The sequence below is a fragment of the Tateyamaria omphalii genome, assembly GCF_014651375.1.
GTDB lineage: Bacteria > Pseudomonadota > Alphaproteobacteria > Rhodobacterales > Rhodobacteraceae > Tateyamaria > Tateyamaria omphalii.
Window position 1 is genome coordinate 857,653 of record NZ_BMWT01000002.1, and the last position, 111,865, is coordinate 969,517.

Here is a 111,865-nt window from a genome sequence, read left to right on the forward strand (position 1 = left end):
CATGGCCCCGCCCGAGATCGCCCTGCGCGACATCTATGCTTCGATTACCCCATTTGTGCTTGTGATGGCGCTCGCGCTTGCGCTGGTCATGAGCTTCCCGGAGCTCGCCACATGGCTTCCAAATTACGTTTACGGAAAATGAATTCATAAGCCGGGCCAACCGGCACCAACCAACTAGGAGTAAAACTATGACAACAAGACGTAAGTTTATCCAAGGGGCTGCCATCGCAGCACCGGCGGCGACACTGGCCGCCCCTGCACTGGCGCAAAGCACAATCAAGTGGCGGATGCAGACCTATGCTGGGGCGGCACTGGCGGCCGAGGTGATCGACCCGGCGATCAAGATGTTCAACGAGATTGCAGGCGACCGTATGCAGATCGAACTGTTCTATGCCGATCAACTGGTGCCGACGGGCGAGCTGTTCCAGGCCATGCAACGCGGCACAATTGACGCCGTGCAATCGGATGATGACTCGATGGCCTCACCCACCGAAGTCACCGTGTTTGGCGGCTACTTCCCCTTTGGATCGCGCTATTCGCTCGACGTCCCGGTCCTCTTCAACCGCTACGGCCTGAACGAAATCTGGGCCGAGGAATACGCGGCTGTTGGCGTGAAACATGTCAGCGCCGGTGCGTGGGACCCCTGCCACTTTGCCACCAAGGACCCGATCCGCAGCCTGGAAGATCTGAAAGGTAAACGGATCTTCACCTTCCCCACAGCCGGGCGGTTCCTGAGCCAGTTCGGCGTCGTGCCCGTGAACCTGCCATGGGAAGATATCGAGGTCGCGGTGCAGACGGGCGAGCTGGACGGCATCGCATGGTCGGGCATCACCGAAGATTATACCGTCGGCTGGGCAGACGTGACCAACTACTTCCTGACCAACAACATCTCGGGCGCATGGATCGGCCACTTCTTTGCCAACATGGACCGCTGGAACGACTTGCCGGAAGACCTGCAGAAGCTGTTCCAGGTGTGCTGTGAACAGTCCCACTACTACCGCCAGCACTGGTACTGGGGGGGCGAAGCCGACCTGCGTGTGAACGGCACCAAGCTGGAGCTGACCACGATCCCGGACGAAGAATGGGCGCAAGTAGAAGATGCGGCGCAAGTCTTCTGGGAAGAGATCGCCGCCGAAAGCGAGACAAAGCGCAAAGTGGTCGACATCTTCAAGAAGTACAACGCCGACATGGTCAAAGCCGGTCGCCCTTACCGCTACGGCTAAGCAAACTGCATGGGGGCGGATCGCACCGCCCCCTTCACCACCAAGAAAGAGACGCACATGCCGGGATTGTTGAGTTTTGATGACCTCAAGTCGAAGGTCAAAGACGGATCTATCGACACCGTTCTGACCTGTTTTCCGGACATGCAGGGCCGCCTGATGGGCAAGCGGTTCCACGCGGTGAACTTCGTGGAAACGTCGTTCAAGGAAACCCATTGCTGCAACTACCTGCTGGCCACGGACCTCGAAATGGCCACCCCGGACGGCTACGCCGCATCAAGCTGGGAAGGTGGGTACGGCGACTACATCATGGCGCCCGACCTTGGCACCATCCGTCTGGTCCCGTGGTTGGACGGCACCGCCATGGTCCTGTGTGACATCCTTGATCACCACACCCACGCGCCGGTGCCGCACGCCCCGCGCCAGGTTTTGAAACGTCAGATCGAGCGGCTGAAAGCCCTTGGCTATGACGCGATGATGGCGACCGAACTGGAGTTTTTTCTGTTCGAACAAAGTTTTGATGACATCCGCAAGGGCGGCTTCCGCGATCTGACCCCGATCAGCGGCTACAACGAAGATTACCATATTCTCCAGACCACCAAGGAAGAGGGCGTCATGCGCCCCATCCGCAATCATCTTTTTGCCGCCGGACTGCCCGTTGAGAATTCCAAGGGTGAGGCCGAGGCCGGTCAGGAAGAGCTGAACATCCGCTACGCAAACGCACTGGACTGCGCCGATCATCACACGATTGCCAAGAATGCGATCAAGGAAATCGCGTGGCAACAGGGGCATGCCGCGACCTTCCTGCCCAAATGGGACCACACCAAGGTGGGCAGTTCGTCCCACGTCCACCAGTCACTCTGGAAGGATGGCACCCCGGCATTCTATGACCCCGACGCCGCATTGGGAAAATCCAAGCTGATGGATCACTACATGGCGGGCCTGATCGCCTATGCGCCCGACTACACCTTCTTTCTGGCCCCCTACATCAACAGCTACAAACGTTTTGCCAAGGGCACGTTCGCCCCGACCAAGACTGTCTGGTCCGTAGACAACCGCACCGCCGGGTTCCGTCTGTGCGGGGACGGCACCAAGGGTGTCCGCGTGGAATGCCGCATCGGCGGCAGCGATCTGAACCCATATCTGGCCCAGGCCGCCATGCTTGCGGCGGGCATCAAGGGCATCGAAGATCAGATGACACTCGCACCGCCAACCACCGGCGACGTGTACGATGCGGCTGACGCACAGGACATTCCGCAGACATTGCGCGCTGCGACTGAAACGCTGCGCAAGTCGGCCTTTCTCAAGGAAGCCTTTGGCGAAGACGTTGTTGCCCACTACACGCGCTGTGCCGAGTGGGAACAGGAAGAATACGACCGCGTGGTGACAGATTGGGAAATCGCCCGTGGCTTTGAAAGGGCCTGACGCATGATCCGTTGCATTTCACCCATTGATGGTTCGGTCTATGCCGAGCGCCCCACCCTTTCTGCTGACGCGGCACATGCCGCCGTCGCCCGTGCCAAGGCGGCACAGGCCGACTGGGCAGCACGCCCGTTGGAAGATCGTATTGCCCTTGTGCAAGCAGGGGTCGCGAATGTGGGAAAGATGAACGAGCAGATCGTGCCCGAGCTGGCCCACCAGATGGGCCGCCCGATCCGCTACGGTGGCGAGTTTGGCGGCTTTGACGAACGCGCCAGCTACATGGCAAAGATCGCGCAGGACGCGCTCGCGGATATCGAAGTCGAAGACAGCGACAGCTTCCGCCGTGTCATCAAACGGGTGCCGCATGGCGTGGTTCTGGTCGTGGCACCTTGGAACTACCCGTACATGACGGCCATCAACACCGTGGCCCCCGCACTGATCGCGGGCAACACGGTGATGTTGAAACATGCCAGCCAAACACCCCTTGTCGGGGAACGCATGGCACAGGCCTTCCATGATGCAGGCATTCCAGAGGACGTGTTCCAAAACGTCTTTCTCGACCACCAGACAACATCTGACCTGATCGCCGCGCGATCCTTCGGCTTCGTGAACTTCACCGGCTCGGTCAGCGGCGGGCAAGCGATCGAACGTGCGGCTGCGGGCACATTCACAGGCATCGGCCTGGAATTGGGCGGCAAAGACCCCGGCTATGTCTGCGATGACGCCGATCTGGATGCCGCCGCAGACACCCTCATTGACGGGGCCATGTTCAACTCGGGCCAATGCTGTTGCGGGATTGAACGTATCTATGTCGCTGAACAGCATTTTGACGCCTTCGTGGAAAAGGCCGTGGCGATTGTGCGCGGATACACGCTGGGCAACCCGCTTGACCCTGACACCACGCTGGGTCCCATGGCGCACAAGCGCTTTGCCGATGAAGTCCGCGCCCAGACAGCCGAAGCGATTGCCAATGGCGCAACGGCCCATATCGACCCCTTTGCCGAGGATGACGGGGGCGCCTACCTGACCCCGCAAATCCTCACCAACGTGACCCACGACATGCGGGTCATGCGCGACGAAAGCTTTGGCCCCGTGGTCGGCATCATGCCGGTCAAGAACGATGCCGAGGCGATCAAAATGATGAATGACAGCAATTTCGGTCTGACCGCATCCATCTGGACCCGCGACACCGCGCGCGCCGAAGCCATCGCAGACCAGATCGAAACCGGAACCGTTTTCATGAACCGCGCGGACTATCTTGACCCCGGGCTGTGCTGGACGGGCTGTAAAGACACCGGACGCGGAGGGGGTTTGTCGGTCATCGGCTATCACAACCTCACCCGTCCCAAATCCTTCCACCTGAAAAAGGCCTGACGCCATGCCCCTGACTGCAAACTGGTCATACCCCACCGCAATCCGTTTCGGCGCAGGGCGCATTGCCGAGATTGCAGACGCCTGTTCTGCCGCGAACATCAAAAAACCGCTGCTCATCACAGATCGTGGCCTGGCGGATATGGAAATCACGACCAGAACGCTTGATTTGCTTGAGGCTGCGGGCCTTGGGCGCGCCCTCTTTGCAGATGTCGATCCGAACCCGAACGAAAAGAATGCGGCCGCAGGCGTTCAGGCTTTCAAGGATGGTGGGCACGATGGCGTGGTCGCCTTTGGTGGTGGCTCCGGCCTCGATCTGGGCAAGCTTGTTGCCTTTCTCGCGGGGCAGACCCGGTCCCTTTGGGACTTCGAAGATATCGGTGACTGGTGGACCCGTGCCGATGCGGACGCAATTGCCCCGATCGTGGCGGTGCCCACCACGGCAGGCACCGGATCAGAAGTTGGCCGCGCCTCTGTCATCACCAATTCCGAGACTGAAGAGAAGAAGATCATCTTCCATCCGAAATTCCTTCCGACCGTGGTGATCTGCGACCCGGAATTGACGGTCGGCATGCCCAAGTTCATCACGGCTGGCACCGGTTTGGATGCCTTTGCCCATTGCGTCGAGGCGTTCTGCTCGCCCCACTACCATCCCATGTCGCAAGGCATGGCGCTGGAAGGTATGCGACTGGTCAAAGACTACCTGCCGCGCGCCTATGCCGATGGCACCGATCTTGAGGCGCGGGCCCAGATGATGTCTGCCGCCGCGATGGGTGCGACAGCGTTCCAGAAGGGGCTGGGCGCAATTCACGCCCTGTCTCATCCCATCGGCGCGATGTATCATACGCATCACGGTACGACGAACGCAGTCTGCATGCCTGCAGTGTTGCAGTTCAACAAGCCGGCAATCGCACAGATCATCGGACAAGCCTCCCGTTACCTGAACATCGAAGGGGGCTTTGACGGTTTTTGCGCATTTGTCGAAGACTTCAACGCATCGCTGGGCATTCCCCGAACGCTCACTGAAATGGGGATCGAGAACATTGACGTTGATCGTGTTGTAGCCAAAGCATTGAGCGATCCCAGCACAACCGGGAACCCTGTCGAAATGACGGCTGAAAACACACGACGGCTCTTGGAGGCGTGTTGCTAGACGCGCCTCACAATTGCCAAAACCGCACCCTTACTGACCAAAGTCGGAAACCCGATGCTGGGCATGGTCTCTTTGCCAAACCAGTTGGGCTTTATGCATTGTAACTAAGCCAAACCATTGAAACTGAGTAAGCAGGGTCTTGGGTGGTCGATCATTTCTTGTGACACGCCATTTTTCCGCGCGCCATCCAGGCCGTCCTCGTCCGTGATCCCATCAACGGAAGTGTTGCCTGTATCGCTCCGTTCCGTCTTAGAGCGAACACACCTGTGCACTTCGACAACCTACAATAAGCCCGACCTCAGCGGAGCAAAGCCTCGATCTGGACATCAAGCTTATTCTGAATTGCAGGACCGTCGGTTACCGTCATATCTGCGGCAATGACTGTCACATCGGCAATGCCTAAAAAGCCCAAAACATGCTTCAAATAAGGCGTGGCGAAATCCATCGGCCCACCGACCGGCGTCTCCCCCGTTGCAACAATGAGATACGCAATCTTGCCAGTAGCAAGGCCAACATAAGTGTGTTCCGGGTCAGGACGGAAAGTCAGGCCGGGGCGGGCAATTTGGTCGATCCATGTTTTCAACGCACCGGGGATGTTGAAATTATACATCGACACAGACAGGACAAGGATGTCTGCATCAAGCACTTCCTTGGCCAACGCATCAGATATCGCCAACGTCTCGTGCTGGACGGTCGACCTGACATCAGCTGATGTAAAGCTCGCTTCGATCCAGTCTTCAGTCAAAAAGGTAGCTTCAGCCACAGCCTCTCGTGTGAGGACGGTGGCACCTTCGTGACGGGCCAATAGCGCTGCGACAACCATCTCGCCGCCTGCACGGGAGGTTGATCCAGTTGCACGAGCGCTAGAATTCACGTGGAGGATTCTTGTCATGGGAACTTCCAGTCTGAGGGTTAAGCAATGAAGGAGGTTGGTTTGATCGAAAGAGGCTAGTGAGCCATTTTCTCGATCAGCTCGATCCGGTAACCGTCCCGGTCTTCGATGAAAGAGATTACCTCTTTCACCCCGGTTTCTTCCGGAGCGAATGTCATCGGTCCGGCCGCACGCACCACTTTGACACCAAGCGAAAGCAGGTGTCTTTCCATCGCATGGATGTCATCGACCTCCAGCGCGATGTGGCCATAGGCGGTGCCCAGATCATAAGGGTTGTCGTCCCAGTTATAGGTCAGTTCGATCACTGCATCAGAAGTGGCATCGCCATAGCCAATGAAGACCAAGGTGAAACGGCCTTCGGGGAAGGTCTCGCGGCGCATCTCATGCATGCCGAGAGCCTCTTGGTAGAACTTCAAGGAGCGATCCAGATCTCGAACGCGCAGCATCGTGTAGAGGATGCGGTTTGGAACAGGTGTTGCGGTCATATGGGAGGCCTATTGATTATCGGTACGTCTTTTTGCGGGAACAGATTGCGCAACCGGGCGGGCCGGGTCCTGTTTCCAGACGGCAAACGAGCCATCAAAGAGGGTCCCAACGGCTCCGATCTGATGCAGGGCCAAGAGAATCACAGTGGCCGCATAACCCGACCCACATGATGCGATCAGCGGCATGGTTTTCCACGCTGGTGCAAGCTCAGACAAAGTCGCCTTGATGTCGTTATCGCCTAGGAACAGGCCCGTATCTGGGTCCAGCATTGCGCTGAATGGCACATTGAAGGCGCCGGGAATGTGCCCGGTGCGTGGGTCCTCCGGCTTGCCAGCAAAATTGCTCGGACCCCGCGCATCAATCACGCAGGCCGTGTCTTTTTGCGCCAGAAAACCGTCCAAATCGATCTTCAGACCGGCATTCAGCTTCGGGACAAGGGTGCCAGGCGCGTAAACTGTCAGCTCGCTGGAAATGGGCAATCCCTGCGCAGACCAATGGGCCCAACCGCCGTTCAAAACGCGCACATTCGTGACGCCCCAATGACGCATGGCCAACCAGATACGCCCGGCCTGCATGTGAGACGAGCTATCGTAGAGCACGACAAGGTCGCGGGCGTTTACTCCGAGAGTCACAAAGGACCTTTTTGCCAGGTCTTCATCAGCAATGTCAGCCAGTCCGGGGGCAACATCCTGCGCGATGAAGTGTTCGGTCCAGTCGAGGAAGGCCGCGCCCGGAATGTGCCCCTTTGCGTAGTCCTCGGGCAAGGCCCGCTCCGGTGTCGACCATGTACCACGTACGTCAAAGACCTTTACGTCTGGCGCGCCGAGCAACTTGCGCAGTTGTTCTGCCGAAATCAGGGGCGAGTGGGCGTCTATCACGCCGCGCCAATCCATAGTGTTCATATGACTAGCCCTTTCTGAACTACTGGACGCGCGCGATGTTGTCGGCGAGGTAGTTTTGCCAAGTGGTGTCAGCGTCAAGATTGTAGCCAGCGACATCCGACCAGACCGATCTCAGGGTCTCAAACTCGTGTGGTTGTGTGTACGGAGCGCTGAGCACGCGATGCGCATACACAAGCGCTGAGGCACGGGCGTTTGCCCAGCAATGCACCAGAACCTTGCGGTCACCGACCCTGTCCATCGCGGCCATGAACGCGTCGAAGGATGCGTCATCTGGCGCGCGCCAGTTCACCGGAACATGGATGTATTCGATACCCTGCTTCGCGAGGATGTCGCCCTGCTGCGGGTTGTAGACACTTTCGCTTGGAGGCACGACGCTAATAACGACCTCGACACCTGCTGCGCCAGCGCTCTTGAGTTGCTCTTCGGTTGGTTGGCCTGCCGTGAGTACGCTTTCCGAATACTGGTAGAAGTTGCGTGCGTCGGAGAGTTCGGCAGCTGCAGCGGTAACAGCGAGGAAGAAGCCGACAAAGGTTAGAGCGATGAAACGCATAAGTGTTTCCTTTTTTGATCAGATTGGTTCGGGAAGAAGCCGGGTCTCGGCCTCGTGCAGATGGTCACTATGACGAGGGTTCTGGTTCCTTGCGGGTTGCGACAAACACGCCAAGACCGGCGATGAACATGCCCAGCCAGCCGACTGGCGGCATGACCTCCCCCAGCACCAACCATGCGAACACGGCAGCCAAAGGAGGCACGAGAAAGAACAGGGCAGAGACCTTTGACACTTCACCCGCGCGTATCATTGCCAAAAGCAAACCGATCGCGATCAGAGAGCTTGCGATGATCAGGTAGGCAAGCGATCCAATCAACTGCCACGTCCAGCTGATCTGCATGCTTTCAACGGTAACAACGAAGGGCAGTACACCCACCAGACCAGCCGCGAAACCAACCAGGTTTGCCGTCACGGGATGCTGAGATACGCCAAAGCGTTTTTCCCAGAGCGATCCACCCGTGATACCGATCAACGCAAGAGTGGCGAACACAAACCCAATTGGCGCGGGGGGTGCAATCTCGGAACGCGCCGCGATGACAACAACCGCGCCAGTAAGACCCAGGACCAATCCAGCCCATTGTACCCAACCCACTGTTTCACCAGCCCACCGTGGGGCAACAAGGCCCACGAGAATGGGTTGCATCGCCAGGATCAGCGCCAGGGTTCCGACGGGCATGCCAGCGCTGAAGGACATGTAACACATGCCAAAATACATCGCCTGAAGCAGAAACCCGACGATCGCGAGGTGCCCCCATTCGGTCCGCGTACGTGGCAAAGGAGGCCAGAGGAGCAAGAACAGCACCGCCATGATCACAACAACACAGGCAAAGCGCAGGGCAAGAAAGGTCATGGGCTCGATGAAACCAAGCCCGAACTTCGCGGCGACGTAGCCGGTGGACCACATCACAAGAAAGATAGCCGGACCGAAAGTAAGCCATGATGGGTTTTGCATGGTCATTGTGGCTCCTCGATGGCAGCGCTCAGGGGGAGTTACTTGTTGATCGTCGTGTAGGTCTTGCTGACGATCTTCCACCCGACATTCAGGCGCAAAAGCGTCAGAAGATCGTGGTAGTGCAGCGTCGGCAAATCGATGATCACCTTGACCAGAGCCATGTCATTGTTGATCTCGATATGGGTGATTTCACTGCAGTTTGGTGGGAGCGTGCCGCTGTTTGCCATAGCCTCCAACGCACTGCGGGGTGTCAGCACGAGATTGCCATCAGCATCCAGTGAATTGAGATTCACACTTGAATAAAAGGCGTGTGCGATCCGCGCGCCATCGCCGTCCCGGATGCCTTCCATGTAGTCGGTCACGGTCGCGACGATCAGTTCTTTATCAGTGTCAGCCACAGAGCATCCTTTCTCATCATCTTACTGTGACACCGAAGTAGGAGGTCACTAGGAATTGTTAAAATGAAATGATATGGACGGCATCATGCAAAAAAACGAACGCGCTTTCACCGATGGCAACCTGCTCAAGACTTTCATTGAGATCGCGGATTGCGGGAACCTGACCCATGCTGCAACTCGGTTGAATCGAAGCCAATCCGCCATCAGCGTCCAAGTTCGGCGGTTGGAAGAGGAGTTGGAAACAACTCTATTTGTTCGGGAGGGCAAGGGAATGTCTCTCTCGCCCAGCGGTGAAAAACTGCTGCCGGTTGCCCGACGCAGCCTGTTTGAATTGTCAAAAGTGCAATCACTCTTTGCCACGCCATTGAACGGCCGGATCAGGGTCGGTATCCCTGACGATTTCGACGAGGGCGTGTTGGAAAAAGCCCTGACGGAGTTCAGCCTCTCGAACCCCGGAGTCGACGTGATCGCGACCTCCGGCTGCACGGCGCGTTTTCCGCAAGCCATCCAAAAGGGAGAACTGGACATCGCGGTGTGCTCAGCGGCAAGTGTCGTTCCAGGTGAAGTCTTTCGGGAACAACAGGCTGTTTGGGCTGCCAGCAAAACCATGCACATTGGTCCGAATGATCCCGTTCCGCTTGCGATCATCAATCATGGCTGTTGGATGGGCGAATTACCCAAAGTGAGACTCGACGAGTTGGGCCGCGACTACAGCGTGGCGTTCGAGTGCAGCGGCATCATGAGCCAGAAAGCGGCTATTCGGGCGGGTTTTGCCGTCGGCATTCTATATGAAAACAACGTTGAAGCTGGCATGAAAATCCTGACGAAGAGGGATGGCTTTCCAAACCTTCCAAAGTTCAAACGCTCCATCGTGATCGCCACAAATGCACCGCAGGATCTCGCCCAGGCCATGTCCCGCGCCATTAGACAAGCGGTTTGAGGTTTGGATTTACCAACGTAAAATCGCATGAGATACACGGGATCGTTCTATGGGGGATCATCCGTTAACAAGACCGAAAAGCAACGGAGCATGCGTTGCTTCTCTGCCTCTAGTGACATGACAATAGTCGACGCCAAGGAGACATCCGGCACGCAGCTTGGATAATGCAGCTATCCCGCTTTCCAGACTTTCGCAGTAACGACAAAATCACCGGCATGTCGAACACGCAAATCTCGGGACACTGCTGACGTTCGATGAATATCTGCTCGTCAGTTAGCCTCAGACGATCCATCCGAAGATATGCCCGCTCCGAGCGAGCCAAAGGCCGAAAACAGCAAACAAAGCATGACCGGCTTCAATTTGATAATCGGTGCGATGGTGATCGCCCGTTGCTCCGCGCTGCTAAAAACACCATGCCCACAATGAATGTGGCGTTGCGGTTGCGCGAAAGGCAGCAAGCCACCTGACACACATTTAATGTCTGCTGTTCCGTTTGGGCAATCGGCAAGAACCAAGGTTGCAATTCTGCTTCTGACAGACAGTGCGCGCGACAAATGAATTCGAGAGCGAACCTATCATTGCGCGGTGCTGCGCCTCACTCCGTAGGGGCGACGCCATCGAATGATGTGCTTCCGAACAACACCTCATCCAGATCACGATACCACCTTTGTGGATCCAATCCGTCTTCGACACCAATCTGGTAGAGCTTGGTCATGTAGTGGGGATCAAATGCCTGCCGTGGCTCTTCGGAAAAACGCGGCGGCACCGCAAGCCCATTGACCCCCAGTCCGTCCCGTTCCGCCAGTGCGACGATAAATGCAATGTCACCATAGCTCTGCGATCGGATCAACGTGCTCAAGGTCCGATCTGCCATTTCAAGCAGCCGTGTACTTTGCGCCTCGAACCGAGGTTCCAAGCGCTTGTTGTGGATCAGCCAGATCGTGTTGGTCTTGTTGGCAAGCCCTGCATCTTTCAGGATATCGCGCAGCGGCAGGTCAGATGGGTAGCTAAATATCTGCTGCGTCAGCGCCCCGTCAACGTGCAACTCTTCCCGGACCACGATCCCGTCTGATACGGGGATGCGAACCGGTTGAAAGAAGACTGGGATCGCTGCTGAAGCCAGAATAATCCGGCGCACGAGCCCGAAAGCTTCGGGTGTGCCCACCTTCGCCAATTCACCAATATCCCAAAGCACCGATCGCTCTGCATCCATATTGGTGGTGCCGATGATCAGGCGCCTTCCCTTACGGTGTTCTTCTGCGATCTTGCGGATATGTGCGTCTGTCAACTCCTCTTCGATGGCACGGGCCAAGGGTGCATTGTCTGCTAGAGCACCCCCACTGAACACGGCGGGCAAGACGCGAAACCGGGCGATGCGCGTTGTGTCGGTTTTGGTGTAAAATCGCGTCAGAGAAGCGTCATAGTCAGGCCCGAGAAAGGCAAACGGGGCAATGATGGCGCCTGTAGAAATACCAGTCACGATGTCGAACTCGGGACGCTCTCCCGTTGCTGTCCATCCATTGAGCACACCCGCCCCATACGCCCCATCTGGACCGCCCCCGGACAAAGCCAGGATGTTCAATCCGGTCCGGTTGCCGCGTTGCTTCAGTGCCCGGGTCAGGTCATCAACGATGGCTGCGCTATCTGCACCAGACAGATCCCCGAAGGCGCGAACACTGACCGGGACACCCACCGGCGCAAAAGCTTCATAGGTGTCCGGGCTTGGCGTCAAGAATTGACGGTCGTGAATGCCGCATGATGCAACAAAAACCGCCATGATTGCGATCAGCACGGATAGTTTCAATGTCTGTCCCTCAATTCTCTCGCGGCAGGGTGATGACCCGTAGTGTTGTTCTGCGCCCACCATCCCCTGTGCAAAACCGGCAGCGTATACAAAAACACGCTCTATTCATTGGTTGGAAGATGCCGTTAAGCCCATCATCGGCACATGCTCCGCAATAAGTCTTTACACTTGGTACGAACACCGATGCGCGCTTTCAAATGACGGGACCGAATGGGCCGGAGATGAGCAATAAGCCTCTTATGTAAACCGGCTGAACGACACTGCTGCCCAGCCCATCAGGCCTTGGCCCGCCGGGGCAGCGCCTGCACTTGCCCGCGCATGCTGCTTGCGAATTGTGCCAGCAAGCCTTCGGCCTCTTCCGCGTCCAGATCGACCGCTAGCCTGACCAGCGATCCCGTCAGATGCATGTTCATGAAACACATGTGTCGCAACTGAACATGATGAGAATCGGCCACGAACGGGCTCAGAGATTGAAAAAGCAGCGCGCCGTTTTTACGGCTGTCCTCCATATCAAGCCGTTGCAGCCTTTTATCCCCTTGGGTCGAACACAAGATGTCGCGCACCGTCGGGTTCGTGACCAAGTACTCGTAGTATTGCTGCAGCGCTCCCTCGATCCGGTCAGTCGCGTCGTCGAGGCTCTCAACGCTGCTGAACCGCACCTCCAGCGCCGCGCGCACATCCTCCATCACTCCCAGAACAAGGGTCTCTATCACCGCGCTTTTGTTGGGAAAAAACTGATAGACCGTGCCAATGGGCACCCCTGCCCGCTTGGCAACCGCGCTCAGTTTCAGACCGTCACTGCCCTTTTCTGCAATCAAAGCCTCGGCGACTCTCAGGATCTCTCCGACACGCGCCTTGCTACGTGCCTGAACGGGTTCTTTGCGGATGTTCTTCGTCATTGTCACAGCAGCTTTTCCCAAGCGGATTCTCCATTGTTGACTAATATGAGAAACTCTCACATATTACAAATATGATGAACTCTCATGTTAAGGGGGCTAAGATGAAGAACACAGACAATAGGGCATGTATCGTTGGCGCAGGTCCCGGTGGACTGGCGCTGGCACGTGCGTTCAAAAACCTTGGTATTGAGTTCGATGTCTTCGAGCGTCACAGCGAGGTTGGAGGAATCTGGGACATCGATAACCCCGGAACGCCAATGTATGCCTCCGCGCATTTCATCTCGTCCAAGACGCATTCCTACTTCTCGGATTTCCCGATGCCGGACGACTATCCTGACTATCCGTCGAACCAGCAGATTTTCGAGTACATGAAATCCTTTGCCCACGCCTTTGACCTCTACCCACACATTACCTTCGACACCGAGGTCATATCGACCAACTTCGAAGACGGTGCTTGGACAGCGCACCTGTCCACCGGCGAACGCCGTACCTATCGTTGGCTGATATGCGTTTCGGGCACGACCTGGCACCCGAAGCTGCCTGGTTGGGCTCAGGACGCTGCCAATTTCGACGGCGAAGTGCGCCACGCCAATGCGTTCCGGCATATGGACGAGTTTAGGGGCAAGAAGGTCCTGGTCATCGGGGCGGGGAATTCCGGGTGTGACATCGCCTGCGATGCAGCCGTTGCCGGAGACCAGGCGTTTGTTTCGGTCCGGCGCGGCTATCACTTTGTACCCAAGCACATCATGGGGATTCCGGCAGATGTTTTTGCTGACAAAGGCCCCAACCTGCCGCTTTGGCTACAACAACGCGTCTTTGGCGGCTTGCTGAAGTTTCTGAACGGTGACCTCACCCGCCTCGGCCTGCCCAAACCGGATCACCGAGTTCTGGAAAGCCACCCCATCGTGAATTCGCAATTGCTGCACTACCTCGGTCACGGCGACATTCTGGCCAAGGGCGATGTAGATCGGCTGGACGGCAAGCACGTGGTGTTCAAGGACGGCTCTCGCGAAGAGATCGACGTGGTGATCTGCGCCACCGGCTACGAATGGAAGGTGCCCTATGTCGATCCACGTTTTTTCAGTTGGAAAGGTGACCGACCGGACAACTACCTGCACATGTTCTCACGAACGAACCCGCAACTCTTCGGACTTGGTTTTACCGAAACCAATGGTGGCATCTACAAGCTGTTTGACAGTATGGCGGACCTGATAGGTCGCACCATCCTGACCATGCGCGACGACGCCAAAGCCTGGACCAGGCTAGAGAATCGCATCAGGACACACGAACCAGAACTCAGTGGTGGCATCCGGTACATCGAAAGCGACCGACACGCCACTTACGCCAATATCGACGCGTTGAAGGACGAGTTCAAAGCACTGCGTAAACACATGGGATGGGAAGCCCCCAAGGCCGGCTATTTCAAGCCCGTGACGCCGCACCCAACCACCCCCGCATCATTGGAAGTCGCATGATGAAGCGGGCGCTGATCACCGGTGCTGCAGGCGGTGTAGGCGAAGCGCTGGCAAAGCGTCTGACCACTGAAGGCTACGCCCTCGTGTTGACAGACCGGGATGAGTCCGCGCTCAAACGGGTCGCCATAGCATTACCGCAGCAGCCTGAGCAGATCGTGGCCGACTTGCGGTCGCAAGACGACCTTAAAAGTCTTTGCACACGGATCGAAGACGTCCGGGCTCCGGTTGACCTGTTGGTGAACAACGCCGGCATCATTGTTCCAGGTGCAGTCGGTGCGGTAGCGGATGACCTGATGCGGGCACATGTGGACATCAACCTGACGGCGCCCATGGTATTATCGGCAGCCGCGGCGCGGTCGATGAAGACACGCAAAAGCGGGCACATCTTTTCGATCATGTCGTTGGCGGCAATCGGCCCGATGAAAGACAGCGCGTCCTATTCTGCGTCCAAATTTGGGCTACGCGGCTTCATGGCCGCGCTCTCCATGGAGTTGGCACCGCACGGCATCGGCGTGGGTGGTCTCTTTCCCAGCGCTATCGACACGCCGATGCTGGCCGCCGAAATGGCCAGCCCTGATGGATCACCCCTGAACTTCGCAGGCAACGCCAAGCCTCTGACACCTAAGCAAATCGCAGACCACACGGTGCGCGCAATTGGCAAAAACAGGCTGGAAACCCGGCTGCCCTGCTCAGACGCGTTTATCGCATCGCTTCTGATGATGTTCCCGAGCATGCTGCGCCCCGTGATCAGCCACTTTGAGAAACAGGGCGAGAAGAAGAAACAGGCCTACCTCCGGACCCTCAGATGAAAAACACCTTGCTCAAATTCGCGGCGCAGACAGCCTGCCGCTTTCCTGTCTCTGTGGTGCGGCTTTTGGCGGGCAAGCCGGTCGTAATCGACGGCCAACAGCTTGATCCGTTAATCCAGATGATGGTCAAACGCTTTGGCGATCCCCCAGGCCAGATCGGGACTGTTGCCAGCACGCGTGAAGGCTATGAAACAAAGGGCGACTGGCTGACTCATCCGCCCCACCCGGACGTCATCATCGCTCTGCACACTTTTGACGGGCCCAATGGGCGTATTCCTTGCGAGATCCACCGCCCGAAGGCATTGGCCCAGAAAGATGCACCAGTGCTGATTTTCTATCATGGCGGCGGGCATGTGGGCGGATCCCTGACGTCACACCGGGACGTCTGCCGACAGCTGGCCTACGAAGCGAACATGGCTGTGGTTGCCGTCGACTACCGGCTTGCGCCGGAGCACAAGTTCCCCGTCGGGATCAACGACTGCCTCGCGGCCTTTGACACCGTGGCACGGGATGCCGCCAGTCTAGGGTTTGATGCTGGACGCATCGCCGTTGGCGGCGACAGCGCTGGCGGGAACGCGGCTGCAATTGTGGCGCAACAGCGCCGATATTCAGAGGTGTCTCCGAAGTACCAGCTTTTGTGGGTGCCCTGGCTCGACATGAGCAAGCAAAGCCGGTCCTATGACCTGTTTGGACACGGTTACTACCTCGAAAAGGCGAAGATGGAGTGGTTCACGGATCACTACCTGCATGACCCATCCCAAGCGCTGGACCCTTTGGTTTCTCCGCTGCTGGGTGACGTGAGTGGTGTATGTCCTGCCGGTGTGCTTGTCGCCGGGTTTGACCCGCTGCGGGACGAAGGGCGCGCATATGCAAACAAGCTGACAGAAGCGGGCATACCAACCGAGCTGCATGTGTTCGAGGACTTGGTCCACATCTTCATAAATATCGGCGGCCATGTCCCTGCCGCCCGGCGTGCTTTTGATCAGGCAGTGTCAATGCTTAGAGCCAATGTATAGCGCCCCAGCCCCGTGTCTGACGGTGGCCACCCGATGCGTATGGAAAACGGGCGTGGAGGCCTGAAAGGCCATATTCCTTTCGGCACATGCACTCACGTCACATTTCCTGGACCTGCAAAAACCTTGCGGAGTTGGTCGCAGCGTCGCAAAAACTTGGCCATACTGATATCCTGACCACCCTGCGCAGCTATTGGCAGATTGGCCGCGAGGACCAAAGACCGTGATCACGGGCTAGGAACGGGACGAAGATGAGGATTGATGCTAGGTTTCATCGCCACGCTTACGCAGGAACCGCCTCTGCGTAAACCCGAATTAACAATCAAAATACAGGCATAGGCAGTTTTTGCGGCGGAGACGAAGGGAGCACAACAATTTATACATCGCTTTGTTTTATATAATTAAAAATGTAGAAAACTAAACCTATACCACAAAAAGTACCTCGGTGCACTTAAGTTGCGTAGTAGACAAAGTTGGCCAGCCAAGCTCTAGCATCCTCACCGACTTCATCATCATCGCAAGCAGAAGCAACCACCTGAAATGCCTCGGCCTTGAGGAATGAAGCGTCATCGAACCCTTCTTGCAATACGTTCTCAACGTATCGTGGTACCTCTTCCGAAATTTCATCTGGCGGCTTATCCCTGACGGCCGGATCTTCTCGAACAAGCCACAAGGCAAAACGTTTTATCCAACCTAAAAAGTCTCGGTCTAAGGTATGCTCGTATCGTAGCTTGACTCTGTAAATCGCATCCCAGGTATTGGCCTGAAGAGCAGGCTCTCCTTCAAGGCTGACAGACCATCTTGGCATCGTGTATCCACCAACGTCGTTGCCCTCCCCAAATCTACTTCCGAGCAAACTTACGCGATAAACTGGCCCGCCGTATGGGTCACAACATGATCGACGGTTGCCAGCGTTGTCGTAGAGAACGTCGGCGTCCTTTTTGTAAAGGGAGTTGCAGGCATGACATGCTGGTGGAAGATTTCTGAAATCCGATGATACGAATGGGTACTTTGAAATCGGCATTAGATGGTCCAGAGCGTTTCGCTTTAGACCGGCGGGTTGGAAATTCTGCAATCCGCAGAATGGGCACACCTTCACACCACTGTCCTGAATAGCCTTGAAGTGGATATCCCTCAGTGCAGTACCGTCAACCTTTAGGGATGAAAGCTTGTCAAAGGCATAATCTGCCAAATCCTCTGCTGCTGGCTGGACTTCAGGCGGCAAGGTATCGAGGCTGCAACAGTGTAGAGTAGTATCACCGTAAACGTTTGGAACATTCGTTTGCTGCAATACCACATCCCGGACCGTTGTTCGCCCGTCTGGTGTTAGATTGGCATACGCTGCCCAGAACGATGTGAGTCTGTTCCTAAGGCCAGTCTGACGACGCAGACTCTCACGTGTGGCACCGGGGAGGCAGTTCGGCCAGGCCAAAGGTGTCCCGCCCCCGTCAATTGCCGTCATACCATCCACCAAGGAGGCGATGATGTTGTCGTTGAGCCAATTGCAGGCCAAAGCTTCAACAGGATATGTGAAGAGCATTATCCGGCGTTCTTTTTGAGCTTGCGGAGGTGATCCGCCAATAGGGCCTTGCCAGTGGAGGGGCCGAGTTCGTTGAAGCCTGCTTCTACTCTGTCAACATCCTCCGATTTCAAAAGCTCTTCTATTTGCACTTCCGCCATGAACGAGTGCGGTGGACGAATGTCAAAACAGGTTTCGAGAATCCTGTCGAAGGTGGCTCCAAAAGTCTCAATGGGTGGCTGGATCACATCGACCTTTCCGGTCTCCTGATCCCTCACAAAAATCATAACCTGTTCGCTCGGCATATCGGACGGAACGAATGGCGCGTGTGTTGTGAGGAGTACTTCTTGGTTTCCACGATCTCCGGTCATGTCGAGGAGCCGTTGGAAGAACTTCACGCGCCACTTTGGATTGAAGTGAGACTCCGGTTCGTCCAGCAAGAAGAGCGCATTCGTGTCGCGGACCATGGCGTAGGTCCCGAGGACCAAGGCCTGTTGATGCTCCCCGTCAGACAAAGAAACGTAGTCCACTGCCGATGACGACCGGTCTTCAGGCCAGAACTTCACTTCCTCGAACGCAAAGACCATTTGCTCTTGCTGAGGTTGGGGTGGCCTGGATGCGAAACGCCTATCTTTGATTTCGCGCTTCAACCGTTCTCGTGTCGGCCTAGGGATCGCGAGGTCGTTTAGCAATGCCAGCTTATGAAGCGATTTATAGAGCGGAAACGCGCCATCCCAGAAGTGCCCAAATGCCTCTCTGGTAGCCTCAGTTATTAAAAAGTCGAAGGTGTAGGACTCCGTCTTTTCGTCAACGCTCCAACAGGTAGCAGTCCGCTTCAACCGGTCTATCAGTTCTTCGAGTTCGGCTGTGAGCTGGATGCCCTTGCGCTTGGACTTCGCGGCTTGCTTCTTTGGAGCTTTTGGAACGGCCGAGTGGGCGAGCCGCACGACACAACGGCATGATGCCAAATCACCCAGACTGGCATGCCGGAGAAGTTCGTCGCGGATATGTTGTGAGCCTAAGATAAGATTGGAAAAGACAACCTCGAGGTTCGTCGCATAGTCCACGAGCATCAGGCGGTTATCGGGCACAGCTTCATCTGGTTCATCCCCAAGTGCAGCACGCGCAACGTCATCCGCGTATCCACTCCGGCTTGCCAAGAAAGGAAGGCTGAGCGTTTCGTTGTCGCCTGACGTGTAACCAATGATGGTTGATGGCAGGTACCTGGCGAACTCGGGCGACCCCGCTATGACAATATCGTCTTCCTCGCGGACAAGCTCGATTGGACCAACCTTGCTGCCCTTTTTGGTACGCACCAACCGGACAGTTTCAGCTTCTTTCGTGCCTGTCGGAGCGATCATATACTCCAAGTCGAACAGCACCTCTTCATTCGCGCTGCTGCGCTCTTCCTTGGGGTCATGCTCATACCAAGCTGCCTGAAAAATCTCGGCGATCAACTGAAGCAATTGCGATTTACCCGAGCCGTTCGGGCCAATCAGGCAAAGAGGTGCAAGAGGTTCATTCGTGTTTGCGTCTGCATCCCGTCCGAACCAAATCTCAGCGCCATCAAATAAACCACCGGCGGCGGCTGACTTCTCGATCCTGAGAGCACGAAGCCTCATTGCGCCATCCGTTTCAGGCGCATGCGTTCTTCGGTCTTGTCAAAGACCTGCACAAGCTGGGGCTTGGTTCCACCAAGCAATTCAAACAGAGCATCGCGCAGATTATCGGGGGGCATGACAACCCGTTTTGCCAGTTCTTCTGACGTGACGCCGTTTGCGGGCCATTTTGCAATGTCTGCGAGCAATAGGTCTTTGGGGTCTTTCTTCATGGCAGTAGCTTTCGTGCGTCTTGGGCGCGTTTTCTTGGGTGCGTTGGCGCGGGCTTCGCGGATGCGGTCGAGCAGCATGCTAGCGGGTTCATCATTCGGGTCTTGCGGAACAAGCTCGCCCGCGAACGCTTTGGCAAGGGTCCGTTCGTCTAGGCGATCTGTGAGTTTCAGGGCCTTCTCAGCTTCGGCCGCGATGCGGTCGATCTCGGTCAGGGCCGTTTCAATCCGGCGGACGATTTCATCTTGTTCTTCCGGCGGGGGTAATGGGATGGGAAAATTGGCCAGCCCGCCTTTCCCAATGTGCTGGATGTTTACCCCTTTTGTGTCTTTGACGAAGCCTTCGGAAAGCGCCGTCAACAGAAAGTACCAATAAAGGTATTCAGAGGAGCAATCACGAGGTTGAACGCGCAAGACGGTATTTTGGAAACAGCAGTTCGGGATTTCGCCGCGCCAGATCGCGGGTTTGCCGACCTCTTTTGCACTGCCGGAGCCTTCGTTGAGCAACACATCACCAACCTTAAGCTCAAAACGTTTGAAGTCAGCGTCATCAAAATTCATCTCTTTGACGTCAGTCGTGTCCACCCCTGACCACGTGATGTTCGCGGACCGAATGTAGGGCCGCATATCCGGGCCTTGATGGTTCTCCGGTGATCTTTGGCGTCCCAGGCCAACCTCTCCGACATCTTTGACGTTCTTCCACTCCCAAGAAGCCGGAATTGCCCAAAGATGCTCGGTGGGCTTGGGGTCGGAGCTCGACTTGCCAAAAAGATGTCCCAGTACCGCTAGCTTCTGCCGCTCTACCAGCTTTGTGATGGCAGTGAGGTGGGTGCGGGCGGTGGTAGTGCGGGCGCTGAGGGTGTCGAGCTTCCTCACAATCCGTTTTTGCTCAGCCAAGGGCGGGAGAGGTATTGGTCCGCTGAGAACATCATCGTCCCTCACAGCCGGATACATGGTGCCATCTTGAGCTTGTGAAATCTCATCAATGAACGCATCGGACACGACCCATCGAAACAGGTAGCCGGGGTCGACGGCCTCATTCGCACGCAAGACGCATATGCCAGTCGATGTAAGCTGACCGTCAAGTTCAGGTTGAACCTGCGCGACGTTCTTCAGGTAGGTCCGCACTGTCGAAAACAGAACATCGTTGGACTTTACAACCCTGCGAGCCCGAGAAGGCGCTTCCCGTCCAAGAAACTCCTTTGGGGCGGTAATCTTTTGAACCGAATTATCGATTGCACCAATATCTACGTAAGAGAACAGCTCGTCGGGTGACGCCTTAGGATCGATGGTCTCATAGTCGTCGACAGCATCTCTGAGCGAAGCTTCGGCCCAACCTTCTGGAAGCTCACTCATTCTACGGCCTCCTGTCGTGCGGCCTGCGCCTGTTGCCAGTCGTGGTAGGTCTGCTTTGACCCTTTCACCTTCCACTCAATCCGGCCGTTACTACTGCGATCCAAAACGATAGCTGCGGCGGCCGAAGGGCTCTTAAAAGACCAGGGTTTGGAAAAACGCAACTTGTCGGAGGCTTGCTCAAACAGCACGCCATCTGCGATCAGTTTCGCCTTCAATTCTGAATAGCTGTGTTGAGTGTAACCAGTTTCGAGCCGCGCCTCTGACCCCTCCAGCACGATGAACTCGCCGTCTTCCTCCACCGCTGTTGCCTGTACCCCGCTTTTATGACGGATTTCAAACTGGACATCGCCCCTGGTGCGTTCTTCCACCGGTTTGACCGTTTGCGTAACGGCGCGCGGTTGCGGTTTGAGCATGTCCAGCCCGATTACCGGCAGGATGATCCGCAGGTTGGCAAGGAACTGCTCCATGTTCGCCACGTCCGCCTCAGGTAGCCTGCGACGGCTGGTATCGGGCTGTGTCCCATTGTCGAGCGTCACGCGCCCGGCTTGTGAGGTCAGCTCGATCAGTCGCGCTTCAAGGTACTCCGCATGGCCCTTCGACAGGTCGTCGTCGCTGGTGGTGACGGTGATCGCCGTTTCCCAGAAGTCGCGCTTCAGAGCGCTTTGCTTAATCCGTTCGGCCACGGAATTGCCGGAGCCAATGTAGACCCGCGTCGCCCCAGCCTTCTCGGGGTCAGGGCCAGAGAGGATATAGACACCCGTGCGGTCCACCTCCTCCCGCGCGGTCAGGTCACCAAAGGCGGAGGCTCCGCTGACAAACAGCAGCCCAGTCCAGCCGTGTATGGTCGCCTTGCGCAGACCAGTCGGTTTACCATCGACAAGGAACAGCTGGATCGTGCGCCCGAATGTATCGCCCGCACTCATTCAGCGGCCTCAGGCTCAGGCGCGTCTTCCAGTTCCTCACTGAGCGCTTCGATTTCGTCTAGCGCCGCGCGCAGGTGACCCATGATTGCCGCCGCGATCTCATCGGGGTCGGTCATATCATCCTCAGGATCGCCGCTTTCGTCGCGCAGCCATGACCAGTCGAGGTTGTCACCGCGTTCCGCAATCTGCTCGCGCGTTAGCTTGCGCCAGCGGCCGTCTTCGCCTTGTTCTTCCCGGTCGGATGCGCCCAACGGATCATCGCCGAAGAGTTCCTCGAATTCTTCAAAGTGCTTGTCGGTCAGTGCATTGGTCTTGCCGAATGACGGCATGTTGGCGCGAAGGTCGTAAAACCAGACTTCCTTGGTCGCCTGCTTTTTATGATCAGCAGGCATGATTTTCTTGGTCTCACGGCTGAAGAACATGACGTTGGTTTTGACGCCTTGCGCATAGAAAATTCCGGTCGGGAGGCGAAGGATGGTGTGCAGATTGCAGTTCGCCATCAGGAAGCGGCGCAGCTCGGTACCGACGCCATTTCCAAACAGAATGTTGTCAGGCATGACGATGGCACAGCGCCCGTGCTGTTTCAGGCTGCGAATAGCGTGCTCCAGGAACGGCATCGGGCCGACCCGCTCTCCCGCGGTCAGCGTGAAGTCAGGGCGGTTTACGTTGCCCGACATCTTGTTGAATGGTGGATTGGTGAGGATCACGTCAGCACGGCCCAACTGGGCACCTTGCGGGGCGCAGCTGTCTTCACATCTCACAATGTTTTCAATGCCATGGAGCAACATGTTCATGACACAGAGCCGGTTCGTATCTGGCACCCATTCGTGTCCCACAAAGGCTTGGTGCCGTTGAAAGTGTCCCTCCGCATCTGAAAGCTTAAACAGATCGTCTGTCGCATCCTTGATATACTGATCCGCCGCAATGAGAAAGCCACCGGTGCCAGCGGCCGGGTCTTGTATGACCTCACCTGGCTTGGGCTTGATCAGGCGAATGATTGAGTCAATCAGCGCACGTGGTGTGAAGTATTGACCTGCCTTGGATTTCGTCGCTGATGTCGTCTTCTCGAGGAGGCCCTCGTAGAGATCGCCGAGACCATCCTCCCGAGCAGTGAACCAGTCAAGCTTGTCGATGTTGGTGGTGAGCGTCTTCAAGTCTTTGGGGAGGCGAAGGTGCGTCATCGCATCCGTGAAGATAGCCAGAGTGACAGGGTCTTTCGTCTTTTTCGGGTTGCCCAATTCAAGCAACATCGACTTGTAGTACTCGAGCTGATCTCCACCTTCCATCTTGGCGAGTTTGCTCCAGCAATGTCCGTTTGGAAGCCGGTTCTCTTGTCCGGTTTCCTCCAACATCTTTAAGAAGAGGAGGTATGTCAGTTCGTTGACATAGTTGCTGTAAGACACGCCTGCCGACTGGAGCGTCTTGCACTCCTTCCATAGCTTGGCGACGATTTCAGCGGTATTTGGATTCATGCGCTCGTTTTCCAGAGTTCTTCGTTAAAGTCTGATAAGATGGCTTCTAGCTGGCCATTAAAGACCTTGTTGAGCCGGTTGAAGCCTCCTTGGGCTTGAAATGTACCTTGGTCAATCGCTTCGCGATCAACAACGATCTCTTGCGCGATCTGATCAGCGATCCTCCGAAGCCAAGTCTTCTGTGGCGAGGTCCAGCTGGCCTTCGAGAGGATGGCTTTTGTCGCAGCCTGCACCCTTTCATCAAAAGGTATCAAGGGATCGCCGATTGCTGCCTGGCGAATGAACCCGATGATTGAAGCGGCGATGTCTTCATTGGAGGCGTCGGACCATGCTTTTCTTAGAGATGTCTCGGAGAAGCCCATCTTGTCAAGCTCCAGACGCAAACTGCGAAGCTGGCCACGGGTAAGGTCGCGTGGACGCTGAACAACAACGTTCAGTGCGGCGATCTGGTTTTGGTTGTTCTTCACATAGGAGGAGAAAGTGTCGAGAAAGTCCTCTGGTTTCGAGTAGTCACCATAGCCGGTCGTGACAGATCTCATTTCATCTTCGTGTTCCGAGATCGGGATGAGATTTGGACCCGATCCCTCTGGCTTCCAGTCGAGAATTTTGCCGATGCTCGTGTACTTCTTGGCATATTCAGCAGTCGCTTTGGGGGATGCATTCCGCAAACGATCTCTGAGCTGTTCAGCCGTTTCGCCGGTAGCTTCAGTCAACGCTTCGTTAATCTTGCTTGGCATATTCCTAAGCTTGCGGTGCAGTTTTGCCAAAATCTGATCTCGGATGAGCTCTTGTTGCTCGGCTTCTTCCACAACCGCCAACTCGTCAAAGAGCTGCTCAAACCTCAATGAAGGGTTGCTTGCAACGGGCTTCATTTGGGTCATGTCCTGAAGCGACGCGTATAGATCAACGGCGTCGAAGATCCTAAAGACGTCCTTCCCAATTTCATCACACCGCCGAGTGGCGCGCCCAAGCATCTGCTCATAGAGGATGCGACTGTTTACTCGCCGAATGAAAACAAGATTTGTGATCTTTGGAACATCGATACCAGTGGTCAAAAGATCGACAGTCACGGCTATCTGAGGGAAAGCATCATTCCTAAAGGACCTGATCAGCTTACCGACTTTATCAACACTGCCTGTGATCTTGCGAATAGCTGCGTCTTCGATCTCTCCATATTGTGCTGCAAAGGCCTTCTTAAGCTCCGCAACCACAATATCCGCATGGGCGTCAGTCACAGCAAAAATGAGGGTCTTACCCTCAAGGCTAGGATCAATGTGCTTAGCGAGCTCCTCCGCAACAACACGATTGAAAGGCTTTGTGATGACCTTTCTGTTGAAAGCCTCTACCTGAAAGCTCAGCTCGTCAGGTGCAGTAGTTTCGTCGATTTCGCCGGTGCTTGCATCAAGAACTTCCATCGCCTCACCAGCCTCAAACTTGATGCCTGCGGCGCTCAGGGCCGTCTCAAACCTGGTGGGAGGCTCGTGGTCGATAAGCCAGCCATCCACTACTGCCTCACGGTAGGTATAAGTGTAGATTGGCTCGCCAAAAATCTGAGCCGTATGAAGGGCCGGAGTCGCTGTCAGCCCAATTTTCACTGCGTCAAAGTACTCTAGCACCCTGCGATACTTGGAAACGTAGTCGTCCTGACTTCTAAAACTAAGCTCCGCATCCGACATCTCACGGTCCAGCAGATAACCTCGATGGCACTCGTCGATAACCATCAAGTCATACTGGCCAATCGGCGGGACATCGGCGGGTTCATCGTTGTAGAGGACTCGCTTGACCAAGCCCTGAATCGTGCAGATGTGAACGCGGGTTTCAGGGTCCGGCTTAATGTCTTCTAGCCCCTTGATGCCAAACAACTGACCAAACGTCTTTGGCCCTTCGATGGCCGTGCTCATGAATTCGTCACTGGTTTGTGTACCGAGAGCAGATCGGTCGACCACGAAGCAAACCCGTCGAAACCGCTTAGTCGACAAGAGGCGGTAAAGCATGGCTATAGCTAGCTTGGTTTTGCCGGTACCAGTCGCCATTGCCACAAGCATTTCGCGCTGTTCTGTTGAAAGGGTCTCTTCAACTTTCTGAATCGCCGCCTTTTGGTAGGGCCTCAATTGGAAGCCGAAGTCAAAACTACGCGCCTTGAGTGCTTCTTGCGCCGCTTCTTTCTCGACCTCCATTTGCGAGGCAAGTTCATCAGGCGTGAACCAATCCATTAGAGCACGTCGATGGTTCTGTGCACGCCTTGCATCTCGGAACCAAATACCGCTCTCGGTCTCGACTTGCTTCAGGTAAGGCCGAGCATTGGTCGCAAATAGAAACGGAACTCGGAAACGTTCATCCCAAATCTGAGCGCTCCCTTGTGCGCCAAAACCTGCCGAGTATCGCTCAGCTTGGTCAATGGCGGCCGAAACGTTCTTTCTGTAACGCTTGGCCTCCACGATGCCGAGGCAAACTTCTCCAACAAAAAGGGCGTAATCGGCTGGTCCGTGCTCCGTCGGCCACTCAGCAATGGCCATGTTGCGGCCTTTGACTGGACGGGTTCCTTTGGAATGACGGAGCTCGATACTATCGGCTTCCCAACCTCTATCTCTTAGCTGCTGATCAATCAAAGCGCGTGTGGACTGTTCGTCCAGGTCAATCGCCCCATCAGCAGACATTGACGCTGACAGAAATGCGCTTTGCTCGAGCTTGTCGTCTTTGGAAGCTTTCGAGACGAAGTCGTTCAGATTGGCTTCTGCCTCTTGGGCCAAAGCCTCCCAAATACGACGCTCTTCTGCCTCGCGATTGGCTCGCTCAGATGCCGTTTCTGCTGCCCTCTGCGCAGCTTGCTCCGCCTCGGCCGCTTTTTGGGCTGTTGAAATTGCGTCATTACGCTCTGCCCGCAGCCTATCGATCTCATTTCGGAGCTCTACAACCACCTGTTCAGGAGCGGTAGGCGGCAAGAAAGGTGGAACTTTGAATGTGCTGTCCCTGGTGGCAGACCTGACATGCCACACCCCGAGCTGTACGCACATTTTGAGCGCTGTTAGTGCCTGCCGATGATTTCCTTTGCCTCGGTGAACTGCCTCGTTCCCAAGTTTCCGGATGTGGTGAAGAACATCTAAGACTCGTTCTGGTGCTGCACGTTCGAATTTCAGCGTGCGCAGTAATTCAGATTGAGACTCCCCGGCTTCAAATTCGATCCCTGCCTTAGCCGCATGACGTTGAGTTAAATGCTCACAGAACTGGCGGAGTTTAATAATTGAAGTGCTAGGATCGTCATGGAAGTAGCTCTCAGCGAGGCGGCCCAAATTGACCAATTGCTCGTCAAGAATATCGAGAAATTGAAAATTGCTTTCGGTTGCATTCATTCAAACAGGATTGCTTAAAATCCATTCTGAAACAAGCCAATAGCGTGCGCTCAACCTATCTCCACATTGCGCTCCACATCGTCCCAATGCATGTTAACCGGAAGCGTCCTAGCTCTTTGCTGAATGTCTTGGATCGTTACAGGAACATATCCCCACACATCTACGCCGACATTCACCGCGTTTCTGCTCCCCATCCATTGATCGTGGACATGTCCAAAAAGTTGCAACGCACCCTTCCGCGCCCTGTGCCAGGTGATCATCGGATAGTGGCAGAGAACCGAAGGCGCTCCCTTTCCATCGGAGACTTCGGTGAGTTGGGTCACTGAGGTCCATGGCCACTCCTGGGTCGCCTCGCCATCATGGTTGCCAATAACCAAATGCTGCTCTTTCCCGGGCAGGCGGGCAAAGAGGTTGGTCAACCATTTACGGTCCTTGGCCTTGGGACCAAACGCGAAGTCGCCGACCACCCACAGGGCGTCATCTGGACCGACCATGGACGCCAGATTTTCCATCAACACGGCGTCCATGTGGCTCGCTGACTGGAAAGGGCGATTGCAGTGCTTGATGATGTTGTCGTGACCGAAATGCGTGTCGGCTGTGTACCAATGTTTCATTGCCTGAAATTCCGCGTAGGTGGTGGCCGCACGCCGGGCGGATACACATCTTTCGTGCCATCAGGATGAAGGATGATTGTCTGGCCATTTTCCCAATAGATCACCGGAAACCCAGCGGCCAAAGCCTCATCCACTGCTTTAGTTGTCGCTTCCCCCACGATCTTATCCAGTTCGCTCAGCGTCATCATTCTCACTGTTTTTGCCCCTAGGTCTCAAACGTTCTCGGCTTGGGCCGCGACGAGCAAACTGTCGATTTCAGCTTTCAAAGCATCGGTACGCTCCCGATAGCCTTTCGCCCAGGCGTTCATCCCGATGAAGGCGGAGACCAGTAACACAACTGCGTAGATCTGGAAGCCTGTTCCTGTGAAGGCGGCATCCTGAAGCCCGAACGGCTCAGCCAGGGCTCCCCAGACAAACAACCCTGGCAAAGCCAAGACGATAGCCGCGACGACTGCGCCGCCCAGAATTGAACTAATGGATGTGCTGGTCTTCAGTTCCTTTGCATCTTGCACCCAGTTGCTCGTGAAGTTTGCGAATGCAACGGGCCTGCCGGACGTTCGTTTGATCACGACAGCAACGTCATGGCCGGGCTGCGCAGCGCCGAATAGGTCGCCAGAGTATCGGTGTTCAGTGCCACCTTCATCGCGGAGCCAGAGTTCCGGCGTCGTGCGGATATTGCCGTAGCCAGTTTTTCGATCCACGCGGACGGACTCCATTCGATCCTTGGTCGCGGTGACAGTGCCTCGGACCAAGACAAGCTGTCCTGTTGCGCTGGTCATGTTGGGAGTAGCTCAGCGAGCTTGTGCAACGGCAGAGGGTGGCGTCGTGCCTTCGGGTGTCGAGGACGTAGCTCATAGCCGTCGAGCGCCAGCATAACCTCGTTCACAAGCTTTCTGAGCTCGCTTTGCATCGCATAGATTGGACGCAGGCTTGGGATACGCGATGCAAGCGGCTCACCTTGCGGTTCGATAGCGAATTTCATGCACATGTGTGGCACGTGTCCGCCTATCGAAATTTCGGAAAGGATTTCGCTTTCTGGCAGCCCATGCTGAAGCAATCGACCGACCGTGAAGGCGGCAGAAACGGCGCGAGCTTGGCTGTCGTCAAAAGCATGCCCGCAACGCAGGCCGTAGATAGGCGCGCGGACATCAAGCGGGTCCAGTGCGACCGAAATCCTCTGAGCCGCAAGGGCGTCCATGAAAGGCGAGAGAATTACATCGGCATGGTCGGCTGCCGCCAGATCAAGATCATCAAGGCGCGCGCTGGTATCGATTAGGACCGGGGATCGCATGAGCGGGCCTTTGTCCGCTTCGGCCTGGATGATACGCGCCAGTTCTTCCCTCGTCGCGGCCTGCCGATATTCGATCTGATCTTCCTTGACGCCACAGCGCTGCATCATGCGATGCCAAATGCTCAGGGTGGATCCACGACGGCAACCCGCGATTTCACGTGAGGCGTCGATCACCAGAGGTCGATAGCTGCCCGTGTCCACGATGGCCGATGCAAGCGCCATGACTGCCGTTGTGCGTCCAGCGCCGCCTTTGGGCGCGAGAAATGTGATGACATGGGGTTTCATAAGACGAATGTATCTTAAAACAGGTAGAGTTAAAACCGACAAACGGCAGTTTGCTGTTTGTGAAAAGAACGCCAAGAAGTGAACTAAGAGACGTACTTGCGCGAAACCTTCGTCTTTTTCGAGCCGAGGTCGGATGGTCGCAGGAACGTCTTGCACATGAAGCAGGTCTGAACCGGACTTACTTGAGTGCGGTTGAGCGGTCAGAACAAAATATCTCAGTGGACAATATTGCTCGGCTGGCGGCCGCAATGAGGGTCGACGCTTGGACGCTATTAAGAGATAAAGACGCGGAAGCAGGCTAAGGCACGCAATGTCAAAGTTCGCAAACGTCGAACAACTATCCGTGTCGGATTTGCTGTCACTACACGCGCGCATCAGCGAGAGTCTTCGTGATCGAGGTGTCGTCCGGAGCGCCAATAATCCAACTGGTGACCTAGCCGAATATCTCTTTTGCAAGGCGTTTGACTGGGAACAAGCACCAAATTCCGAACGCGGCTTTGATGCGACCGGTAGGGACGGTTTACGCTTTCAAATCAAAGGTCGACGAATCCACCGCCGGAACAAGTCGCGGCAACTTTCGGCTATCCGCAACCTGCCAAGCAGACCATTTGACGTTCTCGCAGGTGTACTCTTTGACGATGAATTCAAAATCAGACGCGCTGCACTCATTCCATTTGAAGTTGTCGAGCGTCGTGCAAAGTACGTCGCCCACACTAACAGCAGCAAATTCATGCTCCAAGACGATGTTTGGGATATTGAAGGTGTGATTGATGCTACCGAGAAGCTGAAGCTAGCGATGCCCTGATGGAAAGAAGATATTTCTGGACGAAAGTATGGGGTGCCCCTGATGTTCCAAAGCATGATGCCTTGGCATTTAATCATGAGAGAACCCGCGATGATGTTTTGGCCAACAGCATACCCGGCGATATTGTTGTTTTCCTAACCAGTGACGCAACTGAAGCTGACGCATTGATGCGCGGAAGAGTTGCGGGCGCAGTTGAGATCGCGGACCCACCTGAGCCGATAATGGTTGAGCCATTGCGCGGAAACAGAAGTCGCCCTGAAGACTTCAGGAGCGACGGGCGTTTTCGATGGCCATTCGGGATCACTGTATCCCGGACATGGCGAGTGATTGATCAGGAAGCAAATGACGCGCTGGTACCTGACCATGCCTCTAAGGGCATTCAGGGAGCGGCAACGATCCACGCAATGCAGCCTCTTGAAATACAACGTTTCCGTCGCTTGCGCGTTGTGGAACAAGTCGATGGCGAAAAAGCAGATCGGCAACCATTCTCCTCGTCGTTACGACGTCCATGGCGACAAAAAGCAGGACCACGGTCGGGTTCGTTAGTTAATCCCGGTACTCAGCTCTACGTAGCCGTTATTTCCGATGATGCCGGTATGACGTTCAAGGTGGGTTCTGGCAAAGCCAACGAACGGTTGGCCGAACTCAATCGCTATCGCAGACCCTCACAAGGCGAAGTACTTTGGTCACTATATCAGGATTGGGATTTCGCAACGGTCGAAGCAGCACGAACGGCCGAGGATCACTTACTGGGGCGAGCGAAAGAGATGGGTTGGGGGTCCGAGGATCATAGCGAATTCATAGTTGGTATTGGAATGTCAGAACTGGCTGAGCTGTTTTCAGAAGCCGTTGATCTCGGAGCAACACAGGACGAGGCGAACGCATAAGACACGACAGCCACGTGCAAGACTTTACGGCTCAAAGGTCTTTCTGGGTTGTGCTTGTCCAACTGGCCGATTTAGCCGCTTTTGATCCGGCTGGCGGATGCTTCGAGGTTCGCGATGCGGTGCCTCAACTCGCTGCTGCTTTGGACCAAAGCTTCCGTCCAGCGCGCTTGATGCCCGTGATCGTTCAAGGATTTCATCCAGCAGTTCAACAGCTCTTGTTGCAATTTCGCCGATGCCAGCACGCAGCTTGTCAAGTCCGATGAGAAATTTGCGCTGGTCTTCCTCAAGAGAGCTTCGCAGCGTTTCAATTCGGCTTCCGAGCGCTCCAAAGCGGCTACGGATTGTTCGCAGGTAGCGGTCAACTCTTCTACGCAACCCAACAATTCTTTTTCCAGAGGCGTTAGCATCTATCGGCTCTCCCTTGGTGATTTCACGCAAACGCTGCCTGACCTTGACCGCAGCGGACATGGCACGACTTCGCTGCCTGGAGGGTGCCGAAACACCTGACCAATTCCGCCAAGGCCAGTGGTAACTTCCACCCTCGGCGTTGACGGAACCGAGGTTTGTGGAGGTTGCGATGGAAGGAGCATCAAGGCAATCAGGACGCCCATGATGCCGCTGATCATGGCTCCGACCATCATTGGAGCCAGCAGCGTCAGTATCCCATCCCTGATCCAACCGATCCGCACTTGCTTCATCAGGTCGGCGGCCGTTTCTGCTTTTTCTGTCCAGCGTTCGCAGTTCTGGATCTGGAGCAATATCCGCTGGTCCAACGTCGTTGTTAGGGCGTCGATATCTTGAGAGGTTGTACGCAGCGCGTTTGTCGAAAGCTCTTTGATATCTTTGGTGAAGTTCTCCAGCTCCGAAGCCAGCGAGTCGAGCTGAAGGTCTGCGCTCTCCGCCATCTTCTGACGCAAGCGCTGCTTCAACTGTTGTTTCGACGGTCCATTTTTCATCGAAAATCGCCCCTTTCAAACGAAACCGCTCCTTGCTTTCAGGGTCAAACGCAGTGATGTACTTCTTTCCCAGGCGCGGCGTCTCCCAGCCCATCTCGTGCATAGCAACGACCAGCGTAGAACGGTCGACGATCAGGCCTTCTTCGACCAGCTCGAAGAGCTGTTCATGCAAGCCCTCTCTGGTCTTCGCACGAGTTGGAGCCTCGACTGTGATCTTGGCGTCTTGCTGCCGCTTTGGATCGCGTGGATCGGCCCAAGAGTGCCTGTGGTTCAGCATATCCGCGAGGGCATCGAACTGCGGTTGGTGTCCCGGCCTCGCTATGTTCATGCTGTTGCCACTCGTGAGCTCTTGCCTTGGGACAACGAAGTGAAGTTCGACACGATCCATATGGGAGTGAGATACCCACAAGCAGTCAAATTGGTGGTCTTGCAGTCCAGCGAAAGCCAGCTCCTCAAAGAGCTGCATTACTTCGCGCTGCTGTTGATCAGTTGGAGCGTCTTCGCGTGCAAATGAGACCACACCTGATGTGTAAGTCCATTTATGTCGGCACGTATCGATGAGATGGATAGTGCGTTCAGGGTCACCGGCTAGAACCTCTGGGCGAGGGGAACGGTTGACCATTTTGGGATAGCCGTCATCACCGTAAATCACGTCTCGATTATTGTCGTATGCGACGACCTCGGTTGCGACCAGATATTGAACTGGTCCCGCCCCACCGCCTTTCCCGTTTGAGAAGAAACGGATCATCATTGCGCATCCTCCCGACCACTGATTTCGAGCAGCTCAGCCATTCGACGATCAATTGCGACTAAGGCTGCAATCATCGCAGTTGTTTCCATTTGTCGGATGCTTGACCGGCGAGATAGCTCCTCCCGCGCTTTGCTGGCAAGTTGCTGGACGTCACGGGTTGTTCGCCCCACGGCGCGTGCGATGTCTGGCTCTATTGTTGGCATCGGCTTTCGACGCTTGGCATCCGCCAGCCCAAGCGCCTCGCGCAGCAATTGAGACGCCGACACGCCGGCAGCGTCTGCCTTGGCTTTGATCTCGGCTTTCTCCGTCTTGGTGCAACGAAGATCGACCTTCTCTGACAGCATTTCTTCATTGGAACCGGTCTTTTCGGTGGGGTTGGTAGGGGAGGCGCGCCTCCCATGCCTGCCCGCGTCGCCAGACGTGGGTACACTTGCTGTCTTTTCATTACGCACGATGTCGCCCTCTAACTGCTACACCATCGCCAAATTGCCTTTCAAGAAGCCAACGCGCATAGGCCTCAACCCGAGCGAGCGTCTGTGGGTAACTCGGTACCCACCGATAAGGCCACAACAGCCCCGTTTTCCCACCTTCGGTGACACCCATCGCGAGAACTTGGATTGGCGGCAAATTCCACTCGGCCAGCTTCTGATCCCAATCGAAAAGTTCGTCAGTCATGTCTTCAGAAATGAATCTTAAAGACGTGACTGGATGCGCCGAATTTCGTTGATCTGCATTTCCGTCAGAGTCCTTCTTCTGGTTAGGATTCTGGTTATTATAGAAAGGCTCATCCGTGATCTCTTGAAAGCCCTTCCTTGATCCTTTGGATGCCGGGGAATGTGCGTCTAAAGGATCGTCGGTGGACTTTTGAGACATCTCGTCATGGCAATCTGGTACCGTCTCCAGCGTGGTCACTTTTTCTGGCCAGCGAAGCCGGTACTTTGTGAATTGGCCAGTACCTCGGCCATCTGTTCGCTCGAGCCAACCAGCGGTCTCGAGCTCCAGAATTCCCCTCTTGACGGAAGAGACTGAGTAGCCAGAAACGGTCGCAATTTTCGGGACGGCTGGACACATCAAACCCGTCTTCTTGTTCCGAAAACGGAGCGCAAGGACGATGCCGATAATCCGAGCACAACTGCTCAGCCGCGCGGTTACTAGCAACGTACTCCAATGAGCGTGATGGGGAGAATTAGACATGCCGAGCATGCATGGCGGCTGATTGTGGCAAACATGCATGCCACAACCGCTCTGGTTTAATGAAGGTCTGCAAGGCAATTCCTCTCTGTTGACCAAAAGCGATTGGTGCTCCGGGCCGCAATGTCGATTGTACTTCGCGGAGAAATTCGCTATCTTGCAGTGGTCGAGACTACGAGCGAAGCCCTGCGAAAGCGGGGTTTTGTTTTTCAAGCGACCTGGGTGGTCTGCACCGTGTTTTCGTCGATCCAGTCGTTAAGCGCTTCTCCACTGTATTTCACGCACCTGCCCATCTTGATGTAGGCGGGTCCAAATCGGCGATGTCGCCATTGGGCACGTTTTTCCTTCGAACCAATGACGTCCAGCTCAAGGTCATCATCGTCATACAAATGTTCTGGATCAAAGAACTCAGCCACGGCTGCCCCTCCTTAGTTTTGTTTCGCTTGCGTAGATTCATACTTGCGCAATCACACTTGTGAATAATAAAATGCAATTGCGTAATTTATTACTCAATTCAGGAGCTCAAATGGCTGAATTCTTCTTTGGTGGGCGTACACAGGCGGAGAAAGATGAGAATGCTAGGCTTGAAGAGCTGCATCAGGCAGAAGATGACCGGCTGACCCAAGAGCTTATCGATCAAAGCAAGTTCGAACATCGCCTGGCAAGGCTTCGACCTCACCTAGGCTTGGCTCGCATGCGCTCAGAACTCGGTATTTCGCAAGAGAAGATGGCGCAGATCTGTGGCGTGACCCGACGAACCTACCAATTCTACGAAGGTGGCGAAAAGGCCATTCCAAGCAATGTGTTATGCAGGCTTGGGGCGACATATGAATTTGACATGCACGAGTTGTTTGCTGGAAAGCCGCATTCCAACAACTTGCATGTCCACGCCAGGACGGCCGAAGTCACTGCCGCCGTCGTGCTTCACCTCATCGACAAATTCCCACGTATGGAAATGGATGAAATGCAGCGGATCGCTATGGAGTTCGCGAGAACCCATCGGGGTGCTGGACGGCTTTCGACAGCTGACCTGATCGAGTCGATCCACATTGTGACGGGCGAAAAATACGTGGAGCTTGAGAAATCTTACTTTGAAGTGACTGGCGAACTCAGCAGCGACTACATGGAAGAAGACACGTAGGTGCTCCACTCGGACAAGAGTTTCCGCCGTTTCTCAAGCAAATCGCTTCTGGCGTATGCGCGCTCAACCTCACTCCCGACCTGATGCGCCAAGCTCATTTCAGCAAGTTCGCGGCTGTAGCCAGGTTGCTCGGTCGCCCAATCCCTAAATGTCGACCGAAAACCGTGAACGGTGATGCCCTCAACTTTCATGCGGCGCAGCAACATTAACATGGACATATTGGACATGGGACGATGCCGTTTCTGACCTTCGAAAACGACATCTGATCTCAAAGCTTTGAGCGGCTCGATTATCGTAAGCATCTCCGCTGTCAGCGGAACACGATGCTCTTGATCTGCCTTCATGCGCTCAGCCGGAACGGTCCAAAGCTTCTGATCGAAATCAAACTCCTCCCAGCGGGCGTTCAAAACCTCGCTGGTACGGCTCGCCGTCAAACAGGTGAACATCAGCGCTTTTGCCGCCATGGCGTCTTTCGTTGCAAGCTGTGCGTAGAAGTCGGGAACATCCTTCCAGCTCATCGCCTTGTGGTGCTGCACCTTCTGTTTGACCTGCGGCAGAACGCGCGCGTCTCGGATCGTTGTCACGGGGTTCTCGCCATCTCTGAAACCTTTGGATTTCGCTACGTCCAGAACAGCTTTGATCCGCTGCGCAAGGCGCTTGGCCGTTTCGTGTTTCTCGGTCCAAACCGGAAGCAGGACTTGTAACACCTCCGGCTGGCCAACCTCTGAGACAGGGAGCCGTCCGATCTTTGGGAATGCGTACTCGGCAAGTGTATTGATCCATTGCTGACCGTGCTTCGGATTCTTCCAGGTCGGCAGGCGCTCGATGTGAACTTGTCGCGCGATCTCTTCGAAACATGGGATTTCTTGCCGTCCATTGTATCTTGGGTTGATGCCTCGCTTCGCCAACCGCCGATATTCCAAGGCGCGGTCACGTGCTTCATTCAGGGTTACGACGTCCGCGCCGCCAAGTCCGAAGTCGGTCCGCAAGGGCTTGCCTTCACGGTTGCGCTGGCCCTTCACTGTGACACGTACAATCCAGCGCCTCGCGCCGGATGGATCGACCACAAGGTACAAGCCGCTCCCGTCGCCGTGGCGACCAGGGCCGAGGGTTCGCACCAGATTCTTCGTCAACTTTCCGCTCAGAGCAGCCATAAAATACCACGTTTTCTACCACGCAACGAATAGAAATGAGTCTAATCGAAGAAAACTCAATAGCAACAACCAATGCGTATAAATCAACAAAAACAGCCCCATAGGGGGCCATAAAGCACCCAACGCAATTGAGTGAAAATGGTGGGTGGCGGAGACGAAGGGATTCGAACCCTCGAGACCCTTCCGGGCCTACTCCCTTAGCAGGGGAGCGCCTTCGACCACTCGGCCACGTCTCCGTTGACCCGTCTATCGTTCCACTCTGGTCAGGGCAAGCAGAAAGCAAAGCGCATTCCAGATCACCGTGCAGATGCAAATTGATGCAACATGATGTGCACGAGAGGAAGCGAACAAGAGAATCCTTGCAATGGAACATGATTCAACCCTGAATTGAAAAGCGCCATTTGCGCGACACTTCAACCCGGGAAAAGACAATGTCAAAACATACAGCGATATCTTGGTTTTTTAACGAGCGCCCTACCGATGTATTTACGACAGAAACCCTCACACTGCGGGAACACAAACTGACGGACCTTTTGGAAGGTCAGTTCAAAGTGAAAACACACTACCTTTCCTTAGACGCCACGAACCGAGTTTGGGTCTCGGATTGGGACATTTACATGGATCCGGTCCGTCTCGGAGAGCCCATGCGGGGCTTTGTCGTAGGTGAGGTGACAGAAAGCAGGAACGCGAATTTTCCAGTTGGCAGCTTTGCGTCCGGCATGGCCTCCTGGTCCAATCACGTGATCGGAGACGAGACAACGTTCATGCCATTCCCTGTCCGGGATGATTTGGGGCAGGCCTTTGCCGTGACGAGTATTGCAGGGCCCACTGCACATGTTGGTTTGCATCACATTGGCGAGTTGCAGGAAAATGAAACGATTGTGGTCAGTGGTGCCGCAGGTGCAGTCGGATTGATGGTCTGTCAGTTGGCAAAGCGAAAGGGATGTCGCGTGATTGGCATTGCTGGCTCTGACGAAAAATGCCGGATGCTCATTGACGACTTCGACATTGACGCTGCCATCAATTACAAAACGCAGGATGTCACCGAAGCACTGGGCAAGGTCTGTCCGGACGGTATCGATCTGTGCTTCGAAAACGTCGGTGGCGAGATACTTGATGCGTCGCTCACGCACATGCGTGATTACGGTCGTGTTGTGATTTGCGGCCTGATCTCAAGCTATACGGCGAAAGACCCGGTGCCTGGGCCCTATATGTTTCGCAACATTATCATGCGCCGCCTGAGCATGCGTGGCTTCGTCATTCTCGACTATATGGACCTGATGCCAAAAGTGATGAATGACCTTGGCGAGTGGGTGCAAGCAGGCGAGCTTCGACTACCGCTTCATGTGGTGGATGGACTGGAAAACGCAGTGGACGCCGTGAATCTTCTGTATACCGGTGGCAACACAGGCAAAGTGCTCGTGCGGATGGTGTAAAAAAACTGGCAGGGCGCGTTGAAACGTTGCGCGCCCGGCTCCTTAAGAATGCAGAAAATGCATCACATCACCATCCTTGACGACATACCCCTTCCCTTCAGCCCGCATCTTTCCAGCCTCTTTGGCGGCTTGCTCGCCGCCCAATGTCACATAATCGTCGTAAGCAATTGTCTCGGCACGAATGAAACCCTTTTCGAAATCGCCATGTATGACCCCAGCAGCCTTTGGCGCAGATGTCCCGGACTTGATCGTCCAGGCACGCGCTTCCTTGGGGCCAACGGTAAAGTATGTTTCAAGGTGCAAAAGATCATACCCCGCGCGGATCAACCGATCCAGACCTGGTTCGGACAGGCCCATTTCCTCGAGAAACATACGCGCTTCCTCGTCCTCAAGTTGGCTGATTTCCTCTTCGATCTGCGCCGAAATTACAACATGGCTGTTGCCCTGGCCAGCTGCCATATCCGCCACCTTGGTGGAATGGGCGTTCCCTTCGGCCGCTTCGGCTTCACCAACATTGCAAACGTAAAGAACGGGCTTGCTGGTAAGCAATTGCAGCATGGTCCATGCCCTGACATCTTCATCATCGACCTCGACCACGCGGGCTGGTTGACCATCCTCCAACGCAGCAAGCGCAGTCTTCATCAAACGCTCCTGCTGGACGGCTTCCTTGTCACCGCCCCGGACTTTGCGCACGATATTTTGCAGGCGCTTTTCCAAGCTTTCGATGTCTGCAAGCATCAATTCAGTCTCAATGGTTTCTGCATCGGCAACCGGATCGACACGACCATCGACATGGGTCACGTCACCATCTTCGAAACAGCGTAAAACATGAGCGATTGCATCAACCTCGCGAATGTTGGCCAGGAATTGGTTTCCCAAGCCTTCACCTTTTGATGCGCCTTTGACCAACCCGGCAATATCGACAAAAGTCATTCGGGTCGGAATGATCTGCTTGGATGCAGCGATGGCCGCCAGTCTGTCTAAGCGCGCGTCAGGTACCGCAACCTCACCCACATTCGGCTCGATTGTGCAAAAGGGAAAATTCGCTGCTTGCGCAACCGCCGTTTTGGTCAACGCGTTGAACAATGTCGACTTACCCACATTCGGTAAGCCCACGATTCCCATCTTGAAACCCATCTGATCGTCCTTTCAGCCGTTGCGCTGCTTCTAGCAGGACATCGAACAGGTGCAAGGAGGTGACAGATGTAGACAAAGCAATCGCTTTTTCTTGAAAGGAATTGAACTTCTACAGTGGCATCCGACATGGTGCGTCGGAATGGGGCGCGATATAGGCCCCAGTGGGTATTAAGACTTGGGAAGACAACATGAACCGCATTTGTGTTGCTATAATTGCATTATTTTTCGGAACCGTATCAGCCTCTGCACAGGAATGGGCAATTGGACTTGGAACGTCGGACTTCGGCGACCAAGGTCAGGACAGTGTCGCAGTTGATCTAGAGTATCGCCACACACCGTTCGTGGAAAAGCGTGTTCTATCTGTGGCGTGGGGTGCGAACGTTGGTGTCACAGGCGAAGGCGACGTGTTCATTGGCGGGGGGATTTGGTCACGCTGGCAATGGGACAGTGGTTGGTTCATCGACAACAGCATCATGCCTGGCCTGTACGAAGAAGGCACGGACGGCAACTCCCTTGGATCCGGGTTCGAAATTCGGTCCCTGCTTGGCGTTGGGTACCAATTCGACAATGGTCACGCGATTTCTGCCGCGATCTCTCACAAATCGAATGCGGGCCTTGCCGATAACAACCCGGGCATGAACGTCTATTCCCTTAGATATCATTTCAAGTTCTGACGCTTGCCTTTCGTTCACCGCTTTGGCAGGTGAGGCAGGACGGACAGGAGACTGAGATGACAACCCGGATCGACGCCAAATTTGCGGCCTTGGCAGCCGAGGGACGCAAGGCGTTCGTGTCTTACATCATGGCAGGGGATCCCGATTACGATACCTCACTCGAAGTGGTCCAAGGACTGCCCGCCGCTGGTGTTGACATCATCGAGCTTGGCCTACCCTTCACCGACCCAATGGCGGATGGACCTACCATTCAACTCGCTGGGCAACGGGCACTCGAAGCGGGTATGACACTGGATCGCACACTGGAGCTTGCGCGCAGTTTTCGGGAAACCGATGACACAACTCCAATCGTGCTGATGGGATACTACAATCCTATCCACTCCTGCGGTGTCGACACTTTTCTGGCAAAAGCCAAAGACGCCGGGATCGATGGTTTGATTGTCGTCGACCTGCCACCGGAGGAAGACAGTGAACTGTGCATCCCGGCACAAGAGGCGGGGCTGAACTTCATTCGCCTTGCCACGCCAACGACCGATGACAAGCGTCTGCCAAGGGTGCTGCAGAATACATCCGGCTTCGTCTACTACGTGTCAATAACTGGCATCACCGGCGCCGCCGAGGCGGAAGCAGGCGACGTCGGTCCCGAGGTGGCACGGATCAAGTCAGCAACAGACCTGCCGGTGATCGTCGGATTTGGCATCAATACACCACAGAAATCCAAGGCGATCGCGTCCGTTGCGGATGGTGCAGTCGTGGGTTCGGCTATCGTCAGTCGGATCGCCGCAGGTGACAGCGTCAAAGACGTTCTGGCCTTTGTCAAAACACTTGCGGATGGTGCGCACGCGGCTTGATCAAGCCAAAGCTCAAAATTCCCTGTTTGCGGGAATCTTTTTCAAATCATTGAGTTATTTGACAGATGTGCCACAGTCACGCGATTGAGTGTACTGCGGTTAAAAATGTCGAACGCCTTGCAATCCCCTTTTGACGTTTCAGAACATTTGCTTGTACGCACCGGGGATGCGTTGATGTCTGGGGATTTTGACAGTTTTGCGCGTTGCTTCTCGCTCCCTTACGAATTGGAAACGATCGACGGCAAACGCCAGATAACCACGCGTGAGCAGCTGAAGGTCACTTTCGACGCAGTGCACGGACATCTGATGAAACAACAGGTGACAATGATGGCCCGCCACTGCGTTTCAGCGAGCTTTCGCAGCGACAACGAAGTTGCAGCAACGCACGAAACCCGTCTTCTGAGCAGGGACATCCTTGTACAACAACCCTATCCCGCTTTCTCACTCTTGAAACGAGGTACAGATAGGGAATGGCGGATCACCTTCACCTCATATGTCATTGTGGATTCTTCTGATTTGAACGGCGCGCTTCAGGCAGGTTAGTTCCGATCAAAGCCTTTGCGCCTTTCGACATATGAAATGGCTGTGGCAATGGCCTCTTCAATCGACATTTCAGATGTGTCGACAATCTGCGCGCCCTCGGCAGGTCTCATTGGTGCCGCGTCACGCTCACTATCCCGGGTATCCCGAATACGCACATCATCCAACACTTGCTCGAGCGTCCGATCATCGCCCTTTGCGGACAATTCTCTCCAACGGCGCTCAGCGCGTGTCTCGGCACTTGCGGTCACAAAGAGCTGAACGTCAGCATCCGGACAAATTACAGTGCAGATGTCGCGACCATCCAAAACCGCACCGCCCGGGCGACGAGCGAATTCACGTTGAAACTCCAGTAGTGCAGAACGCACCTCCGGAATAGCAGCAACACGGCTGGCTGCCTGAGCCACTTCGGCAGTGCGCAAACGGCCGCCTTCCAGAGCTTCCGGTTGCAACGCTTGTGCCGCTTCGATCGGGTTTGCACCTTCCAAGGCCAACGCACCAACAGCACGGTACAGCAAGCCAGTGTCCAGATGAGCAAATCCGAAATGCTCGGCAATGGCACGACTAATCGTGCCTTTGCCTGCGGCAGCGGGCCCATCAATCGCAACGGTGAAAGGCGCAGAATGCATTGTTCAATTGCGACGCAGGTCTGCGCCCAACTTACCCATCAGTGGCTCAAAAATCGGGAACGATGTTGCAATTGGTCCGCCATCATCCACTGACATTGACCGCTGTGTCGCCATCCCCATGACAAGGAAGGACATGGCGATACGATGATCAAGGTGGCTGGCGCAAGTCGCTCCCCCCGTCACGTTCCCATGTCCCAGACCCGTTACAGTCCACCAATCCAGGCCGTCCTCGACGGTCACCCCAGCTGCCCGCAAACCGGTAGCCATAGCATCAATGCGGTCACTTTCCTTGACGCGCAGTTCTTTCACGCCGGGCATATGCGTCTGCCCCTTGGCAAAAGATGCCACGACCGACAAAATCGGGTATTCATCAATCATGCTGGCTGCACGCTCTTCTGGCACTTCGATGCCAGTCAAATCAGGTGAGAAGCGCACGCGGAGATCGGCAACCGGCTCTCCCCCCTCTGCTCGTTCGTTCTCATAGGTTAAATCCGCGCCCATCTCTCGCAACGTGGTGAACAGTCCGGCCCTGGTCGGGTTCAGACCAATGTTCGGCACCACAACGTCAGACCCGGGCACAATCAGCGCGGCACAGACCGGAAATGCAGCCGAAGAAGGGTCGCGTGGGACCTCAATGTGCAGCGGCTTCAACTCAGGCTGCCCTGTCAACGTAATGACACGCCCCTCGTCTGTGATCTCAGTGGAAATCTCCGCCCCAAAACCGGCAAGCATCCGTTCGGTGTGGTCGCGCGTGGCTTCAGCTTCAATCACTACCGTTTGGCCCGGGGCATTCAGGCCAGCCAGCAAAACAGCAGATTTGACCTGTGCCGACGGCATTGGAACGGTGTACTCCACCGGCACTGGATCAACCGCACCTACCAGGGTCATTGGCAAGCGGCCTCCTGACCTGCCAACGGCCTTACATCCAAAAAGCGTAAGCGGATCGGTGACGCGCGCCATAGGACGACCATTCAGGCTCGCATCTCCAGAAAATGTCACCGAAATAGGCGACGTGGCCATCGCGCCCATGATCAAACGCACGCCGGTGCCTGAATTGCCGCAGTCAATAACTTGATCGGGTTCAGCAAACCCGCCAACGCCCACTCCGTGCACCGACCAGGATCCACTGCCGTGGTTCACAACATCGGCGCCGAAGGCCTGCATGGCCCGGCCCGTGTCAAGCACATCCTGCCCTTCCAGCAACCCGGTGATCGTGGTCTCACCGACCGCCATGGCGCCAAGGATCAGAGACCGGTGCGAAATGGACTTGTCTCCGGGCACCTCTGCGGTCCCTGTCAAAGGCCCACAGGCGGAAGAGGTCATAGGAATCGGATCACCGTGGCTGGACATGTTTGCGCTCGCATCTTTTCAGTCGGCGCAGACCTACCCCGCCCACGCGAAGCCGTCCAGACCACGCACGCGCTTGTCCCTGGTTCTGGCCCAAAAGATCTTCCGTAAACCTTCCGCCGACTTTCTGATGCAACGGTAACAAGGACACAAGGCGCGGACACATCCTGCATCAGCCGCCCAATACCCTTGCGGCTTCCACAAAGCAGCCACTCGTGCAAACCACAGCGAATTCCGGCTTCGAGCGCAACCTACCGAACCGTCGACCTGATCTTTTCCATCTCGCATGCAATAGCTCTAGTACACTCTTCGATGCTGCTGACACTTGTGTCCACGACGAGTCGGTCGGTGCGCCACTGTTCGAACTCACGCTGAGAAACGGCCTGCCAACTAGGGACTGCAAGTCCCTGAATGTCGCTTTTGCGGGTTTCGACCCGTTGCCGATGGACATCTGTATCTGAACAGACAACTTCGACATTTAGGAGCTGGGACGATGCAGCAGCAGCGGTTAGCGCCCACAATTCCCTTGTTTTTTCAATTGGATTCACCGTGTCTGCGATTACATCGAAACCGAGTAGGAGGTTATCTTTCGCGACAGAAGCGATTGCTAAATAGCCGGCATCTTCGGCTGAACGGATATTCAGTACGCTTCTCTGTAGCGCAGCCTCAACAGAGTCCACACGTAGATGCATGGCCTTACTCTGCGCGGACAAGCTCTGTGAGACCTTTGTTTTACCGACTCCGGGAAGCCCTGAAAGGGAAACGAGTATCGCCATTCAATCAGGATAGGATCAACTCCATGCAAACGGCAACTTTGTCCGCATCTTTCCAATTCGCCTGCTCCGCGACAAGGATCTGCAATCGCGAACCTGGTAAGGCGAGTCATGCCTTATAAACCGTCTTGACGACGGCCACCGGCCACGCGCCTTTTCTCAAACAAGGACATGCGATCAATACTCCAAGCGCAACCTCTGCAAAGGCCGCGGGTCCGAGGGCTAAGCCGTCTAGCCGACCCGCCGGAAGGTCAGGTAGTGAGGCACCCGCCCCTCGCGCAGCGCCTTCTGCTCATAGCGCGTGCTGATCCAGTCGTCCCAAGGCTTACGCCAGTCTCCGGGCCGATCCGCCAACCACTCGAACCCCGCTTTCGGCACCTCTTCCAGCGTCTGGCGCACGTAGTCCGGAATATCCGTCGCCACCCGAAAGATCGCTCCGGGTTTCAAGGCACGGGCCAAAGGCTCCAAATGCTCCTGCGTCACAAACCGACGACGATGGTGGCGTGCCTTCGGCCACGGATCGGGATAAAGTAAAAAGGCACGTGCAATCGACGCCTCGGGCAGCACGTCCATCAGATCGCGGGCATCGCCCGGATGCACCGCCAGATTGTCCACGCCAGCCCGCCGGATCTTGCCCAGCAGCATCGCCACACCATTGATATATGGCTCGGCGCCGATGATCCCCACATCCGGGTTCTCGGCAGCCTGATGCACTAGGTGCTCACCGCCACCAAAGCCCACCTCAAGCCAAACTGGCTTGCCACCGAACAGCCCCTCCAGATCAAGCGGTGCACGTGCGGGATTGTCCTCCCACGACACAGCGCCCGGAGACAGGGCGGCAAGGTCCTCGTCCAGATACCGTTTCTGACTGTCTTTCAGGGTCTTGCCCTTCAGACGTCCATAAAAGTTGCGATGTGGGCGTTCTGTCATGGGCGCGCATGTACCGCGCCGCCCGCGCCGGGGCAATGGCGTAAGGCGCAGGTGCCCTGCGCCGCCCCGGTCTTAATCCCGTGCGGCGTCCAGATATTCGCGCAGCGCAGTCAGCACCGGACGAATTTCCACCAATTGGTTGACATCAAACTCTTCCGCAAGTTTCGCAAAATCCGGTCCAAGACCCGCGATCGTCTCCGCACGCACATCCCGCCCCTTGTCCGTCAGCCAGACCCTCTTTGAGCGCCCATCGTCAGGGTTGGGCCGCGTCTTGACCAGACCGTGCTGTTCAAGCCCCTTGAGCGTGTGTGTCATCGTTGTCTTGGGCACCTGAAACGCGCGGGCCATCTCCATCGGCGTGCGCCCGTCCGACACGCGGGTCAGATGGTTCAACACCCCGAAATGCGGTGCAATCAGCCCATCAGGCAACCGCGCCTCCAGAATGGCGCGGCTGAGCTGTTCGATAATGCCGATCTCGTTGAACACTTCGAAAAAGACCGACGGGTCACTGTCACGCATGCACGATCTTGCTTTCCAAATCCCAACGCGGGCTCTGCGGCACGGATGCGCCATAGCCCAATCGACCCAACATTTGCACGGTTTCGCCCCCCGGCGCCAGCATCCCATGCGCTTCATCGTAAAGGGCCGACATCTCGGGAAATTCCTGCAATGCCTGGCTCATCGGCTGCATTCCCAACCCGGCGGCGGTGGTGGCAAGGTTCAGGCGCAGCCAATCACGCCCTGCGATGATCTGATCGGCGCGGGAATTGCCCGGCGTCGTCAGCCAGACATAGGCCATGCCGGTCATCGCCGTCGCCGTAACCATCTCTAATCCCTGCTTGTACGACATGCCGTCGCGGTCCATCGCCGCCTCACGGCTGAACAGGCCGGTCAGGCGCAACGCCTCGAATTGCGGCCCGGAAAAGTCAATGCCGTCGGGGTTTGCATCCACCTCGCGATGCCCGATCCGGAACAGGTCCACGCTTTCCTTGTAAGTGCGCGGCGTCTCGAACTCGACCTCAAAGGCGCGGGCGGTCAGCAGACGCAGGGCCGCAACGCGGTCGGGATCATGGGTCGCCTCCACACCTGATCCTCGGGTAACCGGTGTCATGATGTTCTGCAACACGTCCTGCGATACGGGCCGCGCCGTGTCATGGGGTTCTTTCAAAGAGCGGCGGTCCATCACATGAGCAAATAGGGGTGACGGCTCCGCCGCACCGGGTACAAACCGCGCCACGGCCACCCGGCGACTGTCCAGCGCAGTTGCGTCCTCTCCATCGGGGAACACATCCAGCTCCACCCCGATCCCATCCTGCGCCGCGGCCAGCACCAGCAGTTCCAAGAAACAACCCAGCCCCACGACGATCTGACGGCTGAACGGATCGGTATGCGGCAGCAGCTTGTCCGTATCGACACGCAGTGTGACCTCACCGTCGGTGCGCAGGTCCACCTGCCACGGCTGCCGGTTGTGCGGGTTCGGCGCCAGGATCGCATAAGACAACGCCCGCATCCGCGGCTCGGCATAGGAGCCCGCCAGCGACCACGGTTTCAACGCGGTCTGCGGCGTGCGGGTCACGGCAAAAGCCCCTGCACCAGAGGCGGCAAGGATTGATCCACCTCCGATCAAGGCGAGTGTTTTACGGCGGGATATCGGCATGACGGCCTCCATTGGTGCGATTTCGAACTACACAGGCAATATAATGCGATATCGCACCAAACAAGTCCCATTTCGTACCTTATGAGGGAACCAACATCATCACTTGTCTCAAACACCTCAAATTGGTAAGTAAACCTAACCAATATCGAAGGTTCACCATGCCCGTCATCACCAACGTCGAAGATCTCAAGCGCCTCTACGAACGCCGCGTGCCCCGCATGTTCTACGATTACTGCGAATCCGGCAGCTGGACCGAACAGACCTTCCGCGACAACTCCTCGGACTTCGATGACATCCGCTTGCGCCAGCGCGTGGCCGTGGACATGTCGGGTCGCTCCACCAAATCCCAGATGATCGGCCAGGACGTGGCGATGCCGGTGGCGCTTGCCCCCGTCGGCCTCACCGGCATGCAGCACGCGGATGGCGAAATGAAAGCCGCCCGCGCAGCCGAGAAGTTCGGCGTTCCCTTCACCCTCTCGACCATGTCGATCAACTCGATCGAGGATGTGGCCGGCTTCACAAACGCTCCCTTCTGGTTCCAGCTGTATACGATGAAGGATCAGGATTATGTCAGTCGCCTGATCCAGCGAGCCAGGGATGCGAACTGTTCGGCCCTTGTCATCACGCTCGACCTGCAAATCCTCGGACAACGGCACAAGGACCTGAAGAACGGCCTCTCCGCCCCACCCAAGCTGACGGCCAAAACCATCGCGAACCTGATGACCAAGTGGTCGTGGGGGATCGAGATGCTGTCCGCCAAGCGTCGCGAGTTCGGCAACATCGTGGGCCACGTCGACGGGATCAGCGATGCGTCCTCGCTGGGCGCATGGACAGCGGAACAATTCGACCCCACGCTCGATTGGAACAAGGTCGCCAAGCTGAAAGAGCAATGGGGGGGCAAGGTCATCCTCAAGGGCATCCTTGACGCCGACGACGCCAAGATGGCGCTGAAGGTCGGCGCTGACGCCATCATCGTATCAAACCACGGCGGGCGGCAACTCGATGGCGCGCTCAGTTCCATCCGCGCCCTGCCCTCGATCCTGGATGCGGTTGACGATCAGGTCGAAGTGCATCTCGACAGCGGCATCCGCTCGGGCCAGGACGTGCTCAAGGCGTTGGCGATGGGCGCCAAGGGTACCTATATCGGCCGCGCTTTTGTCTATGGTCTGGGCGCCATGGGGCAACAGGGCGTGACCGAAGCGCTGAACGTGATCCACAAGGAACTCGACACGACCATGGCACTGTGCGGTGAAACGAACGTGGCCAATCTCGGGCGGCACAACCTGCTGGTACCCGAAGGGTTCGGCGGACGCTGGCAGTAAGCAGGCGATATGGGGGCGCTGCCCCCGCGCGTGCGCGCTCCCCCGAGGTATTTTCAGCCAGAAGAAGACATGGACGTGGTGCGCGTCGTCAGCATCCGGTTCCATGCAGGCAGCAGGATGGCTGCAACTGCGAACATGATGCCTGCGATGACATAGAAAGACACACGCAGACCAAACCCTTCGGCCACGAAGCCCATGATGACCGGCCCAAGGAAAAAGGCGGCATAGCCCAGCGCTGCGGCCTGGCTGATCGCCGCCAGACGGTATTTCGGGCGCACGGCTTGCCCCACAAGACCAAGCGCCAATGGGCCGACAACCGACACGCCCAAGCCCCCAAGCAGGAAGCCGACATAGGCCGTGCTTAGCCCCGGCGCCATGCCCGCCAGCGCCAGCCCGATCCCTGCGATGCAGGATGCCAGCATCATGACACGCAAGGGCGGCCAACCTGCGCCGAACACATGTCCACCAAGCCGCCCCACGGCCATACCGACAGCCAGCAATGCAGGCCCCATTGCACCCTCGGCCGGCCCGCCGCCCAGTGTCCGTTCCACATGCAGGGCTGACCAGCCTTCTGACGCGGCCTCGCCCAGAAACGCGGCCAAAACCACAAGGCCACCGACCCAGACAAGGGCTCGGGGCATGCCGGTCGCGTCCTGCGCCTCATCCTCTGTCTGCGTGCGCATCGGCAGGACCATCCATGGGAACAGGACGGCAACAGCCACTCCCATTGCGGCAAAGACCGCAACCGGGCCAAATCCGCCCTCTCGTGCGGCGCCAACGCCGATAGCCGCCACCGCATAGGCAACCGAGAACAAGCCATGGTTCAGGTTCATCAGGCTGCGGCCCGTTTCGGCCTCGGCCTCACTCACCTCAGCATTGGCCAATACGTCCGCAATACCCGACCCGCCAGCAGCAAAGAAAAGCGCAATACCAATGGCCATAGGCGTATGTGCCGCACCGGCCAAAACGAACCCAGCCACCATGCAAGCCGCGCCTACAATCATCGCCCATCGCCCGAACAGACGATAGAACAAGGGGGCCAGCCACATCGCCATCAACGCACCGGTTGACCCAATCAACACCAAGGTGCCCCAGGCCCCATCACCCACGCCCACCTGCGCCTTAATCACCGGCATCTGCGCCGAAAACGCAGCCCAGCCAAAGCCGACAACCACAAACCCCGCGAGCGCGCGGCGAGAGGCAAAAAGATCGCTCAGTATCCGCATGATCAAGCGGTGACACGAGCCACGCGCATCGTCCAGCCCCAACCGCGCATTTTGCATCTTTTCAAGCGACTGGAACCGGTCTAAGAGGCAGCCTTCACGCGGGGTGACAGCCTTGGAGGCACCCTGCCCTAACTTTGGAGAATACAAATGGCTGGAGAGATTCCTGATCTCGAAGCCCTGGAACGCGCGGGGACAGGCAAGGGCGCCGCTCGTCAGGCACGTCGTGCCGGTATGGTTCCGGGGATTGTTTTTGGTGGCGACACAGATCCGCTGCCGATCAATCTGCCCTTCAACAAGCTGTTGAAAATGTTGAAAGCTGGTCGCTTTAAGTCGACCCTGTTCAACATGAAAGTCGAAGGCCACGAGGACGTGCGCGTTATCTGCCGCGACGTGCAGCGCGATGTGGTCAAGGACCTGCCCACACACGTGGACTTCATGCGCCTGCGCCGCACCACCAAGATCAACCTGTTCATCGGTGTTGAAGTGGAAGGCGAAGATGTTTCGCCCGGCCTGAAAAAGGGCGGCGTGCTGTCCCTGGTCCGCCCCGAGGTGGAACTGGTTGTGACCGCTGGTGACATCCCTGAAAGCATCAGCATCGACGTCAGCGAAGCCGAAGTTGGCGACAGCATCACCATCTCGTCGGTAACCCTGCCCTCAGGTGCCAAGCCGACCATCGATCGTGACTTCGTGATCGCGACGATCACCGCGCCATCCGGCCTGCGGTCGTCCGAGAATGAAGAAGGTGGCGAAGGTGAAGCCGAAGAAGCCACCGAAGAGGGTGGTGAAGAATAAAACGTCCCACTACGGACCAGTATTGCAGGGGCCGCTCCGGATTGGAGCGGCCCTTTTCTTTTGCCAGTCGGACACTTGGCCCGTTAACAGGGAATGAACCGCGTCGCACAAAGGTTAATGCTTTCCAGTACGTTAACGGGTTCGAGACCGGGAATATGTGCAGTTTGACGGCGAAATTGTGCAGTTTGCGGAAACTCCCCCAAACTCCGACGCACAAGACTGGTCAAAATGCGCCGTTTCCCCGCGAAAATGTGCGGTTTTGCCCGTCGCACCGTGGAAGACCCTATCGCAAGGTGCCTTTACACTTGGCTGGACCCCCCCTGCCCCCTTCCCTATGCTGCGCTGCAACATCACACGGGGGACGGAATGAAGCTCATCGTCGGACTGGGGAATCCGGGCGCGAAATACGCCCGCAACCGGCATAATATCGGGTTCATGGTTCTGGACCGGATCGCAGCAGATCACGGCTTTCCCGCGTGGAAATCCAAGCACCAGGGCGTTGTGTCCGAAGGGCGCTTCGGATCGGATCGGGTGGTTCTTCTGAAACCCGAAACCTACATGAACAAATCGGGTGACAGCGTGGGCGCCGCGATGCGGTTCTACAAGCTGGAGCCCGAGGATATCATTGTTTTACATGATGAAATTGACCTTGCGCCCGGCAAGGTGCGCTGGAAAGTTGGCGGTGGTCACGCTGGCCACAACGGGCTGCGCTCCCTCCATGCACATATCGGCCCGGACTATGCCCGCGTCCGCCTGGGTGTCGGTCACCCCGGCCACAAGGATGCGGTTCCTGGATACGTACTCCGCGACTTCCCCAAAGCTGACGAGGCTTGGTTGGACGACGTGATCCGCGGATGTTCAGACGGCGCGTCACATCTCGCGATCGGGGATGGGTCAAAATTCATGAACGCCGTGGCACTCCGCACAGCCCCTCCCCGATCGAGTACGAGCAAAGAAAAACAAAAGAAATCAAATGCATCCGAACAGGAGTCCCAAGACAAACCTGACACACGATCTCCCCTGCAAAAACTGATGGACCGCTTTTCATGACGCTGACCCAAGCCTTTCTGAACCAGTCTGAAACCTGCACCCGTATGGGCTCTCCACTCATGGGGCGTGTGTTGAAAATCCTGGCAGATCGGTGGGACGAAACCAGCAAATTGGGTCAGAAAATGGCGGAATATCAAGGGGATACCGGGCCCGCTGGCCACTCCCTTCCACTGCGGATCGGTGGTGGTTTGCACGCCCTTGTCCTACAGGCCAGGGATCCTGACCTGATCGCTGCCTATCCCCCCAACTACACAGATGATGCAACCCTCGAAAGCGCCGTCATCAAAGCCCTGAAAACAAATGAGGATTTCTTCCTCGATTGGACTGTGAACGCGCCTCAGACAAACGAGGTTCGGCGCAGTGCCGCATTGATCCCCATGGCTCATGTAGCCACCTCATACTTCGACAGGCCCATTGTGCTGTCCGAGCTGGGGGCCAGCGGCGGCTTGAACCTGATGTGGGATCACTTCGCGCTCCGGGCAAACGACACCCACTTTGGCCCGCAAGGCGCTGTTTTAACACTGGAACCTGAGTGGTCGGGCCCAGTTCCAGCTGGTGGTTCTCCACAGATTGTGGATAGGTCAGGTGTCGATCTCAATCCATTGAATCTACAGGATGAAACAGACACACTGCGCCTGCTGTCCTATCTTTGGGCAGACCAGCCACATCGTGTGGATCTGACGCGCGCGGCCATGTCTGTCCTGACCGCAAAAGTGGAAAAGGGGGATGCCATCGACTGGCTGGAACAACGTCTTGCCTCGGCGCCCGAGGGGCACATGCACATGATCCAGCATACTGTGGCTTGGCAATACTTTCCCAAGGAAAAACAAGAGCATGGCACGGCGTTGATCGAAGCCGCCGGCTCACGTGCAACGCCTGAAACACCTATCGCCTGGGTGCAAATGGAGACGGATGGCGACGCGACCGGTGCCGTTGGTGCTGCCCTGACCTTGCGCCTATGGCCCGGCGATATCACTTTGCACCTTGGTCGTGCCGATTTTCACGGTCGTTGGATCAACTGGGCCGGCTGACGCAGGGGCACAATTGCGCAAGGATGCACGGCTGTGGATAGTTGGCCGAGGTGGAGGATAAAGATGCGAATTGTTCTAAAATGGATAGTCAGAGTAATTGTTGCGTTGACTATAGCTGCCATTCTGGTTGCTTTTTGGAAGCGAGAGGAAGTCACGCGACTGCTCGCCGTCAACTCGCTTTTTGACGAAGATCGGATTGTGTCGAATTTCTCCAACATGGACGGCGCGTTTCTCCACAGGGAAATTTCAAAGGGCGATGGGCCAACAAGCCCACTGCCCGATGGCGCAGCCATGAAGATGCCTGCCTCATACGAACCTTGGGTGATCGACCGGACCGTCACATCGGTACTGGTGCTCAAGGACGGCCAAATCGTGCATGAGGCATATTACCAAGGCACAACAACCGACGATCTCCGCATCAGTTGGTCTGTCGCCAAAAGCTACCTCTCGGCCCTCTTCGGCATTCTGGTAGAGGAAGGTGCCATCACCTCGTTGGATGACCCGGTCACGGACTACGCTCCCATGCTCAAAGGCGGAGCGTATGACGGCGCAACGATCTGCAATGTTTTACAAATGACCAGCGGCGTCACGTTTGACGAAGACTATCTGGACTATGACAGTGACATCAACAGGATGGGTCGTGTTCTTGCCCTTGGCGGCAAGATGGATGACTTTGCAGCCGGGCTGACCGAAACCTTTGTTCAACCGGGTGACACGTGGCAATACACGTCAATAGATACCCACATTGTTGGCATGGTCGCGCGCGGTGCGACAGGGCGTGATATCCCTGATCTGATGGCAGAAAAGCTGATTGTGCCACTCGGGCTCGAGCACTCCCCACTCTACCTGACGGACGGAGTCGGCGTCGCCTTCGTACTTGGGGGTCTGAACATCACCACGCGGGACTATGCCCGTTTTGGGCAAATGATCCTGCAGGACGGCCGTTGGCAAGGACAACAAATCGTGCCCGCTGACTGGATTGCAGCCTCGACCCAGGCCAGCGCGCCAACTGAACCGGGTCGCATAGGCTACGGATATCAATGGTGGATCCCCGTTGGTGCCGAAGATGGTCAGTTCATGGGGCGTGGTATCTACGGGCAATACCTCTATATCGATCAGCAGGCGGGTGTCGTGATCGTCACCACAGCGGCTGACCGCAAGTTTCGTGAAGCAGGTGTAAACGAAGCCAACATCGACATGTTCCGCGAGATCGTGGCGGCAACGGAGTGAGACATGGAACCGGATGAAAGCGTCAACGTTCTGGGCACTGAACTACAGGTTTGCGGCATAGACCCTGTCACCGGCTTTTTTCGGGACGGACACTGCAACACCTGCGCCGCCGACCAAGGCAGCCACACGGTCTGCGCCGTCATGACAGCAGAGTTCCTCGCTTACTCCAAATATGTGGGCAACGACCTGAGCACCCCGCGGCCTGAATACCGTTTTGCTGGCCTTAAGCCGGGCGACAGTTGGTGCCTGTGCGCCTCCCGCTTCTTGCAAGCCCATGATGAGGGATGCGCACCGCAAGTGAATTTGAAGGCGACGCATCAACGCGCCCTCGACGTTGTTTCACTTGAAGTGCTGACCAGCTACGCGGTCTGAGCAATCACTCGACGTTGCGCCCTTCAGGCCCAGACATGTCAAAGCCCAAGTGGCGTGCGACTGTGAAAATATCCTTATCCCCGCGCCCACACATGTTCATGCAGATGATGTGGTCGGACAGAAGCTCCGGCGCGATTTTCATCACATGTGCCAGTGCGTGGCTTGGTTCGAGTGCTGGGATGATCCCTTCTGTCGTACAGCACAGCTGAAATGCTTCCAGCGCTTCGACATCCGTGATCGACACATATTCTGCCCGCCCAATGTCATGCAGCCATGCGTGTTCTGGCCCAATACCCGGATAATCGAGGCCTGCTGAGATCGAGAACCCTTCCAGAATCTGACCATCATCGTCTTGCAACAGGTAGGTACGGTTGCCGTGTAAGACACCGGGGCGTCCGCCGGTCAGTGATGCACAATGCTCCATTTTGGCATTCACACCCTTGCCACCCGCTTCGACACCGATGATCCCAACCTCTTTTTCATCGAGGAATGGGAAGAACAGCCCCATTGCATTTGAACCGCCGCCGATAGCGGCGATGACAGTGTCAGGGAACCGCCCTTCGGCTTCGACCATCTGCTCGCGCACTTCCTTGCCAATAATGCTTTGGAAATCTCGAACCATGGCCGGATACGGGTGCGGACCAGCCACCGTTCCAATGCAGTAGAACGTGTCACGTACGTTTGTGACCCAATCGCGCAAGGCGTCGTTCATCGCATCCTTCAGAGTACCACGGCCCGACGTCACCGGGATTACTTCTGCTCCCAGCAGTTTCATGCGGAACACGTTGGGAGCCTGACGTTCAACGTCATGTGCGCCCATGTAGACAACGCATTTCAACCCGAATTTCGCGCACACGGTGGCCGTCGCAACGCCGTGTTGCCCTGCCCCGGTTTCGGCGATGATCCGAGTCTTGCCCATACGACGGGCCAGGATGATCTGGCCCAGCACATTGTTGATCTTGTGTGCGCCGGTATGGTTAAGCTCGTCGCGCTTCATGTAAATCTTGGCACCGCCCAAATGCTCGGTCAGGCGCTCTGCAAAATAGAGCGGGCTTGGACGGCCAACATAGTGCTTCCACAAATGATCCATCTCGGCCCAGAAGCTGTCATCGGTTTTGGCCTTCTCGTATTCCTCCTCCAGCGACAGGATCAGCGGCATCAGCGTCTCGGACACGAATCGTCCGCCAAAATCGCCGAAGCGGCCGTTTTCGTCCGGGCCGGTCATGAAGGAATTGAAAAGATCGTTGGCCATCGCACACCTCGTTTGCAGAGCCTTTGACCTAGCGGGGTTAGTGGGCCGGGTAAAGGGTCAGCTAACAGCGTGTGCCGCGGCCATAAAGTCGCGGATCAGTGCAGAATCCTTTTGCCCCGGCGCAGTTTCGACTGCAGAACTCAAATCAATCTGCCGCGCACCTGTCGCAGCGACAGCTTGTGCGACATTGTCCCGGGTCAACCCGCCGGCCAACATCCATGGCACAGGCCAGCGCCTCCCTGAGATCAGTCTCCAGTCAAATGTTTGCCCGTTGCCACCGGGTCGGTCAGCGTCTTTCGGGGCCTTTGTGTCTACCAGGATCTGGTCGGCCACTCGGACGTAAGCGTCGAGGGAAGCCAGATCAGATGCATCTGCCACTCCGACCGCCTTCATTACCGGCAAACCATAGCGGTCCTTGATTTGTGTCACGCGCTCAGGAGTCTCGCGGCCATGCAGTTGCAACATGTCCAACGGAACAGTCTCGATCAGCTCATCCAGAAAGGCATCATGTGGATCGACAACAAGAGCGACCTTGGCAACACCGGGTGGCACATCCAGTGCCAGGGATCGGGCCTTTTTAAGGGTCACATTTCGTGGAGACTTGGGAAAAAAGACAAAGCCGATGTAAGTCGCGCCAGCTTCCACGGCGGCAGACACGTGTTCAGGGCGGCTCAGGCCGCAAATCTTCACAGACAGATCTGACATAAAACAGGCTTAGCTGGCTTCATCCAGAAGAGCCAGCACCTCATCTTTGCCTTCATGCTTTTCTGACTTCAGACGCTTTACTTCGCGTCCCAGCCGGCGAACTTCTCTGGCATTGCGCGAATTCTCTGCACGGACAGCGTGTTCTCGCATCCACTCCCATACGAACCCAACCAACAAGCCTGCGACGATGCCGCCGAAAATGACCACGAACAGCGGCAATTCAACGGTTGGGGCAACAGCGAACAGACCAGCAATCTCAGTCGGCAGCAATTTGAGGGTCACCATACCACGGTTGGCCAGCGCAACGGCAATCAAAGCCACCGCAAAGACGGCAATGCAAGCATAGCGAATGTAACGCATCAGGCTTTCCCGTTTAGACGATCACGCAGCAGTTTACCCGTCTTGAAAAAAGGCACGTGCTTTTCTTCAACTTCCACGGTTTCTCCGGTGCGTGGGTTCCGGCCAGTGCGCGCATCTCGTTTCTTAACCGAAAACGCGCCAAAGCCGCGCAACTCAACCCGATCACCGCGCGCCATCGCGTTAGTCACTTCGTCGAATATGGTATTTACGATCCTCTCCACATCTCGTTGATACAGGTGTGGATTTTCATCCGCGATCTTCTGGATCAGCTCTGATCGGATCATTCTAAATACCTCCCGAGAGACTCGGTTTTTTATCTCTTAGCGTCCGGTAACTATAGGAACAAACGGGCCTTTCGGGAATAGGCCCATTCTGGGGGAAGCCGCTTTTTTTAGTGCCAGAACAGGGCCGTGGCACGAAAATCAGCGTCGATCCGCTGCCACGTCCAGCGATGCAGCATTATGCACAGGCAAACCGCCGGATGATTCGACAAAGCAAAAGGGGCCCCGAAGGGCCCCTTAACACTTGCACCATACAAGCGTATTCTTACTCGTCGCCTTTCAGAGCAGCGCCGAGGATGTCGCCCAGCGATGCGCCGCTGTCGGACGAACCGTATTGTTCCACGGCCTCTTTCTCTTCGGCGATTTCGCGCGCTTTGATCGAAACACCCAAACGGCGTGTCTTGCTATCGATGTTGGTGATGCGAACGTCAACCTTGTCACCGACCGAGAAGCGCTCGGGGCGCTGTTCGGCACGGTCACGCGACAGGTCGGAGCGGCGGATGAAGGACTTCATGCCTTCGTACTCCACTTCGACACCACCGTCTTCGATGGCTGTCACTTCCACTGTCACGATCGAGCCACGCTTCACGCCGCCCACGGCTTCGGCAAACTTGTCGCCGCCAACCGCCTTGATCGAGAGCGAGATGCGCTCTTTCTCGACGTCAACCTCGGACACAACCGCGTGGACCATGTCGCCCTTGCGGTAATCCTGGATGGCTTCCTCGCCACGCTGGTCCCAGCTGAGGTCGGACAGGTGCACCATGCCGTCGATGTCGCCTTCGAGGCCAACAAACAGACCGAATTCGGTGATGTTCTTGACTTCGCCTTCGACCTCTGTGCCCTCGGGATGCGTTTCTGCAAACACTTCCCATGGGTTGCGCATGGTCTGCTTGAGGCCCAGAGAAACGCGGCGCTTGGAGCCGTCGATTTCCAGAACCATGACCTCAACCTCCTGCGAGGTGGACACGATTTTGCCGGGGTGCACGTTCTTTTTGGTCCAGGACATTTCGGACACGTGAACCAGACCTTCGACGCCAGGCTCCAGCTCGACGAACGCACCGTAGTCGGTGATGTTCGTGACGCGGCCTGTGTGGGTGCTTTCCAGCGGGTACTTGGCGGCCACCAGATCCCATGGATCTTCCTGCAGCTGCTTCATGCCCAAGGAGATGCGGTGCGTCTCTTTGTTGATCTTGATGACCTGCACCTTGATCGTCTCACCGATGGTGAGGATCTCGGACGGGTGGTTCACGCGGCGCCATGCCATGTCTGTGACGTGCAGCAGACCGTCAACGCCGCCCAGATCAACGAACGCGCCGTATTCGGTGATGTTCTTGACGACACCGTCCACGTTCTGGCCTTCGGTCAGGTTGCCGATGACTTCAGCACGCTGTTCAGCGCGCGATTCTTCGAGGATCGCACGACGCGACACAACGATGTTGCCACGGCGACGGTCCATTTTCAGGATCTGGAAGGGCTGCTTCAGACCCATCAGCGGGCCAGCGTCACGCACGGGGCGGACATCAACTTGCGAACCGGGCAGGAAGGCCACGGCACCGCCAAGATCGACGGTGAAGCCACCTTTGACGCGGCCAAAGATTGCACCCTCTACACGAGCGTCGTCGGCATAAGCTTTTTCCAAGCGATCCCAGGCTTCTTCACGGCGGGCCATCTCGCGCGAGATGACTGCTTCGCCACGGGCGTTCTCGGCCGCGCGCAGGTAAACTTCGACCTCGTCGCCAACAGAGATTTCGGGCGCTTCGCCAGGATTTGCGAATTCTTTGAGCTCGACGCGGCCTTCCATCTTGTAGCCTACGTCGATGATGGCTTGGCCTGCCTCGATGGCGAGAACCTTACCTTTGACAACTGACCCCTCTTCGGGTGTGTCCATTTCGAAGCTTTCTTGCAGGAGGGCTTCGAATTCCTCCATCATTTTATCAGCCATGTGGCGTCGTTTTCCTAACTATGTTCAGTTTTGCGGGCCGCGCGGTTGTCTCCGCCGGTCTTGTCAAGTTGAGCTATTGGCCGATACGACACTTTGGAACAAACGAGTTAAGGGCCACCGATGAACCGGGGCCCTGCATTATCTCGTGACTCGTCACGCCGTATCAACGGGCGCGGTATAGATCAGCTTTGTCAAAGTGACAAGCCGCATCGCAAGCCTGCCTTTCGAAGGAACTCTATCCCTGTTTTGACACCCACAGGTTCCGGCAAGCCAATCAAAATTAACACCTATTTAACAAGCAAGAGAGAATTGACAACAAGTTGTTAAAGTCATATTGACTACACTTATGGGTGGCATTGAACTTCGCCCTGCACGGATTAAGGGGCAATTTCACCGCGCGCCCCTAGCAAAATTCTCATTTGGACTACCTGGGGGCATGGAATGGACTTTTACGAATCCGGTTTCGAACCAGATAACAATGACTTTTCAAGCGACTACAGCAGCATCGGGTCTTCCAAGAGCAATTCTTCGACTGCGAGACTAGCCACAATTCACCGAAACAACGTCGTTCCTTTCAAGCAAGTTGCGAGCCGAGGGTACGAGCCCCAGCGTGCAGGCGCTAAGAGACTAAATGACACACCTGGTCCTGATACCGGCGATGATCTTTGGGCACGCGATGTGTTCCTCATTTGCCCAAAAGGATCGATGACACCATCAATGTTGGCCGAGCTGTCTGACAGCATGCAATCACTGACAATACTGAACCAGCAATTGTCATCCGCCCTGCAGTTGGCGGCACATTGTGATGGGGCCGAAACACTGCTTGCCGTTGATCTCGATATGATGCCAGATCTTGAGCAGACCATCGCCGGTCTCGCGAGCCTTCGGGAAACCAATAATACGCTTGCCATTCTGATTATGTCCCGTTCGTTTGTTCAAACGGATTTGCATCCACAGCACTCCTACATAGCAGACGCAAGCTTGCGATTGCCCGCGACAAAGTACGAGACATCGGTTGCTCTGCACTTTGCCGTGACAAACGCATTCTTCCGGACAACGTATGACAGTGACGCCTAAGAACCGCGCATGACTGCTAAACGACCGGAGGCGCGATTTGATGCCGATTTTTTGTTGTCGAAATGACTGCACGTTGACTACAACGTTTGAATGCGATGATGTAATGTTATAGGTGAACCGTGGATACAAAGATACTAGGGCAGATTGCGCAATTGCGTTCCCTGCTTGAAGAAATGGAGAAGGATTTCGGCATGCACGAGCTGTCGCGCAACGAGCGCGACATAGTATTGGCTTTTTGTGCGTGCATAAAAGAGAACGAAGCTGGCGACGAGATGTGTTCGACGGACGTTGTTCGAGCCAACCCGATTGTAAAAGAAATTTCGCAGCCAACTTTTCATAGAACTCTCAAACAGTTGATCAAGCGGGGGTTGATCGAGCGTTGTGAGGGATTTCCAATGGGCCTATATCGGCTCTCTGACCGCGCGTCGGGCCAAATTTAAAGGTCCGACCTCAACAGCAAAGCAAAGTGCTTGTCGGACCCCATTCACCAACCCATTCGTCTCACAAACGATTTTGTCCTAAAGACCGCCTTACACAGCGGCGCCCTCGTCATCGCGTATGTTGTGACATGGGAACTGATCATGCCTGGGCAAAGGCTTTTTATCGCTATGCTGCCAACGCTGGCGACCTTGTTTTATCTCCCCTTCGGAATAAAAGTCATTTCCGCTTTCTTTGAAGGATGGCGTTCGATCGTTTACATGATGCCAGGCATCGTGATCGGCAACATGTATTGGGTCGGCATGCCCTTTGACACGATGTCAACCTACGCAGCGTGGGCTGCCAGCTATGGCACAGCTCCCGCAATCTTTGCCATGCTGGATTGGACAATCCGCAACGATCGCAGAAATGTCACCGCCGGACAGGCGTGGCGCACGATGATTGTCGGAGGTGCCGCGTCGTCCGTGATAATCTCGGTGCTGGTGCACATCATCCGGCACCGCAATATCCCGCAGGATGACTTCATCGCAAGCATGTTAAAATACATGGTAGGCGACATGCTTGGACTTTTGGCCATCCTTGCGCTGCTTATGGGCCTGTTCCGCTACCTGCGAAAAGCACGCTAGCAAAGCGTCCGGAACTTCAAATCTCTTCGCCCAACTCCTGAAGCTCTTTCAAAAGCTCCTGATAGATCCCGTTGCTGTCACCTCCGCCAAACACGGTTGCACCTCCGGAATAGGTCTGACCATAAGTCCGCGCGACATTTATTGTTTGTACAAAAGCGGACAACAATTGGTCTTTCTCAAGCGGGCTGAGCGGGTGAATGAACACACCCCACAACCGGCCTTGAGCAACGGCATAACGCGCGTCCAGCGCACTGTCGAAATTCGCCTGCATCAAACGCATCAGTTCGTCCGCACTCAAACCTTCTGCCGAACGAATTGGCACCATCGCCCGCATCCGATCGGCCACAGGATCAGCAATGACCACGACAGGTATGTCGTCGATACTGAATTGAATGGCATTTCCTGCAGGTTGGGCATCCGGGTCTATGGCGCGAATGATCTCAGCCATGCGCATCACGGTCATCGGTGGTTCGAGTGGCGCGCTTGGCAGAGCGTCCGCGTCAGGGAGCGCTTCGGCTTCGGAACCGGTTTGTGGTGTTGTCTGCGCGTGTGCCACCCCAACGATGGCCACTCCGGCCAGTAAGGCGGCGATGCAAGCCGTACGAAAAAGTCCCATGAGCCAATGCCTTTTATCTGCGAACAGGTAAAAGCTAGATCAGGCGCAGCTCAAATACCAAGCACCGTTTGGTGATGGATTGAAACAGGCGCAGCTGAACGCTGCGCCTTTAGCGTCTCAGACTGCTGCCGCCAAAGCATCAGCAAGGTCGGTTCGTTCCCAGCTGAACCCGCCATCCGCATCGGGTGCTCGGCCAAAGTGGCCATAAGCCGCTGTACGCTGGTAAATGGGTTTGTTCAGCGACAGATGTTCACGAATACCACGAGGTGTCAGATCCATCGTCTGAGCTACCGCAGCCTCGATTGCTGCGTCCGCCACCTTACCGGAGCCGAAGGTATCGCAATATATTGACAATGGCTTCGACACACCGATGGCATAGCTCAACTGAATGGTACACTTGTCGGCCAGCCCAGCGGCAACCACATTTTTGGCAAGGTAGCGAGCGGCATAGGCTGCCGAACGATCCACCTTGGTCGGATCCTTGCCCGAGAATGCGCCGCCCCCGTGTGGCGCCGCGCCACCGTAAGTATCCACGATGATTTTGCGGCCCGTCAGGCCAGCATCGCCATCGGGACCACCAATGACGAACTTACCGGTGGGGTTCACGTGCCACTCGGTTTCATTTGTAAGCCAACCGTCCGGCAACACCCCTTCGATATAGGGTGCTACGATAGTACGAATATCTTCGCTGCTCAGGTTTTCGTCCAAGTGCTGCGTCGACAGAACCAATGAACTGACCCCAACGGGCTGACCATCACGATAGATCACCGACAGCTGCGACTTGGCGTCGGGGCCTAACGCCGGTTCGGTGCCATCTTTGCGGACCTCGGCCAAACGGTGGAGGATCGCATGTGCGTACTGGATCGGTGCGGGCATAAGATCAGGTGTTTCATTCGTGGCATAGCCAAACATGATGCCCTGATCGCCAGCACCTTCGTCTTTGTCCGCTGCTGCATCTACACCCTGCGCAATGTGCGCAGATTGTTCATGCAGCAGATTTGTCACCTCACAGGTGGCGTGGTGGAACTTGTCCTGTTCGTAGCCAATGTCCTTGATGCATGCGCGGGCAATCTCATCGATTTTTCCCATGTAGTCATGCAACTTGTCCTGATCGCTCAGCCCAACTTCACCACCGATAACAACGCGGTTGGTTGTGGCAAACGTCTCGCAGGCAACACGAGCTTCTGGTTCTTCGGCAAGAAATGCGTCCAGCACCGCATCTGAAATTCGGTCACAGACCTTGTCTGGATGGCCCTCGGAAACGGACTCCGAGGTAAAAGTATAGTTCTGTCGAGACATGAGCGCTCCATTTGGTTAATCCGCATCACGTCAGGAAGCCGTTGTGATGGGTCCCGATGGACTTACGCCCCAAGTACAGGCGCGTCAATGGGCGTATGGCGGGTGCGGAAACGATGCAGCACGGAAACGATCAAACCAGCCAAAACCAGCCAAATCCAAGGCAAATCACCCGTTAGACTGTATAGGGTTGGCGCACCCGGTTCAGGCAAGGTCGCATCCAGGAACCCAGCTTCGTTAAGCGCCAAAGAGGCCGTAACACGTCCCCGCGGATCAATTACGGCAGAGATACCAGTATTTGCCGCTCGGATAAGCGGTAACCCCTGTTCGATGGCCCGCATCTGCGCCTGCGCCAAGTGTTGTTGTGGCCCTGACCGCACTCCGAACCAGGCATCGTTGGTCAACTGCATCAAAAAGGTCGGGCGCACCGATGTGCCACCGACATCGTGCGCAAAAACAGCCTCATAACAAATCAGCGGCAGCGCTGCCCCCAAAGGCCCCATATCCATGACAACCGGGCCTGGCCCACGCCCATACCCGCTGTCAGCTCTGTCAGCCAATGCGCGAATGCCGAGACTTCGAAAGAGGCCTGGCAGCGGCATGTATTCGCCGAATGGCACCAAGTGATGCTTGTCATACGTCTGCGTGACCTGTGCCGTCGCATCCAACATGACAAGACTATTGTAGTAAACACCGTCGTCACTGCGCTGAATACCAAGAACAACCGGCGCGCCCCGTGCGGCTTCGGCTATGACATCAAAGGCCGGTTGCGCGGTTTCGACCAAGTAAGGCAAGGCCGTCTCGGGCCAGACAATCAGGTCCGGCACCGATCCAGCAGCAGTATATTCGATCTGACGATTGATAAAGACAGGGATGCGTGCCGGGTCCCACTTTTCATTCTGCGGTGCGTTGGGCTGAACCAATCGAACCATGTGCTCGGTCAAAGGGGCTTGGCCCCCCGCCGGTGGGATCAAGACAGGCACCAAAGCACCAACCATCAATACCCCCTGCGACCAAAGGCGTTTGGCAGAAACCACAGCGGCCAAAGCCATTAACAGGGCGAACGTAACACCATGTGGTCCGCCTAAGGCCAAGAGCTGTCCGGCAAGGCTGTCCACTAAGGCTTGCGGCGGCGTGGCCCAAGGGAAACCCGTGAACAAATATGCCCGCAAGATTTCAGCACCAGTCAGGCTGAACACCAGGATCCAAGCCTGACCGCCGCACCAATTCGCCAAAGCCAATGCAGCTGACCAGAACAAACCAAGCAAGATTGCCAAAAGAACGAGGGCGAAGGGAGCCATCCAGCCCGTATTGGCCGCATCAACTTGAAATGGTTCCGTTATCCAGTTCAGCGTTGCGCCGAAATATCCTACGCCAACGGCCAGGCCTATAGAGGCAGCCTGAAGTGTGCGGCGCACCACTCGTAGCAGCAGGAACATCGCAATGAGCGGAACAATGATCGCCGGTGCAAAGTTTGCGGGCGCATGAGCCAATGCCCCCACCCCGCCGGCGGCGATCCCCAGCAGAAACAAAACCCAGTTCGGCCACGCGGACACCTGGGCACGGGATAGGTTCATTTGGCAGGCTCCGGCCCCTTCAAGCGCACTCGCATCCGTTTGATGCGGCGTGGATCGGCGTCAATCACCTCGAATTGCGGACCGTCCGGATGCAATACAACCTCTCCCCTTGCGGGAACACGCCCAGCCAGCATGAAAACCAAACCGCCCAGAGTGTCGATGTCTTCTTCATCTACATCGTCGTGCGTGGTCAAAGACACACCAATCTCTGCCTCAAACTCCTGCAACGGCGTCTTCGCAAGGGCAAGATAACACCCAGACTTTTCACGCGTGAACAAAGCGCCCTCGTCGACGTCATGCTCATCTTCGATTTCGCCGACCACTTGCTCGATCAGATCCTCGATGGTTACCAAACCATCGACGCCGCCATACTCATCTATGACAAGCGCCATGTGGCGCCGTTCGGTCTGCATCTTGGTGAGCAGGACACCAATGGTCATCGAAGGCGGAACAAAGAGCAAAGGTCGCAGGCGCGCGCGGAGGTCATAGTTTGCAGCACCGCCGTTAAAACCATGCTGCAGCGCCACGTCCTTCAAGTGAGCGAAGCCGATGGGAGTGTCCAGAGTCCCCTCAAACACAGGCAGTCGTGTGTATCCACTGTCCTTGAAAACCTCGACTAATTCATCCAGTGACACGGTATCTGGTACGGCGGTGATATCAGCCTTTGGCACGGCCACATCTTCTACCCGCAAGCGACGCAGGTTGATCATACCATGAGATTGTGGCCGAGGGGGCGGCACTTCGGACTTGCTCTGAGTGCTGTCCGACGGGCTGAGCGCGCCAATGACGCGCGCCAGAAATCCACCACTGTTGGAAGGTTCGGTCATGTCAGTATCTGACTGCGCGCGTTGCGCCGCGTCAGACGATCCGTCGATATCGCCCATTGGCTCCTATCCAGTTCGTTTGGGCCATGTGGCCCTGAATGCGACCTAATATGGGTCAGACACCCCCAGTTTGCCAAGTATTTCGACCTCAAGTGTCTCCATGCGCGTGGCATCATGGTCACGGATATGGTCATAGCCAAGCAAATGTAGCGTTCCGTGAACAAGCAAATGGGTCACATGGTCCGCCAAGGGCTTACTTTGCTCGGCAGCTTCCCGCGCACAAGTGTCATATGCGATTGCGATATCGCCCAGGCTGATCGTACCGCTCGGGTCGGGCCGTGGCGGTACAGGAGCCGCACCCTCGATTTCCGAAGACAAATCCTCCTCGGGCCAACTTAGTACATTCGTTGGCACGGCCTTGTTGCGAAAATCGGCATTCAACACCGAGATACGGGCATCGTCACAAGCCAGCACCGACAACTCGGCCCGCATCACATCAAGCGCGGACAAGGTTCCGCAGATCGCGGTGTCCGCCAGCGCCTCAAGACCCAAATCCTGCCAGCGACTATCTTCGATCAGAATATCTATTTCGTGTGGCAACTGTCAGTACCGGGGGCCAGCCCCTCGAACCTCCGAAGTATTTTGGCAAGGCAAAACGGCATCAAGACGCTTCTGCGTCTGCCTCATAAGCCTCAATGATCGCGGCAACAAGCGGGTGACGCACCACGTCCTTGGAAGTGAAATAGTTGAAGCTGATGTTCGGAATGGTCTTGAGCAGTCTTTCAGCGTCAGCCAGACCGGAATCAACACCGCGCGGCAGGTCAATTTGGGTCCGATCACCCGTGATCACCATGCGTGATCCTTCGCCAAGACGGGTCAGGAACATTTTCATCTGCATGGTCGTCGCATTCTGTGCCTCGTCCAGCACGACAAAAGCACGCGACAGTGTCCGTCCGCGCATGAAGGCAAGCGGCGCAATCTCGATCGTCTTTTCTTCTTTCAGTTTGGCAAGCTGTTTGCCCGGAAGAAAATCATTCAGCGCATCATAGAGCGGCTGCATGTAAGGATCGACTTTCTCTTCCTGAGTGCCCGGCAGAAAGCCCAACCGCTCACCCGCCTCGACCGCAGGGCGACACAAAATGATCCGGTCCACGTGGCCCGATATGAACATCGACACGCCAACGGCAACAGCAAGGTACGTCTTGCCGGTGCCTGCAGGCCCAATGCCAAACGCCATTTCATTTTCGAACAGCGCTTGAACATAGCCCTTTTGCGCATCCGTGCGCGGCTCGACCAGCTTCTTTCGCGTCTTGATCTCAATGCGGTTGCCAACGGGCATTTCCAACTGATCGCCCTGCCGAGAGCCCGTGCCTTCTTCGGACTGTCCCATACGCAGCTCTCGATCCACATCGGCCGGTTCAACGTCCTTGCCGGTCTCAAGCCTTAGGTAGAGCGCATTCAAAACATCCGCGGCCCGCGTTTGCGCCCCCTCTTCACCCAAGACCGCCAACACGTTTCCCCGTCTCACGATCTGCACTTCTAGGGCGGATTCGATGGCCGTCAGATGGCTGTCATAGGGACCACACAGGTCAATCAGCAAACGGTTGTCGGGAAATTCCAGGACCATCTCCCGGGGCGGTTGGTCTAGGGTCAAATGTCACTCCTTGAGTCTGTATTGCCACTAGGGTCGCAAGTTCAGCGTGATGGCGCAACGGGATGTTGGCCCTTTTTACGCCTCTGAAACAAAAAGGCCGAGGCGTTGCGCACGCCCCGGCCTCGAGATTTATGTGCGTCCCAATCAATTGGGGTCATTGATTGTCGAACCACCTTTGAAATCACCAACTGTTTGGGTCGGCGGGGCGACTCCAGAACAGACCGGTTTGCCATATTTGTCGAGGCGGGCAGACAGATATCCTTCGATGCCATCGTCGATAATCCAATGATCGCAGCCATTCGGATCCACCCAGATGCCGGCTTGCAGTTGGCTCAGGCTCTTTCGATCTGTTCCGCGATCAATAGACTTGTCAGGTGACAGGCCGTCGCCCAATCCGTCCGCACAGGCGGCGAGGAAAAGACCGGACACGGCAAGCGGGACGAGTTTCAACTTGGTCATGGTGCGTCCCCTATTGAATGCAAATGATTTCGACACGACGGTTGGCTGCCATGCCCTTCGCCGTATTGTTGGGCTGTGCAGGCAAGCGTTCACCATAGCCGCGCACATCCGCAATACGTGCACCTGACTGTTGCGCAATGGCTGCTACAGCATTGGCTCGATTGAGCGACAGGCGCAGGTTGTATGCATCGCTGGCACGGCTGTCGGTATGCCCGGTGATGATAAAGGCTTGCGCTGTCGATCCCTGGAAAAACTGCGCAAGGCGATCACGCCCCGCCTTGTGGATACGGAAACTGTCAGTTTTAAAAAACTGATCTGTATTCATCACGCCGCACAGGTTTCCGCGTCGGCAAACCGGTATGCCCTTCCGATTGACGTGCGGGGTCATGTAACCCTCGGCCCCGTCGTCCATGACCCAATGCTCACAGCCATCCGGATCCACCCAGATGCCCGGAATATATTGCCCTCTGTCACGCCCTTCTTGCGACCGCGTTTGACCAAAAGCCTGCGCAGACACATCGGCAGCCATCAGTGATGTCAGCACCACCGCGGTGGCAGCCGCAGTAGCGAAAAGCTTACCAACTGTTTTCGAAAAATTTTTCGTCACAGTCCTGTCCCTTTTTGTTGGTCCCCCGCAAGGATCAGAAACATGTCTGGAACAAGCTGACCCTCGCTACTCTGATGGAAAGGGTAGGCAATTATTGATACTCTGTGAACCCGTATTTAACCACATATTGTGTCAGAAACGGCCGCGGTTACAATTGAGCCGGGTAATTTGTGCACAAATTCCCGGCAAAGCCTCAGATCAGTCGATAACACCGGCCAGCGAGTTTGCCGCGGCCTCAACGATTCTCACGCGCGCGATCTCACCCACTTGCACATTTGCATTCGCGACATGGACCGCGTGCAAATAGTCACTTTTGCCGCCCATCTGCCCAGACAACCGACCCGGCTTTTCGAACAACACGTTCACAGTCCGCCCCACCATACCATCCTGTATGGTTCTTTGCTGGCGCGTGATGAGAGCTTGCAGCCGTTGCAGGCGATCATCTGCTTGTTCAGGGGCGACTTGCGGTCGTTCTGCCGCAGGTGTTCCGGGCCGGGTCGAATACTTGAAACTATACGCGTAGCCGTAATTCACCTCTTCCACCAAATCGAGGGTGGCCTGGAAGTCATCTTCGGTTTCTTCCGGGAAACCCACGATGAAATCACCCGACATCAGGATGTCTGGCCGGGCTTCACGGATACGTTCGACCAATCGCAAATAGCTATCTGCAGTGTGGTTGCGATTCATCCGCTTGAGGATCCGATCGCTGCCGGATTGCACAGGCAAATGCAGGTAGGGCATCAGCTTGGAACAAGTCCCGTGGGCCTCAATCAGGTCATCTGTCATGTCGTTAGGGTGGCTTGTGGTGAAACGGATGCGCTCCAAACCGTCCACCTTGTCGAGATCCCAGATCAGCTTGGCCAACGTATAATCGGATCCTTCGGGGCCAGCACCATGGTACGCATTTACGTTCTGTCCCAGCAATGTGATCTCGCGCACGCCACGCTCAACCAGATCGCGCGCTTCGGTCAGGATTCGATCCACCGGGCGGCTCACCTCTGCTCCACGCGTGTAGGGCACCACACAGAAAGCACAAAACTTGTCGCATCCTTCCTGCACAGTCAGAAATGCGGTTGGGCCGCGCTGAGCCTTTGGACGGCTCTTGAGTTTTTCAAACTTGTCCTCTTCCGGGAAATCCGTATCGAGTGCTTTTTCCCCAGCTTGCGTCTTTGCTTCCATCTCGGGCAACCGATGGTAGCTTTGCGGCCCAACGACCAAATCAACAAGGGGCTGCCGTCGCATGATCTCTTGCCCCTCGGCCTGCGCAACACAACCTGCCACACCGATCTTGAGGTCCGGTTTTTCCGCCTTCAGACCTTTGAATCGCCCCAGTTCGGAATAGACTTTTTCCGCAGCTTTCTCTCGAATATGACAGGTGTTCAGCAGGATCATGTCTGCATCATCGGGTGTTTGCGTTTCGACATAACCCTGCCCGCCGAGCGCCTCGGCCATCCGTTCACTGTCATAGACATTCATCTGGCAGCCATAGGTCTTGATAAAGAGCTTCTTCGGCGTCGTCATGGGCTTCAATCCCGGATCATGCGGATGGAATGCGGGCTGTACCAGCCTGCCAGACATCTTGCAATGCGGCGCGGATTAACCGAAATTTGACGCCAATAGCGCCACAAGACGCCAACCGGGGCACAGAATGCAATTCGACAGTTTAAACAGCTTCATTCGTGACAAGGACGCCGTTCCGCAAAAGGGACCCATTGCCATAGTGCTGATTGAGGACGATGTCGAAGTGGACACGACCCTGCGACACCATCAGCAAGCCGGTTTCAAGCAAGTGATCGCGTTCATGCCAAAACGGTTCAAACTGGCCCGCGACCTTTCAGAGACGTTGATACGCATCGATTTTGACACCTCGGCTCCAGATGCGCTTGAGACGGCCGTGAACGGGGTCATTGGTATCGTGCCTTCCGGCACGTGGATGTACTATTGCTACAACGCAGAATTTCTATTCCACCCGTTCTGCGAAACCAGGTCAGTCGGAGAAATGCTGACTTTTCACACCGAAGAACGCCGCGATGCAATGCTGACTTACGTGGTTGACCTGTACGCCGATGATCTTTGGTCTTGCCCCGACGCCGTTTCGCTGGACCGCGCGCATCTGGATCGATCAGGGTATTATGCCCTCGCCCGCCCGGGTGAAAACGGGCATCCGAAAGAACGTCAGTTGAATTTCTACGGTGGTCTGCGCTGGAGATTTGAAGAGCATGTGCCCGAAGCGCGGCGCAAGATCGACCGTATTTCACTTTTTAAAACCAAACCTGGCCTGAAACTGCGGAACGACCACACGTTCAACGACGAGGAATACAACACCTACGCCTGTGAATGGCATCACAACCTGACCGCAGCGATCTGTTCGTTCAGAACCGCCAAGGCGTTGAAGTTGAACCCCGGCAGCACGTACGACATCGAGACATTCAAGTGGCACAACTCGGCTCCCTTCGAATGGCACTCGCGGCAATTGCTGGACCTTGGGTTGATGGAACCTGGACAGTGGTTCTGAGCATCGCAGAGGTTGCCCACAGGTATCCACTCTATTTATTAAATTTATTAAATATTGCCTCCAAGCACCGGCTGGGCCCTTCGCTGTGCTCAAGCCATTTCAAATGGAGCTGCGCCGGTTTGCGATGATCCCGGCGTTGGAGCGCGTGTGTCACGTTCGTTGGTTACCCACCGCTGTGGCGGTGCAACAGCACTGAATCCGGCGCGGCCCGAACAGCTTCTTCAACCATCAAGACAACGTCGCACTGACGGCTCCAGCACTCTTGTACCCTCGTCCCGTGCAACCCATGGTGCGTAGATGGAGTCGGATATCGAATTTTCATTCCAGAACCTGACACCCGCTGCAAAGCGGCACATCCGGCTGTTCCAGCTTCATCAATTCCTCGACCGGTTTGCGATGGGACTGACCGTGTCCGTGGTTGCATTGGCGTTGGTCGACCGTGGCATGGATCTGTTCCAGATTTCGCTGTTGTTCGGTGCCTATTCCGTCACGACGCTGACCATGGAATTACCTTTTGGAGGGCTGGCAGACAACATCGGGCGCAAGCCAGTCTTTCTGGCGGCGACCGTTGCCAGCCTGACTTCACTCGCCCTGTTTCTGTCATCAAGCGACTTTTACGTTCTGGCCCTTTCCTTTGCCTTTATTGGCTTCGGGCGCGCGCTACGCTCAGGCACGTTGGATGCGTGGTTCATCGAGCATTTCAAAGCCAAGGCGCAGAATGTGGACGTGCAACCGGCCCTTGCAAAAGCGCAATGGGCCAACGGTATGGGTTTGGCATTCGGAGCGATCGTTGGCAGTTGGTTGCCAGACGCCTTCGGTGCCATCGCGGTCCAATATGGATATAGCGCCTATGATGTCGCCTACGCGGCCAGTTTTGCGATGATGACTGCAGTTTTGATTTATACCCACTTTGCCATAGTCGAAGAACCACGGCCGCTGCATCCAAAAGCGCTTGTTCAGGGGTTTGCAAACGTACCGTTTGTTGTCCGCGACGCCGGTGTGCTCGCGCTGAGACACCCCACCCTTTCCCTGCTTCTGGCGGCCTTGACGCTTTTGCTTATGGCGACGAACCCGGTCGAAGTGCTTTGGCCCACCCACGTCAAACCAATGCTGGAAGAGGGTTATGCCAACACCGTGATTGGCCTGTTGACCGCAGCCTGTTTTTTCTCGATCGCCATTGGCGCGTCACTGTCGCCGCATATCAACCGCGTTTTCAGGCGTCAGAATGCAATGACACTTACAGTTGCTGTGGGATGCATTGCTGTATTGCAAAGTGCATTGGCTTTGCAGGGCGGTGTGGTGGGTTTTGTTATTGTCCTGATCGTCTATTTTGTGGCCCTGGGGGTTGGGGAAACACCTGCCAGCAGTATTCTGCATTCCAGTGTGGAGAACCATCAACGGTCAACCATGTTGTCGCTGCGTTCGTTGGTGCAACAATTGGGGGCAACCATTGGTCTGATCCTTGTTGGCGCTATCGCCGAAGGATATTCGACCCCAATTGGCTGGATGGTTGGCACATTATTCACTTTTGGCGCTGTGCTTCTGACAAGCCTTTTGGCTAGAAGACCAAATAACAGCTTATAGCAGCAAGTGACAGGTTACACTAGGTAAGCCTTCAGCGCTGGAGTGTGTTGCACCCTCGTGCTCTGTATGGAAATCAGTCTTTGCGGCGCAAGCGGATAACAACGTCCACAGACGCAATTTCCGCCCCTTCAGGCGCGTCAGGCAGTTGCGCGATCACCAGCTGATCCGACGGCGCATCGGTCAGTTTCGCTTCATCTTCCCAAAAAAAGTGTGGGTGATCATGGGTGTTCGTATCAAAGTAGCTTTTTGAGCCATCGACCGTCACTTCCTGCATCAGCCCAGCGTCACAGAACGCACGCAAAGTGTTGTACACAGTGGCAAGGGACACAGCTTCGCCTTGATCCTTGGCTGCTTCAAACAGGCTCTCCGCCGTCACGTGGCGATGTTGACCATCACCAATCAACAGCGCGGCAAGCGTCACGCGTTGCCGAGTCGGGCGTAAACCGGCCCCTGCAAGCCATTCGCTTCCCACTTTGTGCTGCGTTTCGATCATGCGATCCTCTTACCCTTATACCACTTATAAAGGGCCATCGTTCTGCAATTCAATCGCAAAAGGGGTTAGGGCATTATGCCACACGCCCGAAAAAGCCCATCTGCTCCTCTTCGGAAAAGGACCGGCCGGGAGTGTCATAGTGTGACAGCACCGCGACAATCCGGGACGTTCCGGGGCCAACAGTCGACACGCGGTGCGCGGTGTTGACCCCCAGAAACACGTTCAGCGTGCCTGCGTTCTGGGTGAGCTGGGTTGGGGTGATGCGACCAGCCAGAAGATCGGCGATGCCCGCATGATTTGGGTCGTCGTCGCTGCGCAGGTCCTTGGCGTATTCAAAAAACCCGCCTTGGGTTGCCTCCTGCAACAAGAGCGTCGTAGTGAAAATCGAACGGTCAAAATGCCAGTTCAGCGCCTCGCCCGGCCGGTACTCCAGCACGTTCAGTCCCGCCAGCGCGTCATCCATCGTGTACAATTGTGGTTTGCCCATGACAGCCGACAGAAAGGCCGCGAAGGCGGGCCATTGGTAGATGTCATCAAGCGCCGTGCCTCGCATCTGGTCATGGCACAACGTGTGGTTGGCCGTCTCAACCTTGGTCAGGGCTGGGTCGTCCGCGGAAAGCCCGTCAACCGCATCTTTGAAGTAGATGTTGTGCCAGCGACTGTGGTGAAAGCTTTCGACCCGCATCCGCGGGTGTACGTGGTCGAGGACAGAGGCCAATGCCCCCGGTTGCATGAAACCGGGGAGGTTAAACAGACCTTCGCGCGCCAGCCCGGCCTTTGCATGGGCAACCAGTGCGTCCCATTCCGGAGTATTCGGGCGATGAAGCGGATAGCGGTCGAGATCGATGATGTCTTTCATTGTTTGACCCTGCCTCACATCCAATAACCAGACAAGTCGCCGCTCTTGCGCCCTTTGCCCAGCCGGTGCTAGACGAACCGGACCCCATAACGGGACCAGACCCGCGACAAAGAAGAGGCCCGAATGGCAGACTACCCCACCAGCTTCGACAAGGACGATTTGTTGAAATGCGCACGCGGAGAGCTGTTCGGCCCCGGCAATGCGCAACTGCCCGCGCCCCCCATGCTGATGATGGACCGGATCACGGATGTGTCTTCCGATGGCGGCGCACATGGCAAGGGGCACATCGTTGCCGAATTCGATATTGCGCCAGATCTTTGGTTCTTTGACTGTCATTTCCCCGGCAACCCGATCATGCCCGGCTGTCTGGGTCTGGATGGTCTGTGGCAGTTGACCGGCTTTAATCTGGGCTGGCGCGGCTGGCAGGGGCGCGGCATGGCCGTGGGCGTGGGCGAGGTCAGGCTGACGGGCATGGTCCGCCCGGACCGCAAGATGCTGACCTACAAGATCGACTTCAAAAAGGCGATCCAGACCCGTCGCCTGACCATGGGTGTTGCAGATGGCATCGTCGAGGCCGACGGCGAAATGATCTATGATGTCAAAGACATGAGGGTCGTTTTGAGCGAAAGCTGATCGCATCATGCCAGCAACCCAACTCAAGACGGAGCGGTTGGCACTTGATTCCCTGACTGTTGATGACAGCGCGTTTGTGAAGCGACTGGTTCAGAACTTGCGTGTCCGCGCCTATCTGGGAGGTGTTGTCTCGGCAGACCAGCTTGACGGCATTGTTGACAAATATCTCGAATTGCAACGTGACGGACATGTCTGGATTGCCAGATTTAGTGAAAACATCTCCATTGGATTGATCTTTGTGACCCCGCACCATAACGGGGTGGCGCCAGAATTGTCATTCCAGTTCGATCCCCGTTACTGGGGACATGGGCTTGCATATGAAGCCTGTCAACGTGTGCTGACCCACTGCGAAAACGATCAGGACTTACGATCCATTGTGGCAGAAACGCAGGAACGCAACGCGCCGGCCCGACGTCTTTTGCACCGCCTTGGCTTTCAAGAAGTCACGCGACTGCACAGATTTGGCGCCGATCAAGTCGTTTTTTCACTCGATCTGAACACGAACCGCAATTGACTTGCGAAGCAAGGCGGTTGCGCCCACCTGCCCCCCCGTCCTACATACCCCCTGACTAGAACGAAGGAGTACGCGCATGCGACGCGTCGTGGTGACGGGACTTGGGATTGTCTCATCCATCGGAAACAACACCGATGAGGTGCTGGCGTCACTCAAAGCGGGCCGTTCGGGAATCGAAGCCAGCGAAGAGATGGCGGAACATGGCTTTCGCAGCCAGATCGCCGGAACGCTGAAACTTGACATAAAAGAACATGTGGAAAAGCGCACCCTTCGGTTCATGGGGCCGGGCGCTGCCTACGCCCATATTGCGATGACCCAAGCCATTGCAGATGCGGGGCTCGAAGAAAGCGACATCGTGAACCCGCGAACCGGTTTGGTTGCCGGGTCCGGTGGTCCATCGACATCCGCCATGCTTACGGCGCATCAGACGGTGCTGAAGACGGGCGCCACGAAGCGCATTGGTCCATTTGCCGTACCCAAATGCATGTCCTCGACAATCAGCGCAAACCTGGCGACGGGTTTTAAGATCAAGGGCATCAACTATTCCATCACCAGTGCGTGCTCGACGTCGCTGCATTGTATCGGCAATGCGGCTGAACAGATCATGCTGGGCAAGCAGGATGTAATGTTTGCCGGTGGCGCCGAAGAATTGGATTGGACTCTATCCTGTCTTTTCGACGCGATGGGCGCGATGTCATCGAAATACAACGACACCCCTGCCCGGGCGAGCCGCGCCTTTGACGCTGATCGCGATGGGTTCGTCATCTCGGGCGGCGGCGGGATGGTCGTGCTGGAAGAGTTGGAGCGCGCCCGCGCGCGTGGTGCGAAAATCTATGCCGAAGTGACCGGGTATGCAGCGACGTCCGACGGCCATGACATGGTGGCCCCATCTGGCGAAGGTGGGGAACGGGCCATGCGCGCCGCGTTGGAGACACTGCCGCAAGACCGCTCAGTCAGCTACATCAATGCGCACGGCACATCGACACCTGTTGGCGACGTGGGCGAGATCGAGGCCGTACGCCGCGTCTTTGGCGAGGGCATCACGCCGCCTGTCAGCTCAACCAAGTCCATGACTGGTCACGCACAAGGTGCTGCTGGCGCGCTCGAAGCCATCTTCAGCTTGTTGATGCTCGACAATGATTTCATCACGCCTTCGATTAACGTCGAAACACTTGATCCGGGGCTGAATGCATCCGAGATCGCGACCGAAATGCACCCGGATGTGGGCCTTGACTCGGTGATGACCAATTCTTTTGGCTTCGGTGGCACCAACGGATCGATGATCCTCTCAAAATTTCACGGGTAAAAATCAATATGACGGGATTGCTTGAGGGAAAACGCGGCCTTGTGATGGGCGTGGCGAACGATCGGTCCATTGCTTGGGGCATTGCCAAGGCAATGCACGAGGCCGGTGCCGAACTGGCGTTCAGCTATCAAGGTGAAGCATTTGGCAAGCGGCTTGAACCGCTGGCAGCAAGCGTTGGCTCGGATTTCATGGTTGACGTTGATGTAACGGATGACGCGTCGCTGGACGCAGCGTTCGAAGCCTTGGAAGCCCGCTGGCCGACAATCGATTTTGTCGTTCACGCAATCGCATATTCAGACAAATCCGAACTGACCGGCCGTTTCCTGAACACCAGCCGCGCCAACTTTAAGCACTCGATGGATATCTCGGCCTACTCCTTCATCGAAGTCGCACGCCGCGCACATCCAATGATGATCGAGAACGGCGGCACGCTGCTCACTTTGACCTATCAGGGATCAAACCGGGTTGTGCCGAACTATAACGTGATGGGTGTCGCCAAGGCCGCTTTGGAGTCCGCGACACGCTACCTTGCCAACGATCTGGGTCCCGAAGGAATCCGCGTAAACGCCATTTCACCCGGTCCAATGAAAACGCTGGCCGGTTCAGCTATTGCCGGCGCACGCAAAACCTACAAACACACGGATCAGAACGCTCCCATGCGTTCGAACGCCACGCTGGATGCCGTGGGCGGAACGGCCGTTTACCTGTGCTCTGACGCCGGGGCCTGCACCACAGGCGAGATCATCCGCGTCGATGGCGGGTTCCACGTTCTGGGCATGCCACAGCCGGATCACCTGTAACTGCCGGCACATCTCGCAGTAGCGGTTGACACGCATCCTTGCCTTTCTACCGTGTGGAGTCACTTTGCCGGGCGTGCGTGGTTGACAAGGACGTATTCCCTTGAACCGTTTACGTTTGCAAGCAGTGTCTACTTACCGTCCGACTGCAATTCCGCGGGACTTTCCAACAACAGAAGTCGAACACCCACGGCGACAATGAGAAAACCGGCCGCCCTTTCCAACATGATCCGGATGCGATGCGACTTGCGCAACAATGCGCCAATCGCACCGGAGGATGCCGCCAAGCCCATCTCCACCAAAAGCGCGACGGCACGCATCACCAGTCCGAAGATCAGGAATTGTAGGCCTACTGAGCCTGCCTCTGGATCGACGAATTGCGGCAGGAACGCCAGCATGAAGACATGGCTCTTGGGATTGACAAGGCTTGCGGTGAACCCCTCCCTCATCGCGATAACTGGTGACACTGGCCTACTGCCTTCGGAAGGACCAAAAACCGTTCCAAACAGCATGCTAAGCCCGCGCCAGATGAGATAAACACCACCCGCATAGCGGATCACATCGAAGGCGAGCGGATTGTTGGCGACAACAGTCGCCAGGCCAAGGGCGAGAAGAGGAACCTGCACAGCACCTGCAAGGAAAAAGCCCAGCGCTGTGTAGGCAGCCGCACTGCGTCCTTGCGACAGCCCGCGACCTACGATGAGGAACAGATCAGGCCCCGGGGTCAAGGCCAGCAGCACAACTGCGAGCGAGAAGGCAAAAAGGGTCAGTGGATCAATCAGCATATGGCCATGCTAGCCTAATCTCGGTGACTTGTTCCAGTACGTGAAACTCGGGCTGAATGCCCCGATTGCATGATCCCGCAGCGCAGGAAGTTGGCGGCGACGTGACACATTAATGCTTTTCTAACCGAAATCAGCAAAAACTTGGCAAAGCGCCCAAAATTCGCCCCTATGGCAAGTTATCATTGATTCATGGCACGAGATCAGATCGAAAACGCACGGGTTCTGGAACGACGCGCCGCTCGCACGCGGCGTTCCAAGTGGTTGGGCCGTTTGTTGTTTTCACTGACCGGCATGGGCCTTCTTCTGGCACTACGGATGAATCCGGGGATCTTGGAAGACGTCGTGGCAATGGCCCATGACGTACCCCCGCGTGCAGAATCATCAACTTTCGAAAAGCCGGCAGATGTACATGTCCGGCAAATGCCGAAGGATGTCGTGCCCGTGCGCCGGGGCGGCACATTGCCACGAACCACATCCATCAGTGACAACACCCAACAACAGGCAGCTACGATTGCAAATGCACTACATGGTCCGGCATCGGATCGTTGATGGGACGGTGGGTGGGGCGTCGTTGCGCGGCAGCAGCAACGCGCGTCAGCCAGCGTTGATGGCAACCACTTCAAAATCAAAGGTCAGGTCTTTACCAGCCAGCGGGTGGTTGGCGTCCAGCATGACCTCGTCATCACCCACGTCGACAACAGTCACAGGCATCGGTTGGCCCTGAGGTGTCTGCATCTGCAGTTGCAGACCAACCTCAAGCGGGATTTCATCCGGGATCGCATCACGCGGCACGCCCTGCCGCAAAGCCGGGTTGATCGGGCCATAGGCTTGATCACAAGGAATATTGACCTTTTTCTTCTCACCCTCGGTCATGCCCGGGAGGGCGACATCAAGCCCCGGAATGATCTGACCGGACCCAACTACAAACTCAAGCGGGTCGCGCCCGTCCGAGCTGTCAAAGACGGTGCCATCCAGCAAAGTCCCGGTATAGTGGATGCGCACGGTATCGCCGTCCTTGATCGCGGTCATGGTCCATCTCCCAACATGTCTGTCTCTTTGACAGATGGCACACACTGCCTGTCCATGGCAGTAGGGTAAACCCCACCTCGCCCCTTTTCGTTCGTGTGCCTCCGTGCCAGTCTGTGCACAAAGGAGTGCCACCATTGCCCATCACGACATGTATTTTTGACGCCTACGGCACGCTTTTTGATGTTGCGGCAGCCGCGCGCATTGCCGCAGCAGAGCCGACCTATCCACAATTGGCAGACACATGGCCTGCGGTGGCCGAACACTGGCGGCAGAAACAACTGCAATACACATGGCTTCGCGCCATCACCAATGCGCACACTGACTTCTGGCAGGTCACACGAGAAGGACTTGATTGGGCACTGGAGCGCAACGGCCTTGCAGGCGACGCAGCCCTACGCGAGCGTCTACTGGCGCTTTACTGGGAATTGCAGGCCTATCCTGAAGTGCCCGCAATGCTGCATGCCTTGAAGGATGCCGGAATGAACACTGCCATTCTGTCGAACGGGTCGCCGGATATGCTGAACGGGGCTGTTCAGTCGGCCGGGATTGATGATGTGCTGGACGATTGCCTGTCCGTGGAAAGTGTCGGCATCTTCAAACCCGACAGTCGGGTCTATGACCTTGTCGGCCAACGTTTTGGATGTGCCGCGAACGAAGTGCTCTTTGTGTCCTCAAACGGATGGGACGCCGCAGGCGCGTCCGGCTACGGATTCACGACGGCTTGGGTGAATCGCGCAGGTGAGCCCTTGGACCGCCTGCCATGGGTGCCGCAGCATGTATTGACCGACCTGACCGGCATTCTGGAGCTAGCCCGAGCATGAGCACATTTCAGACGTCGGATGGCCTGTCTCTGTACTTCGAAGATCATGGTGAAGGGCTGCCGCTGCTGTGCCTGCCCGGCCTGACCCGCACCACACAGGACTTCCAGTACATCACGCCGCATCTTCCGCCCTGTCGCCTGATCAAGCTGGACTATCGCGGACGTGGGCAATCACAATGGGATGAGAACTGGCAGAACTATACTCTACCGGTCGAGATACGCGATGTGATGGAATTGATGGATCATCTGTCGCTGTCTGCAGTCGCAGTTCTTGGCACGTCACGCGGTGGGCTGAATGCCATGGCACTAGCGGCCACTGCACCGGATCGCCTACTCGGAGCGGTCCTGAATGACGTCGGACCAGAGCTGGACCCGGCAGGTCTGGCCGGCATCATGACCTATCTGGGGCACCGTCCCGCCGTGCACAGCATGGCCAAAGCCGCTGCCGCGTTGCCTCATGTTCTTAAAGGGTTCGAGGGCGTTCCAGCAGAGCGCTGGATGCAGGAAGCACACACGCACTTTGTCGAAACGAAAGACGGCCTCGACATCACTTATGATCCACGCCTGCGCGATGCGGTCGAAGCAGGTGAAGAGATGCCGGACCTGTGGCCCTTCTTTGACGCGTTGGCGGGCAAGCCTCTGGCCCTGATCCGCGGAGCAGGATCTGACTTGTTGAGCGCGGAAACGGCGCGGAAAATGCAAGATCGTCGTCCTGACATGATCTTTGCAGAGGTCCCGGGACGTGGCCATGTGCCGTTTTTGGATGAACCTGAAGCCTTGGCAGCAATACGAGCATGGATGGAGAAGTTGGTTTGAATATTGAAATGATCCGCGCAGCGGCCGCTCGGCTGAAGGGGCATGCACGCAGGACCCCATTTCTCAATTCCCCCTTCATCGATGAAATCGCGGGCCGTCGTGTCTGGATCAAACCAGAGTGCTTGCAACATACCGGCAGCTTCAAGTTCCGTGGGGCATGGTCCGCCCTATCCGCCTTGGACGAGGCGACACGGGCCGCAGGTGTCATCGCCTTTTCAAGTGGCAATCATGCGCAAGGCGTCGCACTTGCGGCTCAGATGCACGGCGTGCCGTCCGTCATCGTTATGCCCAGCGATGCACCCGTACTGAAGATCGCCAACACCAAGGCGCTTGGCGCCGAGGTTGTGCTTTACGAGCGTGGGTCGGGTGATCGTGACGTGATTGGTGCGCAACTGGCCAAGGAACGCGGTTTGACACTCGTCAAACCTTTCGATGAACCGCAAGTGATTGCGGGCCAAGGGACAACCGGTCTTGAGATCGCGGAACAGGCGGCGGCTGTCGGGGTAACGGCAGCAGACGTAATCGTCTGCTGTGGCGGCGGTGGATTCACCAGCGGCATTGCCCTTGCGCTTGAGGCAGAGGCCCCCGGTTTGCGTGTGCGTCCGGCTGAACCGGAAGGGTTCGACGACGTTGCCCGGTCTCTGCGCTCGGGCCAGATTGAACGGAACACAGCGGTATCGGGCAACATCTGTGATGCCATCATCACGCCTCAGCCCGGCCACCTGACCTTTCCAATCATAAAGCGTTTGTGCGGCCCCGGCCTTACGGTCAGCGAGGACGAGGCTCTGCATGCTGTTGCACAGGCGTTTCTGCGCCTGAAGGTCGTTGCTGAACCCGGCGGCGCCGTGGCCCTTGCTGCCGCCTTGTGTCGGCAGGATCAGATAGACGGGGACGACGTGATCGTCACCATTTCGGGCGGGAACGTGGACCCTGACCTATTTGAACGCGCATTGGACACACTTTCATGACCGAATTCACCATCGCCAGTTTCAACGTCAAAAACCTGATCGGGCCGGATCAGGAATACTATCGCTTCCAGCAATACACACCTGAGGAATACGCCTGGAAAGTTGATTGGTTGTCCGAGCAGGTCCAAACCATGGATGCTGACATCATCGGCTTTCAGGAGATTTTTGAGGAAAGCGCACTGCAAGAGGTGATTGATGCTGCCGATGCCGAGGGCATGGCTGACAATGCCCAACACATCCCCGGCCCCAACAAGCGCTATCGACGTAAGGCGATCTTTCGCAAGCTGGCCTATCGTCCCTATACCAACGCTGCATTGGCCGTGGCTGCGAATGTTAATGATGGCGGTCCGGGGCAGCGCCGTCCGGGTGTCGCAATCCTGTCGCGCTTTGGCTTCGAGGGTGAGCCAGAGATCATTCAGGACCTGCCTGAACCCTTGGACATCGATTTTGGTCCCATGGGTCCTGATGGCGGCGGCAGCTTTCGACTGACGCGTCTGAGCCGCCCGATCCTCAAGGTGCGCATCCCTGTTGGCAACCACGTCATAACCGTCTTCAACTGTCATCTAAAATCGAAACTGGGTGAGTTTGTTCGACCTGAAGGTGCCGACTTTCCGCCGGAAGTGGATTTGACCCGTTACGACCCGGTGGGCCGGGCGCTGGGTGGTCTACGCGCTTCATTGCGTCGGATGGCGGAGGCCTGGGTGCTGCGCCGTGCTATCATCGCCGAGTTGCAAGCTGGGTACCCAGTGATGGCCATGGGCGACTTCAACGATGGTGAGCATGCCGTCAGCTCGGAGATCATCAGCGGCGAGCACCCCTTCAAGAACTACGCCTGGATGCTGCGCCACGACGCTGAAACACCGCGGGATCGGTACTCGGAGCAAGAGGACGCGCAAATACGCGAGGACATTGAGGCGGTGCGCCTGCATTCGGCAGAAAAACAGTTCATCCGCAAGTCGTCTCGCGACATGGTGTATACGGCAGCGTTTGGCGGTGTGTACGAAAGCATCGACCAGATATACATGTCTCGCCATTTTCTACCTGACGCAAAGGGAAGCATCGGGCAGATGGACTATTTCAGCGTATTGAACGATCATTTGACCGATGGCAGCCATGCCGAGGCGCCGTACAACAAGCTCGCCTCGGATCATGGGCAGATCATCGCGCATATGCGGTTGAAGGATTAAGCACCATGCACATGGCGGATTTGGGCGACGTACGCCTGCACTACCGCATCGACGGCCCAAAAGATGGCGCGCCTATGGTCTTCGTGAATTCGCTGGGGACCGACATGCGGCTGTGGGATCCGATCCTGCCCTTACTTCCCGATGGTTTGCGCATCCTGCGATTTGATAAGCGGGGTCACGGACTGTCGACCTGTCCGCCCGCACCCTACTCCATGGGGCAACTGGTCAGTGACTGTGAGCGGTTGATGGACCTGCAGGGCTTCAAGGATGTGATGTTTGTGGGCCTCTCTATTGGCGGCATGATTGCTCAAGGGCTGGCGGTGAAACGGCTGGACCTGATGCGCGCCATGGTGCTGTCGAACACCGGTGCCAAGATCGGCACCAAGGAGATGTGGGCCGACCGCATTCAGGATGTGAAGACCGGCGGGATCGAGGCGTTAGCCGATGCGGTCATGGATCGCTGGTTTTCAAAGGAGTTTCACCAGACATCCGAATTGGAGCTGTGGCGCAACATGCTGATCCGGCAAGAGGACGCGGGATACGCAGGATGCTCGGCGGCGATCTCCGGCACGGATTTCTTTGCCACGACGGCCACCTTACGCCTTCCCACGCTGGGCATTGCAGGGTCCGAAGATGGATCGACCCCGCCCGATCTGGTGCGCGAAACCGTCGATCTGATCCCAGGAAGTCAATTCCATCTAATCCGCAAGGCGGGTCATTTGCCATGCGTCGAACGACCAGAAGAATTCGCCCGTGTCCTGACAGATTTTATGCGCGCGACGGGGCACATCTGATCCATGGCTGCTTCGGTTTTTTCGTCCGCTCTGTATGGGCAGTTGTTCCCGACAGGAGAGGTTGGACGACTGTGGTCCGACAGCGCCGAAGTACGTGCGATGCTGCTGGTCGAGGGCGCTTTGGCCAAGGTTCAGGGCGCGCAAGGCATCATCCCGGAAGTGAGCGCATCCTATATCCATCGCTCGTCCTTGGAGGTCCAAATTGATCCCGCAGGCTTGGCTGACGCGACAAGCCAAAACGGTGTCAGCGTCCCTGCCCTTGTGGCCGAGTTCCGCAAGGCTATGAAAGCACCGGAACATGCGCAATACGCGCACTGGGGCGCAACAAGTCAGGACATCATCGACACCGCACTCATTCTGCGCCTGCGCCAAACCTTGAGCACTCAGCAGGATGTATTGAGCAGATTGCTCAAAGCAATGGGCAATCAGGCCGAGATGCACGCAGAGACACCCATGGTCGCTCGCACCTATGGGCAGCATGCGACGCCCACCAGCTGGGGAGCCGTATTGGCGCAGTGGGGGCAGCCCCTTACTGATGCCATGCAGGAATTGCCAGCCTTGCGGGAAAGCTCTTTGTGGGTATCGCTCAGCGGCGCGGCGGGGACGGCATCAGCCTTGGGACCAAAGGCGAATGAAACACGCGCAGAGCTGGCTGACGCGTTGAAGCTGCGCGATCCTGGCCGCAGTTGGCATACTGACCGTGGACCCGTCCTGCGTATTGCGGATTGGATGGCACGGATCGTGGCATCCCTTTCTGCTATGGGGCAGACTGCGGTCGCGCTGACAGCGACCGAATGTCAGGAGATGGCCTTGGATGCGGCGGGATCATCTTCGACGATGCCACAGAAGCAGAACCCAGTTGGGCCGTCGGCACTTGTGGCTCTTGGTTATCAGATGACGGGTTTGCGTACATCCTTGCAGGCCGCTGCGGCACACCAGCACCAGCGTGACGGGGCGGCTTGGTTTACCGAATGGATGGTGATGCCGCAGATAGCACTATGCTGGGCGGCATCGATCAGTGTTGCGGACACGCTTGTATCAAGCTGGAAACCGAACATGGCAACGATGGCATCTAAATTTGACGGTCTGGGCGGCGTTCACGCCGAGGCGTTGAGTTTTGCCTTGGCACAGCAGATGCCTCGCCCTGACGCGCAGGCAGCCACCAAGACACTGATTGCCGACGCCGTCGCATCGGAACAATCCTTGGAGCATGTTGCACGCACCGCTTACCCGGATTTGCCCGACACTCTTTTTGACCCATCCGCCCAACTGGGCACGGCCCCAGCAGACGCACGCGCCTTTGCCGAGCGGGTAAAAGCCTTGTGAAGCTACCGGTCGTCTTCATCCTGCTGACCGTCATGATCGACGCGATGGGCATTGGCCTGATCGTGCCAGTCATGCCGGACTTGATCCAAGAGGTGCAAGGGATGGGCTTGGGCACTGCGGCCCTCTGGGGCGGGGTTTTGTCGACCACCTTTGCTGCCATGCAATTCCTGTTTGGGCCACTATTGGGTGCCTTGTCGGACCGCTATGGGCGTCGTCCCATACTGCTTGTGTCGCTGATTGTGTTGGCGCTCGATTACTTGGTCATGGCCGTCGCTGGCACCATATGGCTGTTGTTGTTGGGGCGGGTTGTTGGCGGCATCACAGCGGCCACGCAATCCACCGCAAACGCCTATATGGCCGACATATCGAAACCAGAGCAGAAGGCTGCCAATTTCGGGCTGATCGGAGCCGCCTTTGGCATTGGCTTTGTGCTGGGTCCGGCCATGGGCGGGTTTCTGGCGGAATATGGAACACGTGCACCGTTCTACGCGGCAGCTGGCCTGGCAGCGGCCAATGCGATGTTCGGCTACATCGTTTTGAAAGAAACCGTCGATGACCGCATTCGGCGCCCGTTCACGTGGTCCCGCGCCAATCCCTTCGGACTGTTCAAGCATCTGGGAAAATTGCCGGGTCTTGGACCGCTCCTGCTGGTGTTCTTCATCTACCAGATCGCGTTCATCGTCTATCCGGCAATCTGGGCCTATTACACGGCAGAGCGTTTTGACTGGTCACCCGGTATGGTCGGCGTATCACTCAGCCTCTTTGGCATCTCGATGGCCGTGGTGCAGGGCGGACTAATCCGCCCCATCCTGAGGTTCCTGGGCGAGCGTGGCGCGGTCATATATGGCCATATCGCGGATGTCGCGGTGTTTCTCTTGATCGGCTTTGTCAGTTCTGGGACATGGCTGCTGATCCTGACCCCGCTTGCCGCCTTGCCGGCGGTCATCACACCCGCCTTGCAAAGCATCATGTCCCAAGCTGTGGGCGACGATGAGCAAGGTGAGCTGCAGGGAGCGCTCGTGTCGATTTCCGCCCTTGCAATGATCGTGTCGCCAATGCTGATGACCACAGTCTTCTATACGTTCACCACTCCGGAGACGGGCGCATACATGCCCGGTGCACCGTTCCTCTTGGCAGCCGTTTTGATGGCACTGGCACTTATGGTCTTTGTTCGAAAGACAGGAACGACCGCCGCACACAACGTCAGTGGATCAACTGCGCCTTAGATCGGTCGTTTTCCGGCTTGCTTGCGCCTCGCCACTGCGTCACCGTTGCTGCTAACACAGACGAAGGGACGACATGCAAACCATCAAAGCCGCCGTGTGCCATGAATTCGGAACGCCCCTTGTGGTCGAAGACATTCTTATCCGCCCCCCCGAGATGGGAGAGGTCGAAGTGACGCTGGACGCGGTCGCTATTTGCCATTCAGACATTTCCTATGCCGATGGTGCCTGGGGTGGCAGCTTGCCTGCTGTCTACGGGCACGAAGCGGCCGGTTTGGTCAGCGCAGTTGGTCCCGGCGTGGTCGGCCTGACTGAAGGGGATAGTGTTATCGTCACGTTGATCCGGGCCTGCGGGACGTGCCCGTCTTGTGCCAGCGGCAAGCCCACGATCTGTGAAACGCCGTATGATGGGGACCAGGGTCCGATACGCACAGCCAACAACGGAAAGCTGCATCAGGCGATGGCATGTGGCGCCTTTGCCGAGAAAGTCGTGGTCGACCAGAAGCAGTTGGTGAAGATTTCCAACGACATCTCGAAAGAGGCTGCAAGCCTGATCGCCTGCGGTGTGATCACCGGGGTTGGTGCGGTGGTGAATGCGGCTGGTCTGCGGGCCGGACAGGATGTCGTCGTCATCGGGGCGGGCGGTGTTGGTCTGAACGCTATTCAAGGTGCCCGCATTGCTGGTGCCCGCCGAATTGTCGCCGTTGATATGACCGAGGAAAAGCTGGACGACGCCAAGGCCTTTGGGGCGACGCATGGCGTGCTGGCCACGGGAAAATCGCCATGGCGCGCCAGTTACAAAGCCCTCGGCGGCAAAGGTGCAGAAGCAGTTATCGTGACCGTCGGCGCCATCCCCGCCTATGAACAAGCCCCCAAATACATGGGACGGGGCGGCAAGGTCGTTATGGTCGGGATGCCTCACTCCGGGGCCACGGCTGAATACGAACCGGTTATTCTGGCTGCCATTGGTCAGGGCATGGTTGGGTCCAAAATGGGCGACGTTGTGATCCAACGCGACATTCCGTGGATGGTGGACCTGTACCAACAAGGCCGCTTGCAGCTAGACAGCCTGATTTCGGGGCGTTGGTCACTGGATCAGATAAATGAAGCGATCGCCGACACGAAGTCTGGTACCGCACGACGGAACGTCATTCTGTTTGATAGGCCGTAAGGGGGTCAGCCCCCTCGCCCTTTGGCCTCACCCCCAGGATTATTTCAAGCAAGTAAGAGGGACTGAAAAATGCAACTCAAGGACCTCGACATCATCGTCACAGCACCCCCCGCCCCCGGCTGGGGAGGGCGGTATTGGATTCTCGTAAAGGTCACGACCGATGACGGCATCGTCGGGTGGGGCGAATGCTATGCCGCGTCCATCGGGCCGGGCGCGATGCGATCCGTTATCGAGGATGTGTTTGACCGGCACATGCGCGGGGAAAACCCGGAAAACATCGAATTGATGTTCCGCCGCGCGTATTCGTCGGGGTTTACCCAGCGGCCTGACCTCACCGTCATGGGGGCATTCTCCGGTCTCGAGATTGCGTGCTGGGATATTCTGGGCAAAGCGCGCGAGCGGCCTGTCTGGGCGTTGTTGGGCGGCAAAATGAATAAGCGCATTCGCGCATATACCTACCTCTACCCTCTGCAACATCATGGGCTTGATACGTTCTGGACTTCGCCCGAGATGGCTGCCGAGTCGGCGCTGGACTGTGTGACCCGCGGCTACACAGCTGTGAAGTTTGATCCTGCGGGTCCCTACACAATGCGCGGCGGACATATGCCAGGGATGCGGGACATTTCGCAATCCGTGGCATTCTGCAAAGCCATCCGTGAAGCTGTGGGAGATAGGGCCGATCTGCTTTTTGGCACACATGGTCAGTTCACGACAGCCGGAGCAATCCGGCTGGGGCAGGCATTGGAGCCTTATTCCCCGCTATGGTTCGAAGAACCAATCCCACCGGATGCGGTCGAAGAGATGGCAAAAGTGGCGCGCGCGGTTCGCATTCCGGTCGCTACAGGCGAGCGGCTCACTACCAAGGCCGAATTTGCGCCGGTCTTGCGCAGTGGTGCTGCCACGATCCTGCAACCGGCACTGGGACGTGCCGGCGGGATATGGGAGATGAAGAAGGTTGCGGCGATGGCCGAGGTCCACAATGCGCAAATGGCTCCGCACCTTTACGCAGGTCCGGTTGAGTGGGCTGCAAACATCCACCTGGCAGCTTCGATCCCGAACCTTTTGATGTGTGAAACGATTGAGACGCCGTTCCACGATCAATTGATCAAGGGCAGCATCCAAGTGGACAGCGGTTTTGTCACACCGCCCGAGACACCTGGGTTGGGCATTGATGTCGACGAAGATCTGGCCCGCGCGCACCCATACACAGGGGACGGTTTGCATCTGCAAATGCAAGAAGCACCTTGCGACTACGAAAAGGGCAACAATTTCGAGGGCGGAGCCCCAGCCCCGCGCGACTAGCGATAAAGGCGCACGGCGGACACAGCAATGTCCGCCTGCATCTCGCGCCCGATAGCAAGAATGCCGATACGACGCAGCCGTCTTACGTCAAAGCGCGCTTCAGTTCGGTGTGCGATAAAGGTGTCAAAAGGGACTTTGTGAGTGGACCATTCGCGCGGCGCTGTGAATTCGGTTCGAAACGATTGCCACGGCCGCGTCAGCGCATCTGTTCGGAGGCGCAGATCGTAAGTCTCACCGTTGCCAACTACATCCAAAGCAATGCCGGTATAGCCACTGGCATCGAACACTGCGCCGTCGGCCAAGTCGGAAGCAATCTGAACAAAACCGCCATTGTTGTCGAGCGAAACGCTCCCAGTCAGACGGATTGCGTCACGACCCTGCACCACTTGTCGAACGGCCTGCCCGGATGACACACCACCCATGACCGTATCGGCCACGTACTCCCATCGCGGGGTCAGATCGAGGGTTTCTGCATGCGCCATTGCCACCCAGCATAGCAGGGCTACCGGTGCTGTGCAGCGGATCATGTGCGCGCGGCCTCGAACGCGGCCCACACTGTCTCAAACTCCTCAAAGCTGATCCGTTTGTCTTTTACCGCATCGAATACGATGACCTCTGACTGCATGAGGGTTGCGATCGCGTCCGCAAGACTTGCCTTCACCTCATTGGGGATCACCACGGCCCCATGCCGATCTGCGTGAACCAAGTCTCCAGGGTGGATGTCGAGACCATGAATACGCACCGGCTGATCATAGTCGATGACATGCACAAATCCATGGCTCGGGCCAACTGAGCCAGCAACTACAGGATAGTCTTCTGCAAGATCGCCAAGATCGCGCATCACACCGTCGGTGAGGGTGCCCGAAAGACCAAACGCCTTGTGAATATTCGTATTGACCTCGCCCCAGTAAGCGCCAACGGCGTTTGGCACATCCAGATCCTGGACGACGCAAATGCAGGGATGATCCCCTTCCGACATGTATTTGTAGTAAGCCATGCGCCGGGCTTTGATAACTTCAGGTGCATCGGTCGGCGGAGCAACTGCGCGGATACGCGCGGTGCGGGCGTGGCCAACCATGACACCATTCGCATCCGAAGCGAGCATCGTTCCACGTGTGAACGCATTGAACCCGCGCTTGCCCTGTGCCACTTCGATGGCGTTGCAAACAGTGGGCGTATCGACAGACTTCAACAGATCATGCAGCGCATCATCCATGACTTATCCCTTCACCATGGCTGCGCCTTCGGATAAGGTCGCTAACTTGGCATAGGCAATCTCTGGATCAACCGACCCAAAACCGGCAAACGTACCGAAGCCACAGTCACTGCCGGCAATCACGCGATCGGCACCAACGATATCGGTGAAGCGCTCGATACGCTGACGGACCAATTCCGGGTGCTCGACAAAATTCGTGGTCGTATCAACGACACCTGGCACCAATACCTTGTCGTCTGGGATTTCGGCCCGACGGTCGCGGAAGACCGTCCATTCATGGGCGTGGCGCGGGTTTGAGGTTTCAAACAACACGTACCGCGCCTTGGTCGACATCAATGTCGAGAACACCGTATCCATTGGGACATCACAGGTATGCGGCCCCTCATAGTTGCCCCAACATATGTGCACACGAACCTTTTCTGAGGGCACATCAGCCAATGCATGATTCAGCGCCTCAACGTGCGCATCGGCGATCTTGAGAAACTCTGCATCGCTCAGATCATTGAACAGCATGTGCCGTGACAGGGCGAGGTCTGGGCAATCCAGTTGCAGGTCCAGTCCTGCCCCCACAATCGTTTCATATTCGCTTTTCATCGCATCGGCGAGGGCCGCAAGATAGGCGTCGCGGGTTGGATAAAAATCATTCTGCAGAAAGAGCGAGATCACACCAGGCGAGGCCGCATTCATGAACCCGCGCTCAACCCCGTGTTTGGACATGGCGGTCTTAAGATTCGTGATGTCCTTCTCCAGCTCGCCCTGACCTTTGCTTTTGACCTCACCCGTGCACATGGGCCGGGCATATTTCGGGGTCCCCCCGTCGTCAGCGAGGCGCTTCAGAAAACTCGGAAACTGCTTGAGGTCGGCCGGTGCATTGCGGGGGCTGTCACCCGAGAAACCGGTGTAACGGTCCTTGACGTAGGTCGCGTAACTGATCTTCGATGTCTCGCCATCGCTGACGATGCCAATATTGGCAGCGACCTGCTTGGCGACCGTGTCGTCGACGGCTTGTGCCATTGCAGCGTCAAAGGCGGTCTGGTCAAAGCCCTCCCCACGTTCGCGGGCAAAGATGAAATCAACAACTTCTTGTGTGCGGGGAAGTGACCCAACATGCGTTGTAACAATGGCCATTTCGACGTCCTTTCCTATTGCGCTAACTCAGCGCCATTCCAATACCACGGAGTGTCACAGAACCCATCCGCACAGACAAAAGCCGTTCCGGCAAGCAATACGCCCACGCGGCCACTTGCGTCTTTTACAAAGTCGGCCGCGGTCCCCAACAAGTCTTCAGGTGTCGCGTATCCACGCGAGGACAAGAAGACGTCGATCCGGCAATTGGCGGCACCACAAAACGCGCGTCCTTGAACACCGCCATTGCACGACACACCGGTCCAGTTCAGCAGAAAGTCGGCCAGGCCATCGCCATCGATGTCGCTAGCCTGCAATGCGGACGGATCCACAAAACTGAACGGTCCCTGGCATAGCTTCCTAATGTGTGCATCCGCCGCCGCAGGCGGGGCATTGGGAATGGGCAAGCGCGGTGCAGGCGCAAACTGTATTGGCAAATCCTGGGTTGGCGTATCCGCTACCGCAACCTGCGCGCGGGCCACGGCGCCGGGATCGGCATCAAGCGGTCGTGCCTGAACCCGCGAAAATCCCGAACCCGACCACGCCAACCAGGCGGAACACCCGAATGCACCTGCTGATGTGCCGCACACTCCTGTCCGCGTGTTCATGAACAGTGGCGCCGGACCATTGGGATCAGGTTCGGCGTGATAAGCCTGACCAATCCATTCGGACAGACCGCGCGCTGTCTGCGCAGATGAAAAGACTGTGACGCGACACTGGCCCGCGGAGTCGCATGCGCCAGGTACACCATGCACAGTCCCGTTCGGCCCCAAACACTCCACAAATCCCCAGTTCATGACGATATCCTCGGCCCCGTCGCCCTCTAGATCGCCAGGCCAGAGAGCACCTTCATTCAACCTTGCGGTGCTACAGACCGAATTTGCTGCACCGACGGCGCGGTCGTACATGCTCTGACCAGGCTGTATCGGCAGCACCGGAGGCACAAAGACGATGGCCGGACCGTCCTGTGGTTGCTGTCGGCGCAGCGGGATTCGGTCGGGATTCTGGGCGATCCCGTTGCGAGTGGCGGCGACCGCGCCAGCAACCGTGGGTGCGGTAGTCGCATACCGACCCAACGCGGCGGGAACTGGTCGGCCCAATTCCCCCCAGCGCGACACACAGACATAAAGCACCTGATCCAGCGCCCCGGCCAAACCAGAGACTCCAAAGTCAAAGGCCTGCCCCTGACCGGTGTCCAATATGAAACCCGGCGCCACGGTCAGCGCCTGCATCAATGGATCCACCATGGATAACCGAACAATTGTGCCACTGAATTCATCCAGTTCAAATGGCGGCAGACGGTATCCGGTTTGGCCCAGGAAAATGGTTGCGCCGGTCTGGACCGAACCTCCTGACCAGTCGAAGTAAGGATCATACATCCGGACATAGACCTCATATGGGCCGGTCTGGTGTAACTCGTTCTCATAGCTTTCCAACGGATCACGACCCTGCGGCGACGGGGCGGTGCAGGTGATGGTCATTGTGCCTCCGCCGTGCGCCGCCGAGGCATAAATGTTCGCACCCAGATCTTCGATCTTGGCCGTCCATGAAGGTACCGACTGCGCCAACGCCCCCGTCGCACAGGCGCAGGCAAGCAAGGCCGGCACCAGGTTTTTTAGTCCCGCGTTCACTCCGGCACCCACGTTGGACCAGCCGGGTCATCCGTACCTACGATGTGGTACAAAGACGCTTCTCCCGTCATGGAAGGCAACACCAAATGCGGCATGTTCTCAGGCATGCTCATCGTGTCACCCGGCGCAAGTGTCGCCGCGCCGCCCTCCCACGTGATCCTCCAATGCCCCCGCATCGGCATAAGAACACAAGGTTTGCTATGGCTATGCCAAGTGTCACTGGCGCTGCTGCGCGTGATCAAATCCACTTCGAAACCCGGCTTGTCGCGAATGATACCTGTCTCTCCAATCACCTTGCAGGGTGCGTCCTTGGCCAGACAAACCATGTCCCAATAGCGCCGCACCCCCATACCAACAACTTGCGCAGGTGACATCTCGGGAAAATCCGTAAGCTCCTCGCTGGTCAGCAAGGGCATGGGGTTCACGCCTTCAGGCAGGTTTTCTCCCTTTTTGGAATCGTAAAGGCTGCCATTCTCACCAAGCACCAAACCGTGATCTGTTGCATCCTCAATCACTTGTGGAGCCCAGATGACACCACCGCCTGCATCATCCCCACCAAGGATCGCCATAATCATCCCATAGTCGGTGCCGATGTTTTCGAACCCGCGGAAGATACCAGTGGGGATGTTAATAATGTCCCCCTCTTCCAGCACCACCTCGCCCGCCGTGCCCCAACGACCCCAGAAAAAGCGCCAGCGGCCCGATAGAACAAAGAACACCTCTGCCGTGCGATGCGAATGAAGCGAGTTGCGGCACTTCGGCGGTTGCCCTGCCGCCCCGATGTTGAACCCATGCGGAATGGAAATGTGGACATGCTGATCCGGGCTTTCCGACACACCACCGCCAATGATGGTAAAGTTTTCCTTCTGGTCGCTCCCTGGCGTATGCGCGTCGATGAACGCGGTCTTGCAAGGCATGAGGTCGCCATAGCGCACGATGCGCGGCTCCATCTCGGCGGGGGTCATGTTTGGGTCCTTTCATGTGGGAGGGTCGGATCGGGCAACGGATCGCCCGGTATTGTCTTGGTGATATCAGAGTGAATCCAGACCATGCGGTCCACGAACCAGACCTTGGGCAGTATGGTCGCAACCAAACCGAGGCCCGTAGCCCACGGGTTCAAAGAAATCAGGCCATAGATAAGGGGCAACAGACCTAAGGCCGACAAAGCCGTCAGGATGTTTGCGGCACGCATGTGATGGGCGGCGATCCGATAGTGACTCCGCGCCAGGAAGATACGCTCGCCCAATGTACCACGCGACGCCCAACTACCGAAGTCAGCAGGCGGTGGAAAAGCGCGCGGGTTCGCCCATGTCCAGACAGCGGCCAGCAGAAACAGTGGCATCGCCCACCAGCCGATCCACTGGCGCGCATAGATTGCCAGAACCATCATTGGCAGGCACGTGAATCGTGTCCAGACGCTGAGCGGGTTCGCATGACGCCGCCAGTCGGCATCCTGCATCCCCATCAGGCGTTCGGCGGCACGATAAAGGTCAGTCATCCTTGCCCCTTCAGCAATGCGTTCTCGGCTTCCAATGCTGCGATCCGCGCATTCAGCTTGTCCAATTCGGGAGCAATTAATTGCGCGATCTCGGACGCATCAAAGCGCGGTGCAATGAACTGGGGGCAGTTCCAGTCAAAGGCTTCAAGGCGGATCGTCACCAACCGTTCAACGCGACCCTGCCCGTCCACGGCCAGTTTCTGAGCAAGGTCCGGGTTGCCTTGCGCCTGTTCAAAGGTGGCGCGCCCCTGCAACTTCATCCGCGCCTTGCGCGGGTAGTCCATCAGGAAGAGGGACACGCGGTCATCTCCCGCCAGATTGCCCTCGCTGATATGTTGCTTGTTGCCGCGGTAGTCCGCGAAGGCGAGCGTGTGATCGTCCAACACCTTGAGAAATCCGGCAGGTCCGCCGCAGTGCTGGATGTAGGGCCAGCCGGTTTCGGAGACCGTCGCCATGTAGAACGAAGTGCGCGAGGCAACAAAAGCCACTTCGTCTGCGGTCAAGGCATGGGTGCGCGCGCCGTAGCTGCGGGCGTACATCTCCGTAGAGCCGTCTGCCTCTTGCAGTGATTTCACAGCATCCGTGAACATCAGCTCATCATAGCGCTTCACGACAGAGCTACCCCGTCTGCAAAAGGATCTGTTTCCAGATCGACGTTTCATCAAAAAGCGCATACTCGCGCCGTAGGCCCCATGGCCCGAACTCGGCATGGGAAATGCCCAACACGTAGACCTCAGCCCCCGTCGGCGCGCCGAAATACCCCCATCCGTCATGTTTTCCATGCAGGTTCCAACGGATGGCGGCGCGCGGCGGCATCAAGTCGTCATCTCGTCCGATCTGATGGTCAATCGTGAACTTTGCACCCGGGAAGGACGCGCGCAGGCCCATCCAGAAGCGATCTACCGGGTCCGTGCCATGGCCCGTCACTCCCCCGGGATATTCAGACTGCGCGGCACGATCATACTCAGAGGGAATTGCCGCCATGTCGGCCCCCATGATCCGAGTCAGGATGTCGGCGTATTTCGCGCCCCATTCATTGTCATTGCCGCGTCCTTTATAAGGCCCCGGCTGGTCCGTGGCAGGGGTCAGCGGGCGCACGGCATTCTCCATCCCGCCTTCACGCTCGATCAGGTCGGCAGCATAGGCCTTCGCCTCCCATCCGATCTGGTTCACGATGGCGGTCTGGTCCCGGATCAGCCATTCATCGTTGATCCGATCGTTGATGGCATGGCAATCCGCGATGATACGGTATTGCAGCGTCTTGCCTGATGCCTTGCCGTAAACCCCATCGGCCATATGGGTCGCCGTCGACAGGATGCGATGCGACGAAAGCATCCCCTCCTCCGGGGTCCCGCTCCAGATCACATCCTCGCCCAGCAGTGTCCGGTCCGGAAATTCGGCCAAGGTCGCCATGGTCGCGCCTATGACATTTTCGTTGCCAATGACCACCGAACCGGGCGAGCGCACCACGATGTCAGGACTGTAATAGTGGTGCAGTGTTGCGATGCCCCGGTCTTCCCAGATCTCCTTGGTGATGCCGAGGATATAGTCGGGGAAATCCTTCCACCGGTTCGAAAAACCCTTCATGCGGTCCATCCTTTGGGTATGCGGGCCGACCCGCGCAGGACCAGCGGTCCATCCAGCGCGACGCGGCGGGGTTTGGTATCGGGATCGGCGAGGCGATCCATCAGAATATCAACCGTGGCTTCGGCCATCTGCCCGGCGGGTTGGCGCACGGTAGTCAGGTCATAGCTGGGCCATGCTGCGAGGGTGACATCGTCATAGCCTACAACGGACACGTCACCCGGCACGCTCAGCCCCAGTTCAAAGCGCAGCACGTCCATGACGGCAAAGGCCATGTGGTCATTGGCACAGAAAACGGCATCAGGCCGGTCCGGCTCTGCAAACATCTTACGCGCAACAATCTTGGCGGTCTCAAAGTTAAAGTCACTGACGCCGCGGGCTGCGAGATTTTGTCCGCCTGCCTGAAGCCCGGCGACAAACCCGGCTTCACGGTCGCGCTGGGTTGAAGCACCTTCCCACCCCGCTATATGCGCGATGCGTTTATGTCCGCCTGCCAACAGAAACTCAGCCAGCTTGCGCCCACCGTGGTAGTTGTCTGAGGTGACTGCCGAAAGCCGATCGTCATCCTGCGCCCGGTTGAAAAGAACGATGGGAATACCCGCCGCCTCGCACCGCTGCGTCAGATCGTTGGACATGCCCACGCTGGCGGCAATGATGCCGTCCACCTGATAGTCGAGCAATTCAGCCATGACCTCGTCCGCCTCCTCCCCACTGTTAGAGGAGAGGAAAACAAGAACGTGATAGCCCTGCTCCTGAAGTTTGCGGCTAAGCCGTTCGATGGCTTCAGGGTAGAAATGGTTTTCCAGATAGGCGACGACGAGACCGATGATGCGGCTACGCCCGGTGATCAGGCTGCGCGCGAGCACGTTGGGGCGATAGCCCAGCGCATCCGCCGCCTGCCGCACCTTGTCAGCCGTCCGCTTGGAAACTGACGCCCCAGGTGTAAACACACGTGAAACCGCCGACCGGGAGACCCCGGCCCGCGCGGCCACATCTAGTGCTGTCACCTTGTCTGGCATCAGTCTGCTGTCCACCCCCCATCGATCAACATAGACGTACCTGTGACCATCGCCGATGCATCAGACGCCAAGAACAGGACAGCGCCCATGATGTCTTCGACCTCGGCCACCCGTGGCAGCTTGATCTTGTCCATGATCCATGCGTACCGCTCGGGGTCTTGGAACGACTTCTCGGTGAATGCCGTGCGCACGAACGTCGGGCAGACGGTGTTAATGCGGATGCCCGCTTTCCCCCATTCGATGGCCATAGCTTTGACCATCCCTTCGACCCCGTGCTTCGTCGCGCAATAGACGGCCCGATCGATGCCGCCCACGTGGCCCATCTGCGAGGAAATGTGGATAATCGAGCCTGGCTTGCCTGCGTGCGTCAACGCCCGCGCAGCCGCCGTTGAAAGGAAATAGGCCCCCTTGAGGTTGATACCTACAACGGCGTCGAAATCGTCAGGCTGCGTTTCCATCGACGGGCCATGACGCGCCAGCCCAGCAGAGTTCAAGACGATATCGTATGGTTCATCAAAGGCTGCATTGACGGCTTCGACATCCGACTGATCAAGCGGCATGGCTTCTGCACTCCACCCCTGATCGGTCATGGCAGTCACCACATCCGCCAAGGCATCTGCGCGGCGTGCGGCACAGATCACGTGCGCACCTGCTTCAGCCAGCGCCACTGCGCATCCAAGGCCGATACCGGACGACGCACCTGTCACAAGCGCACGCTTTCCGGACAGATCAAAGGACGGGGTACGGGGCAGTTCGGTCAAAACGACAGCCTCCCTTTCAGTTCAGAGTAATCCACCATCACATGCGTCCGATACGCGGCCCGCTCGGTCAAGGCGTCGTAGTAGTCTTGCGTGCCCGCAGGCACCCGCCGATCCAGATCAAGCGTGAAGTAGCGATAGAGAATGTGACCGACCCAGATGTCCGCAAGTCCCAGAGTTTCTCCTGACATCCACGCCCGCGCGCCCCGTTCCGACATTGCCACGGCAAGGTTGGCTTCAAACTGGCGCAAAGCGTGACCCACGGCTGCCAAGTCCCGCACTGCTTCGGGGGTGCGGTAGTAAGCCCAAAACAGCGGTACGGTAAATGACCGACACAGCGTATGCTTGGCCCACTCGGCCCACATGTCATCGCGTGGTGATGCCACAACGCCGCCTTCGCCATACTGCGTCACAAGATACCGAAGGATGGCCGCGCTCTCGAACATTACCCTGTCGCCATCTTCCAGGACCGGGACAAGCCCCATCGGATTCATCCGCCTAAAAGCCGGAGTGTCCGTGCCACCAAACCGACCTCCGACATCCTTGCGCTCAACAGCCAACCCAAGCTCGGCAGCGCCCCACATCACAGCCTGTACATTTGACGAAGAGGCGCGCCCATGGATGATCAGCGTCATAGCGCCCGCCCCATTTCAGGGTCGAACCCGGTGCGCGCCTTGTTGAACTCTCGCATCCGGGCCAGAACATCGACACCGATCTGGTCGTACATGTGCAGCAAATCGACCATGACCCAATTCTCTCGGATCAATCCTTTTTCAATGCGCCAGAAGTCTAGACTGCGCATTTCGATCCGTTTGTTCACAGGCGGGATGCCCAACCACCCGTCATGGGTGATGGTCTGATACATATCTGGCCAGCCGGTGACCGCAGCAAAGGGCCCATCACCAAAGAAATGATAGGTGATCTCATCGATGTATTTCCCTCGATCCGGCATGCCATTCAGGAACGGAATCTGATGCCAGTTACGGAACCCCGAGATGCCGCGCCCTGACCCGATACCGCTTGGTCCGTACCACATCATCTTGGGGTGCCAGAAGCGCTCCATTTCCATCACTTCAGGCCCACCCTGGCTTGGGTGCTTCTTGAGATGATCCAGCATGTCGATGATATGCTGGCAGGACGCGTCGCTGGTCGCGTCGTCACGTGGGCCTTCCACAAGACCGTTGCACATTGCGGGACCCGGCACATGCCATTCCCGCCCCAGTGACGGCACCATAGGCCAGGCGTTCGCCTGCATCATCACCTCTGGAATGTCCCAAAGGGCCTGCATCTCGACGATCTTGTCATTCTCGAATCGGTAGAATTCGTGAAACCGCATGTGGACGATGTGGCCGGTCGGCGGGATATCCAGCCAAGGAGCCGTGAACGTGCCGGTGTAGTAACCACCACACCCAACCCAATCGGCACCATCCGGTGTCGGACCCGAGATCACGATATGGTCCCGCCTCTCAAGGTCAGGCCACGCTTTGGCCAGTGCACCATAGGCACGATCCACATGCGCATCCACACCTGTCACAGTCTCGAAAGGGAAAGCGAGGCGGAATACGACGTCAGGCGTGCACAGGGCATGCAACTGCGCCCGCACCGTATCCAAGTCAAAGTCATACAAAGCCTGCCGGAAAGGTGCGATCAGGGCCTTGTGCCGCGAGTGAGGATCCATCTTATCCCTGTCCAGAATTATTGCGAGGCGTTTGCCTACTCCGCCGCATCACGCGCAGGTGCGCCTTCGCCGTAGGGGACGTTGATCCCGCCATACCGGCGCACCCGCAGATTGCACTGCTCGGCGTGGCCAACGAACCCTTCCAACATGCAAAGCCGCGAGCCGTAAGCGCCAATCTCTGCCGCTGCCTCATCGGTCGTCACTTTCTGATAGCTATGCGTCTTGAGGTACTTGCCGACCCAGAGACCACCCGTATAGCGGCCTGCCTTCTTGGTCGGCAGGGTGTGGTTGGTGCCTATCACCTTGTCCCCATTCGCCACATTTGTCCGGGGGCCAAGGAACAGAGCGCCATAACATGTCATGTGTTCGAGGAACCAGTCGTCCCGATCCGTCATCACTTGAACATGTTCAGAGGCGACATCATCAGCCACCTGCAGCATCTCTTCGTATGTGTCGCAAAGGATGATCTCTCCATAATCCTCCCAGCTTTTGCGGGCAGTATCGGCAGTGGGCAGAATGCCGAGGATGCGTTCGATCTCCGCCGCTGTCTCATCCGCCAACTTGCGCGAGTTGGTGAGCAGGACGGCAGGGGAGTTGTAGCCATGTTCGGCCTGCCCGAGCAGGTCCGTGGCACACATCTCTGCATCGACAGTTTCGTCGGCGATCACCATTGTCTCCGTCGGACCGGCAAAAAGATCGATGCCCACACGGCCAAAAAGCTGGCGCTTGGCTTCGGCCACAAAGGCGTTGCCCGGACCGACCAGCATATGCACTGGATCAATGGTCTCAGTTCCGATGGCCATGGCACCCACGGCCTGAATGCCTCCCATAACATAGATTTCGTGCGCACCACCAAGGTGCATGGCGGCAATAACGGCAGGGTTCGGCTTGCCCTGCCACGGCGGTGTGCACGCAATGATACGCGGAACTCCGGCAACAGAGGCGGTTGCCACGGACATGTGAGCCGAGGCCACCATGGGGAACTTGCCCCCCGGCACGTAACAGCCCACGGACTGCACCGGGATGTTCTTGTGGCCCAGGATCACACCCGGCATCGTCTCGACCTCGATATCCAGCATCGAGTCCCGCTGTGCCTGGGCAAAGTCGCGGACTTGTTGCTGCGCGAACTTGATATCCTCCATTTCGCGCGGGGTCAGTTCGGCCATCAGGGCTTCGATCTCGGCTTCAGTCAGGCGGAAGCTCTCGGGGCTGTAATTATCAAACTTCTCCGACAGCTCCCGTACAGCTGCATCGCCGCGCGCCTCAATGTCAGCCAACGTGGCCTCGACAATGGCGCGCGTCTTGGCATCATCCTCGGCCCGCTCTGCCTCGGGCTTGCCGCGCTTCAAATACTCGATTGTCATCTCATCACCTCAGTTGTCGGGTCGCGGCGGTGTCTTGTCGCCACGATCGAAGGCTTCCCAGCCCTCACCATCAAAAACGTCCCGCCCCAACTGGGCGAGGACGTGGGGAAAATCGACCATCACGAAGTTGTCGGTGATGCGGCCATCTTCGACCTTCCAGAAATCCATGTATCGGATCTCGATCCGCTTGCCGGTGGGCGCAATCCCCATGAATTCGCCAGCATGGGTGGCTTCCTGTCGACCAAAGGCCGCAGCCCACTCCCCCATATACAGCCGTGCCTCGTCCACGCAGACCTTATCGGCAAAGGCCGCCTGAAAGGGGCGTTGCCAGTTGTCCTGAAACTCTTGCAAGCCCGTCTTGGTGCCGCATCCCTGATTTCCCATCCAGCGGAAGGACTGGGCAAAGAACTGGCCAATATCATCAATGCGGTGGTCGTTCAGACCATCCACCATCCCCTCAATAACCGCGCGCGTTTCCTCGGTCTTGGTCATGTCAGTGTCGCGGGTCAGAACCGCTTGCTCGGGGCGGGATCCCTTCATCGGATCATCCTTTCATTTGTGGTGTGTGACGCGTCGAAGAATTGACGCGTACACAAATGAAATCCCGTGGCATCCGGTTGAGCGCGGGATGCGCTTGCATCCTGCAGGTGCGCGACGAGCTGCTCATCAGCCTTTGACCGCCCCCGCTGTCAGCCCCGACACGATCTGGCGCTGGAACACCATGACCAGAAGGAACAGGGGTGCCGTGATAGACACAGCTGCAGCGACTGCCTCGACCTGGTCAGTCGTGGTCGTCTCGCGGTTGAAGTAGCCCGCGATGGCCGGAACCATGGTCTGGTTCTGTGCATCAAGCAGCAGCGCCGTGACAAGGAAATCGTTGTAGCCCAGAAGGAAGCTGAACAGCCCCGTCGTGATAACCCCCGGCCACATGACGGGCATGATCACACGGCGAAACGCCTGGAAATGGCTGCACCCGTCCACGCGCGCCGCCTCGTCCAACTCGGATGGGATGTTCTGGAAGAACGACCGCAGCATCCAGATAGTGAAGGGTTGGTTGATTGCCACGAGCACGGCGATAATCGCCCAGGGCTGGCCATAGAGTGTCGGGCTGAGATCGCCCAGGATCGGGCGCAGGATTTCTGCCGAGTTGATGAACCACGGCAGGTAGCCAGCTACCAGCACCGAGTGCGGCAAGGCGCGGAAGACAAGCGCGATGATCAGGAGCCAGAAGGCGAGGTTCGAGCCGGAGCGTGCGAGGCCGTAGCCCGCGAGCGTACCGACCGTGAGCGACACCGTCACCACGCCCGCAGTCACGATCATCGAGTTGATGAAGTTGCGGTAGAACTGGTTCTCGCCCCAGACCGCCACGTAGTGCTCGGTTGTCAGGCCGAGGATCGGCGTACCGAGCGGACCGGCAATGCTGTTGAGCATGCCGAAGACCAAAGGCAGTGCTCCAAAAAAGATCAGCACAAACAGCAGGCCATAGACCGCCGCGCCCACGAGCCAGCCCAGCACGATGAAGCCAGGGGGCGAGTATTGCTCAACCATGCCCGGCAGCCGGGTGAACGCCCAGCGGATCGCGAAGTAGAGCACGATCAAGCCCAGAAGGATGTCGAGTAAACTGAGGCCATTGCCCGCCGCCCGCGTAGCGGGTCCGGTGATCACGTTCCACGCACTTGCATCAAAGGCATCGCGCGGGGATTTCACGCTCATCACCGCGATCCACGCGATGGGGAAGGCCGCGATGAGGCACCAGAAGGCGAGGAAAGCGCCGGATGCGACCTTGAGGGACAGCGGCTGCGCGGTGGCTTTGGACATTAATGTGCCCCCCCTTTGTGGTCACGCCAGGTGCGGCGCAGCGGTAGGATCAGCAGGATCACAATGCCTACCATTGTCAGCATTGCGCTCGCTGCCGCCCGGCTGATCGCGCGGTTGCCGGCGTCATCCGGTGTCAGGAAATCGAAGGTCAGCCATTGCAGCGAAATCACATGCGCCTGACTGCGGAAGCCGATGATTTCGTCAAAGACGCGGTAGCAGTCCATCAGGTGGATCAGCGCGATGAAGATGATCAAAGGCATCAGATGCGGAATGATGACATAGCGCAGACGTTCAAAACGGTTCGCTCCGTCAATGATAGCACTTTCCAGTGTGTCCATGTTCACGGTCTGCAGACCGGCATAGAAGATCACGAAGGCAAAGGGCGCGACGTGCCACACGCGGTAGAAATACATCAGCAGCTCAATCGTCCAGGCTTGGGCAAACATCGCGATGTCACGATCAAGCCAACGCTCCAGCGTCGCCGTCAGAATGCCGTCACCCACAAACAGCCAGTAGATCGAAAGCGATCCAATGACCGGTGTGATGATGAAAGGGAGGAGCGAAATGAAGATGACTGGCCCGCGCAAAGCCTTGGTCGCGTTGTTGACCGCCAACGCGATCATCAGACCCACACCAATCACAAGGGGCAAGGTTACAAGGGTGAACATCAACGTGAACCGCAGCGCCTTCCAGAAATCGATCTGAAGGATGTCACCCCAATTTCCGGAGCCGATGGCGGCCCAGAATTTGTCCATCTGCAAGACGTTCTGGTAGCTCTGCACACCCACCCAGGCTGTTGTTGTCTGCGTCCTGCCCGTTTCCTCGTCGATTACTGGGACTGTCTTGATCTCCGTCGTGCAAGTCTGGGTCAAAAAGCCGGGGGTACAGGTTTCGACCTCAATCTGCTGCATGACAGGTTGGGTAATCTGGAAAGACTGGATGAAGACCGAAATCAAAGGCGCCGCGATAAAAAGCAACATCATGAACACCGATGGTGCCACGAACCAGAAGAAGGTTTTGAACTTCATGCTGCTGTCCTTTCCACCATGCACAAGACAACCCCGATCTGGCGTTCGATCATCATGGTCGCGGCACCCGAGTGTGTGTCCGGTCGTTCGGCAAGACACGCGACACCCGCGCATCCAGCAGAGCCACCGCTCACATCAATATGGTTGAACTCCATGGTCATCTGTTCCCATCAGTGAAGTGGCTGGCCGAGGATGCGCCTCGGCCAGCCTAAGTTGCTTACTGCAACACGCCGGCCTCTTTGGCCGAAGTGGTGTAGGCTTCTTCCACAGCCGCAAGCGTCGCTGCGGCATCACGGTCACCGGTCAGGAATGCAGGCAGTTCGTTGCCCAGCGCGGTGTGCAGCAGACCCATCTGCGTCGTGGACGGATACGCAGGCGGTGCGGGATTGGCGGTCGCCGTTGCAATTGCACCCTCGGCCAGCGGGCCGGGTTGGTAACCGTTCACGAGCCAGATTGCGGCCTCGTTGTTGGCAATGACCATGTCCGCATCCAGCCCCTCCATTGCCAGACGGAAGGCTGCGTCTGCCTCCTCGTCGGTGATGTTGGCCGCGATCACGATACCATCCCACCACAGGGTCGTGGCAGGCGCACCGCCGTCCATTGCCATAGGTGCCGCGGCCATGGTGACCTTGCCGACAACCTGGCTTTCGTTCTCGTCATTCATCGCACCAGCACGCGAAGCCCACAGGTTCGCCATGGCGATCTTGCCCTGTTGGAACTGCTGCTGAACGTACGTGGAGTCGCTGACCAGAACCTCTGGATCGGTGTAATCCAGCGTCTTCTTCATAGCCGCCAGCGCCTTCATCCCGGCGTCCGAATTCACCGCGGCGGTGTTGTCGTCGTTAAAGAACGCCCCACCAAAGCCCGGATACATATTCACGAATTCCTGGGCGAGGTTCCAGCCCGACTTCATGGTCGCGCCAATGGCGTGATCGACGACACCTGCTTCCTTGATCTTATCAGCGGCAGCGAACACTTCGTCCCACGTTGTGGGGGTGTCGATGCCCAGATCAGCCAGAATATCGCTGCGATACATCAGGTGCTGTGTGTTCACCATCATCGCCACGGCCATGATCTTGCCATCCACGCGGATCAACTGGTTGGGCGAAAGGTTCTGACCGTACTTCGCCACCAGATCATCCAGCGGGCGAATGGTGCCCGCGTTCAGCAGCGGCGTGACGGTGCCGTTCGACACACCACCGATGTGATATAGCGATGGGTTCGCCTCGAACGCCGCGGGTTGCTTGGTGCGGAATTCCTGGTCCAGTTCGGCCTGGAAGTTGCCGCACTCGGCCATGGCGTCGGTCACGGCTTTCCACGCCTCAAAACCCGCTGTCAACGACTTGAGCGGCACCTCGTTTTCGTAGGAACACGCGGCAAAGGCCGTGGTGCCCAAAAGCGAGACAGCGCCCGCCAGTGCCAATTTCTTCAGATACATTTACAGACTCCCTGTTGTGTTTGACGCCAGTGCATCTTGCAAGGCTGCACTGGCCGGATTGGTCCGCCCGGATGCCTCCGGACAAACAAGTTCCTCAGGCAAGACGTTCGCCGGAAGAAGAATCAAATGCGTGGCAGATGCCCGCAGGAACCGAGAAGGACACTGTGTCACCGATCTCGGCCCGGAATTCCTTGTGCGCTTTGATCGACACAAGCTGCCCACCAGCGCGCACGGTCAGCATCGTGGCATCCCCAAGCAACTCAATCGTGTAGATCGGCGCGGTGATTTGGCCATCGCTTTCAGCCAAAGCCGCGTCCTCCGCTCGAAAGCCCAGTGTGGCCGGACCATCTGGTGCCGACAGACCGCTGATCGTGACATTGTCGCCGGCAAACGTGCCCCCATTGACCGTGCCGTCCATCAGGTTCATGGCTGGCGAACCGATGAAGCTGGCCACAAAGGTGTTGGCGGGCCGGTCGTAAATCTCCGTCGGCGTGCCAACCTGTTGGACCTTGCCCTGCTTCATCACGACGACACGGTCGGCCAGGGTCATCGCCTCGATCTGGTCGTGTGTCACGTAAACGGTTGTGACTTTCAGCTCGTGGCTGAGGTTCTTGATCTGGGCACGGGTCGACACACGCAGCTTGGCATCGAGATTCGACAACGGTTCGTCCATAAGGAACACGTTGGGCTCGCGCACGATGGCCCGTGCCAGCGCCACACGCTGACGCTGGCCGCCCGACAACTCCGCCGGTTTGCGGTGTAGGAACTCGTCCAGCTCAACCATGGCAGAGGCGCGGCGTACCTTCTCGTCGTGCGAGGCCGGATCGACCTTGCGCACCTTCAGCGGGAAGCGGATGTTTTCATAGACATTGAGATGCGGGTACAAGCCATAGGACTGGAACACCATCGCGACATCCCGGTCCTTGGGGTCCAGATCGTTGACGCGCTTGCCATCGATCATGATGTCGCCTTCAGTTGCATCTTCAAGCCCGGCAATCATGCGCATCGTCGTCGTCTTGCCACAGCCTGACGGACCAAGCAGAACCAGGAATTCTTCATCCGCGATGGTTAGGTCAAAATTGTCGACGCCGACAAATGTGCCCCACCGCTTGTTCAAGTTACGCAGCTGGATTTCCGCCATCAGATCCCCCGGCCGAAAGGTTGCAAGCTTAGGCTAGACAGCCATATCAGCGCTTGGCAACTGTTTTTTGCACACGTGTGCAAAACTGCCTGTACGGCTGCTCTGTTAAGCCTTTCAAATGCGCAACTGCACGCGTTTCAGGTAATTGGAAACGCTGCACTGCAGCAAGGCGGCCAGAGGCAATTTGCAATCTACGACACCGCCCTTTGTTGGCCTTTTGACATTTCAACCGGCAGGTGAGTCGAGCATCCTAATCTGACCTGCGCTGCAGTGCGGCGCGCGCCAAAAGGGATGATGCAACCTTCATGGTCACCCGAAAAAGAGGCTGCGCGAAACCAGTAGATGTCCACGCCGCCCACCTATCCGACGGGATTGCTGGCGCTTGGGCACACCAATCTACACCCGAATCGAACACGCCTTCAGAACTGATCAGAGCGCAGAGAACATGCCGTGCAAGGACCGTAGATTTCGGCACCCTGACAATGCAATGCGCGAAGATCGGCACGTTTGCGATCAGAAAGACAGAACAGGGTGACCTTCGGTCGCGTTTCAGCGAGTGAATGACAATATCTGTTCGAGGTGACGGGTCTGCACTGTCCGCAAGAGCGCGCCACTTTCTCCCGGTATTCGGACGCGCGTCCAGTGGTTCAGCATATCCAGCCCCAAGCACCACCCATTTTTCGAAAGTGCAAACCGCATGAAGACCGACGACAAAACGCCCGACCCTTACACTGTCAACTACATTGGGACGTATCTCAGAAACTACGCGATTTTCGGATCTCTGGCAGCGATCGGGGCGCGAATGATGCGCGCAGCGGTCAAAAATGAAGCCCCTCTGTCAGCAATCGATTTGGGCCGCTTGGTCGGTTTATCTGAAGGCATCATGATTTGGGGTGTCGGCCTTTTGACGCTTTTAACCGGACTTGGGCTGTGCTTTTGGAACGCAGGCAGCGCAATCATGGACATCCTGAAGTTTCACAAAGTTCCGCCAAACGCCAAGGACATGCAGCTGATAAAAGCTGCCGGTGTGTTTGTATTCATTGTCTTGGGCATTGCAGTCCCGTTTTACGCGGGCGTTGCAATCTTTGGCTTCTATCTGCGGGCACTCTAGGCAAGCAAAATCACATTGCGCCAAGGCAACGGACCGGGCAGCAACCCGGCCCCTGGCCTTGTTTGGAAACGTCTTGAGGGCGTCTTCAGAAAAAGGCCTGCAAGCCAGTTTGCGCGCGCCCAAGGATCAGCGCATGCACATCATGGGTGCCCTCATAGGTGTTTACCGTTTCAAGGTTCACCATGTGACGCATCACCTGGAACTCACCGGAAATCCCGTTCCCGCCATGCATGTCACGGGCCGCACGCGCAATCTCAAGCGCCTTGCCACAGTTATTGCGTTTGACGATGGAAATCATCTCGGGCGCGGCCTGTGCTGCATCCATCAAACGACCCACCTGCAGCGAAGCTTGCAAACCCAAGGTGATCTCCGTCTGCATATCGGCCAGCTTCTTTTGGAACAGTTGCGTTTGCGCCAGCGGCTTGCCGAACTGTTTGCGGTCCAGCCCGTATTGACGCGCGGCGTGCCAGCAGAACTCGGCTGCCCCCATCGCCCCCCACGAGATGCCGTAGCGCGCACGATTCAGACACCCAAACGGCCCCTTGAGTCCCTGAACATCCGGAAGCAGTGCGTCCTCACCAACCTCCACATTCTCCATCACGATCTCACCGGTGATCGAGGCCCGCAGGGACAGTTTGTTTTCGATTTTGGGCGCGGACAGGCCCGCCATACCTTTCTCAAGGACAAATCCACGGATCTTGCCGCCGTGTTCCTCGGACTTGGCCCAGATCACGAAGACATCGGCAATGGGCGCATTCGAAATCCACATCTTGGACCCGTTCAGCACATAACCATCGTCAGTCTTTTTGGCCGTGGTCTTCATCCCCGCCGGGTCGCTGCCTGCGTCAGGTTCCGTCAGACCAAAACACCCAATCCACTCACCCGATGCCAGTTTGGGCAAGTATTTCTTGCGCTGTTCTTCCGATCCGTAGGCATAGATCGGATAGATGACGAGCGAGGATTGCACCGACATCATGGACCGGTATCCGCTATCGATCCGCTCGACCTCGCGCGCGACGAGACCGTAGGAGACATACGAACTGCCAAGCCCACCATACTCTTCGGGTAGCGTTACACCCAAAAGACCCATATTCCCCATCTCGCGAAAGATATCCGCATCCGTCGTCTCATCGGCGAAAGCACTGACCACACGCGGCGCCAGTTTTTCCTGGGCGTAGGCATGAGCCGAGGCCTGGATCATGCGTTCGTCTTCGATCAACTGATCAGATAGGCGCAGAGGATCGGACCAGTCAAAGGACCCAAGGTCCGGCGCATCTTTGGCCTTCAGGATCTTTGTCTCGACGTTCATAGGGTCCTCCATCCATCTGCGTGTGCCGGATCGGCATGTCTTTGCATTGCTATGTAATGCGACGCGACGGGCAACGCCATGCGTCATCGGCACCATGCACCAACCCAATTCAGGTGACATGCCCCAGGCTGGACGCAAGCCCGCCCCAATTCGGCCTCATTCTCCCCTCATAGACAACGGATACGATTCTGTCTTTCGGGTGGGGCCGAAGCAAAAGGAGTGCTGGCATGAAGCGCGCGATGCAAATTGGGGCCGTCCTGGCCACGCTGACGGCTGCAACCGCGGTCTCTGCAGCCGAACACGAGATTCTGATCCTGCCGGACGCCTATTTCCCGTCGGTCCTGTATCTTGACGAAGGCGACACGGTGAAGTTCACCAATCTCACTGGTGCAGAGCACAACATCATCTCAAAGAACGAAAGCTGGGCGCTCGGTCCGATTGCAGACCAAGGGTCTGTCACCATGATCGTTGACCAAAACGTTCAAACCACTTTCTACGATGCAGACGCTGTTTCGGAAGAGGATGGATCGTACCTCGTTGAGGGCAACATGAGCTTCGGAGAAGCGCCGCTCGACTAGGCGTCAACTGGGGTTATGAGGTCCGAACCGGATGCCCGGTTCGAATTGACTGCAGAATCCACCCGGTGCCACATTAGAAGGTCATCAGGGGCGGCTCGCATCAGCGTGGCGGCCCCTTTTCCCTTTTCGCCCAACCACAACGCGACATCCTCGGGCTCGAGCACGACGGGCATACGGTGATGGATGGACGACATGGATTTGTTCGCAGCAGTGGTCACAATGGCCGCTGCACGTATCCGATCACCGTGTTCCTCCTTTGGTTTCCACTCTTGCCAGACTGCCGCAAAAACCAGTGGCGCCCCATCGCTGCGGGTAATGTACCAAGGCAACCGCGTCTCACCTTCGCGTGTCCATTCATAAAAACCCGATGCAGGAATAGCGGCGCGTCGCTCTCGGCAGGCATTTCGGAATGCCGGTTTCTCAGCAATCGTCTCAGACCTTGCATTGATGAGGAGCGGACCATCCGTGGGTGTCTTGTACCAATGTGGGATGAAACCCCAACGCATCGGGGCCAGCCATCGTTGCCCACGCTGATACGTGACAGTGTGTACGGAGTCGGTCGGGCAGACATTGAAATTAGGAACGTCGGGCATGTCATTTGCGGCAACAGCCGCGAACATCTCCGACATATCTTCCGGGGCCAGCGATATTGAAAAACGTCCACACATGAGAATGAAACTATCTGGTCCAAACAAAAATCGTAAGGCGGATCTTGATCCGCCAGCGCGGCGGAGGACACCTCCGCCTTACAGTTGGGTATGAAAAAAGGCGGAGCATCTGCTCCGCCTTACTCTTGATCCTGTAAGGCGCAGGTGTCCTGCGCCACCGCCACTACTTCACCGTGATACGACCATCGGTGTAGGGCGTGAACGGCCCCTGCTCCGCTAGGTACTCCGCCAGCACATCCGCCAAGTCAGGTCCGAAATCATAAGCGTTCTCTGCAGTTGTGAACATGGCATAGCCATCACCACCATTGCGAACGTAGTTATTCGAAACGACCCCATAGACCTTGGCCGGATCAATGGGCGCGCCTCCAACCATAACGTCACTCACACGCTCACCCACGGGTTTTGACGCATCAAAGGCAAAGCTCATCCCCGCTACCTGAGGGAAGCGACCCTTAACCTCTTCGATCTGACTCACGCCGTTTTCCAACGCATCGACCATTGCTTGGCCGGAGACTTGGAACGTTGACAGTGTATTCTGGAAGGGGAGCACGGTCAGCACCTCGCCCATCGTGATTTCGCCCGAATCGATCGAGGCGCGGATGCCCCCACCGTTCTGAATAGCGATCTCGACCCCCTGCTCCTTGACCCGCGCCAGCATTGCATCAGCAATTAACGAGCCCATGGCGCATTCCTGCACACGACAGACCGAACGGTCCCCTTCGATAGGCTCTGCAGCCTCCGCAACAATCCGCGTTTTCATCTCTGCGATGGGCGCGCCCATCTCTGCGATCCGCGCGACGAAATCGGCATTGGGTTCAACGGACGCATCCAGCAGCATCGGATCACCAGAGGCCGCCGTCACATTGCCGTCGTCATCGAATGTCACCGTCAGGTGGCCGAGATACTTGGTGTAGGCATAGGCCTGCGCGACAGCCGCATCGCCCACCATGGTTGGATAAGCCGGTGTTTCCGCGTCGTCATTGGACATCAGCGTATGGCTGTGGCCACCGATCACCACGTCGATACCGTCCACCGCCTCGGCAATCGCGAGGTCCTTGGTCAGGCCCACATGGTTCAGCGCGATTATGATATCGACCCCTTCACCCTGCAGCGTGGCGACATCCGCCTGCAGCGCTTCGATTTCATCCTGGAAAACAACATTTGGGCCGGGAGACGACGTTTCGACCGTGTCTGTGGCCAGGGCAGAGATCACGCCAATCTTCTTGCCGCCCACTTCGAGGACCACGTGGTTTTCAACCTTGCCACTCAGCGTCTCTTCCGCCGTCAGGTCCAGGTTGCCTGAGATGACAGGAAAGCTCACCTTCTCGATAAAATCGGCCAGACCCTGCGGGCCATCATCGAACTCGTGGTTGCCCACGGCCATGGCGTCATAACCCATCTGTTCCATGAACTCAGCCTCGGCCGCACCCTTATAGGTGGTGTAGAATAGCGAGCCCTGGAACGGGTCGCCCGCGTCCAATACGATGACGTTCTGGTTGTCGAGCGATGCCTTCTTGGAATCAATTGCGCTCTTTACCCGCGCAACGCCACCAAAGCATGACCCTTCGGCCTCGCCCTCGGCGTTACAGGTCGAATCGTACTTGTTGATCGATTCAATGCGGCTGTGCATGTCGTTGGTGTGCAAAATGTGCAGCGTGTATTCGGCCGATGCCATGCCTGCGCTCAACGTAAGCGCAGCAGTGCCCATCAGAAATCGGGTCATCTGGTGTCTCCCTCATTGGTTATGTGCATATCGTGACAACAATCCGCACCGCGAGTCAAAGCGGTTCCTTGGGGAAAGCGCGCAACAAATCCATGACAGCCCGCACTTGACCACTGCGTAAGCAAGCTGCATCACGCACCCATGCTGATTTACAAGATTTTCCGCGCCCCCGAATGGGCGCATCTGCGCGAAAACCGCAGCACGCCGGGCGCGCCGATCGATGTGCAGGATGGCTATGTCCATTTCTCGACGGCGACACAGGCTGCCGAAACCGCCGCCAAGCATTTTGCAGGCGAAGACGACCTGTTCCTGATCGCGGTCGAGACGGACGGCCTGGGTGATGACCTGAAATGGGAAGTGTCCCGCGGCGGGGCCGAGTTCCCGCATCTGTATCGCGAGATGCGGTTGGCAGATGTCCACTGGGCACAACCCTTGCCACTGAAAAACGGACATCACCAGTTCCCGGCGGGTGCAGGGTTCGACACGTGACCCATATCGACCCGACAGCTGAGCAGTTTCAGGCCTTCAAGGACCTGCCACGCGACACACCGATCGAGATGCTCAACCTCGTCCGTTTCAACGATCTCGCCAATTATCCAGGTGACCACGAATTGGCGCGCGACGGGCTGACCGGCGCGCAGGCCTATGGGCTCTATGGCAACCACTCGGCCCCGGTTCTGGCCAAGGTCGGCGGCCGTATTGCATGGCGTGGTGGCTTTGAAACCACGCTGATCGGTCCGGTGGACGAGGCTTGGGACGCCGTGTTTATCGCCCACTACCCAAATGCAGGGGCCTTCCTCGCCATGGTCACTGATCCCGACTACAAGCGCGCTGTGGTGCACCGGCAGGCAGCTGTCAAAACCTCGCGCCTGATCCGGTGCATACCAGCAGACGGGGGCGCGTCTTTCGGATGAAGCAAACTCTGGAACGCATCGGAACCCAGGCCCTGCGCAGGCTGGACCCAGAAACAGCACATGGACTGGCACTTAAAGCCCTGCACACACCGCTTGCGCCGCTGCCCGGCCCCATCACCAGCGACCGTCTGCGCACGTCACTGGCGGGTATGGACCTGCCCAACCCCGTGGGCCTTGCCGCAGGCTTCGACAAGAACGCGACTGCGATTGCACCGCTCAGCCGCGCGGGCTTCGGCTGGATCGAGGTCGGTGCGGCAACGCCCCTGCCCCAACCCGGCAATCCAAAACCGCGCCTCTTTCGGCTGACCGAGGATGCGGCCGCCATCAACCGTTTCGGATTTAACAATGACGGGATGCAGGCGATTGCCGCCCGCTTGGCGAAACGCCCCAAAGGGGTGCCAGTTGGCCTGAACCTTGGCGCCAACAAGGACAGCGCCAACCGGGCCGAGGATTTCGCAAAGGTGCTGCAACACTGCGCCCCGTATATCGACTTCGCCACGGTCAACGTCTCCAGCCCGAACACGGAAAAGCTACGGGACCTGCAGGGGCCCATGGCTTTGGCGGCACTGCTTGACGGCGTGATGCAGGTGCGCGGTGACATCCCCGTCTTCCTGAAAATCGCCCCGGACCTGACCGATCAGGACCTCGCCGACATCGCCAAGGTGGCCCAGGACGCGCGCGTCGCCGCCATCATTGCAACAAACACCACGCTGGACCGGACAGGCCTGCGCAGCGCGCATGCGCAGGAAAAGGGCGGCCTTTCCGGCGCTCCCCTGTTCGAGAAATCCACGCGCGTGCTGGCAAAGCTTCATCGCCTGACCAAGGTGCCGCTGATCGGTGTCGGTGGCATCGCGTCTGCCGAACACGCCTACGCCAAGATCAAGGCAGGCGCCTCAGCGGTGCAGCTTTACACCGGCCTTGTGTACGGCGGCCTCAGCCTCGCCACGCGCATCGCAGAAGAATTGGACACCCACCTGCAACAAGACGGTTTCCAATCCGTGGCAAGCGCAGTCGGCACTGAAACACAGAAGTGGCTCCAGGCTTCTTCTGACTGAAAATACGACGGGGTCTGGGGCAGCGCCCCAGTCCCTCAGCCCGCCGCCCGCTCCAAAGCCGGATACCGCACCCCCAGCGTCACCCCCCGTGCGGCAAATGATATGAGGATGGCAGCCCACAGCCCGTGATTGCCCATGAGGGGCAAGAGAACCAACACGGCCAACCAGTACAGCACAAAAGAGATCGCCATCATGTTGCGCATGTCCCTCCCCCGGCCAGCGCCAATGAATATGCCATCGAACATCCACGCGGCACAGCCCACCAACGGGGCAGCGACCATCCACCACAGGTACTCCCGCGCCACCACCTGCACCTCGGCATCCTTGGCCATCACGTCAATGAGCCATGGGCCAACAAACAGGAACGCGCCCGCAGTGACGCAGCATACGGTCATGCCCCACATGGATGTCATCAGCGCAGATCGGCGCACCCGCATGGGATCGCGGCGACCGTAGGCGCGGGCAATCAGGGTTTCTGCGGCAAAGGCAAAGCCATCCATGGCATAGGCGGTGATATACATGAACTGGATCAGCACCTCGTTCGCGGCCAGCGTCACATCACCGAAC

119 protein-coding genes, 1 tRNA gene and 1 riboswitch (2 of these 121 running past the window's edge) are annotated in these 111,865 nt (G+C 57.0%); of the genes, 47 read left to right on the forward strand and 73 right to left on the reverse strand.

Annotated elements, in window-relative coordinates; translation table 11 throughout:
• The 5 genes in view from IE087_RS09835 to IE087_RS09855 are tightly spaced (at most 57 nt apart) and all read left to right on the forward strand, a layout consistent with a single transcriptional unit that may run on beyond the window.
• Window positions 1-142, forward strand: partial view of a TRAP transporter large permease gene (locus IE087_RS09835; protein ID WP_189369129.1) — the 3' end only. Its footprint begins 1,184 nt before the window's first position; the window shows 142 of its 1,326 coding nt (coding positions 1,185-1,326); the start codon falls outside the window, past its left edge; its stop codon occupies window positions 140-142.
• Window positions 143-188: 46 nt separating this feature from the next.
• Window positions 189-1,223, forward strand: a complete 1,035-nt coding sequence (locus tag IE087_RS09840; protein ID WP_189369130.1) for a TRAP transporter substrate-binding protein — start codon at window positions 189-191, stop codon at window positions 1,221-1,223.
• Window positions 1,224-1,280: 57 nt separating this feature from the next.
• On the forward strand, window positions 1,281-2,645 hold the full coding sequence (locus IE087_RS09845) for a glutamine synthetase family protein (RefSeq protein ID WP_189369131.1): 1,365 nt from the start codon (window positions 1,281-1,283) through the stop codon (window positions 2,643-2,645).
• Between the two features lie 3 nt (window positions 2,646-2,648).
• The gene (locus IE087_RS09850) at window positions 2,649-4,016 is read left to right on the forward strand and encodes an aldehyde dehydrogenase family protein (RefSeq protein ID WP_189369132.1); all 1,368 of its coding nucleotides are present in this window, start codon (window positions 2,649-2,651) and stop codon (window positions 4,014-4,016) included.
• A gap of 4 nt (window positions 4,017-4,020) precedes the next feature.
• Window positions 4,021-5,166, forward strand: coding sequence for an iron-containing alcohol dehydrogenase (locus IE087_RS09855; protein WP_189369133.1), 1,146 nt, complete (start codon window positions 4,021-4,023; stop codon window positions 5,164-5,166).
• A 298-nt stretch (window positions 5,167-5,464) separates the two neighbouring features.
• Here the strand turns inward: IE087_RS09855 and IE087_RS09860 are convergent, their stop codons facing one another.
• The 6 genes from IE087_RS09860 to IE087_RS09885 form a co-directional block, all read right to left on the reverse strand.
• Window positions 5,465-6,058, reverse strand: coding sequence for an FMN-dependent NADH-azoreductase (locus IE087_RS09860; protein ID WP_189369134.1), 594 nt, complete (start codon window positions 6,056-6,058; stop codon window positions 5,465-5,467).
• A 56-nt stretch (window positions 6,059-6,114) separates the two neighbouring features.
• Window positions 6,115-6,543, reverse strand: a complete 429-nt coding sequence (gloA, locus tag IE087_RS09865; protein ID WP_189369135.1) for a lactoylglutathione lyase — start codon at window positions 6,541-6,543, stop codon at window positions 6,115-6,117.
• A 9-nt stretch (window positions 6,544-6,552) separates the two neighbouring features.
• Window positions 6,553-7,446, reverse strand: coding sequence for a sulfurtransferase (locus tag IE087_RS09870; protein WP_189369136.1), 894 nt, complete (start codon window positions 7,444-7,446; stop codon window positions 6,553-6,555).
• A 19-nt stretch (window positions 7,447-7,465) separates the two neighbouring features.
• Complete coding sequence (locus tag IE087_RS09875; RefSeq protein WP_189369137.1) at window positions 7,466-7,996, reverse strand: protein tyrosine phosphatase family protein; 531 nt, start codon at window positions 7,994-7,996, stop codon at window positions 7,466-7,468.
• Between the two features lie 67 nt (window positions 7,997-8,063).
• Window positions 8,064-8,954 (reverse strand): DMT family transporter, encoded by an 891-nt coding sequence (locus IE087_RS09880; protein ID WP_229801328.1) that lies wholly within the window; start codon window positions 8,952-8,954, stop codon window positions 8,064-8,066.
• A 32-nt stretch (window positions 8,955-8,986) separates the two neighbouring features.
• The gene (locus IE087_RS09885; protein ID WP_189369138.1) at window positions 8,987-9,346 is read right to left on the reverse strand and encodes a nuclear transport factor 2 family protein; all 360 of its coding nucleotides are present in this window, start codon (window positions 9,344-9,346) and stop codon (window positions 8,987-8,989) included.
• Window positions 9,347-9,431: 85 nt separating this feature from the next.
• Here IE087_RS09885 and IE087_RS09890 point away from each other — a divergent pair, with 85 nt between their 5' ends.
• Window positions 9,432-10,286: a LysR family transcriptional regulator gene (locus IE087_RS09890; RefSeq protein ID WP_189369139.1), complete on the forward strand. Its 855-nt coding sequence runs from the start codon at window positions 9,432-9,434 to the stop codon at window positions 10,284-10,286.
• Between the two features lie 595 nt (window positions 10,287-10,881).
• Here IE087_RS09890 and IE087_RS09895 read toward each other — a convergent pair.
• Entirely contained in the window at window positions 10,882-12,063 is a 1,182-nt protein-coding gene (locus IE087_RS09895) for a patatin-like phospholipase family protein (RefSeq protein WP_189369140.1), read from the reverse strand.
• A gap of 302 nt (window positions 12,064-12,365) precedes the next feature.
• Window positions 12,366-12,989, reverse strand: coding sequence for a TetR/AcrR family transcriptional regulator (locus tag IE087_RS09900; protein ID WP_189369141.1), 624 nt, complete (start codon window positions 12,987-12,989; stop codon window positions 12,366-12,368).
• 101 nt (window positions 12,990-13,090) lie between these two features.
• Between IE087_RS09900 and IE087_RS09905 the strand changes: the two genes are divergently transcribed.
• The 3 genes from IE087_RS09905 to IE087_RS09915 are packed head-to-tail and all read left to right on the forward strand — an operon-like array spanning window position 13,091 to window position 16,289.
• On the forward strand, window positions 13,091-14,464 hold the full coding sequence (locus IE087_RS09905) for a flavin-containing monooxygenase (RefSeq protein WP_189369142.1): 1,374 nt from the start codon (window positions 13,091-13,093) through the stop codon (window positions 14,462-14,464).
• Entirely contained in the window at window positions 14,461-15,273 is an 813-nt protein-coding gene (locus IE087_RS09910) for an SDR family NAD(P)-dependent oxidoreductase (protein WP_189369143.1), read from the forward strand. Before IE087_RS09905 ends, IE087_RS09910 begins: the two co-directional genes overlap by 4 nt.
• Window positions 15,270-16,289, forward strand: a complete 1,020-nt coding sequence (locus IE087_RS09915; protein WP_189369144.1) for an alpha/beta hydrolase — start codon at window positions 15,270-15,272, stop codon at window positions 16,287-16,289. The genes IE087_RS09910 and IE087_RS09915 overlap by 4 nt, the downstream gene beginning before the upstream one ends.
• A gap of 448 nt (window positions 16,290-16,737) precedes the next feature.
• On the opposite strand, the gene IE087_RS09920 is transcribed toward IE087_RS09915, so the two are convergent.
• From IE087_RS09920 to IE087_RS09965, 10 genes are read right to left on the reverse strand one after another with little or no spacing between them, the layout of a single operon-like run.
• Window positions 16,738-17,826, reverse strand: a complete 1,089-nt coding sequence (locus tag IE087_RS09920) for an HNH endonuclease (RefSeq protein WP_189369145.1) — start codon at window positions 17,824-17,826, stop codon at window positions 16,738-16,740.
• Window positions 17,826-19,427 (reverse strand): restriction system-associated AAA family ATPase, encoded by a 1,602-nt coding sequence (locus tag IE087_RS09925; RefSeq protein WP_189369146.1) that lies wholly within the window; start codon window positions 19,425-19,427, stop codon window positions 17,826-17,828. The genes IE087_RS09920 and IE087_RS09925 overlap by 1 nt, the downstream gene beginning before the upstream one ends.
• Entirely contained in the window at window positions 19,424-20,989 is a 1,566-nt protein-coding gene (locus tag IE087_RS09930; protein ID WP_189369147.1) for a restriction endonuclease subunit S, read from the reverse strand. The genes IE087_RS09925 and IE087_RS09930 overlap by 4 nt, the downstream gene beginning before the upstream one ends.
• The gene (locus IE087_RS09935) at window positions 20,986-21,912 is read right to left on the reverse strand and encodes a GIY-YIG nuclease family protein (RefSeq protein WP_189369148.1); all 927 of its coding nucleotides are present in this window, start codon (window positions 21,910-21,912) and stop codon (window positions 20,986-20,988) included. The genes IE087_RS09930 and IE087_RS09935 overlap by 4 nt, the downstream gene beginning before the upstream one ends.
• A complete protein-coding gene (locus tag IE087_RS09940; protein ID WP_189369149.1) occupies window positions 21,909-23,384 on the reverse strand; it encodes a class I SAM-dependent DNA methyltransferase in 1,476 nt (491 codons plus the stop codon). Before IE087_RS09940 ends, IE087_RS09935 begins: the two co-directional genes overlap by 4 nt.
• Window positions 23,381-26,734 carry a type I restriction-modification system endonuclease gene (gene hsdR / locus IE087_RS09945; protein ID WP_189369150.1) on the reverse strand — a complete coding sequence of 1,118 codons (3,354 nt, stop codon included), beginning with the start codon at window positions 26,732-26,734 and terminating at the stop codon, window positions 23,381-23,383. The genes IE087_RS09940 and hsdR overlap by 4 nt, the downstream gene beginning before the upstream one ends.
• A 50-nt stretch (window positions 26,735-26,784) precedes the next feature.
• Complete coding sequence (locus IE087_RS09950) at window positions 26,785-27,348, reverse strand: metallophosphoesterase (RefSeq protein WP_189369151.1); 564 nt, start codon at window positions 27,346-27,348, stop codon at window positions 26,785-26,787.
• Complete coding sequence (locus IE087_RS09955; protein ID WP_189369152.1) at window positions 27,345-27,536, reverse strand: hypothetical protein; 192 nt, start codon at window positions 27,534-27,536, stop codon at window positions 27,345-27,347. The genes IE087_RS09950 and IE087_RS09955 overlap by 4 nt, the downstream gene beginning before the upstream one ends.
• A 24-nt stretch (window positions 27,537-27,560) precedes the next feature.
• Window positions 27,561-28,127 carry a hypothetical protein gene (locus tag IE087_RS09960; RefSeq protein WP_189369153.1) on the reverse strand — a complete coding sequence of 189 codons (567 nt, stop codon included), beginning with the start codon at window positions 28,125-28,127 and terminating at the stop codon, window positions 27,561-27,563.
• Window positions 28,124-28,924, reverse strand: coding sequence for a P-loop NTPase family protein (locus IE087_RS09965; protein WP_189369154.1), 801 nt, complete (start codon window positions 28,922-28,924; stop codon window positions 28,124-28,126). The genes IE087_RS09960 and IE087_RS09965 overlap by 4 nt, the downstream gene beginning before the upstream one ends.
• Before the next feature lie 59 nt (window positions 28,925-28,983).
• On the opposite strand from IE087_RS09965, the gene IE087_RS09970 reads away from it, so the two are divergent.
• Genes IE087_RS09970 through IE087_RS09980 form a run of 3 tightly spaced genes read left to right on the forward strand, consistent with a single transcriptional unit; the run spans window position 28,984 to window position 30,616 of the window.
• Window positions 28,984-29,226, forward strand: a complete 243-nt coding sequence (locus IE087_RS09970; RefSeq protein WP_189369317.1) for a helix-turn-helix domain-containing protein — start codon at window positions 28,984-28,986, stop codon at window positions 29,224-29,226.
• Window positions 29,227-29,234: 8 nt separating this feature from the next.
• Window positions 29,235-29,729 (forward strand): hypothetical protein, encoded by a 495-nt coding sequence (locus IE087_RS09975; protein ID WP_189369155.1) that lies wholly within the window; start codon window positions 29,235-29,237, stop codon window positions 29,727-29,729.
• Window positions 29,729-30,616: a hypothetical protein gene (locus IE087_RS09980; RefSeq protein WP_189369156.1), complete on the forward strand. Its 888-nt coding sequence runs from the start codon at window positions 29,729-29,731 to the stop codon at window positions 30,614-30,616. Before IE087_RS09975 ends, IE087_RS09980 begins: the two co-directional genes overlap by 1 nt.
• A gap of 24 nt (window positions 30,617-30,640) precedes the next feature.
• Here the strand turns inward: IE087_RS09980 and IE087_RS09985 are convergent, their stop codons facing one another.
• The 4 genes from IE087_RS09985 to IE087_RS10000 all read right to left on the reverse strand — a co-directional run bounded on the left by IE087_RS09985 (window position 30,641) and on the right by IE087_RS10000 (window position 33,930).
• On the reverse strand, window positions 30,641-32,323 hold the full coding sequence (locus IE087_RS09985; RefSeq protein ID WP_189369157.1) for a relaxase family protein: 1,683 nt from the start codon (window positions 32,321-32,323) through the stop codon (window positions 30,641-30,643).
• On the reverse strand, window positions 32,320-32,775 hold the full coding sequence (locus IE087_RS09990) for a plasmid mobilization protein (protein WP_189369158.1): 456 nt from the start codon (window positions 32,773-32,775) through the stop codon (window positions 32,320-32,322). Before IE087_RS09990 ends, IE087_RS09985 begins: the two co-directional genes overlap by 4 nt.
• Window positions 32,768-33,517 carry a helix-turn-helix domain-containing protein gene (locus tag IE087_RS09995; protein ID WP_189369159.1) on the reverse strand — a complete coding sequence of 250 codons (750 nt, stop codon included), beginning with the start codon at window positions 33,515-33,517 and terminating at the stop codon, window positions 32,768-32,770. Before IE087_RS09995 ends, IE087_RS09990 begins: the two co-directional genes overlap by 8 nt.
• Window positions 33,518-33,723: 206 nt before the next feature.
• Complete coding sequence (locus IE087_RS10000) at window positions 33,724-33,930, reverse strand: MerR family transcriptional regulator (protein ID WP_189369160.1); 207 nt, start codon at window positions 33,928-33,930, stop codon at window positions 33,724-33,726.
• A gap of 110 nt (window positions 33,931-34,040) precedes the next feature.
• On the opposite strand from IE087_RS10000, the gene IE087_RS10005 reads away from it, so the two are divergent.
• Window positions 34,041-34,655, forward strand: a complete 615-nt coding sequence (locus IE087_RS10005; RefSeq protein ID WP_189369161.1) for a helix-turn-helix domain-containing protein — start codon at window positions 34,041-34,043, stop codon at window positions 34,653-34,655.
• On the opposite strand, the gene IE087_RS10010 is transcribed toward IE087_RS10005, so the two are convergent.
• Both IE087_RS10010 and IE087_RS10015 read right to left on the reverse strand, forming a co-directional pair.
• Window positions 34,634-35,809, reverse strand: coding sequence for a tyrosine-type recombinase/integrase (locus IE087_RS10010; RefSeq protein WP_189369162.1), 1,176 nt, complete (start codon window positions 35,807-35,809; stop codon window positions 34,634-34,636). The genes IE087_RS10005 and IE087_RS10010 overlap by 22 nt on opposite strands.
• A gap of 146 nt (window positions 35,810-35,955) precedes the next feature.
• Window positions 35,956-36,045: transfer RNA gene (locus IE087_RS10015), tRNA-Ser, on the reverse strand.
• A gap of 195 nt (window positions 36,046-36,240) precedes the next feature.
• On the opposite strand from IE087_RS10015, the gene IE087_RS10020 reads away from it, so the two are divergent.
• Window positions 36,241-37,245 (forward strand): NADP-dependent oxidoreductase, encoded by a 1,005-nt coding sequence (locus IE087_RS10020; protein ID WP_189369163.1) that lies wholly within the window; start codon window positions 36,241-36,243, stop codon window positions 37,243-37,245.
• Between the two features lie 42 nt (window positions 37,246-37,287).
• On the opposite strand, the gene ychF is transcribed toward IE087_RS10020, so the two are convergent.
• Window positions 37,288-38,382 (reverse strand): redox-regulated ATPase YchF, encoded by a 1,095-nt coding sequence (ychF, locus tag IE087_RS10025; protein ID WP_189369164.1) that lies wholly within the window; start codon window positions 38,380-38,382, stop codon window positions 37,288-37,290.
• 188 nt (window positions 38,383-38,570) lie between these two features.
• Here ychF and IE087_RS10030 point away from each other — a divergent pair, with 188 nt between their 5' ends.
• The 3 genes from IE087_RS10030 to IE087_RS10040 all read left to right on the forward strand — a co-directional run bounded on the left by IE087_RS10030 (window position 38,571) and on the right by IE087_RS10040 (window position 40,450).
• Window positions 38,571-39,056, forward strand: a complete 486-nt coding sequence (locus IE087_RS10030; RefSeq protein WP_189369165.1) for an acyloxyacyl hydrolase — start codon at window positions 38,571-38,573, stop codon at window positions 39,054-39,056.
• A gap of 56 nt (window positions 39,057-39,112) precedes the next feature.
• A complete protein-coding gene (trpA, locus tag IE087_RS10035) occupies window positions 39,113-39,907 on the forward strand; it encodes a tryptophan synthase subunit alpha (RefSeq protein ID WP_189369166.1) in 795 nt (264 codons plus the stop codon).
• Between the two features lie 174 nt (window positions 39,908-40,081).
• Window positions 40,082-40,450, forward strand: coding sequence for a hypothetical protein (locus tag IE087_RS10040; RefSeq protein WP_229801329.1), 369 nt, complete (start codon window positions 40,082-40,084; stop codon window positions 40,448-40,450).
• On the opposite strand, the gene IE087_RS10045 is transcribed toward IE087_RS10040, so the two are convergent.
• The 6 genes from IE087_RS10045 to IE087_RS10070 all read right to left on the reverse strand — a co-directional run bounded on the left by IE087_RS10045 (window position 40,447) and on the right by IE087_RS10070 (window position 45,783).
• The gene (locus IE087_RS10045) at window positions 40,447-41,076 is read right to left on the reverse strand and encodes a (d)CMP kinase (RefSeq protein ID WP_189369168.1); all 630 of its coding nucleotides are present in this window, start codon (window positions 41,074-41,076) and stop codon (window positions 40,447-40,449) included. The two genes, IE087_RS10040 and IE087_RS10045, sit on opposite strands and share 4 nt — an antisense overlap.
• A gap of 3 nt (window positions 41,077-41,079) precedes the next feature.
• Window positions 41,080-42,426 (reverse strand): 3-phosphoshikimate 1-carboxyvinyltransferase, encoded by a 1,347-nt coding sequence (gene aroA, locus IE087_RS10050; protein ID WP_189369169.1) that lies wholly within the window; start codon window positions 42,424-42,426, stop codon window positions 41,080-41,082.
• Window positions 42,427-42,674: 248 nt separating this feature from the next.
• Window positions 42,675-43,199, reverse strand: a complete 525-nt coding sequence (locus tag IE087_RS10055; protein ID WP_189369170.1) for a P-loop nucleotide/nucleoside kinase family protein — start codon at window positions 43,197-43,199, stop codon at window positions 42,675-42,677.
• A gap of 228 nt (window positions 43,200-43,427) precedes the next feature.
• Entirely contained in the window at window positions 43,428-44,126 is a 699-nt protein-coding gene (trmB, locus tag IE087_RS10060; RefSeq protein ID WP_189369171.1) for a tRNA (guanine(46)-N(7))-methyltransferase TrmB, read from the reverse strand.
• Window positions 44,127-44,198: 72 nt separating this feature from the next.
• Entirely contained in the window at window positions 44,199-44,645 is a 447-nt protein-coding gene (locus IE087_RS10065) for a MarR family winged helix-turn-helix transcriptional regulator (protein WP_189369172.1), read from the reverse strand.
• On the reverse strand, window positions 44,638-45,783 hold the full coding sequence (locus tag IE087_RS10070) for an Acg family FMN-binding oxidoreductase (protein ID WP_229801330.1): 1,146 nt from the start codon (window positions 45,781-45,783) through the stop codon (window positions 44,638-44,640). Before IE087_RS10070 ends, IE087_RS10065 begins: the two co-directional genes overlap by 8 nt.
• 158 nt (window positions 45,784-45,941) lie before the next feature.
• Here IE087_RS10070 and IE087_RS10075 point away from each other — a divergent pair, with 158 nt between their 5' ends.
• Window positions 45,942-47,105, forward strand: coding sequence for an alpha-hydroxy acid oxidase (locus IE087_RS10075; RefSeq protein ID WP_189369173.1), 1,164 nt, complete (start codon window positions 45,942-45,944; stop codon window positions 47,103-47,105).
• 53 nt (window positions 47,106-47,158) lie between these two features.
• Here IE087_RS10075 and IE087_RS10080 read toward each other — a convergent pair whose 3' ends face one another.
• Window positions 47,159-48,331, reverse strand: coding sequence for an MFS transporter (locus IE087_RS10080; protein ID WP_189369174.1), 1,173 nt, complete (start codon window positions 48,329-48,331; stop codon window positions 47,159-47,161).
• Between the two features lie 147 nt (window positions 48,332-48,478).
• Between IE087_RS10080 and IE087_RS10085 the strand changes: the two genes are divergently transcribed.
• The 5 genes from IE087_RS10085 (at window position 48,479) to IE087_RS10105 (ending at window position 52,806) form a co-directional block, all read left to right on the forward strand.
• Window positions 48,479-49,123, forward strand: a complete 645-nt coding sequence (locus tag IE087_RS10085; protein ID WP_189369175.1) for a 50S ribosomal protein L25/general stress protein Ctc — start codon at window positions 48,479-48,481, stop codon at window positions 49,121-49,123.
• Window positions 49,124-49,489: 366 nt separating this feature from the next.
• Window positions 49,490-50,173, forward strand: coding sequence for an aminoacyl-tRNA hydrolase (gene pth, locus IE087_RS10090; protein WP_189369176.1), 684 nt, complete (start codon window positions 49,490-49,492; stop codon window positions 50,171-50,173).
• Window positions 50,170-51,204 (forward strand): DUF2332 domain-containing protein, encoded by a 1,035-nt coding sequence (locus IE087_RS10095; protein WP_189369177.1) that lies wholly within the window; start codon window positions 50,170-50,172, stop codon window positions 51,202-51,204. Before pth ends, IE087_RS10095 begins: the two co-directional genes overlap by 4 nt.
• 63 nt (window positions 51,205-51,267) lie before the next feature.
• Window positions 51,268-52,434: a serine hydrolase domain-containing protein gene (locus IE087_RS10100; protein WP_189369178.1), complete on the forward strand. Its 1,167-nt coding sequence runs from the start codon at window positions 51,268-51,270 to the stop codon at window positions 52,432-52,434.
• A 3-nt stretch (window positions 52,435-52,437) separates the two neighbouring features.
• On the forward strand, window positions 52,438-52,806 hold the full coding sequence (locus tag IE087_RS10105; RefSeq protein WP_189369179.1) for a DUF2237 family protein: 369 nt from the start codon (window positions 52,438-52,440) through the stop codon (window positions 52,804-52,806).
• 4 nt (window positions 52,807-52,810) lie between these two features.
• Here IE087_RS10105 and trpB read toward each other — a convergent pair whose 3' ends face one another.
• The 5 genes from trpB to rpsA form a co-directional block, all read right to left on the reverse strand.
• Window positions 52,811-54,058, reverse strand: a complete 1,248-nt coding sequence (gene trpB, locus IE087_RS10110; RefSeq protein ID WP_189369180.1) for a tryptophan synthase subunit beta — start codon at window positions 54,056-54,058, stop codon at window positions 52,811-52,813.
• 57 nt (window positions 54,059-54,115) lie between these two features.
• Window positions 54,116-54,763 carry a phosphoribosylanthranilate isomerase gene (locus IE087_RS10115; RefSeq protein WP_189369181.1) on the reverse strand — a complete coding sequence of 216 codons (648 nt, stop codon included), beginning with the start codon at window positions 54,761-54,763 and terminating at the stop codon, window positions 54,116-54,118.
• Between the two features lie 9 nt (window positions 54,764-54,772).
• On the reverse strand, window positions 54,773-55,123 hold the full coding sequence (locus IE087_RS10120) for a LapA family protein (protein WP_189369182.1): 351 nt from the start codon (window positions 55,121-55,123) through the stop codon (window positions 54,773-54,775).
• The gene (gene ihfB / locus IE087_RS10125) at window positions 55,123-55,407 is read right to left on the reverse strand and encodes an integration host factor subunit beta (protein ID WP_189369183.1); all 285 of its coding nucleotides are present in this window, start codon (window positions 55,405-55,407) and stop codon (window positions 55,123-55,125) included. Before ihfB ends, IE087_RS10120 begins: the two co-directional genes overlap by 1 nt.
• Before the next feature lie 262 nt (window positions 55,408-55,669).
• Window positions 55,670-57,331 carry a 30S ribosomal protein S1 gene (gene rpsA, locus IE087_RS10130; protein WP_373296503.1) on the reverse strand — a complete coding sequence of 554 codons (1,662 nt, stop codon included), beginning with the start codon at window positions 57,329-57,331 and terminating at the stop codon, window positions 55,670-55,672.
• A 720-nt stretch (window positions 57,332-58,051) separates the two neighbouring features.
• On the opposite strand from rpsA, the gene IE087_RS10135 reads away from it, so the two are divergent.
• The 3 genes from IE087_RS10135 to IE087_RS10145 all read left to right on the forward strand — a co-directional run bounded on the left by IE087_RS10135 (window position 58,052) and on the right by IE087_RS10145 (window position 59,487).
• The gene (locus tag IE087_RS10135) at window positions 58,052-58,423 is read left to right on the forward strand and encodes a hypothetical protein (RefSeq protein WP_189369185.1); all 372 of its coding nucleotides are present in this window, start codon (window positions 58,052-58,054) and stop codon (window positions 58,421-58,423) included.
• Window positions 58,424-58,542: 119 nt separating this feature from the next.
• The gene (locus IE087_RS10140; protein ID WP_189369186.1) at window positions 58,543-58,863 is read left to right on the forward strand and encodes a helix-turn-helix domain-containing protein; all 321 of its coding nucleotides are present in this window, start codon (window positions 58,543-58,545) and stop codon (window positions 58,861-58,863) included.
• Window positions 58,864-58,893: 30 nt separating this feature from the next.
• Window positions 58,894-59,487: a hypothetical protein gene (locus tag IE087_RS10145; protein WP_189369187.1), complete on the forward strand. Its 594-nt coding sequence runs from the start codon at window positions 58,894-58,896 to the stop codon at window positions 59,485-59,487.
• 16 nt (window positions 59,488-59,503) lie between these two features.
• On the opposite strand, the gene IE087_RS10150 is transcribed toward IE087_RS10145, so the two are convergent.
• From IE087_RS10150 to miaB, 9 genes are all read right to left on the reverse strand, one after another.
• Window positions 59,504-60,103 (reverse strand): polysaccharide deacetylase family protein, encoded by a 600-nt coding sequence (locus IE087_RS10150; RefSeq protein ID WP_229801331.1) that lies wholly within the window; start codon window positions 60,101-60,103, stop codon window positions 59,504-59,506.
• 117 nt (window positions 60,104-60,220) lie between these two features.
• Complete coding sequence (gene metK / locus IE087_RS10155) at window positions 60,221-61,402, reverse strand: methionine adenosyltransferase (protein WP_189369188.1); 1,182 nt, start codon at window positions 61,400-61,402, stop codon at window positions 60,221-60,223.
• Window positions 61,403-61,405: 3 nt separating this feature from the next.
• Window positions 61,406-61,455: riboswitch (SAM-SAH riboswitch) on the reverse strand.
• A gap of 9 nt (window positions 61,456-61,464) precedes the next feature.
• Complete coding sequence (gene lnt / locus IE087_RS10160) at window positions 61,465-62,976, reverse strand: apolipoprotein N-acyltransferase (protein WP_189369189.1); 1,512 nt, start codon at window positions 62,974-62,976, stop codon at window positions 61,465-61,467.
• Window positions 62,973-63,860, reverse strand: a complete 888-nt coding sequence (locus IE087_RS10165; RefSeq protein WP_189369190.1) for a hemolysin family protein — start codon at window positions 63,858-63,860, stop codon at window positions 62,973-62,975. The genes lnt and IE087_RS10165 overlap by 4 nt, the downstream gene beginning before the upstream one ends.
• Window positions 63,861-63,905: 45 nt before the next feature.
• A complete protein-coding gene (gene ybeY / locus IE087_RS10170; protein ID WP_189369191.1) occupies window positions 63,906-64,400 on the reverse strand; it encodes an rRNA maturation RNase YbeY in 495 nt (164 codons plus the stop codon).
• Window positions 64,401-64,461: 61 nt separating this feature from the next.
• Window positions 64,462-65,427 carry a PhoH family protein gene (locus IE087_RS10175; protein ID WP_189369192.1) on the reverse strand — a complete coding sequence of 322 codons (966 nt, stop codon included), beginning with the start codon at window positions 65,425-65,427 and terminating at the stop codon, window positions 64,462-64,464.
• Window positions 65,428-65,598: 171 nt separating this feature from the next.
• Window positions 65,599-65,913, reverse strand: a complete 315-nt coding sequence (locus IE087_RS10180; protein ID WP_189369193.1) for a hypothetical protein — start codon at window positions 65,911-65,913, stop codon at window positions 65,599-65,601.
• A gap of 10 nt (window positions 65,914-65,923) precedes the next feature.
• Window positions 65,924-66,442, reverse strand: coding sequence for an OmpA family protein (locus tag IE087_RS10185; RefSeq protein ID WP_189369320.1), 519 nt, complete (start codon window positions 66,440-66,442; stop codon window positions 65,924-65,926).
• Between the two features lie 276 nt (window positions 66,443-66,718).
• Window positions 66,719-68,041 carry a tRNA (N6-isopentenyl adenosine(37)-C2)-methylthiotransferase MiaB gene (miaB, locus tag IE087_RS10190; RefSeq protein ID WP_189369194.1) on the reverse strand — a complete coding sequence of 441 codons (1,323 nt, stop codon included), beginning with the start codon at window positions 68,039-68,041 and terminating at the stop codon, window positions 66,719-66,721.
• A 127-nt stretch (window positions 68,042-68,168) separates the two neighbouring features.
• Between miaB and IE087_RS10195 the strand changes: the two genes are divergently transcribed.
• Together IE087_RS10195 and IE087_RS10200 are read left to right on the forward strand one after the other, a co-directional pair.
• Window positions 68,169-69,035: a hypothetical protein gene (locus IE087_RS10195; RefSeq protein WP_189369195.1), complete on the forward strand. Its 867-nt coding sequence runs from the start codon at window positions 68,169-68,171 to the stop codon at window positions 69,033-69,035.
• A gap of 297 nt (window positions 69,036-69,332) precedes the next feature.
• Complete coding sequence (locus IE087_RS10200; protein WP_189369196.1) at window positions 69,333-70,619, forward strand: MFS transporter; 1,287 nt, start codon at window positions 69,333-69,335, stop codon at window positions 70,617-70,619.
• Between the two features lie 73 nt (window positions 70,620-70,692).
• Here IE087_RS10200 and irr read toward each other — a convergent pair whose 3' ends face one another.
• Entirely contained in the window at window positions 70,693-71,112 is a 420-nt protein-coding gene (gene irr / locus IE087_RS10205) for a Fur family transcriptional regulator Irr (protein ID WP_189369197.1), read from the reverse strand.
• Window positions 71,113-71,185: 73 nt separating this feature from the next.
• Window positions 71,186-71,971, reverse strand: a complete 786-nt coding sequence (locus tag IE087_RS10210) for a 2OG-Fe(II) oxygenase (RefSeq protein ID WP_189369198.1) — start codon at window positions 71,969-71,971, stop codon at window positions 71,186-71,188.
• 123 nt (window positions 71,972-72,094) lie between these two features.
• Between IE087_RS10210 and fabA the strand changes: the two genes are divergently transcribed.
• The 4 genes from fabA (at window position 72,095) to IE087_RS10230 (ending at window position 75,224) form a co-directional block, all read left to right on the forward strand.
• Window positions 72,095-72,604: a bifunctional 3-hydroxydecanoyl-ACP dehydratase/trans-2-decenoyl-ACP isomerase gene (gene fabA, locus IE087_RS10215; protein WP_189369199.1), complete on the forward strand. Its 510-nt coding sequence runs from the start codon at window positions 72,095-72,097 to the stop codon at window positions 72,602-72,604.
• 7 nt (window positions 72,605-72,611) lie between these two features.
• Window positions 72,612-73,118, forward strand: coding sequence for a GNAT family N-acetyltransferase (locus tag IE087_RS10220; RefSeq protein ID WP_189369200.1), 507 nt, complete (start codon window positions 72,612-72,614; stop codon window positions 73,116-73,118).
• A gap of 76 nt (window positions 73,119-73,194) precedes the next feature.
• Window positions 73,195-74,424, forward strand: coding sequence for a beta-ketoacyl-ACP synthase I (gene fabB / locus IE087_RS10225; protein ID WP_189369201.1), 1,230 nt, complete (start codon window positions 73,195-73,197; stop codon window positions 74,422-74,424).
• An 8-nt stretch (window positions 74,425-74,432) separates the two neighbouring features.
• Window positions 74,433-75,224 carry an enoyl-ACP reductase FabI gene (locus IE087_RS10230; RefSeq protein WP_189369202.1) on the forward strand — a complete coding sequence of 264 codons (792 nt, stop codon included), beginning with the start codon at window positions 74,433-74,435 and terminating at the stop codon, window positions 75,222-75,224.
• Between the two features lie 128 nt (window positions 75,225-75,352).
• On the opposite strand, the gene IE087_RS10235 is transcribed toward IE087_RS10230, so the two are convergent.
• Window positions 75,353-76,006: a LysE family translocator gene (locus IE087_RS10235; RefSeq protein WP_189369203.1), complete on the reverse strand. Its 654-nt coding sequence runs from the start codon at window positions 76,004-76,006 to the stop codon at window positions 75,353-75,355.
• Between the two features lie 189 nt (window positions 76,007-76,195).
• On the opposite strand from IE087_RS10235, the gene IE087_RS10240 reads away from it, so the two are divergent.
• On the forward strand, window positions 76,196-76,555 hold the full coding sequence (locus tag IE087_RS10240; RefSeq protein ID WP_189369204.1) for a hypothetical protein: 360 nt from the start codon (window positions 76,196-76,198) through the stop codon (window positions 76,553-76,555).
• Between the two features lie 45 nt (window positions 76,556-76,600).
• Here the strand turns inward: IE087_RS10240 and IE087_RS10245 are convergent, their stop codons facing one another.
• A complete protein-coding gene (locus IE087_RS10245; protein WP_189369205.1) occupies window positions 76,601-77,035 on the reverse strand; it encodes an FKBP-type peptidyl-prolyl cis-trans isomerase in 435 nt (144 codons plus the stop codon).
• A gap of 134 nt (window positions 77,036-77,169) precedes the next feature.
• Between IE087_RS10245 and IE087_RS10250 the strand changes: the two genes are divergently transcribed.
• From IE087_RS10250 to IE087_RS10290, 9 genes are all read left to right on the forward strand, one after another.
• Window positions 77,170-77,856 carry a haloacid dehalogenase type II gene (locus tag IE087_RS10250; RefSeq protein WP_189369206.1) on the forward strand — a complete coding sequence of 229 codons (687 nt, stop codon included), beginning with the start codon at window positions 77,170-77,172 and terminating at the stop codon, window positions 77,854-77,856.
• On the forward strand, window positions 77,853-78,671 hold the full coding sequence (locus IE087_RS10255; RefSeq protein WP_189369207.1) for an alpha/beta fold hydrolase: 819 nt from the start codon (window positions 77,853-77,855) through the stop codon (window positions 78,669-78,671). The genes IE087_RS10250 and IE087_RS10255 overlap by 4 nt, the downstream gene beginning before the upstream one ends.
• Window positions 78,650-79,639 carry a threonine ammonia-lyase gene (locus tag IE087_RS10260; protein WP_229801332.1) on the forward strand — a complete coding sequence of 330 codons (990 nt, stop codon included), beginning with the start codon at window positions 78,650-78,652 and terminating at the stop codon, window positions 79,637-79,639. The genes IE087_RS10255 and IE087_RS10260 overlap by 22 nt, the downstream gene beginning before the upstream one ends.
• Entirely contained in the window at window positions 79,636-80,826 is a 1,191-nt protein-coding gene (locus tag IE087_RS10265; RefSeq protein WP_189369208.1) for an endonuclease/exonuclease/phosphatase family protein, read from the forward strand. The genes IE087_RS10260 and IE087_RS10265 overlap by 4 nt, the downstream gene beginning before the upstream one ends.
• A gap of 5 nt (window positions 80,827-80,831) precedes the next feature.
• Complete coding sequence (gene pcaD, locus IE087_RS10270; RefSeq protein WP_189369209.1) at window positions 80,832-81,620, forward strand: 3-oxoadipate enol-lactonase; 789 nt, start codon at window positions 80,832-80,834, stop codon at window positions 81,618-81,620.
• Window positions 81,621-81,623: 3 nt separating this feature from the next.
• Window positions 81,624-82,946: a lyase family protein gene (locus IE087_RS10275; protein WP_189369210.1), complete on the forward strand. Its 1,323-nt coding sequence runs from the start codon at window positions 81,624-81,626 to the stop codon at window positions 82,944-82,946.
• Complete coding sequence (locus tag IE087_RS10280; RefSeq protein ID WP_189369211.1) at window positions 82,943-84,172, forward strand: TCR/Tet family MFS transporter; 1,230 nt, start codon at window positions 82,943-82,945, stop codon at window positions 84,170-84,172. Before IE087_RS10275 ends, IE087_RS10280 begins: the two co-directional genes overlap by 4 nt.
• 73 nt (window positions 84,173-84,245) lie before the next feature.
• Window positions 84,246-85,340 (forward strand): Zn-dependent alcohol dehydrogenase, encoded by a 1,095-nt coding sequence (locus IE087_RS10285; RefSeq protein WP_189369212.1) that lies wholly within the window; start codon window positions 84,246-84,248, stop codon window positions 85,338-85,340.
• Between the two features lie 69 nt (window positions 85,341-85,409).
• Window positions 85,410-86,642, forward strand: coding sequence for a mandelate racemase/muconate lactonizing enzyme family protein (locus IE087_RS10290; RefSeq protein ID WP_189369213.1), 1,233 nt, complete (start codon window positions 85,410-85,412; stop codon window positions 86,640-86,642).
• Here IE087_RS10290 and IE087_RS10295 read toward each other — a convergent pair.
• The 19 genes from IE087_RS10295 to IE087_RS10385 all read right to left on the reverse strand — a co-directional run bounded on the left by IE087_RS10295 (window position 86,639) and on the right by IE087_RS10385 (window position 103,940).
• Window positions 86,639-87,169 (reverse strand): CIA30 family protein, encoded by a 531-nt coding sequence (locus tag IE087_RS10295; protein WP_308425454.1) that lies wholly within the window; start codon window positions 87,167-87,169, stop codon window positions 86,639-86,641. The two genes, IE087_RS10290 and IE087_RS10295, sit on opposite strands and share 4 nt — an antisense overlap.
• Window positions 87,166-87,858: an RraA family protein gene (locus tag IE087_RS10300; protein WP_189369214.1), complete on the reverse strand. Its 693-nt coding sequence runs from the start codon at window positions 87,856-87,858 to the stop codon at window positions 87,166-87,168. The genes IE087_RS10295 and IE087_RS10300 overlap by 4 nt, the downstream gene beginning before the upstream one ends.
• Before the next feature lie 3 nt (window positions 87,859-87,861).
• Window positions 87,862-88,986 (reverse strand): cobalamin-independent methionine synthase II family protein, encoded by a 1,125-nt coding sequence (locus IE087_RS10305; protein ID WP_189369215.1) that lies wholly within the window; start codon window positions 88,984-88,986, stop codon window positions 87,862-87,864.
• 14 nt (window positions 88,987-89,000) lie between these two features.
• Window positions 89,001-90,614 (reverse strand): hypothetical protein, encoded by a 1,614-nt coding sequence (locus tag IE087_RS10310; protein ID WP_189369216.1) that lies wholly within the window; start codon window positions 90,612-90,614, stop codon window positions 89,001-89,003.
• Window positions 90,611-91,579, reverse strand: coding sequence for a cupin domain-containing protein (locus IE087_RS10315; protein WP_189369217.1), 969 nt, complete (start codon window positions 91,577-91,579; stop codon window positions 90,611-90,613). The genes IE087_RS10310 and IE087_RS10315 overlap by 4 nt, the downstream gene beginning before the upstream one ends.
• Window positions 91,576-92,112 carry a DUF6653 family protein gene (locus tag IE087_RS10320; RefSeq protein ID WP_189369218.1) on the reverse strand — a complete coding sequence of 179 codons (537 nt, stop codon included), beginning with the start codon at window positions 92,110-92,112 and terminating at the stop codon, window positions 91,576-91,578. The genes IE087_RS10315 and IE087_RS10320 overlap by 4 nt, the downstream gene beginning before the upstream one ends.
• Entirely contained in the window at window positions 92,109-92,723 is a 615-nt protein-coding gene (locus IE087_RS10325) for a pyridoxamine 5'-phosphate oxidase family protein (RefSeq protein WP_229801333.1), read from the reverse strand. Before IE087_RS10325 ends, IE087_RS10320 begins: the two co-directional genes overlap by 4 nt.
• 7 nt (window positions 92,724-92,730) lie before the next feature.
• Complete coding sequence (locus tag IE087_RS10330; RefSeq protein ID WP_189369220.1) at window positions 92,731-93,699, reverse strand: nuclear transport factor 2 family protein; 969 nt, start codon at window positions 93,697-93,699, stop codon at window positions 92,731-92,733.
• Window positions 93,696-94,715, reverse strand: coding sequence for a LacI family DNA-binding transcriptional regulator (locus tag IE087_RS10335; RefSeq protein ID WP_189369221.1), 1,020 nt, complete (start codon window positions 94,713-94,715; stop codon window positions 93,696-93,698). Before IE087_RS10335 ends, IE087_RS10330 begins: the two co-directional genes overlap by 4 nt.
• Window positions 94,715-95,476, reverse strand: coding sequence for an SDR family NAD(P)-dependent oxidoreductase (locus IE087_RS10340; protein ID WP_189369222.1), 762 nt, complete (start codon window positions 95,474-95,476; stop codon window positions 94,715-94,717). The genes IE087_RS10335 and IE087_RS10340 overlap by 1 nt, the downstream gene beginning before the upstream one ends.
• Entirely contained in the window at window positions 95,473-96,108 is a 636-nt protein-coding gene (locus IE087_RS10345; RefSeq protein ID WP_189369223.1) for a glutathione S-transferase family protein, read from the reverse strand. Before IE087_RS10345 ends, IE087_RS10340 begins: the two co-directional genes overlap by 4 nt.
• Window positions 96,105-97,151: a nuclear transport factor 2 family protein gene (locus IE087_RS10350; protein ID WP_189369224.1), complete on the reverse strand. Its 1,047-nt coding sequence runs from the start codon at window positions 97,149-97,151 to the stop codon at window positions 96,105-96,107. Before IE087_RS10350 ends, IE087_RS10345 begins: the two co-directional genes overlap by 4 nt.
• Before the next feature lie 35 nt (window positions 97,152-97,186).
• Window positions 97,187-98,515 (reverse strand): histidinol dehydrogenase, encoded by a 1,329-nt coding sequence (gene hisD / locus IE087_RS10355; RefSeq protein ID WP_189369225.1) that lies wholly within the window; start codon window positions 98,513-98,515, stop codon window positions 97,187-97,189.
• Window positions 98,516-98,524: 9 nt separating this feature from the next.
• A complete protein-coding gene (locus tag IE087_RS10360; RefSeq protein WP_189369226.1) occupies window positions 98,525-99,055 on the reverse strand; it encodes an ester cyclase in 531 nt (176 codons plus the stop codon).
• A gap of 126 nt (window positions 99,056-99,181) precedes the next feature.
• A complete protein-coding gene (locus tag IE087_RS10365; protein WP_189369227.1) occupies window positions 99,182-100,333 on the reverse strand; it encodes a carbohydrate ABC transporter permease in 1,152 nt (383 codons plus the stop codon).
• Window positions 100,333-101,361, reverse strand: a complete 1,029-nt coding sequence (locus tag IE087_RS10370; RefSeq protein WP_189369228.1) for a carbohydrate ABC transporter permease — start codon at window positions 101,359-101,361, stop codon at window positions 100,333-100,335. The genes IE087_RS10365 and IE087_RS10370 overlap by 1 nt, the downstream gene beginning before the upstream one ends.
• Entirely contained in the window at window positions 101,358-101,516 is a 159-nt protein-coding gene (locus IE087_RS10375) for a hypothetical protein (protein ID WP_229801334.1), read from the reverse strand. Before IE087_RS10375 ends, IE087_RS10370 begins: the two co-directional genes overlap by 4 nt.
• Window positions 101,517-101,578: 62 nt before the next feature.
• On the reverse strand, window positions 101,579-102,799 hold the full coding sequence (locus tag IE087_RS10380; RefSeq protein ID WP_189369230.1) for an ABC transporter substrate-binding protein: 1,221 nt from the start codon (window positions 102,797-102,799) through the stop codon (window positions 101,579-101,581).
• Window positions 102,800-102,893: 94 nt separating this feature from the next.
• A complete protein-coding gene (locus IE087_RS10385) occupies window positions 102,894-103,940 on the reverse strand; it encodes an ABC transporter ATP-binding protein (RefSeq protein ID WP_189369231.1) in 1,047 nt (348 codons plus the stop codon).
• Between the two features lie 697 nt (window positions 103,941-104,637).
• Between IE087_RS10385 and IE087_RS10390 the strand changes: the two genes are divergently transcribed.
• Complete coding sequence (locus IE087_RS10390; RefSeq protein ID WP_189369232.1) at window positions 104,638-105,051, forward strand: hypothetical protein; 414 nt, start codon at window positions 104,638-104,640, stop codon at window positions 105,049-105,051.
• 85 nt (window positions 105,052-105,136) lie between these two features.
• Here IE087_RS10390 and IE087_RS10395 read toward each other — a convergent pair whose 3' ends face one another.
• A complete protein-coding gene (locus tag IE087_RS10395; protein WP_189369233.1) occupies window positions 105,137-106,360 on the reverse strand; it encodes an acyl-CoA dehydrogenase in 1,224 nt (407 codons plus the stop codon).
• Window positions 106,361-106,587: 227 nt separating this feature from the next.
• Between IE087_RS10395 and IE087_RS10400 the strand changes: the two genes are divergently transcribed.
• Entirely contained in the window at window positions 106,588-106,938 is a 351-nt protein-coding gene (locus tag IE087_RS10400; protein ID WP_189369234.1) for a cupredoxin domain-containing protein, read from the forward strand.
• On the opposite strand, the gene IE087_RS10405 is transcribed toward IE087_RS10400, so the two are convergent.
• Both IE087_RS10405 and IE087_RS10410 read right to left on the reverse strand, forming a co-directional pair.
• Complete coding sequence (locus tag IE087_RS10405) at window positions 106,935-107,606, reverse strand: SOS response-associated peptidase (protein ID WP_189369235.1); 672 nt, start codon at window positions 107,604-107,606, stop codon at window positions 106,935-106,937. The two genes, IE087_RS10400 and IE087_RS10405, sit on opposite strands and share 4 nt — an antisense overlap.
• Window positions 107,607-107,769: 163 nt before the next feature.
• The gene (locus IE087_RS10410) at window positions 107,770-109,329 is read right to left on the reverse strand and encodes a bifunctional metallophosphatase/5'-nucleotidase (RefSeq protein ID WP_189369236.1); all 1,560 of its coding nucleotides are present in this window, start codon (window positions 109,327-109,329) and stop codon (window positions 107,770-107,772) included.
• A gap of 141 nt (window positions 109,330-109,470) precedes the next feature.
• Between IE087_RS10410 and IE087_RS10415 the strand changes: the two genes are divergently transcribed.
• From IE087_RS10415 to IE087_RS10425, 3 genes are read left to right on the forward strand one after another with little or no spacing between them, the layout of a single operon-like run.
• Window positions 109,471-109,818, forward strand: coding sequence for a DUF952 domain-containing protein (locus IE087_RS10415; RefSeq protein WP_189369237.1), 348 nt, complete (start codon window positions 109,471-109,473; stop codon window positions 109,816-109,818).
• Window positions 109,815-110,243: a DUF1330 domain-containing protein gene (locus IE087_RS10420; RefSeq protein ID WP_229801335.1), complete on the forward strand. Its 429-nt coding sequence runs from the start codon at window positions 109,815-109,817 to the stop codon at window positions 110,241-110,243. Before IE087_RS10415 ends, IE087_RS10420 begins: the two co-directional genes overlap by 4 nt.
• Complete coding sequence (locus IE087_RS10425) at window positions 110,240-111,298, forward strand: quinone-dependent dihydroorotate dehydrogenase (protein ID WP_189369238.1); 1,059 nt, start codon at window positions 110,240-110,242, stop codon at window positions 111,296-111,298. The genes IE087_RS10420 and IE087_RS10425 overlap by 4 nt, the downstream gene beginning before the upstream one ends.
• 35 nt (window positions 111,299-111,333) lie before the next feature.
• On the opposite strand, the gene IE087_RS10430 is transcribed toward IE087_RS10425, so the two are convergent.
• A protein-coding gene (locus IE087_RS10430; protein ID WP_189369239.1) for an MATE family efflux transporter crosses the window boundary here: on the reverse strand, window positions 111,334-111,865 show its 3' end. Its footprint extends 800 nt past the window's final position; 532 of the gene's 1,332 nt are visible here — the last part of the coding sequence; the start codon falls outside the window, past its right edge — the gene reads right to left on this strand; it ends in the stop codon at window positions 111,334-111,336.

Excerpts from the sequence above, each read along its gene's own strand:
- IE087_RS10005 (WP_189369161.1), top strand. The coding sequence starts at position 34,041 with ATGGCTGAATTCTTCTTTGGTGGGCGTACACAGGCGGAGAAAGATGAG.
- IE087_RS10345 (WP_189369223.1), bottom strand. The coding sequence starts at position 96,108 with ATGACGCTGATCATCCATGGGCGCGCCTCTTCGTCAAATGTACAGGCT.
- IE087_RS09995 (WP_189369159.1), bottom strand. The coding sequence starts at position 33,517 with ATGTCTAATTCTCCCCATCACGCTCATTGGAGTACGTTGCTAGTAACC.
- IE087_RS10185 (WP_189369320.1), bottom strand. The coding sequence starts at position 66,442 with ATGGCTGCCGATGTGTCTGCGCAGGCTTTTGGTCAAACGCGGTCGCAA.
- IE087_RS09925 (WP_189369146.1), bottom strand. The coding sequence starts at position 19,427 with ATGAGGCTTCGTGCTCTCAGGATCGAGAAGTCAGCCGCCGCCGGTGGT.
- IE087_RS09900 (WP_189369141.1), bottom strand. The coding sequence starts at position 12,989 with ATGACGAAGAACATCCGCAAAGAACCCGTTCAGGCACGTAGCAAGGCG.
- miaB (WP_189369194.1), bottom strand. The coding sequence starts at position 68,041 with ATGACGACGCCGAAGAAGCTCTTTATCAAGACCTATGGCTGCCAGATG.
- IE087_RS10335 (WP_189369221.1), bottom strand. The coding sequence starts at position 94,715 with ATGCCAGACAAGGTGACAGCACTAGATGTGGCCGCGCGGGCCGGGGTC.
- pcaD (WP_189369209.1), top strand. The coding sequence starts at position 80,832 with ATGCACATGGCGGATTTGGGCGACGTACGCCTGCACTACCGCATCGAC.
- lnt (WP_189369189.1), bottom strand. The coding sequence starts at position 62,976 with ATGAACCTATCCCGTGCCCAGGTGTCCGCGTGGCCGAACTGGGTTTTG.
- IE087_RS10135 (WP_189369185.1), top strand. The coding sequence starts at position 58,052 with ATGACACCATCAATGTTGGCCGAGCTGTCTGACAGCATGCAATCACTG.
- IE087_RS10085 (WP_189369175.1), top strand. The coding sequence starts at position 48,479 with ATGGCTGGAGAGATTCCTGATCTCGAAGCCCTGGAACGCGCGGGGACA.
- IE087_RS10150 (WP_229801331.1), bottom strand. The coding sequence starts at position 60,103 with ATGGGACTTTTTCGTACGGCTTGCATCGCCGCCTTACTGGCCGGAGTG.
- IE087_RS10105 (WP_189369179.1), top strand. The coding sequence starts at position 52,438 with ATGGAACCGGATGAAAGCGTCAACGTTCTGGGCACTGAACTACAGGTT.
- gloA (WP_189369135.1), bottom strand. The coding sequence starts at position 6,543 with ATGACCGCAACACCTGTTCCAAACCGCATCCTCTACACGATGCTGCGC.
- aroA (WP_189369169.1), bottom strand. The coding sequence starts at position 42,426 with ATGTCCAGCCACGGTGATCCGATTCCTATGACCTCTTCCGCCTGTGGG.
- IE087_RS09930 (WP_189369147.1), bottom strand. The coding sequence starts at position 20,989 with ATGAGTGAGCTTCCAGAAGGTTGGGCCGAAGCTTCGCTCAGAGATGCT.
- ychF (WP_189369164.1), bottom strand. The coding sequence starts at position 38,382 with ATGGGTTTCAAGATGGGAATCGTGGGCTTACCGAATGTGGGTAAGTCG.
- IE087_RS10370 (WP_189369228.1), bottom strand. The coding sequence starts at position 101,361 with ATGAAGTTCAAAACCTTCTTCTGGTTCGTGGCACCATCGGTGTTCATG.
- IE087_RS10375 (WP_229801334.1), bottom strand. The coding sequence starts at position 101,516 with ATGGAGTTCAACCATATTGATGTGAGCGGTGGCTCTGCTGGATGCGCG.
- IE087_RS09985 (WP_189369157.1), bottom strand. The coding sequence starts at position 32,323 with ATGATGATCCGTTTCTTCTCAAACGGGAAAGGCGGTGGGGCGGGACCA.
- IE087_RS10255 (WP_189369207.1), top strand. The coding sequence starts at position 77,853 with ATGAGCACATTTCAGACGTCGGATGGCCTGTCTCTGTACTTCGAAGAT.
- IE087_RS10275 (WP_189369210.1), top strand. The coding sequence starts at position 81,624 with ATGGCTGCTTCGGTTTTTTCGTCCGCTCTGTATGGGCAGTTGTTCCCG.
- IE087_RS10305 (WP_189369215.1), bottom strand. The coding sequence starts at position 88,986 with ATGGCCATTGTTACAACGCATGTTGGGTCACTTCCCCGCACACAAGAA.
- IE087_RS10300 (WP_189369214.1), bottom strand. The coding sequence starts at position 87,858 with ATGGATGATGCGCTGCATGATCTGTTGAAGTCTGTCGATACGCCCACT.
- irr (WP_189369197.1), bottom strand. The coding sequence starts at position 71,112 with ATGATCGAAACGCAGCACAAAGTGGGAAGCGAATGGCTTGCAGGGGCC.
- hsdR (WP_189369150.1), bottom strand. The coding sequence starts at position 26,734 with ATGAATGCAACCGAAAGCAATTTTCAATTTCTCGATATTCTTGACGAG.
- IE087_RS10230 (WP_189369202.1), top strand. The coding sequence starts at position 74,433 with ATGACGGGATTGCTTGAGGGAAAACGCGGCCTTGTGATGGGCGTGGCG.
- IE087_RS10295 (WP_308425454.1), bottom strand. The coding sequence starts at position 87,169 with ATGATCCGCTGCACAGCACCGGTAGCCCTGCTATGCTGGGTGGCAATG.
- IE087_RS10100 (WP_189369178.1), top strand. The coding sequence starts at position 51,268 with ATGCGAATTGTTCTAAAATGGATAGTCAGAGTAATTGTTGCGTTGACT.
- pth (WP_189369176.1), top strand. The coding sequence starts at position 49,490 with ATGAAGCTCATCGTCGGACTGGGGAATCCGGGCGCGAAATACGCCCGC.
- IE087_RS10395 (WP_189369233.1), bottom strand. The coding sequence starts at position 106,360 with ATGAACGTCGAGACAAAGATCCTGAAGGCCAAAGATGCGCCGGACCTT.
- IE087_RS10285 (WP_189369212.1), top strand. The coding sequence starts at position 84,246 with ATGCAAACCATCAAAGCCGCCGTGTGCCATGAATTCGGAACGCCCCTT.
- IE087_RS09965 (WP_189369154.1), bottom strand. The coding sequence starts at position 28,924 with ATGAAACCCCATGTCATCACATTTCTCGCGCCCAAAGGCGGCGCTGGA.
- IE087_RS09955 (WP_189369152.1), bottom strand. The coding sequence starts at position 27,536 with ATGATGACGCTGAGCGAACTGGATAAGATCGTGGGGGAAGCGACAACT.
- IE087_RS09875 (WP_189369137.1), bottom strand. The coding sequence starts at position 7,996 with ATGCGTTTCATCGCTCTAACCTTTGTCGGCTTCTTCCTCGCTGTTACC.
- IE087_RS10360 (WP_189369226.1), bottom strand. The coding sequence starts at position 99,055 with ATGAAGGGATCCCGCCCCGAGCAAGCGGTTCTGACCCGCGACACTGAC.
- IE087_RS10235 (WP_189369203.1), bottom strand. The coding sequence starts at position 76,006 with ATGCTGATTGATCCACTGACCCTTTTTGCCTTCTCGCTCGCAGTTGTG.
- hisD (WP_189369225.1), bottom strand. The coding sequence starts at position 98,515 with ATGACAATCGAGTATTTGAAGCGCGGCAAGCCCGAGGCAGAGCGGGCC.
- IE087_RS10350 (WP_189369224.1), bottom strand. The coding sequence starts at position 97,151 with ATGGATCCTCACTCGCGGCACAAGGCCCTGATCGCACCTTTCCGGCAG.
- IE087_RS09895 (WP_189369140.1), bottom strand. The coding sequence starts at position 12,063 with ATGGCGGTTTTTGTTGCATCATGCGGCATTCACGACCGTCAATTCTTG.
- IE087_RS10330 (WP_189369220.1), bottom strand. The coding sequence starts at position 93,699 with ATGAAGGGTTTTTCGAACCGGTGGAAGGATTTCCCCGACTATATCCTC.
- IE087_RS10095 (WP_189369177.1), top strand. The coding sequence starts at position 50,170 with ATGACGCTGACCCAAGCCTTTCTGAACCAGTCTGAAACCTGCACCCGT.
- IE087_RS10320 (WP_189369218.1), bottom strand. The coding sequence starts at position 92,112 with ATGACTGACCTTTATCGTGCCGCCGAACGCCTGATGGGGATGCAGGAT.
- IE087_RS10070 (WP_229801330.1), bottom strand. The coding sequence starts at position 45,783 with ATGCCGATATCCCGCCGTAAAACACTCGCCTTGATCGGAGGTGGATCA.
- IE087_RS10120 (WP_189369182.1), bottom strand. The coding sequence starts at position 55,123 with ATGCGTTACATTCGCTATGCTTGCATTGCCGTCTTTGCGGTGGCTTTG.
- IE087_RS09960 (WP_189369153.1), bottom strand. The coding sequence starts at position 28,127 with ATGACCAGCGCAACAGGACAGCTTGTCTTGGTCCGAGGCACTGTCACC.
- IE087_RS10055 (WP_189369170.1), bottom strand. The coding sequence starts at position 43,199 with ATGGCGATACTCGTTTCCCTTTCAGGGCTTCCCGGAGTCGGTAAAACA.
- IE087_RS10195 (WP_189369195.1), top strand. The coding sequence starts at position 68,169 with ATGCAATTCGACAGTTTAAACAGCTTCATTCGTGACAAGGACGCCGTT.
- IE087_RS09890 (WP_189369139.1), top strand. The coding sequence starts at position 9,432 with ATGCAAAAAAACGAACGCGCTTTCACCGATGGCAACCTGCTCAAGACT.
- IE087_RS09935 (WP_189369148.1), bottom strand. The coding sequence starts at position 21,912 with ATGAGTGCGGGCGATACATTCGGGCGCACGATCCAGCTGTTCCTTGTC.
- IE087_RS10080 (WP_189369174.1), bottom strand. The coding sequence starts at position 48,331 with ATGCGGATACTGAGCGATCTTTTTGCCTCTCGCCGCGCGCTCGCGGGG.
- IE087_RS10315 (WP_189369217.1), bottom strand. The coding sequence starts at position 91,579 with ATGACCCCCGCCGAGATGGAGCCGCGCATCGTGCGCTATGGCGACCTC.
- trpA (WP_189369166.1), top strand. The coding sequence starts at position 39,113 with ATGACAACCCGGATCGACGCCAAATTTGCGGCCTTGGCAGCCGAGGGA.
- ihfB (WP_189369183.1), bottom strand. The coding sequence starts at position 55,407 with ATGATCCGATCAGAGCTGATCCAGAAGATCGCGGATGAAAATCCACAC.
- fabA (WP_189369199.1), top strand. The coding sequence starts at position 72,095 with ATGGCAGACTACCCCACCAGCTTCGACAAGGACGATTTGTTGAAATGC.
- IE087_RS09850 (WP_189369132.1), top strand. The coding sequence starts at position 2,649 with ATGATCCGTTGCATTTCACCCATTGATGGTTCGGTCTATGCCGAGCGC.
- IE087_RS10075 (WP_189369173.1), top strand. The coding sequence starts at position 45,942 with ATGCCCGTCATCACCAACGTCGAAGATCTCAAGCGCCTCTACGAACGC.
- IE087_RS09980 (WP_189369156.1), top strand. The coding sequence starts at position 29,729 with ATGGAAAGAAGATATTTCTGGACGAAAGTATGGGGTGCCCCTGATGTT.
- IE087_RS09910 (WP_189369143.1), top strand. The coding sequence starts at position 14,461 with ATGATGAAGCGGGCGCTGATCACCGGTGCTGCAGGCGGTGTAGGCGAA.
- IE087_RS10405 (WP_189369235.1), bottom strand. The coding sequence starts at position 107,606 with ATGTGTGGACGTTTTTCAATATCGCTGGCCCCGGAAGATATGTCGGAG.
- IE087_RS10390 (WP_189369232.1), top strand. The coding sequence starts at position 104,638 with ATGAAGACCGACGACAAAACGCCCGACCCTTACACTGTCAACTACATT.
- IE087_RS10265 (WP_189369208.1), top strand. The coding sequence starts at position 79,636 with ATGACCGAATTCACCATCGCCAGTTTCAACGTCAAAAACCTGATCGGG.
- IE087_RS10260 (WP_229801332.1), top strand. The coding sequence starts at position 78,650 with ATGGATGGAGAAGTTGGTTTGAATATTGAAATGATCCGCGCAGCGGCC.
- IE087_RS10200 (WP_189369196.1), top strand. The coding sequence starts at position 69,333 with ATGGAGTCGGATATCGAATTTTCATTCCAGAACCTGACACCCGCTGCA.
- IE087_RS10010 (WP_189369162.1), bottom strand. The coding sequence starts at position 35,809 with ATGGCTGCTCTGAGCGGAAAGTTGACGAAGAATCTGGTGCGAACCCTC.
- IE087_RS10165 (WP_189369190.1), bottom strand. The coding sequence starts at position 63,860 with ATGGGCGATATCGACGGATCGTCTGACGCGGCGCAACGCGCGCAGTCA.
- IE087_RS10365 (WP_189369227.1), bottom strand. The coding sequence starts at position 100,333 with ATGTCCAAAGCCACCGCGCAGCCGCTGTCCCTCAAGGTCGCATCCGGC.
- IE087_RS10020 (WP_189369163.1), top strand. The coding sequence starts at position 36,241 with ATGTCAAAACATACAGCGATATCTTGGTTTTTTAACGAGCGCCCTACC.
- IE087_RS10425 (WP_189369238.1), top strand. The coding sequence starts at position 110,240 with ATGAAGCAAACTCTGGAACGCATCGGAACCCAGGCCCTGCGCAGGCTG.
- IE087_RS10045 (WP_189369168.1), bottom strand. The coding sequence starts at position 41,076 with ATGCATTCTGCGCCTTTCACCGTTGCGATTGATGGGCCCGCTGCCGCA.
- IE087_RS10410 (WP_189369236.1), bottom strand. The coding sequence starts at position 109,329 with ATGACCCGATTTCTGATGGGCACTGCTGCGCTTACGTTGAGCGCAGGC.
- IE087_RS09870 (WP_189369136.1), bottom strand. The coding sequence starts at position 7,446 with ATGAACACTATGGATTGGCGCGGCGTGATAGACGCCCACTCGCCCCTG.
- IE087_RS09855 (WP_189369133.1), top strand. The coding sequence starts at position 4,021 with ATGCCCCTGACTGCAAACTGGTCATACCCCACCGCAATCCGTTTCGGC.
- IE087_RS10400 (WP_189369234.1), top strand. The coding sequence starts at position 106,588 with ATGAAGCGCGCGATGCAAATTGGGGCCGTCCTGGCCACGCTGACGGCT.
- IE087_RS09845 (WP_189369131.1), top strand. The coding sequence starts at position 1,281 with ATGCCGGGATTGTTGAGTTTTGATGACCTCAAGTCGAAGGTCAAAGAC.
- IE087_RS09950 (WP_189369151.1), bottom strand. The coding sequence starts at position 27,348 with ATGAAACATTGGTACACAGCCGACACGCATTTCGGTCACGACAACATC.
- IE087_RS10180 (WP_189369193.1), bottom strand. The coding sequence starts at position 65,913 with ATGACCAAGTTGAAACTCGTCCCGCTTGCCGTGTCCGGTCTTTTCCTC.
- IE087_RS10065 (WP_189369172.1), bottom strand. The coding sequence starts at position 44,645 with ATGCGTGACAGTGACCCGTCGGTCTTTTTCGAAGTGTTCAACGAGATC.
- IE087_RS09860 (WP_189369134.1), bottom strand. The coding sequence starts at position 6,058 with ATGACAAGAATCCTCCACGTGAATTCTAGCGCTCGTGCAACTGGATCA.
- IE087_RS09920 (WP_189369145.1), bottom strand. The coding sequence starts at position 17,826 with ATGCTCTTCACATATCCTGTTGAAGCTTTGGCCTGCAATTGGCTCAAC.
- metK (WP_189369188.1), bottom strand. The coding sequence starts at position 61,402 with ATGTCTCGACAGAACTATACTTTTACCTCGGAGTCCGTTTCCGAGGGC.
- trpB (WP_189369180.1), bottom strand. The coding sequence starts at position 54,058 with ATGGCCAACGATCTTTTCAATTCCTTCATGACCGGCCCGGACGAAAAC.
- IE087_RS10380 (WP_189369230.1), bottom strand. The coding sequence starts at position 102,799 with ATGTATCTGAAGAAATTGGCACTGGCGGGCGCTGTCTCGCTTTTGGGC.
- IE087_RS09975 (WP_189369155.1), top strand. The coding sequence starts at position 29,235 with ATGTCAAAGTTCGCAAACGTCGAACAACTATCCGTGTCGGATTTGCTG.
- IE087_RS10240 (WP_189369204.1), top strand. The coding sequence starts at position 76,196 with ATGGCACGAGATCAGATCGAAAACGCACGGGTTCTGGAACGACGCGCC.
- rpsA (WP_373296503.1), bottom strand. The coding sequence starts at position 57,331 with ATGGAGGAATTCGAAGCCCTCCTGCAAGAAAGCTTCGAAATGGACACA.
- IE087_RS10030 (WP_189369165.1), top strand. The coding sequence starts at position 38,571 with ATGAACCGCATTTGTGTTGCTATAATTGCATTATTTTTCGGAACCGTA.
- IE087_RS09880 (WP_229801328.1), bottom strand. The coding sequence starts at position 8,954 with ATGACCATGCAAAACCCATCATGGCTTACTTTCGGTCCGGCTATCTTT.
- IE087_RS10385 (WP_189369231.1), bottom strand. The coding sequence starts at position 103,940 with ATGGCGGAAATCCAGCTGCGTAACTTGAACAAGCGGTGGGGCACATTT.
- IE087_RS10115 (WP_189369181.1), bottom strand. The coding sequence starts at position 54,763 with ATGTCAGATCTGTCTGTGAAGATTTGCGGCCTGAGCCGCCCTGAACAC.
- IE087_RS10220 (WP_189369200.1), top strand. The coding sequence starts at position 72,612 with ATGCCAGCAACCCAACTCAAGACGGAGCGGTTGGCACTTGATTCCCTG.
- IE087_RS09940 (WP_189369149.1), bottom strand. The coding sequence starts at position 23,384 with ATGAATCCAAATACCGCTGAAATCGTCGCCAAGCTATGGAAGGAGTGC.
- IE087_RS10040 (WP_229801329.1), top strand. The coding sequence starts at position 40,082 with ATGTCTGGGGATTTTGACAGTTTTGCGCGTTGCTTCTCGCTCCCTTAC.
- IE087_RS10245 (WP_189369205.1), bottom strand. The coding sequence starts at position 77,035 with ATGACCGCGATCAAGGACGGCGATACCGTGCGCATCCACTATACCGGG.
- trmB (WP_189369171.1), bottom strand. The coding sequence starts at position 44,126 with ATGACAGAACGCCCACATCGCAACTTTTATGGACGTCTGAAGGGCAAG.
- IE087_RS09905 (WP_189369142.1), top strand. The coding sequence starts at position 13,091 with ATGAAGAACACAGACAATAGGGCATGTATCGTTGGCGCAGGTCCCGGT.
- IE087_RS10290 (WP_189369213.1), top strand. The coding sequence starts at position 85,410 with ATGCAACTCAAGGACCTCGACATCATCGTCACAGCACCCCCCGCCCCC.
- IE087_RS10175 (WP_189369192.1), bottom strand. The coding sequence starts at position 65,427 with ATGGTCCTGGAATTTCCCGACAACCGTTTGCTGATTGACCTGTGTGGT.
- IE087_RS09840 (WP_189369130.1), top strand. The coding sequence starts at position 189 with ATGACAACAAGACGTAAGTTTATCCAAGGGGCTGCCATCGCAGCACCG.
- IE087_RS10415 (WP_189369237.1), top strand. The coding sequence starts at position 109,471 with ATGCTGATTTACAAGATTTTCCGCGCCCCCGAATGGGCGCATCTGCGC.
- IE087_RS10210 (WP_189369198.1), bottom strand. The coding sequence starts at position 71,971 with ATGAAAGACATCATCGATCTCGACCGCTATCCGCTTCATCGCCCGAAT.
- IE087_RS09915 (WP_189369144.1), top strand. The coding sequence starts at position 15,270 with ATGAAAAACACCTTGCTCAAATTCGCGGCGCAGACAGCCTGCCGCTTT.
- fabB (WP_189369201.1), top strand. The coding sequence starts at position 73,195 with ATGCGACGCGTCGTGGTGACGGGACTTGGGATTGTCTCATCCATCGGA.